The sequence below is a fragment of the Candidatus Chlamydia sanziniae genome, from assembly GCF_001653975.1.
Classification (GTDB): domain Bacteria; phylum Chlamydiota; class Chlamydiia; order Chlamydiales; family Chlamydiaceae; genus Chlamydia; species Chlamydia sanziniae.
Genome location: NZ_CP014639.1, coordinates 115,343 through 230,685 on the forward strand (window position 1 = coordinate 115,343; position 115,343 = coordinate 230,685).

Sequence of the window (115,343 nt, forward strand, 5' to 3'; positions counted from 1 at the left end):
AAGCTGACCACCCTCAATAAAGTTCTTTAATTCTTCATAAATAACAGTTCCTTTAAACAAGGGAAGCACCTCTTTCCAAACGCTTTCTTCCATGTGGATCAGACGAATCAATGCTTTAACAGCTTCAAAAGAAAGTCCTTGCTGTGTCAAATGGAATAGTCTTTGCCTCCATAAAGAAACCGAGGAATTGTCATGTGGAATGTAGGGCATTTTCCCCTGTCTTATACGAGAGGAAAACCAACACAGCAAGGTATCGACAGCTTGAAAGCAAAGATAATAGTCCTCTTGTAAATCTTCAGGGATTTCTTCACTTCGGGTTAAATCAAGAACGTCTAACAAAACAACAAAATCATTCGTATGAAAGCGGAAAGACATGCTCTGAACAAACCGTTCCTTGGTTTTTAAAATCTTATTATAGTGGGAAATAAATTTCGCAAGAGCTTCCTTGGTTGTTTTCTTCATGAGGTTGTTACGTGATAAGCGTCCCAAAGCTTCTATAGCAGTAGAAAATTGAATAAAGAGCTGTACCCATTTCTGATTCATTGTGGTATAGCATTCGGCACCCTCGGGAATGTGGTGCCCCCAATGCAATACCATGTCATAGACGAGTTGTATTCGGGGTTCACAGTATTTTAAAAACTTTTCAACTTTATCTACTTGAAAGTCAATGTCTGAGGGAAAACAGCAGCTTAGATTCCGCTGTATTGAGTGTTTAATATAATGTCTAATATGCTGATAAAAAAAATGCTTTATAAAATAAAAGTCATAGACATAACTCAAGAAAGAATCCTTTTGGAAAAGAATATCAGGATTTTCCAGAGAGAAAAGACGCTCCAGTGCTGCCCATGTCTCTGCAACAGGAGCCTGAGTTTCCATAAATTCATAGCAAAAAGTGTTATCTTCGCGGATCGAAAATTTCCCTTGCTTTGCATATTTTAGAAGAGATGAAGCTTTGATATCGAAAACGCGTGCATTATGAATAAGTACCAAGAGTTCTGGAGCGGGGTAGGAAAGCTCCATAAGACGATAAAATAGTTGTTTCCCTAACTCCTTATCTTTTTTGACAGGGCCATAGTACATTTGACGTATTAACTGCCGGGCTATGTGCAACAGTATGTTGGTATATATATACTTCTGTTTGAGGAGATCAAAGCAAGGTTGTAAGGAATTCAAACGCACTATATTTGCTAAGGAAGCCTGCGCGTCTAAGGTGCCCTCCCTATGGTATACGGCAAGATCCTTGGAGAGGTAGCCACGCAAAAACACCTCGGCAAGTTCTCTTTTCCACACACTGTCCCCTAATATATCCTTTTCTTCCGTCCATTGCGGCTTCTTAAATTTTATTTCTAATTTCTTTAAAGAAAACGCGTACACACCAGTAAGTATAGCTAAATATAAAAGGAACATGCCGCCACAAATTTCCAAAATACTTGCCCACAAGACAACGTGAGCAAAAAACACTATCATGCTGGTAAATACTATTAAGCTAAAAATAAAAAGAAGTAGCGCAAGACTAGTCGTAATTACACGCTTATGAGCGAATTTTCTGTTCACGGTGTTCTGTTTTACTAAAACAGGATTCAATTGGGGGGGGGGGGGGGGACCCTTTACAAAAAAGGGATTTAATGGGGGGGGGGGGGGACCCTTGTATCATCATCGAAGATATGAGTCATAAAACATTCTAATAGAGAACATCATATAAAAACTCAAGAAAGCTGACCACCCTCAATAAAGTCCTTTAATTCTTCATAAATAACAGTTCCTTCAAACAAGGGAAGTGCCTCTTTCCAAATCGCCTCCCTAATATTAAGTAATCGAATGAGTGTCTTAGTCGCGGTAAAAGAAAATCGAACTTCTACTAATTCCCGTACCCATTGAATCCATTGACTAGCATTCCAAAATACAGAGTGTTTCGTGACAGCCTCTTTCTCCTGCTGTACTCTTGCAGCAAACCAGCACAATGCGCGATCTAAACCGTCTAAAGCAATAGTATAATTCATATCCTCTGTTTCTCCCTCAATTTGTAAGATATGGAGCATACTCACCCACCTCTCAAATACCTGTGCAATAGAAGTATAACTGCGGGGATTCATAAACTCCGTTATGGAAGCAAAAGTACGGCGATGATCTTCAAGAAGCTTTGTATAATTTTCTAGTACCCAGGGACAAGAATCTGCCAAGTCTGCAAACATAGAGCCATGAACAATTAACTGCTCCAAGGCTTGATTAGAAGAACTAAAATTCCCATAGCTTTCTGAGTATAGCTGTTCAACAGTAGCAGCACACTTCTCTCCATCAAGAAAGATATACCCCCAATCTAAGACTGAAGAAGAAATTTTCTCTATCTGGGCTTTATAGCAAGCTAAAAACATGTCAATACGTTGTACGTAGGCCTTAACATCCAAATCTTTTTCACTGCGCTGTTCTAAACTTTTAAAATGTTCATGTAAAAAAGCTGCAAAAAACTCAAAAGTGTGAATATAATTGAGAAATGCACCCCGACAAAAACGAATATCGGGATTCTTTAGAGCAAGAAGACGATCTAGCTGTTTTAATGCTTTTTTAGCAGATAAAGGTTCCTCAAGAAATTCATAGGAAAATGTTCCGTCTGTTTCGACGCAAAATTTCCCTTGTTTTGCATATTCCAAAATAGGTGAGCGTTTGGGATCAAAAGCACCTGCATAATATAGTAAAGAAATCATTTCTGGAGAAAAGTGTGCAAGCTCCACAAGACGATGGAATAGCTGGCTAATATGTTCTGGGCTTGTACGTTGCTGAAGTTTATCTTCAAGCTTATTCCATTGCCGAATCAAATGTAGAAGTATATTTGTAGAAATACGCTCTTTATTCAAGAGGGTAAAGCACGTTGCTATAGGGTCCAATTCCAAGATATTTTTGAGAGTCTGTATGCAATCTAAAGAATTGTCGGCATGATAGACTGCGAGCTTCTGAGCAAAATGTCCTTGTAAAAAGAGCTCCGTAAGTTCTTTTTTCCACACATTATCTCCTAGCACGTCTCTTTTTTCTGTCCATTGTGGATATTTAAGCTCGGGAACTTTTTTAAAAGAAAGCGCGTAGGCAGCGACGACACATGTTAAATATAAAAGAAGAAAACCTAAGAAAACTCCCACAATTCCTGCCCATAAAGCAATTTGGGGGAAAAACACTAGTACGCTAACAAATATTATAGCACTTAAAATAGCGAAAATAATTGTAAGGCAGTCCAGGATTAAGCTCTTCTGCTCTATCCTAGTCCATAGAGCACTAGGGACAGTTACAACAGGGTTTAATTTAGAGGGAGTGGGCTGTATCAGCATAAGGCACCTGTTATATAATATCTTGATATAAAACATATTACAAAGATTTAAGCAAATTAGCTACCCTCAATAATAATCTTACATATAGCGGGAGCCTCTCTTCCGCTAAATACCCCACCCTAAAAATCCACTGGAATAGAATTGAGTTATCTTTGTGTTCTGGAAGAGATACTTTTCTTTGTGCAATGCAGAAGAAAGGCACACTACCTACCGCGCAAGGCAGGTTTGAGCTTACCTAGGATTGTATGTTGTTATTGTAAATTTCTTCGAGGATAAATAATTAACTAATATCATTAACGTGTCAACACGGGCATAGGAAAATTCCACAGCTTGGTCACACAAGTGTGTGTATCAACGAGAATGTTTGCATTCGGGAAAATAACAACTATGAATAGGGTTGTGTCTTTTTTGTACAAAATTTTCCCCGGGCAATAAAATTACAAAATACCGATAAATCTATGACCATATTGGTGGGATAAATGCGTCGCAATAACTCAGGAGAAAAAAAAGAGAAGTTCCTTTAGACATTTTAGAAATTCGTTAGCCAAGCAAGGTTTTGTTGGTATGGATAAAGTCTTTGTTCTAAAGCCGAAAAGGCGCGGGGGTCACTCTAAGATCTCACTGTCTAATATTCGTAGGGTTGCCTTTGTATCCCAAGCTCCGTCTTACCACATACGACGGATGGAGTTCTTCAGGAAAAGATCTTCGCGTACAAACAATTCCATGAGTTTTCTACGCACTATCTTATCTCTCAGGACATTTTTCTTCTCTGTGCATAGAGAAACTCTTGCTGCCAAATTTAAGCGTATTGCTCAGAAAGCCACTCAAGTTGATTGTACACATTATATCTTTGGGTATAAAAATCGATATCCCGTGGGGTTTTTAAATAGAACATTATAGAAAAGACTGGGAAATTAGTTGCCCTGAATAAAATCTTTTAATTGTTCATAAATATTAAGCGAGTGGAACAAGGGCAAAGCGTCTTCCCACAAACTTTGCTCAATACCTAGCAGACGAATCAATGCCTTTAATGCTGTAAAGGAGAACCCTTGTTTTGCTAAATCTAGGACTCTCATAATCCAATCGGATGATGTATCCCGCTGCTCTTGTCTAGGCTTTATCGAAGAAGGAAATTTTTGTACGATTATACCTCCAGAAGCATAAGAAAGAAGCTGATCTAGGGCTTGTAAACAGCAGTTATAGTCTGCCTCAATATCTAAGTGAAGTCCTTTGTGCTTTATTGTTTCGAGTATTATGACCCAATCGGTGAAAATACTCATATCCATTTTTCCAAAGATGACACGCATTACGTTCATATATTTGGAATTAAGGGACTTAGAATTAGCCAGTAGCTTGTAATGACGATAAATAGAGTGATGAATTTCTAAGTTAGGAAGGAGATGGGGAGCCTGGGAAGAAAGCATGCGTCGCATAGCAGGGAAAGACACAGCAAATGCCAAAACAATTTTTTCGTACATTTTGTTAGCACTTTTCCACCAGAGTGTATTTGAATTAAAGCGAATTCTCCATTCTAAGAAAGGCATCAACATCTCTTGCATTCTCAGTGTGTATCGAGCCATAAAAAACTTCATTTGCTCTATGCGAATATGAGGATCTATAACCAAGCTACGGTATGGATCACGTTTTATCAGGCTTTCCAAATGGCGGCAGAGGAATGTTTCGAAAAATTTTGAAGACATAACGTAGGTAAAAAACGCATCTTTTCCGAAGAAAATGTCAGGAGTTCGCAAAGATAATAGACGTTCGAACTCTCCTAAAGCTTCCTCAACAGGAACGGGTTGATCTGTGAACTCGAAACAAAAAGTCCCGTTGTTTTTCACACAAAACTTACCTCGGGTTGCAAAATCTAGGAGAAAAGAAGAGTCTGAAAATACACCGGCTCTATTCAATAGTAGCAACAGATCCGGGGAAGGACACGAGAGTTCCATAAGACGCTTTAACAATAACTGTGCCAATTCCTGAGGACAGCTTTCTTTAAGATAGACGTCTGCTTTATTCCACTGCTGGACTAAATATAGGAGTATGTTGGTGTAGATAAGCTTTTGGTTTAAAAGGTGGAGACAAGTCGTTATGGGTTCTAATTTCTTTAAAACATTTTTTAAACTTGCTGGAAAATCTAAGCCCCCTTTTTTACAGTAGACTGCGAGCTCTTTAGGAAACACTCCCCGCGCAAAAAGCTGAGTAAGTTCTTCACTCCGGACCTTATTTCCTAACACATCTCTTTCTATTGTCCACTTGGGAGATTTACCTTCTAAGACTTTTAGGCAAGTCGTAGCGTATAGAGTCACCAGAATCGCCAAGCCAAACAAAATCAGACCGACAGCAATTCCCAAAATCCCTGCCCACAGAGCAACATAAGGAAAGAGGACGATCATAGCAATGAAGATTGCACAACTCAAAATGCTCAGGATAGCTGCGATGACATGCAGTATTTGGCTTTTGCGATTCACTTTTACAGATAGAGAGCGGCGTTCTAGTACAATGGGATTATGTATCGGGGAAGGAGAAGATACAGCTTGCATCACCATGGATAAACCTTACACAAAAACCACAGGCACGGGATACCCAAGAACAAACACAACCATCTTTAATACAACTGTAAGGAACTCATAGTGTTGCTCAACTCATGGGGGATAATTGCCATTTTGCAGCCAGAGCTTGAAGAACGCCTTCTGTTTTTAGCTCTAAAAGAGCTTCTTGAATTACCTTAGCCTCCTCAGGGCAGTCTTTAGCAATTCCTATGCCATAACCTAAAGCCCAGTGTTCCTCAGGTAAATCCAGGGCTGTGAAATATAAATCAGGAAATTCCGTAAGAACCACAGCGCCGATTGAAGGTTCTAACACTGCAATAGGAGATTTCCCATAGCGTACTTCCATCAGAACTTCTACAGTACTATCAAAAGAGCGGACACAAATTTCGGGTTGGGAAAGAAGATACCCTTCTTGGAATGTCCCTGTTTGTACTGCAATTGAAGAATATTGAGATAAAGGGAGAATCTCCGCCTGCGATCCCGAAATCAATAGGAGTTGACGTACTTGATCTCCATAGTAAGGGATCATAAGAATTTCTTTTTTACGCGGAGGAGTTATAGACATTCCTGCTAAAATTGCGTCCACACGGTGTTTTTTCAAGTTAAGGATGAGGGCATCAAAAGCAAACTCTCTTACTTTGAGTTGCTTACCTAGCTTTTGACTTAGGGCTTTAGCCAAATCCACATCAAACCCAATGATCTCACCTCGATTATCAACATATTCGAAAGGAGGGTAGGTGGCATTGGTCCCTACAATCCAGGTAGAGTCACGATCCAATGTGGACTGGCAGCCCGCCAATCCCAGGAGGACTATGACAACAAAAACTCCTAAAAAAAAAACGGACGATTTTAACATTGTCGGGAGGATTCTGTACTCAAAGTTTGAGATATGGTAAAGTTTATATAAAATAAATAAATTATCAAACTCGAAAATTTATTTCTATCACGATTTTTATACAGAAAAAAAAAGAGTTTTGATTAATTAGAAATATTTCTTTGCTAAAACCTATGATTGATTCTACGTTATCACCTTCATGTCCTCTTCCCGGAAGAAGTAACAAGTATCACTTCACTACGGATTCCAACGATTCCATTGTAATGAAAATCCTACGTATTTTAGGATACATTCTTCTCCACATTCTCACTCTAGGCATTCTTCTCCTCTGCCACTATTATAAATACCATAATGTTCGAGAGCAAGGCCTTCCGGTTCCTCCGGTTCCAGACGTTCCTGAACAAACAACGTTACAAGTAGCGGTACAGCCCCCTAAAGATCCACAAATAAAAGCCCCCCCTTCTCCTTCACTTCCTCCTTATCCTCGATTGCCTTCTACGCCTCCACTTTCTCAGGAAGACGTCTTTTTAGATTCCTTAGAATCCTTAGTGGCTATACAAGAACAGGGCTTCGCTCCTGAATATGCCTATTTTATTCTTCCTGGGAGGCAAGATCTCAACCCTAACTTCATTGTTTCTTATCCCCAATATATTGCTCAAAACTCTCTGATCAATATGGATCACCAACGCATCAAAGCAAACAATCCCGCTCTCAATGCTCGCGAACGCGCCTTTGCTACTCAATGCTTAAACCAATTGGAGTATTTGGATCACAACTACCTTATTGTAAATGTCTCCGGAGATGGGGACTGTTTATACCGTTCTTATGGCGTAGGTTATCTTTGTGCACTTCAACAAGCCAGAAAAACTTGTCCAAACATATTTTATGAAGAAACGGCACGCCTGAATAAGCTTCCATTTGCAACACTTTTCCCTGAGCTTACGCAACAAGTAATTAATCTTTTAACACGCTGTCATGCCCTTCCCTCATTCCAGCAAATTTTTGACAAGATTATTCTCTCACCGCATTATTCTATGATTCTGACTTCTTTCTTAAAAGAGTTAGCAGCGTACACAGCACGGTCTAACATTATCCAAAACATGGACATGCTCTCTGCTAAAGTAATGCTTATAAGTGATCTAGAAGAAGACTTACTTCCCGCAACAACACAGTACCTATTACAACAAAAACCTTCCTTATCTCAGCACCTTATTTTTCACCCACCGATGCCTTTAACTTCACCCCAAGAACAATTCTATCTTCTTTTAGAACAACTTCCTATGCTTTTTCTTACTGAGCAAGAAATGCTTGAGCTTCCTCCTGAAGAAAAGCAAAAGCAAAAAGATCTAGAAGCTGCGTTATCCAGATATTTCGCCAAACTAGATAGTCTACTCGCTGCCTTAGGATGGGAACAAGAGGAATTCGATACGAAAGTAAAAAGTAAGCTCCCCCCAATTGTGAGACATCAACACAACCGTTTTCTAAACAACCTTAGCAAGCGTCACCCCATGGGAATACCCTGTTCCTCGGTGCTTTCCTTTTTTGCTTGCCTGCTAAACTCTCCCACTCTTAAAACAGACTCTACATGTCAAACTTTTTATAACTCTATAGACAAAATCCTTTATAAAAATATTTCTTCTCAGAAAAGTTTAGAGAATACTTTGGGTTTGAGCCCTAGTTCGACGGAACAAATGTTTAAGTTTCTTGATTCCCACTGGCAATGTAGAATTACTTGTGAACATGTGCTGGTTTTTTTAACTATGTACAATAGTTTGAAGTGTGCTACACACCACTCCCAATTAAAAAGATTACAAATACGGATAGCAAAATTATTAAAAAAAGATATGCATATGACCTTTGAGGATGAAGGTATCCTTCAACATACCTCTATACTTAAAACAATCGTAGAAAAATTTCTTCAAGCCATTCATGGCAATCCAAGCTGGCAACAGCTGTATAAACAAGTTGTTGATTCTTCAGTTATGCAAATGCTTTCCTCTTCTGATAAGACTAAGTCTGATACTCTCTACAATCAAGCTTTATTGTTAATTTTCCTTATTTTTCAGCATCCCCAATTCTTGACCAATACAAAGACAAGAGAAGTTGCGAAAGAGCTCAAACTCCTTGTCCTTCCTTTTCTCCAGTATGCTCTTAAAAAAGTAGAAAACCAAAAAATACTTGGAGGCTTAACCCAATCTATTCTTGGGTCCATTATGTTAAATCCTCCCGAGCCTTCCGTTTTACCATGGACATCTCCGGATATAGTTGTATTTTGTGAATATTTTGCTACTTATCCTGAAATTGTGATTCTTCACGATTCATTACTTAATCAACTTTTACCACTGATTTACAAAGCATTCCCTCTATCTGGGGACCAAAGCGAACAAGCCCTTCAACTGATAGCATCTCTAGAAACTACTTATAAGGACCCATGGACAAAGTTCTTAGCGCGACTAAACATTGTTGGATATTGTGGACATCATTACCCCCAACCCTCGCCTCCTTTCTCGGAAAGTTTAATTAACCAGCTCTCCCCAGGATTTTTACTTTATAGCTTCCTCCTCAACCATCCTGAACTTCGAGAAAGACCAACAGAGTTGTCTACAATGCTAAAAGCATTTTATACGGCAGCTACCATAGCGTATAAAAAAGCTCTGACTGCCTCTGCTCCATCCTTGAGATTGTATTTTAATACAATACAATTAGATTTTAAAAACCATAAGAGCTTGAGGGAAATCGCTTTGCGGGCTCTCGTTAGTCAAACAAAACTACAAAGTGAAAGTCCTACCAAAGCATTTAAAGAGACTTTGCTCAGCTACCTCTATTCTTTAAATATAAATCAGCTCTACACAATACTGGATGATGTAAAACAACAGGCAGAAAGCAGTCATGTTTCGGGATTAGCTCAAGCTCTACGTAAACCGGCGTTATGTCAAATTTTGTCTGACCTTACACCTACGCATATCCAAGAACTTAGCGAACGTCACGGCTTCTGTCGGGCAGGGTTTGCTGATGAAGCAGAAGCAGATGTTGTCTTAATACGCTTTCCCAATCACTATGGTTGTCTTCTCCGGAGAACTGCTGCAGTATCCTCGCTTTCTGGGAGTTCTGCTAATGAGGCTACTACACCAGAGACCGGACGATCCTCAAAACGCTCTTTAGAAGGGGGTCCTCATTCTTAAATTTACTCATCCCCTTCCTCACACTTTGAAACAGTATTCCGAGGACATAAGGAGTATCGCTCTATCTCCAGAGGTATCGATAGGTAGAAGAGTTCCTCTCCTCATTGCAGGCCCTTGTACTCTAGAAAGCTATGAGCATACAGTTACGTTGGGTCTTGCGGTAAAGCAAGCGGGAGCCTCAGTGTTTCGCGGATCAATTAAAAAGCCTCGTACCAGTCCCTACTCTTTTCAAGGATGGGAAAAAGAAAAAGTACTCTGGCATAAAGAGGCCCAACGGATTCATGGTCTACTCACAGAAACGGAAGTCTTAGATATCCGCGATGTGGAAATCATTGCCGAACATGTGGATATTCTTCGCATTGGAGCAAGAAACATGCAAAACTTCCCTCTGCTCAAAGAAGTGAGTTGTATGCACCGTCCCGTGATTCTTAAACGCAATCCCTCAGCAACCCTTGAAGAATGGCTCTGTGCCGCAGAATATATCTTATTTTCATCTTCTTGTCCCGGGGTGATACTGTGTGAGCGTGGCATTCGTACTTTTGAACATTCCACACGTTACACTTTAGATATCAATACTCTAGTTATCATCAAAGAAATCTCCTCTCTTCCCATTATTGTAGATCCTTCCCACGCTGCTGGAAAACGTTCTTTAGTCTTGCCTCTAGCATCTGCGGCTCTCGCTGCAGGTGCTGATGGACTTATTATTGAGGTTCACGCCAATCCTAACACTGCGCTTTGCGATGGGGAACAACACATCACTCCTGAGGAGCTAGAGCACTTTGCTAACACCCACTTCTTAAAACAAGCCGCTAGGACTGTGTCATAGAAGAGTTATTTTTCTTGCATAAGAAATCACATTTAATTATTTGATTGCCAAGTAGAAAGACGAAACCATGCGTCTTCCCTATGGAGGTTTATGGTAAAACAAGCATGTAAATTTTATATTTTACAATGTCTGCTTTGTGCTCTGTACTGGTTAATTAAATATAGCAGAAAGCTTCTTAAAGGATTTATCGAACATTCTGATGAAACTTTTTATCAGGCTTTGCTCTCCTCACTTATTGATCTTCTCTCCCAACTCAAACAACTTCCTGCTCCGATTTCTGAATAGTCTTAAATTTCTTGCTCTTCTTTAAAGAAGAGCAAGAAATATGTAAGAACTTAATCTCTTTCTTCTTGAAACAAATTTTTCAAACGCTTTTTCGAGTATACGTGAAAACATTCTACGCAACAAAAAGAGACTAAAGAACTCAACCATGCACAAAGTTCTCCGCAACCACCCATAGGGAGAACGCGCATCAGAAGATAGCTTATTCCTCCTACAAGCACCGCGGCCCATGCGGCTATTTTGCTCGCACGATAGGAGGTTAAAAGGACAATGCCAATAGGAACAGAAAGACAACATACGGATAGGCTATAGCTCAGAATGAGTACATCGACAATGTTCGTAAAACCCACAGCTACAATAGGGGCTGCAGCAGCCAAGCCCAAAACCAAGTAACGGTAATAAGCAGTCTGTAAAGAGGGAAGCTCTTCGACTATGAGTTGCGCTACTGCGCTAATCAATGAATCTGCAGTAGAAAGGATGGCTATGCCGATAGCGGCTGCCATCAGAGCTGCCAAGGAAGGGCCGCAGAAATAAGCAACCGTATCGATAAGGGGACAATCTCCAGCAATGCCCATACGCCCTCCTAAGGATCCTAAAAACAAAGGAATGAAGTTGAAAAGAAGGAGGACAAGGCCTGCGGTTATCGCTGATCTCTGCAAATGCTTAGGAGAGGAAGCCGCAACACATCTCTGTACCATATCTTGTTCTACAATCATGAAAAGCATGGGCATGAAAATCCAACTCAATAATTTTGCAGAGGAAAGCAAGGCAGGTTTCTGGATAATTTCCAAAGTTTGTGGAGCATGATACCAGACAGCAATACCGCAACACACCACGGCAATGAGGAGAAATGCTGCCTGAACAATATCCGTTCTTACTACACCGTGAAATCCTCCTATGGAAGTGTAACATGCGAGAGCTGCCCAAAAGACTAAAGTCAAAAGTTTACCATAAGAAAACATACTGAACAGTGTATCAAGAGCAATAGTCTGGGCGGTAAGAATAAAAAACAAGGAGAAAGCCGAAAGTATAAAGGCAGTTTTCCTTAGTGTTTTTGAACCATAAATTACCTCAAAAATTGCCACTACAGTAGTTAAAGAGCCACTAGCAAGTTTCTTTCCTGGTCCCATACCCAATAAGATCAATCCTAAGGCGACACCTAAGGGGTAGAAGATCACGCGAACACCGTAGTGGGAGGCTTCCTCTGCAGTTCCTAACAATACCCCTCCCCCTATTTGCGTGGCAATAAACGTCATGGTTAAAGAAAAGGTCCTTAAGCTTCTCCCGGCAAGAAAATAGCTTTCACGATCTTTCATATGCGAGCCTTTTCCTCGGCCGATATAAAGGCAAACTGCCTGAATTCCTAATAAGAAAAATAAAAATAATGAAAAGTTCATCCTATACTCTACAACCTAAATAAAAATACACAATCCTCTCTCCTAAACACTGAAGAAGTGAACGAGAAGGGTTTTTATACGTAGAAGAAAAAATTAGGGATGGAGGTAACGTCCTGAATGACGAAAACTTAAAGAAAATAAAAAGTCACGGAGTAGATCTAACCTTACAGATGAGGCTTGCATAATATAGAATCCTGAAACTTTGATTCTAATTTAGGATAAGTGAGTGGCAAATAAAAAATCCAGAAAAAAATTTTACAAAAAAATCTTTTTGATTATAAAAAAATAAAAACATAATTAAAAAAATATGTTAAACACAACTATAAAAAAACTTTCTAAGCACTACTTAAAAAAATTTATATCTAGTGGAGCACACTTTATTGATGAATTGTTACACATTCTCGAAGAACATTATGAAAATAAAATTTCAAAAGAAAAACAGGAACAGAATTTACAATCTCTGATTGTAGCACTCCAGGAATACAAATCTCTCACCATCTCTGTGACTCCTGAGAAAAAACCTTTGGAAATTGAAATTGGCTCTGAAGGAGAACAAGGAAATCTTCACTATCTCTGCGACTTAAACGATGTAGAAAATATATCTAGAAAGTCCATCACTTAAAAAGAGCAAATAGCGCGCCTGCCGCGGCACTACGTAGGGAGGGGGTCTCCTGACGACAGCAATCTAAAAGAAAGGAGACCGCGTCAATATTTTCTGAAAAAGCAATTCCCTCAAGAATAGCAAGTTTGTCTTGCCAACGGCTATCAGAATATAAAGCAACTACTCTCTGCAAAGAATTCCGATCTTTTTTTTGACACAGAGTCGCTAAAGCTCCCTCTAGCTTCGCAGCAAACGAAACATCTGTGGTGAGAGACTCCGAGGTCTGAACGTCTCCCTCCTCCCAAAATATCCCAGAAAAGAAACTCCATCCTTGTTCCTGTTGACCGGCAAGAAATGCTGCAGTTACAGCTTTAACTTGGCTATAACGTGTTATTGCTAGTAAACGAATCAGTTTTCGACCAATTTCATGCTTCACCATATCGGAATAAAGAAGAAGAGTGTTACCTTGTAGGTTCCATCGTGTGTCCCAGAGAAAATGCTCTATGGCCCAACACATTTCAGGGTTAGTAAGGTAGTTCGCAATCGTATTGCCTGCTTTTTCTATATCTTGGCGACTCACAAGAAGTAAAATCGCCAAGTTTGCGGCTGCTTTTCGAGATACTACAGAGCTAAGGTATTCCTTTGCCAAAGGGGCACCATGAATCCCTAAAGAACACAGAGCTGCAGAGGCTACCTCACTTATCATTAAGGAGGGGGACAGTAAACCTTCAACAAGCAAATCATGGCCTAAAGGGACTCCTTGCAAATGCAGAAAAGCTGCGGCTTGCAACCGCACCTTCGGGAAAGGAGAAGCCAATGCTAAATGGTATACGGCACTCAGCAACTCTTTATTATCTAAAGAAATCTCTCGACTGCATGTAAGAGCTGTTTGTAAGATCGTTTCCTGAACTTCAGGATGCTGAATAGAGAGCAATTCTAGGAAGAGCTTATTCCCTTTTGGGGAACTACTTGTACGTAACATTTCACAAGTAAATAATGCTTGATCGATATCATTTTTGGTTATTGTTGCATCAAAGAATTGGGGCGCAAGTTCTAGAGAGGCTTTCCATGCTTCCCGCCTTTCCTGACCATCAATCAGTGGATTTATTGCTTGCTGGTTTAAAAATGGAAGAAGTTCATGGATTTGCAATAACACCGCCACCTGATATGCTGTCATACGCACATGAATAGAGTCATCATGACGAGCGATTTTACTGATCGCTTGTTTCAAACTCTCCGTACCATATTGTGCGGCTACTTGAAGAGCGAAAGCTCTAACAACAGCACTGTCATCATTAAGGCTGCGCAATACCAAAGGTACCAAACGAAAATCTCTTGCAAGACCTAAGGAAAGGACACTAATAGCCCGCACAGTCACAGAAGAATGTTCTATACCTTCATAAAGCACTCCCATACCAAGTTCTTCCAACACATCGCGATCATGAATTAACTCGGGGTAACGTTGCTGGCATTTTTCAAAGCTTATAAACCAACGATCAAACGCTCGTTGGTGTACAAAAGCTTTTAGGATGAGCTTTGCCTGTAAATAGGAGTACGACTTAGTATGTAATATACGAAGACCTTCTTGAGAAGCCTCTGAGAAGTCCTGGATCATGAGACGATAGCGCAGAGTATCTGAACCGCACAATGATCCACAAAAACATATCAAGACTAAGCTATAGGCCCCAAAGAACGTCCACCTAAAAGATGTATGTGTAAGTGGAATATGGACTGCCCTCCTTCAACACCGTTATTAATCACAACGCGATAGCCTTCAACAATCTCGAATTCTTCTACCAACTGCTGAATAATTTTTCCTGCTTCTGCAAGCAAGAAAAGGTCTTCATTTCGCATATCTTGCAATCTTTTTATATGTTTTTTTGGAACGATAAGAAGATGGACGGGAGCTTGCGGAAAACGATCTTTTATCACTATGAAATTTTCGTTTTCAAAGATCTTTTCACATTGTAAAGATCCTTCTATGATTTTTTCAAAAACTGTCATAACAATCCCTGATTCTCTAATGTTAACTGCAGAGCGCGTTGGCAACTTTCTCGACTTCTCCATACAGAAAGGAAGCGACCTTTATGACAGAATACTGCATCTGGAATTCCTGATATAGAAGAAAGTTCTTTGCCAAGAAGCCCTGCCCAATCTTCAGGAAAAGGAATGCGCACTTCCATACGACGTTCTAGACTAGGAGGAATTCCACGCAAAATCCACTGATCACAAGAAGGAAAACAAACAAAAGCCGCGGGATGTTGTTCTCCCCCCAAGAAAAAGAAATTCTCCTGCCATGCTAAAGGACGATTAAAGTACAAACAAAGATCTTCACTATCCATAACCTTTTTAACAATATCTCTACAAATACGGTCATAGTAAAATTTCTTCCGCAGACGACGTAAAAAATCAATAGTAAAATGAAGAGCAAAAGAAAAATCGGCATCGGTACTCTTTTCCTCTTCCTCTCGAGGATTATAGATTTTAATAATATCAGAAAATGAGCAAAATCCCTCTTTAGAGAAAAATCTTCCATTGTCCTGTTCATCAACGCCGTGGACTAAGGTATTATTTAAAAAGTGATATTCCTCGTCATCGATATATCCTTTCTTTTTAAGATAATGCAATACCATACCCGCACTGCTCCAAGGTCCTATATAAGAAGCTTGGTGGTGATCGAAGCGCTTTTCTTCCAAAGAATATATGCCACCGACATCACATACATATTCGCATTTCGCCAGTTTTTTAGGGTCGCGAGAACGAACGATCTTTTCCTCATCAACAAGATCGAATAAAATAAGAAGAGCACATGCCGTGACCTCATCCGCATGAAAAGAACCGTCGTGTGTCCCAATGCTTCTTGAAATCTGCATAGTTTCCAATCCTCCTTCACCATCCTCCATTGTAACCAGAGAAAAATAATTCTCAATCCCAAAGACGATTCTTTCTATTTTCCTGACTCTCCTACAACTAGAATCCGAGAGGGGACATGACAAAACTCTCTTAACAGGTCTGATTTTATCCTACCTGCTGAACCCATGCCCAACAAACAACAAAAATACGTCTTATATAGAATTCTTCAAACATACGGCACAGGATGTCTGACTGCTTGGAGTCGACTACACTATTTTTTGAAAAGAGTCGCTTGTGTCTTCTTCTATCTATCGTCTATAATTTTCGCAAATCATCGATTATTTTCATCGTTGGCACTCGTTTTTTTCCACTCACTCTCAAAGCGACTTAAGATTGATGTCTTTATGCTTATTTACGTTTCCAAAGAGGAGATGTATATTTCTTGTCCTATCCACGGAACTTGATATTGGCTTTTTAAGACTCAAGCCGTAGCATCTCCTGCATATTGTTTTAAAACCCTTTTTCCTCTAAAACAAAACACGAATCTCACCACCTGACAACCATGTATAATTCACTCCATACCCATCATGATGTTATTTCTCCTGATGGTTATCTTTATACCCCTCTAAAAAGGCTCTCTTCCCATCTTTATGAAGGAGAAATACACATTCAAGCCATCCCTGAGTATTTCTTAGGGTTTCAGCTACCTCAAGAGTGTCTGCACCTCAACTTAAAAAGTTCTCTTGCCCAACTCGGAGTTGAAGCTATCTTAAATCAATGTGAGTTGAATAAAACCAAAAAAGAAGCGCACCTCGGAATCCATTTCAATAGTCAAGATCCAATAGCTACTGAAATGTTGAGTCTTTTAAAGCCCAACAATTTTATCTGCAAGCTTTTTGCCATTGATAAACGTCGATTAGTACGCTCTCCCTGTTACCTTGAACGCATGCTCAAACATACGGATAGAGAGGGAAAGCCTCTCCTCCGCTTTGGGGAAAAACTCGAACAACAAATCACCTTTGATATTATAGATGACCGGCTTATAGTCTCTTTACCCGTCTTGCCAGGAATCATCACTTATGAGGAAACTATCTACGGTTTTCTTCCTCTTATGAGCAAAGCATTAAGCCATCCTGAGCTAAAAATACGCAAATTCCTTTCTTTATATCAGCGTCAAGAAAATCAAATCGCCTTACCTAAAAACCAAAGAATCCTTTTAATCAAAACCGAATCCCTGCACATACGCACAGTATTTGCCCGAGTCGTTCAAGATCTTCTTCCCCATGGTCTGCGTCATACGACTGCCGATATTCTAGAACCTACAACAGAGGAATCGGGGGACATTTATGAATTTTATGGGGAAACCTCAGAACCTGTGGAAAAAATCCCTTTAGAATTTTTCACTCTAGAACCTTACAAAGAACGCTCTTTCTTCTTCTACCGAGACATGCTGCAGGAAACTTTAGAATCCTCAGATGCTGTTTTTAAAATTTTTGAATCCACACCCCAGGAAGTAGGAAAAGCTGCTATATTTATCTCCAAAGGCAGTGAAATCTCAGAACTTTCTCCCTCATCATGGATCGTCATGCCTCCCGCTTCATTTCCAAGGAAAGAGAATCCCAAAGCTATCCAAAACTACCTAGAACATCAACCTTGTTTTCCTTTTTTAAAAGCTATGGAAACAGAAGCTATTACCAGCCAAGGCGTACTCTTCACTCGATACTTCCCTACATCATGGCTTAAGGGAATGTTTCTTTCAGACCCCGTCTGTCATTATCTTCAACGCCTTTATTTCCAAATTCCTTCGTATAGTGAAGGCATATTTTTTTCTCCGAGAGATCGCCTTTTCCTTTTAGATCTTTACTTCGCAGGAATTTCTGTATTTTGGGTAGATCAAGAAACACGGCGTGTTTTGCAATACGTCAAACGACGTAATAAGGATGTCGGTATGTTTGTTCCCACATCACAAACAAACCAATTTTATAATGCCTATTTTATTGGCATTCACGGCTCCACTCTCATTCCTGGAGACTACGATGATATGCTTCAAGAACTCCTTCTTGGGATGCACATCCTTTCTGAAGAATTCACTTTCCCTGGATTTCCTCCTCAGGCTCCACTGGCCATTCTTACAGGCGGAGGATCGGGAATCATGGCTATGGGAAATCACATTGCCCGAGATCTTTCTCTTCTCTCCTGTGCTAACTTGATTGATATAGAGCATACGAATGTACCGGCCTCCAACACGAACCCCTATGTCGAAGCAAAGATGACCTACCGCCTTCCCGCTCTCATAGAACGCCAAGCAGATTTTCATGTAGACTTGGCCATCTTTGTTATTGGAGGCATGGGAACAGATTTCGAATTGCTCTTGGAACTGATTAGCTTAAAGACGGGGAAAAAAGCTCCTGTTCCTGTTTTCCTCATCGGTTCTGAGGACTACTGGAAAGCAAAATTAACTTCTCTTTATACCACAAATCGCACTACAGGGACAATCGCAGGTTCGGAGTGGGTACACAACTGCTTGTTTTGTCTATCATCAGCTGAGGCAGGCATTGAAGTCTTTCGTAGATATCTTACCCAGACTCTACCCTTAGGACCACAATATCCTGCTCCTAGAGAAGGCTTTGTTGTCATTTAGAAACCATAAGTCAAGCGAAATCCGTAATAATTGCACGGCTCATGCAGAAATTGGCCTTCTTTAGAAAAACCCTGATGATACTCTAAAAAAGCACGAATTTTCCTACCGACATCTTGAAATTTTGCCCATTCCATCCCTAAAATGTAGGTTTGGTCTAGGCCAAAATGATGCTCCTCCCAACAACGAAAATGCATAGCAAAAATGGGTTGCGCATGTAAGTTTCCTTCGCGCAATCCAAAAGGGCGAATTTCTCCTCCCCACTCACAATAAAAAGGACGCTCAGGAAAAGATAAGTCTCTATTAACAATATAACCACAGCCTCCATACAAACGAATGTGGGACCTGTAGCGAAAAGATACAAATAAATCAATGCCCTCATCACTTAGGTTAAATCTAGGAAAATTCGGATGTGCGAGTATAAATTCGTCTCCCAAATGGGACGAAAGATGCCATAAACGCAATCTAAAACTCCATGTATCTACAACGAAGCCAAAAATCCACGACACGAAAAAGTCAGAATTTACCATACAAGATTCGGGATGATCTAAGTCAAAAACAGAAAATACTCCCCCTTGAATTCCGATATCAAGATCGCCATGCCATTGCGAAATGTCAAAAAGACGTAAAAGAATAAAATCCCCACCAAAAATTGCTGACCCTACGCGATTCCCTATTACTTTTTCATTAAACCGTATGCCTATGCTGTTGGTAACCTGACGAGGATCAGCAATTAAAGGGGCGAATAGAATTGTATTTTGAGGTAACCATATTCCCTCTTTACCATAAATCATGGGAGTCCCTAAAGTTTTCTTCTTAGGAAGCGTGGGAGGTTTTAGGAAAGAGCGCGTCATACACTCACAATAAGAACCCTCGCAAATTTCCACAGAAGCAATGAAAGGGAGATCTTTGACAAATTCCACCATAGCTTCCGATAATACAGAATCTACAGGTAAAGAAAAAAGATAAGCCGTCCTTTCTTCGACAATAACTTGAGTACAGCTATCTAAAAAATGCATATCCAGGAGCGCTTGAACATATCCTGTGAGATAACAGCCATTCTCATAATTCCATAGATTTTCAGGCAGTTGTTCTGAACGTAAAATCGCCTTATCTTGACACTCACATTCGACACAAACCGGTCTCTCTGCAGAAACACTCCCTATAGAAATCGCACACAAACATATACAGAGAAATCCTAAAATATAATGCCGAGATTGAAAAACTGTTCCCATCGTAATGGCAGTCTATGGAAAAGAATTGATTTACTTCGCAATAACATAGCAGTTATAAATAATCATGCAATTCCTCTCCTACCCAAGAAGTTCATGCATTCCCAGAACTTCCTCTACTTCCTACAGATTTCTATCTTTTAGAATTTTCACCTCAATTCTCTTCCTATCAAATACGATGCTTATGATCTCAATCAAGGTTAAAGTCATAGGATCCCAAAATACTTTTTTGAGATGTATTTTTTCACAAAGTTTCTTTGATTTTCAAGCTCAAGACTCGATGATGATCAAAGCTATAGAAATAAAATTACAGATTCAAAGCTAAAAAATAGCTTATCCTCAGACATCTGAAAAGAATACTCTTCTTTTTTCACCAGATAACTGAAAAACAGCAACAAGTGAGTCAACCAATGTTTACTTTTATAGCTACCGACATCTTAGAGTCTGAATTAAAAAGGCTATCTGCTTTCGACAGGTATGTTTTCTATGCATGGCATCGCGGCAGATAGACTTCTGTATAACAAAATAACAAATCTTTCCTCTGTTTTTTTGCGAAGTTTTGCTCAACCTTTTGATGGAGGGAACTTTGAGAGATAGTTGTGTTGTATTCATAATTACGAAAATACTTTAAGTATAAAATACTATTCTAAAAAATATTTTTGATTATAAAAAATACGTCCTTTTCCAAATGAAAAGCATTTGTCTCTTATTTTCTTACAAAGAGAGGAATTAAAAGATCGCGAAATCACTATCCAAAAAGGCAAGCCTTTTTTAAGATGTCTAACAAACTGATTAGGATTTTTTTGGAATTCGTATGGAACGAAACCCTTATTTTTCAGCGCTTGAACCCCACTATCTTTTTTCATCTATCAGTAATAAACTAACCAAATTCCGTGTAGACCATCCCGACACCCTTCTGATTGACCTCTCTATAGGCAATACTACCTATCCCATAGACATGTCTATAACTCAAGCGATAGGTAAGGCCAGTAACCGTCAGAAAAATCAGAATGAATATCAAGGTTATGCTCCTGAAGAAGGATTAAAAACATTGCGAAAGAAAATTGCCAAAGAAATCTATGACTATCGGATTTCTTCTGAGGAAATCTTCATTTCTGATGGAGCAAAGTCTGATATTTTCCGTATTTTTTCACTCTTTGGCCCTGGAAAAACCCTAGCTCTCCAAGATCCTGTCTATCCCGCCTATGTTGATATGGCCTATCTTACTGGCACCCAGAAGATTCTCGCTCTTCCCTGTAAGAAAGAGTATGGATTTATTCCCAAACTCCCTCAAAATGAGACTTTTGACTTACTTTGTCTTTGCTACCCTAACAATCCCACGGGAAGTGTTTTAAATTTTACGCAGATGCAAGCTCTTGTAAACTATGCGAACGATCGAGGGATCATTTTGCTTTTCGATGCTGTCTATAATGCATTTATTTCAGATCCTAACCTGCCGAAAAGTATTTTTGAAATCCCAGAAGCGAAATTCTGTGCTATAGAAATCAACTCCTTCTCTAAGACTCTAGGCTTCTCAGGAATGCGCTTAGGATGGACCGTGGTTCCTAAAGATCTGACCTATAACAACGGAAATCCCATCATCGAAGACTGGAAACGTCTTTTATCCACAATATTCAACGGTGCTTCGTTACCTATACAAGAGGGTGCCTACACTGGACTTGATCTTTTTCCCTTACCACCAGCTATCAGCTCTTATCTTGATAGTAGTCGAAAACTGCGGACAGCTTTACAAACATCAGGGTTCTCCGTATATGGAGGCAACCATGCCCCCTACCTCTGGGTGGAGCTACCTTCAGCTATTTCTGATGAAGAAGCTTTAGACTTTTTTTTAAATTATTATCACATCGCTATAACACCCGGATACGGCTTTGGCAATTATGGAAAAGGGTTTGTTCGATTTTCAGCTTTTGCCACCCCCGATCACATCACACTTGCCTGTGAACGCTTAACCCAAACCCTCCCAGCTGATACTCTGGTTTCTCTATGATTATTCTTCGCAAAATCACCCAATGTTTCTTTTTCCTTAGCCTGTTTTTTTCTTTTTTCTTCGTGATCCTACAGGGTTCATACCATGAGCGCAATCTTTCTCCTAAAATCGCGATTTTCCTTTCTTTTTCCCATCCTCTTTTAGAAGATTGTAGCCAAAGTTGCATAGAGACACTAAAAAGTTTAGATAATTTTCCAGAAGTTATCATTGTAAATGCTCAAGATAACATAATTAAAGCACGTAGACTTGCACGTTTCTTACATAAGGATAACAACATAGTAGCTATCGTAACTTTGGGAACTATTGCCACAAAGATTATGAGTCACATCGAAACACAAAAACCTATTGTCTACGCCGCAGTTCCCGATGGGGAAACTTTGTCTTTCCCTAAAAATCAACTCAATGCCTACGGAGTGCATGACAATCTAGACGTTAATCAATACTGCTTTGCCATTCAAACAGTAACCACAAATACCCAGTTGGTCGTCTATTTAAAACCACCAGAACCTTTCCCTTCTAATCTACAAAAGGAAATTGTCAAAAAACTTCACACCTCAGGAATTGAAGTTATTGAAATTCCCATTACTAGCAGTACCTTCAAAGCACGTATACAGCAAGCGATTGAAAAACATCCTTCAGCAATCTTTATTCCCCTTTCTTCCTTATCTCACAAAGAAGGAACTTCCTTTCTTCAAGATATTCTTAAAGCAAAAATCCCTATTGTTACTGATGATCTTTCGCTAGTAGCCGAAGGTGCTTGTGTTGCCTGTAGTGTGGACTATAAAAAATCTGGAGAACAAATTGCGCAGCTTGTTCACCACCTGCTTTATAACTGTGATAACATCGAGACTCTACGTAAAATCCTTATTGATCCCCTGCCTCAAACAACAACATTTAATGAAGATGTAATTAAAAGTTTAGGAGTAAAACTTAATAAAGCAGAACGTAAACAATTCTTTTCAATAACCTTTAAAAACAAAAAATCTATAGAAAAGTCTGCCGAAGATAAAAATACAGCAGCTGCTTAAATATCTTCCTTCCAAGAAAGCACAAGGGCATGTACTTTCTCAGGAAGAAGAATTTTTTTTTCCGTGAGGTTTCTCCAGATACCAAAGTAACCTCACGCTTAGGAAGAGATAAAGCCTTTGCTAATAAGGCAACCACGGCGTCATTTGCTTTGCCTTTTTCTGGAGGCTCTGTAACGCGAATTTTTAAAGTCTTTCCGTCAAAACTAAGAATTTTATTTTCCTTAGCCTTAGGAAAAACTTTTACCTCCAAACACCAGTACCCAACGTGCATAGGTTATTCTTGACAAATATTAAGATTGAGACAACCTCGGGTTTCTTGTAACCATACGGCTAATGTATGAAGACAAACTCTTGAAGCCCAATGGTACTTCAATACACCTTGAGCAAAGCCAGGTCCCGCAATATCATAGTTTTCTCTTTGGAAAAACTTTTCTAGACGACAAGCATCTAAACAGATGAAGGGCTGACTACTTACAAACATTATGCGCGCAGGGAATGTTTCCTGATAATATGAGCGAAAGATTCTTAACGTATCTTGGCGATTAGCCACAGGTCTCTCATCTCCAGGCTCTGCAAGTAAAAAAACAACCTTAACACCTGACGAAGTATCGCGCCACGCTCTAGGCAAAAGCATCTGTGCCCAGACAAACTTCGCAATTCCTTCTTCAGAATCTGGCATTGTCTGTTCTGAAGCTCGCCAATTTTCTTCTGTTGGAAAAGGATTATAGCGAGAATCAAAAAAATGCTCTTGCTCTTCGATTGTTTTATAGCGCCCTCGCACGCCACAAAGAAAAATAATTTGCTTAAAACGCACACCACGCTGCCACTCACGAGCTAAAAAATCTAAGCGTTGACGTACAGCAGGTAGAGGTCCTCCAAAAATTACAGCGCAATCATAGGTTGCTGCATACGCAGGGACAGCTTGCGTCATACGCAAAAGCGAAAGATCATTATAAAAGGCATGTTCATCCTTAATTGAACAAAGAGAAAGCAACTCCCCAGAAAAACGTTCCGTAGGAGCTAATGTCCAAGAAGACGTTGCTTCAATCAATTCCTCAGAATTTTCTACTTCTGGTAACCCACACATTTCTAGGAAACGATTAATGATAGGGAGATATTTTTGCGACGGACATCGAGTTTTTCCTCCAGACCACAAACAACATGCGGTAGAAACAAGTGCTCCTAAAGCTAAAAATACTAACACCCATTTCCTTCCCTTTCTAATCATAAAGGACGTCCTCCTACTCCGTGATCTCAGACGTCACCATACAAAAAAAAACTAAAAAAAACAATAAACAAAGAATTTCAATACTAGTTAAGATTCAAGGTAAAAATATCCTTCGCATAAACTTAAGACTTTTTTCTCTATTTTTTGAATAACCTTTGATAACCCTCCTCACTTGTTTTCTTCCTGACCCTCATCTCCTCCTGATTGTTCTTGGGAATTCTTTTTCTTCTGAGAAGGCCCTCGGTGAACAGTTTCAAACATGGAACGTTTGATTATCTCATGATCTGATAAATCAGATCTTCCTAATAATGCAGTTCTTATTGAAGATGTCCCCTCATCCGATGTCCTTCCCATATAGCTTTGATAAGGGTTCTGAACGACAACAGTAGAAGACCCACCACCAACGACTCCAAGACGTTTTAATAACCATGCAAAACTAAAAACAAGCTGGTCAAAACATAACTCTACAAATTCTACTAAAGCGGCCAGAAATAAACGTAGCTGCTCCGCTATTCTCTCGCAAGCATTCAAAGATTCCTCTTCTACAGTCGTAGCAGAATCTTGATCCATCACAGCATCTATAGCTTCAGGTGTTGTAGGTAATACTACCTGTTCGAGTTTTTCCTTGGTTTCCCTAAGGGTTACAACTAGGGAAGGTATACGTCCTTCAGGATTGATCCCCTGATCCTTAGAACCTACATTCACGCCCAACTGACTCAATATTTCCACAGTTTCCCTCAGATCCTGACTAGTGTTTATCACATCTGATAGCTCGAGGTTCATCGTATCCTTATGAAAATCAGCTAAAACACTTACCAAACTCTGAATCTTCTCTTCAAGATTTAAAATATTCTCAAGAATTTCTTTTTGCTTCTGCTGCAAAGAATACATGCTTAACCGAAGAGCTTCTCTTTTATTCTCTTTAATTCCGGATGTTTTTGTGCGATCCCGTAGATCTTGTTTCGTAGATTTGAGCAATTGCCCTACGCTATTTGTAAATGAGTCGACCGTCTGACTAGCAAACACTAAATTACTAAGCAACTTTTGTACACGTGAATTGACCTCCTCAACTGGATTTATCGGCTCCTTTTTTTCTACAACTTCAGGAGATGCCTCCTGTATTGGCATAGATGGCTGGCCTTCTTCTCCTATAAAAATGACTCCTGGTAGGTTGATTTGTTGATTAAGAATAATAGGAAGAGCTACATTTTGTGTAATAGTCTCGATAGATTCTTCTTCTTCTTCCTCTACATCTAGATCTTCTTCATAGACTTCTTCAGGATTGTGGGAGGGAGGAGTTCCTCCAGAACTAGAGGGTATGGACGACATATATTACCGAAATAACTAAAAATAATTTATTTATTAATAACAATTAATTTCTATTTTAATTAAAAAGATATAAGCTTGAAACAAATTTCAATACGATAATACTTGAAATAATTTCAATTTAAAGTAAAGTTTCTGTGCAAATCATTGATTTAGAAAAACTCCTATGTTAAGATGGCAGCCATTTAATTTGCGGCGAGGGTTCCTTTACGCCAAACTCTAAGACCAACCGAGCCCATGACAAAACACTCCTAACACCCACAATGCTTATCCCATGAGAACCTCCCAACTCTTTTACAAAACCTCAAAAAATGCCAACAAAGATGCTCATGTAATCTCAAGCGAACTCTTAGAAAAAGCCGGCTATTTATTCAGAACAGGAAAAGGGATTTATACCTACACTCCTTTATTCTGGCGTGTAGTTTTAAAGATGGCAGCAATCATCCGCGAAGAACTCAATCGTATTGGAGGCCAAGAACTTCTCTTGCCTTTGCTGCACCCTTCAGAACTGTGGGAGCAGACCGGGCGATGGCAAACTTTTCTTTCAGAGGGCCTACTCTACACCCTGGTGGATCGAGAAGATAAACAATTCTGTTTGGCACCCACACACGAAGAAGTCATTTGTGCTTTTGTTGCACAATGGCTTTCTGGAAAAAAACAACTCCCTATCCATCTTTACCAAATCGCCACTAAGTTTCGAGATGAAATCCGTCCTAGATTTGGATTGATGCGTTCTCGAGAGCTTCTCATGCAAGATAGCTATACCTTTTCCAACTCTCCAGAACAAATGAACCAGCAATATGAGAAACTCCGTTCTGCTTACAAGAACATTTTTGATCGCCTAGGATTAACTTACGTGATTGTTGAAGCTGATGGAGGGAAAATCGGAAAAGGAAAATCTGAAGAATTCCAAATTTTATCCTCCTTAGGAGAAGACGCTATTTGCGTAAGCGGTTCTTATAGTGCGAACATTGAAACTGCAGTTGCCTTGCCCCCGCAATATTCCTACGATAGAGACTTCGTCTCGATTGAAGAAGTTGCTACCCCCAACATCTCCACAATAGAACACTTAGGAACCTTCTTCTCTGTTCCTCTACATAAAATCCTCAAAACCTTAATAGTAAAGTTAACCTATAGCAATCACGAAAAATTTACTGCCATCGGCATTCGAGGAGATCGGCAAATCAATTTAACCAAGGTAGCCGCTAGACTTAACGCTGACCATATTGCCCTTGCCTCTGATGAAGAAATTCAAGACTTTCTCGGCACTCAAAAAGGCTTTGTTGGACCACTCAATTGTCCCATAGACTTTTTTGCTGACGAAACCACCCTACCTATGACCAACTTCATCTGTGCAGGCAATGTAAAAGACAAGCACTATATCAATGTAAACTGGGACCGTGACCTCCCACGCCCTGAATATGTAGACTTCCTTCTTGCTGAAGAGGGGGACGCCTGCCCAAGCAATCCTGGCACTCCTTATAAAATTTACCGAGGAATTGAAGTTGCCCATATCTTCAATCTAGGAACTCGCTATACAGAGGCTTTTCAAGTTTGCTTTCAAGACGAAGAAAGCAAACAACAACTTTGCTGGATGGGAACTTATGGCATCGGCATCGGCAGAACCCTAGCGGCCTGCATAGAACAACTCGCTGATGAACGCGGTATCATATGGCCCCCAACCCTAGCTCCCTTTTCCATAGCTATCCTATTTAACGGAGGAGATATCCCCTCTCAAAAGCTTGCCGAAACTTTTTATAGAGATTTACAAGCCCAAGGATATGCGCCATTACTTGACGATCGCAATGAAAGATTAGGATTTAAACTTAAAGATAGTGACCTGATTGGGATCCCTTACAAACTTATTTTAGGTAAGAGATTCCATTTTTCTGGAATCTTAGAAATCGAATCCCGATTAGGAGAAAAAAAGGCCATTTCCCCAGAGCTTTTCCCGACTTGGTGTGAGGAACATCTTCTCCGAGAATCTTCTCCTCTTGTATAGAAGGCGAGTTAGATTAGCATTCAGGGTGTTCGAGTGCTAAATCTACTTGACCTTCAGAAACTCTTTTCCTATAATGCCCGTTGTTGCGATTATTTTATTGGAAATCGGAATGGTTAAATCAAAGGTATCAAAGCGGGATTCGAAAATTCTTTATATCCTTTTTGTCACAATAGAACTCTATCTAAAAGCAGGCCAACCTGTAGGATCTAAGACGCTAAAAGAGAGTTACTGTTCAGACCTGAGTACAGCAACCATAAGAAATTATTTTATGGAGCTTGAAACTCTAGGGCTTCTAAAAAAAAATCACGTCTCGGGGGGAAGAATCCCTACGGATCTTGCTTTTCGTTATTACGTCGATCATCAAGAAGATGTTTTTGATACAAACATTTCTGACCTTGTCCTTGAAAAACTTAATGAATTGCCTAAAGAAAGTCGCAATATTATCAAAGATTTACAGAAAACGATAGAACTCCTTGGAGACGTTTTGGATCTTCCTACGTTTTTTTCCTCACCACGTTTTGAAAATGACGCCGTGACCAATATCCAACTGACCTTAGTTGACGAACAACGTGTTGTTGTCATCCTCTCTACAGAGTTTGGTCAAATATTCACCGATACTCTCTGGCTTCCTAAAACCTTTGAAACAACCTCAGTGAGGCGAATAGAGAATTTTCTCCAAAATTACATCCGCAAATTTCCTCCTAGTGACTCACTCTCGGAAAACGAAGAAAATGTCAGTATGAGACTCTATAATGAGATCGTTGTTCGTTACCTCAATCGCTATTGTAACTTTAGCGAAGAAGATCTTTATCAAACAGGACTATCCAAACTCTTACGCTATGAAGTCTTCAAAGATCCTGATGTATTGGCTAGGGGACTATCTCTTTTTGAAAATCAACGTCATATGTGTAAGCTACTTGATATTGGAATGCGCAAAGACAGACTAACAGCATTTATAGGAAATGAAATTTCTGACATTCTAAACACGCCCTATCTTGGCTGCACAGTAATCACGATTCCCTATCATATGAACCAAGCACCTCTAGGAGCCTTAGGTATACTAGGCCCTGTAAATCTTCCTTATAAAGAGGTCTTTCCTACACTGAAACTCTTTACTAATAAAATTGAAGAAACTCTTACTCAGAGTTTCTACAAATTTAAATTGTCTTTCAGGAGGCCTTGCCGCTCACATTGCAAACTTTCTGATGAGCAGACCCTATTAGCAAGGTACTCTTCAATAAAATTATTACCTTCTAAGGAGACATCATGACAGACACCCCACCTGAATATAAGGAACAAAACGATACAAAACCTCGTGATGCAAATAGTGAAATTGAGGATCTACAGCAAGAAATTGTTACTTTAAAAGCTGAACTTCATGAAAAAAATGACAAATACCTCATGGCACTTGCGGAGTCTGAAAATGCCCGTAAACGTATGCAAAAAGAACGTCAAGAACTTATGCAGTATGCTATAGAAAATGTTCTACTAGACTTCCTCAATCCTATAGAAAGTATGGAAAAAGCCCTTGGCTTTGCTACGCAAATGTCTGATGACGTTAAAAATTGGGTTACAGGATTTATTATGATCCTTAACCAATTTAAACAAATTTTCGAGGAAAAAGGCATAATTGAATATTCTTCGGTAGGTCAGAAATTCAATCCCTTCCTCCATGAAGCCGTAGAAACAGAAGAAACTTTAGAAGTTCCTGAAGGAACTGTTCTAGAAGAATTTACTAAAGGATATAAAATAGGAGAGCGCCCTCTAAGGGTAGCAAGAGTCAAAGTTGCTAAAACTCCTACGTACTCCGAAGAAAATAAAGAATAAAATATAACCCCCTATAGATTAGGTATCAACCATGAGTGAACACAAAAAATCAAGCAAAATTATAGGTATAGACTTAGGAACAACTAACTCCTGCGTATCTGTCATGGAGGGAGGACAAGCTAAAGTCATTACATCATCAGAAGGGGCAAGAACTACCCCATCCATCGTTGCTTTCAAAGGATCTGAAAAATTGGTAGGGATTCCTGCAAAGCGTCAAGCAGTAACCAATCCAGAAAAAACTCTTGGCTCTACAAAACGTTTTATTGGGCGTAAGTATTCCGAAGTAGCTTCAGAAATCCAAACCGTACCTTATAAAGTCGTTGCAGGATCTAAAGGAGACGCTGTATTTGAAGTAGACGGGAAACAATACACTCCTGAAGAAATCGGCGCACAAGTCCTCATAAAAATGAAAGAAACAGCAGAAGCTTATCTAGGAGAAACTGTTACGGAAGCTGTAATCACCGTTCCTGCCTACTTCAATGACTCGCAAAGAGCATCAACAAAAGATGCTGGCCGCATCGCAGGATTAGATGTGAAACGTATCATCCCCGAGCCTACAGCTGCTGCTCTTGCCTACGGTATAGACAAAGCAGGCGATAAAAAAATTGCCGTCTTTGATCTTGGAGGAGGAACTTTTGATATCTCCATCTTAGAAATTGGTGATGGTGTTTTTGAAGTCCTATCAACAAATGGAGACACCCACCTCGGTGGTGACGATTTCGATGAAGTCATCATCAAATGGATGATTGAAGAATTTCGAAAACAAGAAGGCATCGACCTTAGCAAAGATAATATGGCATTACAAAGGCTCAAAGATGCTGCGGAAAAAGCAAAAATCGAACTTTCAGGAGTCTCTTCTACAGAGATCAACCAACCCTTCATCACTATGGATGCACAAGGACCTAAGCACCTTGCCTTGACTCTAACACGCGCACAATTCGAAAAGCTTGCAGCTTCTCTGATTGAACGCACTAAGTCCCCTTGTATTAAAGCTTTAAGCGATGCTAAGCTCTCAGCAAAAGATATCGATGACGTACTCCTTGTGGGTGGAATGTCTCGAATGCCTGCAGTCCAAGAAACAGTGAAAGAACTTTTCGGAAAAGAACCCAACAAAGGGGTCAATCCTGATGAGGTAGTTGCTGTCGGAGCCGCGATTCAAGGCGGGGTTCTTGGAGGCGAAGTTAAAGACGTTCTTCTCCTTGATGTCATCCCTCTCTCTCTAGGAATTGAAACCCTAGGAGGTGTAATGACCCCTCTTGTTGAGAGAAACACAACAATTCCTACACAGAAAAAACAAATCTTCTCCACAGCTACAGATAACCAACCTGCAGTCACCATCGTTGTTCTGCAGGGTGAACGTCCCATGGCTAAAGACAACAAGGAAATCGGAAGATTTGACCTTACCGATATTCCTCCTGCACCACGTGGACACCCTCAAATCGAAGTCTCCTTCGACATCGATGCTAACGGTATTCTTCACGTTTCAGCCAAAGATGTTGCTAGTGGAAAAGAACAGAAAATTCGTATTGAAGCAAGTTCAGGACTCCAAGAAGACGAAATTCAAAGGATGATTCGCGATGCTGAGCTCAATCAAGAAGAGGATAAAAAACGTCGTGAAGTTTCGGATGTGAAAAACGAAGCTGATAGTATGATATTTCGAGCCGAGAAAGCTCTTAAAGATTATAAAGAGCAAATTCCTGAAACTCTAACACAAGAAATTCAAGAGCGGGTCGAAAATGTGCGTACAGCACTTAAAGACGATGCCCCTATTGAAAAAATCAAAGAGGTAACCGAAGAACTGAGTAAGCATATGCAAAAAATTGGAGAAGCTATGCAAACACAATCTGCTGCTGCTGCTGCTGCATCCGCAGCTAATCCTCAAGGTGGTCCCAATATCAATACAGAGGACTTAAAGAAACACAGTTTCAGTACAAAGCCTCCTTCAAGTAGCAGCTCTTCAGATAATGAACATATTGAAGATGCTGATGTAGAAATTTTGGATAACAACGATAAATAAAAATATTTTTATCTTTCCGGTTCTCTATCTTGTGTAAAAACAAGATAGAGAACTTTTCTCCCTAAACACTGTTCATAAAAGTATTTTTCCATTAAAAACGTCTAAACAAACCCTAGAAAAATCTTCAAAAATTCTCAAAACTACAGTGGAGTGAGACTATTGAAAAAACCAAAGAAAAGAACAGGAAGGAATTTTAAAAAAAACTCTTCAAAAATTGCGATCTCAGGAACGCTATTCGTTCATCCTAAAAAAGGTTTCGGTTTTGTCTCACCCGATGATCCTGAAGAATATTCTTTTGATATTTTTGTACCTGCTAGAAATTTAAAAGGCGCCTTAGATGGTGACCATGTGATTGTAGAAGTCTCTCTCCATTCAAAAAAAGGTGAAAAAAAACAAGGCATAATTAAACAAGTTCTTTCTCGAGGAAAAACTACACTCGTAGGCACGATAACCTCACTCCTTACTCCAACAACAGCCCTTGTCTACAGTAGCATGCTAGGAACAGAATCTCTGCTCCCTGCGCAGCTCCTCCCCCAACACACTTATAAAATTGGTGACAGGATCCTTTTCAGTACACCTCCCTGGGTCGATAAGAAAGAAACTACAGCCACACCTCCTCTCATAATGCTTGAATTCATTGGCAATATCACACATGCCGAAGCTGATTTTGCCGCAATTAAAGCCGAATACAACCTCGATGAGAATTTTCCTGAAGAAATCCTAAATGAAGCCCACCTATTTTCTCAAAAACAAATCACTCAAGCTTTACATTCTCGTAAAGACCTTCGCGACTTACTCTGTTTCACTATAGACTCCGCAACAGCTAAAGATTTTGACGATGCTATATCGCTCACTCACGATCACAACAACTACATCTTAGGCGTCCATATCGCTGATGTTTCACACTACGTAACACCGCACTCCTTCCTCGATAAAGAAGCAGCAAAGCGATGCAACTCTACCTACTTTGCCGGCAAGGTCATTCCCATGCTACCCCCGGCTTTATCTGATAATCTTTGTAGCCTCAAACCTAACATAGACCGGCTTGCCGTTTCTGTATTCATGACTTTTACAAAATCAGGACACCTCTCTGATTATCAAATCTTTCGTAGTATAATTCGAAGTAAATACCGCATGACCTACGACGAAGTAGATCAAATTATCGAAAAAGAGCAAATCCATCCCATTTCGAAAACCCTACAGAATATGGCAACCCTTAGCAAGAAGTTCACCTGTATTCGAGAAGAACGCGGATGCATCCAATTTATCCTTCCTTCGTTCACTATGGAACTAGATAACCTACAAGAACCTGTCTCTTTAATAGAAAATCGCCAAACATTTTCACATAAACTCATCGAAGAATTTATGCTCAAAGCCAATGAGGTCATTGCTTACCACATCTCCCACCAGGGGATTCCTCTTCCTTTTCGCAGCCACGAACCTCCTAAAGACGAGAATCTCCTTGCTTTTCAAGAATTGGCGAAAAATATGGGTTTTGATATTATCTTTACCCCTGCTCAAGAACCCGATTACCAATATCTCCTACACACAGCATCTGCAGGACATCCTTTGGAACAGTTCCTTCACTCACAATTTGTCCGTAGTATGAAAACAGCCTCATACTCCACAGAAAACAAAGGTCATTACGGCTTAAAACTTGATTACTATACCCACTTCACCAGTCCCATCCGAAGGTATATCGACCTTATCGTCCATAGGCTCCTATTCCACCCCATGAGCATAGATGAACATCGCCTTGAGCTCATCGTCCGTGCATGTTCAATAAAAGAAAGAATTTCAGCAAAAGCAGAATCTGCTTTTGAAAATCTGAAAAAAATCCGCTTTATAAACAAATTCTTACAAGAACAACCCAATACTGTGTACTCTGCCTATGTGCTCACAGTAACTTCTGAAGGTCTTTCTTTCATTGTCACCGAGTTCTACCACGAAGGCTTCATTCCAGCTGCTGACCTCCCTAAAGAATACGCTCTAAAGAAAAAACCCTCTTCCGATCATCTCCCAGATAGGATGAAGCCTGGAGCTCCTCTGCATGTAAAAATTGCTCACGCGAATCTTCTTACGCAAACCATCACTTGGACAATCATCCCAACTACTGAAGAACCTAAATCTAAGAAAGTAAAGAAAAAAAAGAAAACCTTATAACTATGCTCGATGAAAGCTTTTTTATAACCGAAGACGTGCTCGCATTAGCCCAATCCCTACTCGGCTATAAACTAGTTACAAAACATCAAGGAAATAGAACTTCCGGATATATCATAGAAACCGAGGCTTATCGCGGCCCAGATGATAAAGCCTGCCACGCATACAACTATAAAAAAACCAAAAGAAACGCTGCTATGTACCGAAAAGGCGGCACCGCCTATGTGTACTGCTGCTATGGCCTTCATACTCTTTTTAATGTTGTTACTGGACCTGAAGACACACCTCACGCTATTCTTATTCGTGCCATCCTCCCTACAGAAGGGAAAGAACTTATGATCAAACGACGCCAATGGCAAAACAAACCCTTCCATCTGCTAACAAACGGTCCTGGGAAAGTATGCCAAGCTCTCGACATCTCCTTAACACAAAATCATCAACGCCTGAACACTCCGAATCTCTATATTAGTAAGGAAAAAATCCTTGGGACAATCACTACAACAAAACGTATTGGTATTGATTACGCTGAAGAATACCGCGACATGTTTTGGAGATTCCTTCTCTCCCCTCACAATCAACAGACAAAAGTCTTATCTTAAATAATCCAGCCCTTTGTATAGTGAAGAAGTACGAAGATACCAATTCTTTGGGGGGATCATGAAAAAACATTTCATCACAGGACTGATTATTCTCCTTCCTCTAGCAATCACCGTTGCTATTGTCGGAATGATTATTAACTTTCTTACCCAACCCTTTGTAGGCCTAGCTTCGGGATTTTTTGAAAAAATCAGCTTCTATTCCAAACATCGCACTTTTCTCAAGTTTGTCTTACAAATCATCCTACTCTTTGGCCTTTTCTTCGCTACTGTACTCCTTGGCTTTCTCACCCGTCTCATGATTTTCAAATCGCTACTTTCAATCTACGACAAAATCCTCCACCGTATCCCCATCATCAAAACTGTCTACAAAGCTGCTCAACAAGTAATGACTACAATTTTCGGTTCTAAATCGGGATCCTTTAAACAAGTGGTCATGGTTCCCTTTCCTAACTATCATACCCAATGTATAGGCTTAGTTGCTGGAGATGCCCCTACCGCATGCTGCAACCAACCGAGTGAAGATGACACTCTAATCACAGTTTTTATTCCAACAACTCCCAACCCCACCTCAGGATTCCTGACACTATTTAAAAAATCTGATATTACTTTTGTAGACATGAAAATCGAAGATGCCTTTAAATATATCATCTCCTGTGGAGTTCTTTCTACACCCTCGACTCCTAATCCCCACCCTGAGGCTCCTTGTCAAGATCTTAAGCCTTAAATATGTCTTTATTGAAAAAAAATGCCATCTTTACTATCCTTTTTCTTGTAAAGTGCTCCACCTCTTTATTTCTACTTTCTGGAGAAGTTAAACAATTCAAAGAGTTATTTTATGACACGAATGAGTAAACAGGCTCGGCGCCGGGCGAAAAATCCTAAAAAACGCAAGCCTAAATATGGTATCGTCTATCCTCCGTTAGCTCCAAAGATTGCTTATAAAGAGCATCACAATGTTATAAATAGCACCAGTATTTTTATTCCAAAAATAGGTTAGTTAAGAGTTATGTCCCGACACCGTAGTTATGGTAAATCTGTGAAAGGGGTTTCTAAAAGAAATGTCCTTAAGCGTTTTGAACGTGTGGAAGTCTTACGTAAACTAGGCCGCTGGGATCATGCTACTGCAAAAAGAGTGACGGGCTTACCAAAAACTCCTATTTTAAAATAATCCTAAGCTTTTTAATAGTTGCTTTGATATTGACTTCTATCAACATTTATGTTTCTAATAGACAAAAACTTGTCCCTATAAGGGTTAGGTCTGTAAGAAAGCTTCTTACTTTTCTACTCGATACTTTACATATCGTTACACATCAGGTATTTGTATATTTCTTAGAAGATAAAGCCCTCGCCCATCTTCATAAAAAAGTATTTTCCGATCCATCACTTACAGATACCATCACCCTACCTATAGATATTCCGGGCTCCTCAACGTACCCTCATGTCCTTGGAGAGGCTTTCATCAGTCCAGAAGCTGCAATTCGCTTCCTAAAACACCGCCCCCATACTAAAGAAGATCTCTACGAAGAGATCTCCCGCTATCTCATCCACTCCACTCTCCACATGCTGGGTTACAACGATACAACACCTAAAGAGAAAACAAAAATGAGAGTTAAAGAAAATCAACTCCTATGTATGCTGCGGGAAAATGACGCCTTACTTACAGCTTAACATGCTCTATACCATCCTAGCTCTACTTCTTATCTTTGCGCTCTTTACCTTAGGACTTACCCAATCCTCGTCCCACGGATCCTTAAACTTTTACACATCCCTACACAACCGTTTCTTCAAAGAACAAGGAGCTCAAGGATACCCAAATCACACTACATTCCCTGTCATGTTTCTCCTCATTCTCTATGGTGCTCTGGGGATAAAAATTTACACAACAACATTCCATATACAACTTTCCTACCAAGCCATTGCATTTTGGATTAGCTATAGTCTTGCTAGCTTCATCGCCTATGTCTTTCTCCCTGCCTATATAGCAAAAAAACTATCTAAAGAAGCTACAGTCCCTCTACGCCTCCTTCCCTCAATATTACAGCTCTTCTTTCTTCCTTTACAGAAGCTGTACCAAAACCAAACCACCTCATGTCCTCTTCTCAAACCTTCTTTCACATTTCAAACTCCGCTTTCTGAAACTTTAATTGCCTTTGACAAACTCATCGTTCGCGAAGTTATGATTCCTAAAGTAGATATCTTTGCTCTTCCTGAAGAAACAACGCTGAAAGAAGCTCTAGACCTCATCATAGAAGAAGGCTACAGTCGTGTTCCCATATACAAAAAAAATCTAGATAATATTACTGGTATCCTTCTTGTTAAAGACCTTCTACAACTTTATAAAAACACCCATGACCCAAATCAACCCGTATCTTTAGTCGCCAAACCTCCTTTTTACGCTCCAGAAATTAAAAAGGCAGCTTCCTTACTCCAAGAATTCCGACAAAAACATCGTCACCTCGCCATTATCGTAAATGAATATGGCTTTACTGAAGGCATTGCCACCATGGAAGACATCATTGAAGAAATCATTGGTGAAATCGCTGATGAACATGACGTACAAGAAGACATTCCCTATAAAAAAATCGGAAACTCTTGGATCGTTGATGGAAGAATGAATATCTCTGATGCCGAAGATTATTTTAAACTAAAAATCGATCACCAAAATAGCTATGATACCTTAGGAGGCCATGTCTTCCATAAAGTTGGTGCTGTTCCTCAAAAAGGAATGAAAATTCACCATGAAAATTTCGATATCGAAATTATTACCTGTACAGAACGTAGTGTAGGAAAACTTAAAATCACCCCTAGGAAACGAAAGTTTCCTATCCCTTAAATCTAAACAGATAAAAAAAATCTTTGCAAAAAACCGAAAGATTTATCAGAGTGAAATCTTAATCCCCTAGGATGAGGAGAACTATTTAAATGAACGACATCCAAAAAGAAGAACACGGCTCCACAGCCATCTTTCATCTGAAAGGAAAACTTGATGGTATTTCTTCTCCTATAGTGCAAGAAAGCATTTCCCAATCTCTATCCTCGGGATCTAAAGATATTGTCCTCGATTGTACTCACCTCGATTACATGTCTAGCGCAGGAATCCGCGTACTACTACAAAGTTATCACCAAGTCGGCAAGCAGTCAGGGAAAATCGTCCTCACTTCAGTTCCAAAAACTATAGAACAAACCCTTTATGTTACTGGGTTCCTTTCCTATTTCAAAATATTCAATACTGTAGACGAAGCTCTACACATGTTAAATAAAGACGATGATTGAGAAAAACGCCATTATTATTATATGATAATGTCTTTAAGTCATCCAAAGCTTTTGCCTTACTTATGCGTAGATCCGTTTGTTATGTTAATCCCTCCATAGCTAGAGCAGGGCAGGTTTCTATATGGAAATTCCTTTACTCCCTTGCCACTCCACTACCTGCAAAAGCGAAACTCAAATTCGATCTAGGAGGTACTGGCAAACTGACAGATTGGGAAGCTCCCTCCGTAGATCTTTCCAAGCCTAAGAACGTAATTTACGCAGAGATGCCCGAAGGAGAAATCTTGACTGCAACAGTCATTCCTGTAATTCGGAATCCCGTACCACAATTTGAATTCACCCTACCTTACGAACTCGAAGTAGGTGAAAACTTCACTATCATCCTAGGTCCCTCTCCCCACCATCCTCAAAACGACGAAGCAGGAAATGGAGCGCAACTATTCACGCAACGTCGTAAACCTTTTTATCTTTACGTTGACCCCACAGGCCAAGGGAACTACGATGAACCCGACATATTTTCAATAGACATTCGCGGGAATATGTTAAAAAAAATCGAACTCTTCACACCCTCCTACGTGGTCAAAAACAAACGTTTCGATATCACTGTACGCTTCGAAGACGAATTCAACAATCTGACAAACTTTTCCCCAGAAGATACCAGAATAGAGCTTTCCTATGAACATCTCAGAGAAAACCTTAACTGGCAGCTCTTCATTCCTGAAACTGGATTTGTTATTCTTCCAAATCTCTACTTTAATGAACCAGGAATTTACCGCATCCAATTGAAAAACCTTTCCACACAAGAAGTCTTTATCTCTGCTCCTATAAAATGTTTCCAAGACTCTGTTCCTAATCTTATGTGGGGTCTTTTCCACGGAGAATCCGAACGAGTAGATTCTGAAGAAAATATTGAAACGTGTATGCGCTACTTCCGTGATGACTGCGCGCTAAATTTCTATGCCACATCCTCATTCGAAAATCAGGAGAATCTCTCTCCCGAAATCTCAAAACTCATCAGCCAAACATGTAATGATTTTAATGAAGAAGACCGTTTCGTTACTCTCTCAGGATTTCAATATATAGGAGAACCTGGGAACGAAGGTGTCCGCCACATTCTCAATGTTAAGGAAAATAAACACTGTTTTAAGCATAAAGATTACAAACACATTCCTCTTGCGAAGCTTTACAAAAGCACTTCAAATCACGATATCATCTCAATTCCGACTTTTACAGCCTCTAAACAGTATGGTTTTAACTTCAACAATTTTTATCCTGAATTTGAAAGAGTTGTAGAAATTTACAATGCGTGGGGCTCTTCAGAAACTACAGCAAATTTAGGAAATCCTTTTCCTATTTCTGGCGAGGATTACGAAGACATAAAAGGAACTGTAATTGAAGGGTTGAAACGCAACTTACGTTTCGGTTTTGTTTCTGGCGGACTTGATGATCGTGGAATTTACAACAATTTCTTCGATTCTAATCAAAAACAATATTCTCCTGGCCTCACGGCAGTCATCTGCAACAAGTATACTAGGGAATTTCTCGTTGAAGCTTTGTTTAATCGCCATTGCTATGCTACAACAGGTCCGAGGATTATCGTAAATTTTACTATTACTTCTGCTCCCATGGGGTCGGAATTGTCTACAGTTACAAAGCCAGGACTTGTTGTCAATCGTCATATTGCCGGCTATATTGCAGGAACAACCCTTCTCAAAACCGTAGAAATTATCCGCAATGGTGAAGTTTTACACACATTCTCTCCAAACAATATCAATCTAGATTATGAATTTGATGACATGGAACCCCTAGCATCCATTGTTCTTGAAGATTTCAAGGGTAAGTCTCCTTTTGTATTCTACTATCTTAGAATCACTCAAATAGACGGAGCTATGGCTTGGAGTTCTCCAATTTGGGTAGACCTCTATTAAAACACACAGAGTACAGAGGAGGGGATCTTACATCTATGATGACGCTTTTTCTGCTTGTTTGTTGTGCCACAGTTTTATTAGGAATAGGTGCTGGCATTCTTTTTTTGGGATCGTATTTACTTGGAAAACCTCTCTCTAAAGGATGTGGAAAAGAAGATTGTTGTCACAAAAAGTCATGCGATAAAACTAATAATAAAGATTCGAAATCCAAATCCAATAAATCTTCTTAATGACACCATCTCCTCTCTCTACGCCTCCTCAATCTCCCTGGCTGAAGGACCTCTTTAATAGGCTCTCTCTAAAAACACGACTTAGTCCAGAAGAAGCTCTTCAACTCCTCCTTCTCGATAATGAAGAAGATCAGCATGCCCTGTGGACCTTTGCTGATAAAGTTCGCAAGGAACGTGTCGGTGACATCGTGTATTACTCTTCTACCCTTTACCTGTATCCCACAAATATCTGTACCTTCAATTGTACCTTCTGTGCTTTCTATGCTAAGCCTGGCGATCCTAAAGGATGGTTTTACACTCCAGAACAACTTATAGAAAAACTACACAATATTAAAGTTCCTATAACTGAAGTCCATATTGTAGCGGGGTGCTATCCTTCCTGTGACTTAAACTATTACACTCAGCTCTTTACAAAAATAAAGGAGAGTTTTTCTCATGTACATGTCAAAGCCCTCACCGCTATAGAATATGCTTACCTTGCTGACCTCCACCATATGACGGTAGAGGAGATCCTTCGCATCTTAAAACATGCAGGCTTGGACTCCTTGCCTGGAGGAGGTGCAGAAATTCTTGTTGATACTGTTCGCAATAATTTAGCTCCTAGGCGCATCTCTTCAGCAGAGTTTCTTACCATTCATAAAACTGCCCACCGGCTGAATATCCCTAGCAATGTGACAATGCTCTGCTATCATAAAGAACGCCCTGAAGATCTCGTCACTCATATGATTCAGTTACGCAACTTACAAGATGAAACACAAGGATTTAAAAATTTTATACTTCTAAAATTTGCTCATAACAACAATACTTTAGGAAAAAGGCTTGCCAAGTTGAAACACTCTCATACTATTCCTATCAGGTCTTTGATGGCAGTAGCGCGATTATTCTTAGATAACTTCAACCATATGAAAGCCCTTTGGAATTACTTAGGTATCGAAGAAGCCTTACACCTGCTCTCTAGTGGAGCTAATGACCTTTCTTCAACACATATGGAAGAAAAGGTCTTCCAAATGGCATCCTCAGCACACCCTATAAAAATGGACATTGAGGGCATGGCAACTCTCATAAAAACCCAGGGAAAAATTCCATGTCTGACAAACTCTCAAAACGTATAAGCCTAGGATGCATACCGTACATTAACGCCCTACCTTTTTCTTTACAACTCGCCAAACATAAAGAAATAGATCTCTATACCGCGTCTCCCGCAGAACTCCTCACCTTGCTTATCCATAGGAAACTCAATAATGCCCTCACCTCATCATTCGGAGCAATCTCTCATAAACTGAACTATCTTCCCGATTTCGGAATTGCTGCACACAAACGCATTCTCAGTGTGAATCTTTACACTGTGCCGACATTCTTTAACGGAAAGCACACACGCCTTGTTTCTACTCAAGAAAGTCGTTCTTCTATAGAGCTTCTAAAAATCCTCTGCCATTATTTATGGCGAGTGCCTATTCCTGAAATTTTGAGACTGCCCACCCACGAGGTAATCCAGCAATCCTCTGACAATTGCACGGGTCTTCTTCTTATTGGCGATGCGGCTCTTCATCACCCAAAAATCCCAGGATTTACAACGTATGACCTGGCTGCGGGATGGTATGACCTGACCCAGCTCCCCTTCGTTTTTGCTATAATTCTCCATAATACCTCTGGAAAAGAAGAGAGTCTCCTTTCCCAAGTTTTTACAAAAGCCCTCAACTATTTCGAAACACACCCTCAAGAAGTTGTACAAGAAGCTTACCAACGCACACGACTTCCAAAGCCGCTCCTCCAAGAATACTTCACCCTCTGTCAATATAAACTTGAAGATGAACATTATGAAAGCTTAGCGAGATTTCAAACCTATCATGAAGCATTGTGCCAATCAGCCTAATTTACAGAAAATGTTCAATACCCTTGCTCCTCGATATGATAAGATCAATGCCATTCTTTCCTTGGGGATGCATCACTTTTGGAATCGCACTCTAATCCAGCTCATAGGAAAAGCTGATCACCTCATCGATCTCTGTGCAGGAACAGGAAAGGTGGCGAGTCGTTATATTTCTTACTATCCCAAGGCAACGGCAACCCTAGTAGACTTTTCCCCAGAAATGCTCTTTAAGGCAAAACAACTCTTCCCTCACTTGCCGTTCACAATTGTTCATAGCGACATCACCCACCTCCCTATAGCCAATGCCTCACAGACACTAGCAACCATGGCTTATGGTCTTAGAAACCTTCCAGACCCTCACCATGCCCTTAAAGAAATCTACCGCATCCTTCAGTTTTCAGGAAAACTCGGCATCTTAGAACTTACCTGTCCAATACAAGCACATCCAGCTTATCTCATGCACAAGCTCTATCTAAAAGCCGCTGTTCCCTTAATAGGAAGGTTGTATTCTCGCGATCCTCTTGCATATCGGTATCTCAGCACGAGCGTACAAAATCTCCCCAAAGATCAAGATCTTGAGGAACTATTTATCCGCGTAGGATTTAGATTAAAGAAAAAAAGAAAACTATGTTTGGGAGCAGCTACTATTTGGCTGCTAGAAAAATAAAATCAAAAATTAAGAAGATTTTTTTCGTCCACGCTTACTACTCTTAGGCTTCGCAACAACCTCATCTTCCTCTTCCTCATCAAAAAAAATCCCCGTAGACATAGAATCATAACCCAATTTCGCAGATAGCTCCTTTAAAGAGGCAAATCGTTCTGAGAAATTCGTAAGATTCAGCTGATCCTCAACACGCGAGGAACCTCGCAAATTCGCAAGAAATTCTTCTTCAGTATCAAATTTTTCGGAAAAAGTAATCGATGAAGCTGAAATAATTTCTGGCAAGAAAAGAAAACGTCGCACCACCTGAGGCACTTTGGTATAGATATCACTAGAAATTGTAGCCTCCGTCTCTATCTTTACAGATTGCTTGGGAGGACGTCCTCTTTTAGGGCGAGGATTCAACGCCTCATTAGAATAATAAACTTTGGCTTTATTCACTAACAATTGACGAGCTTGTATAATCTCCTTATTCACTTTGGCATCAAAAAGATGAATTTTTAACTGTTCTAAAACATGTTTACTAAAATCCAAGTCTTCTTCAAAAACAAAATGAAATTTACTATTGCGAAGCCATTCTATAATTCGAATCCTAGAGCGTTCGGCATAAAATTGCTGCCATTTCTCTAACTCCGATTCATGATCATAAATAAATTCTAAAAATTGCTCACGAGCATTTTTAGATTGTAAAATTTCAAGAAATTTTTCTTTTGTATCGATATCATAAATCTTCTCATTGATAAACGTTTCCATGATCTTTTTAACTTCATAAAACGTCAATTTCGGAATCAAACAATATCTCTCTGCGTTCTCTTCAAGCTCTTGATAAATCTTATCAAGATCTTCCTGATCCTTATCCAAATCTATATAAAGGATAAACCCCTCCACACGATCTAAATAAAAATCCCTTTCATCGTCAGACTTAGAAAAAGCATCCATAAGACGAAGGACGCGAAGCAGAAGAGGATTTTGTGGTTGGGGATACGCTATCATACATAAGAATTATAGAAAAATCCTAGTTAGAGAGCAAGCTCTATCCCCTTAGTAAAAATCTACTAAACTAACAAACTAAATCTATTTGAGACCTCAGTTTCAAAAAAACTGTAGAGATAACCTTCTCGACACAATGCAGCAAGTAAATCTCGTATTTCACTAGCTTGTGACTCCTCAGTATACCATGCCTCCACTCCAGGCTCTAGTACTCGGAATCCTCGAAAGACAACCCTATCCCTATCCATATACGTATGGGCAAGATAATCTTTGTTTTCGAAGAACAGGTCAGGTCGTAGACTCTTATAGCACCAACGAGCAAAAGATTTCACTGTTGACACCCTCAATTGGGTCGCTGGATTTTTCTCACGCGCTTGAGTAACAATTTTAGAATGCAGCGAAGACATCGTGGATAGAAGGCGAAAGCGTGTTGCTTTCGAATTAAAGAAAGTTTTCACAGCCTTAAATTCATCTGAGTTGGAGCTCCTTCTAAACTCCTCAAAAGATTCCTGATAACTAATGAACAAATCTAACTGAGATTTGCGAACTTGCAGAGCCTGACGAAGCATTTGCTTTTCTTTCTCTGTAAGTTTAACCCGAGGTTCTGGGGAGATCTCAGGTTCATTATAAACCTGTAATTCTGTAGATGAAGAAGGAACAGTAGAAGTTCCAACAGCAAAATTCAGACTGTCTTCTAAGATTTCCGCTTCTGGGCTCCCTAAACTTTTCGGCAATTCTAAAGTGTCCAGTTTTTCTTCCAACCACGATAATTGTTGTTCAGTACCCAATGCCGAAATCCATTGGGTTAAAGCTGTAGCAACCTCGCCATAGTTTCCAAGTTGTTTCCGGATTTTTGGAGACATGGAACGAATTTTTATACATTCAATTTCATTGTCGTTTATCTTACGAGTATCTACACAAACAGTATCCCACTGCAAAGCAAAAAACCGTTTCTGTAGAATACATAATTGTAAAAGTCCTTCTAACCCTTGAATAAAAGCGGCTTCCTTCCGGTCAGCATGAGGGGCATATTTAGACACGAAAAATGGACCCATGGGCAGACGGTAGTTAGGTATGAGGAGAGTGAATTGACTGAGTTTGCGCGCCCCTAAATAAATGCGAACCAAGCCTTGCCGCCCTCCTTCATTAGGGCGTGTAGGATAATCTACTTGCTGCATAATGCTAGAAATTACAGAAATCCCCTGCAATCCATGCTTTCGAATGAGCCGATTTGCGTGTATGATTTGATAACAATCTATCATGCCTTGATGTGCTGCAGCATCATTAATAAATGCCTCGCAAATAACCGCATCCTTGTTCAGTGAGTAAGAGAACCGTCTTCTCTCTTTAGATGTAATCGAGAAAAAGAGAGAAGAGGAATTGAATCGAAAATCTCGGAAAATCCGAAAATTCCTTACTAAAGGTTCGTCGGGAAGAGTTGATCCAAAATGCTCCAGACATAACGCAATAAGCGAACTTTCAATCGCATATTTAGAAAATGGCTCAGCCAAGTTCTTATCTATTGTCTTCGTTTCTGGAATCACAGCCCCGCGCGACAAATTCCAAGACCGAATCCCTCTATAATACACATCGCTAATAACGTTTCTTGCAACTAAAGAATCTCTACGTATCCAATACATGAAAGCAAGCCAGCCTACCAGGAGCGAAATCCCAACTATAGTGCCGACCAGCTGGAAAATGTAGACTCCATAGATGACTCCGGCTCCAAAAGCTAGGCCATTTACAACAAGCAAAGCTAATAAAATAATAATAAGAGTGATGACAACTAAAGAAATGACAATAAACGAAGTTCGATTCGCACGATGTTCCCACTGTTCGAAAGACATCTTATTAAGATAACTATTTATATCACATTCAAAAAAGGAACTATTAATATAAGGCATGCAAAAATATTAAATTTTTAAAAACTTATAAGTAATTGATATATTATATGAATAACCGTTATTAACTCCAAAAAAGAAGAATTTATAATTGTTAATTTGTGATTGTCAACTATGTAGATCTTAACATAACTCATAACAGAGTGAAGAAGAGGGAGAGTCAAACCGAGTCACGGGCCCTTCAAGATACACACGACCTTGCTGTAAGTTCACTGCCATAGAAATATTATGCCAAGTAAAGAGCTCTACCCTCTCCTCTTGCCATTCATAACATTTTAACACTGCTAGGGTAGCAGCTACGGCCCCGGTTCCACAAGCAGGGGACTCCTTTTCTAAACCACGTTCATATGTACGTAAACGTAATTTACCAATTCCAAGTACCTCGACAAAATTTACATTGACTCCCTGCGGAGCAAATTGGGGATGGTGGCGCAAAAAACGTCCCAAGGAAAGAATATCTAAAGTTGTTAATTCGGGGAAAAAAAGTACAGCATGAGGAACTCCTGTGTGGACAAAAAATACCTCATATAAGTGGGAAAAATTCGCCAGTTTCAACTGATAAGTAGAAACATGCCATTCTGGTAAGCTCATATCTACAAGTACGCGCTCCCAAGAGTAAAAATATCCCGAGTATACCCCACAATCTGTATCCACGGAAATGTCATTTCTTCCAAACCGTTGAGCAAGATGCGCTATCACACAACGGAGACCATTCCCACACATTGCAGGGCGGGAGCCATCGGAATTAAAAATAGTTAACCGAGCATCTGCACAAAGGGAAGGGCTTAAAAATAAAAAACCATCAGTCTTTGTCTTTTCACATAAAGAACAAATTGTTTGTATAGAGGGCAATTCCTCACTAAGAAGGAAACGATTTCCTGCTCCAGAGTATAGGGAATACTTACAAATCGTTAAAAGAGAAGAGAAGCCCATCTAATAAGCCAAAATTTTTAGCTTCATTCGCTGTCATCCACATATCTCTGTCAATAGCTTTCTCTATAACCTCGCGGGGTTGCTGTGTAGCCTCTACATAAACATCTAGAATACGAGCCTTCGTTTTCAAGATTTCCCTCGCATGGATATCTAAATCCGTAGCTTGTCCTGTAATCGGCCCTCCAATCGAAGGCTGGTGAATCATAATTCTCGCATGAGGAGTTGCAAACCTCTGCCCCGGGGCTGCACATAAGCTAAGTACAGAACCCATAGAAGCTGCTAAACCCGTAACCACAGTAGTGATCGGAGAGGTGAGCATCTTCATTTGATCCCAAATAGCAAAACCGGCGTCTACAGATCCACCCGGACTATTGATCACAAAAACTATAGGTTTGCCAGGATCCTTTAACTCTAAATACCACAACTTTTTAATCGCATCTGCAGCGCTCTTCTCAGTCACGGGTTCTGAAAAAAACACCCTACGTACTGCTAAAAGCTCTTTCTCTATAATATCGCGTAATTTATGAACTTCTCCGTCCGCCATAGAATAACTTGTCTCCTAACTAAACCAAAGCTTCTAAATCGATTTCAGGATAGAGCGGAAAACGCAATAATACGTCTTTTGTCCGTTCTTTAGCCTCTTGAGCTATATTTTCAGGTAGCTCTCCCATATTTTTATTAGAACTACCATCAGCATTACGTCTCACACGAATATTTCGCAATACTTTCACGATAATATTTGCCACTTCCTGCATTTCATTTAACCCCATTCCTAAAGTCGTTAATGCAGGAGTTCCCAAACGTATTCCTGAGGTGTCCCATTTACCCACAGGATCTGAAGGTAAAGCATTGCGATTCACAGCAATTCCTATACTATGCAAAATGTCCTCAGCAATGCGCCCAGAAATGCCCAGAGAATTCAGATCAAGCACGATCATATGATTATCCGTACCTGCCGTTAACAAACGGAATCCACCGCGTAAAAAACTCTCTGCTAAACAACGAGCATTGTTCACAACTTGATGCGCATACCGCTTAAAATCTACAGAGAGGGCTTCCTTCAAGCACACCGTTTTAGCAGCAATCACATGAGGCAACGGCCCCCCCATCATTAGAGGACAGGCTTTATTTAGGATCTCCTCATATTCCCGACTTGCTAAAACTAACCCACCTCGCGGTCCTCGTAAAGTCTTATGTGTTGTTGTCGTAACAATATCCGCATAGGGGAAGGGGCTTTCTTCCCCAACAAACACACCTCCAGCAACTAACCCAGCAAAATGCGCCATATCTACCCAAAGTACTGCCCCACAATCCTCAGCAATTTGCTTAAGTTCTGCAAAATTCAAACGCCGCGAATAAGAAGAATACCCAGCAATCAATACTGTTGGCTTGTACTTAGCTGCCAAACGCGCTATCTCAGAAGAATCAAAACATTCCTTAACAGGGTCAACATCATAGGAAAAACAATGCATTAACTTAGACATCACATTCAATCGGACATTTCCATGAGTTAAATGTCCTCCAGCATTTAATGAAGGAGCTAGACAAACACAAGATGCCATTTCCCTTTTTACTTGTGTATATTCCTCTTCTGTTAAATCATTAATGTTTTTATACCCTAATTTTTTTACCGCAGGACTTTGAATCTTATGTGCTAATATCGCCATAACAGCGAGTAGATTGGCATCAGCTCCAGAATGGGGTTGAACAAAAGCATATTCAGCAGCAAATAATTCCTTGGCAGTTTCTGCACATTCCCACTCAATAGCATCGACATTCTCACAACTAGAGTAAAAACGTCTAAAAGGAATGCCCTCGCAATACTTATCAGTAAGGAGGTTTCCCATCGCCAACTGCACCGAAAGAGAAGAGTAATTCTCAGAAGCAATCATTTTCAAATGAGAACGTTGATTCTTCAACTCATCGATTACTTTTTGTCCCACCGAAGGAAAAGTGTGCAAAAGGTGATCTAAAGCAGCTAAGTACGCTGTAGAAGCTAGGCTTTGCCCTTTCTTTTCTGAGGCATTTTGTAAAAATTTATGCAACAATGAAACCATAGTCCTCACCTCATCTAACCATTTTACCATCTTGAGGCTTTCTTGATTTCTTCAAGCCTATGAACATTATAGCAGCTGCATAGACTACAAAAAAACCGTACCTCTTCAGAGGAATTTCTAGGTTCGAAAAAGATTAGCCTAGCGCCCAAAATGAAAAATGTCAATCTGCTCCTTTACTCTACAGATAAAGCTTGCTATCCTAAGTTTTTATTTAGAGAATTCTAGATATACAAGAACTCATACTAGTTTAACATGCCTTTCTTCACCTTCAAGGATCCATGACACTCTATTTAGGACTCAATCGCCATACTGCGCAGAAGTACCGGGCCCACTTTCTCCCTATTCTGACTCTAGTGCCTTATGCCCAAGGGACTCCTTTCCAAAAAAATGCCGTGCGCTACTTCCCCCAAACAACGCATGTTATTCTTACAAGTCCCTCATCCACAACGCTCTTTCTTTCAAGAATGCTACGCATCGTTTCCAAGCACTTTCTAAACAAAAAACACTACCTCTGTTTAGGGAAAGCCACCAGACAACGGCTCTTTTCCTTTTTACCCAAAGCTCAGCAGTCCACCGCCGAACAAGAAGTTGGTGAGGGACTCTTTCCCCTCATCCAAGCACTCTCTACCAGCTCACGAATTCTTTACCCCCATTCAAGATTGGCACGGCCTGTAATTAAAGATTTCCTTTACCAAGAAAGTAAAGATTTCTTTGCCTACCCTCACTATACTGTACAGCCCCGCCATTTGAAACGCTCTCTTTTCTTCCCCTACGAAAAGATTATATTTACAAGTCCATCAACGGTAAGGGCTTATGCTAAAATTTTTCCCGATCTCCCCCATCAAACCTATTGGTTTCAAGGTCCTCATACTTTTCAAGAATTCCAAACAACGTACTACTCACTCACACGCCCTATTTTAAATAACACGATCTCAGTGACAAAAAACGCATTGTCTTTTAAAATTCTACACTTCCATCAATCTTCTTTTGAAGCCCAATGGTAAATCCAAATTCTATATCTTCTAATAGCTCTTCCCCTCCTGCATTGTTTCCCCCAGGAAGTCAAGCTCGCCGAGAATTCATTCGTATAATTTTACTTTTCACTGCAAGCATTTTTCTCTGGATCTTATGCTTGGGAGCAAGCATTGTTTTGGGTACTTTTCTACATCCTTTAGGATTTCTTTCTCTGCTCATTCTTCTCCCTATGTATTTCTTTGTTCGCTATCTTTTTTCTTATCAATTACGTAGAATTTTAATTGCCCTTGAAGTTGTTCCTAAGTAATTTTTATTATATAATAAAAATTACTTAGGAAATAAAATTCGGTATAATAAATAAGATTAAATACGATAAAATTATTGTTAATAAAAAAAAGAGTTTTTTTATATGGCAGGACCTATTCCTTCACCCCCACCTGAAAGTAGGCGGCTATCATTTACACAGACTCCCAAGAAAGATCTCAAGGTCAATCAAGAGCTTACTACTTCGAAAATTATCACTTTATCTACGTTAGGTGGGTTAGCTTTAGGAACTTTAGTAGGAGGTATTGTCCTGGCCGCCATCCTTGGCAATCCGATTTTCTTAGCCCTTCTTGTTGCCACAGTTCTTTTTTCTGTAGTGACTTTTTTAGCTTATCGTCATATGACTACAAAGACTGATGCAAATTGGTTTCGATCTTTAGAGCAAAACTTTACTCTTCTTCCTGACAGCTTTGTTGACAAAGAATATTATACTCTCACTTCAAGGATAATCTTCTTCCAAGACAAATTCAATGGGCGATTTAAACTGGGAATCCAACTACATTCTGCCCTACCTTTCCAACGCGTCCTGATCGCGGGGAATAAAAGCATAATAGCAGCAAGAAATCAGGTAAGCGGGATATTTAATCCTATCCGTCCTTCTATTGATGCAATGGGATCGCAGATCTCAAATAATGCAACAAATTTATCTACTGTACTGTTCCCTCTTACACGGAATGCAGACATTTGGAACGCATGTAACTCTAGAGAAGAAGGAAAACCCCCCATTCCTTTTGAACCTACTGAAGTACGCTCAATATCCTTTACTGCCGACCCAACATGGCTTAAAGAAGGATTGCCTCGAATACAGAGTAATGAAGAGCTGAGAGCACTTACCCCAAATTTCTTAGGCCACATCAGAGGTCCCACTCTCAAGGAATTTACAGACCCCAATACTGGGGTTGTCAATATGCAGGGCTATTATCAACAGGCTGTATTCGCCTATAAAAACGCTTTGGAAGAAGCGTTATCACGAGGAGCCTCCTTCGTAGCACTTGCCCTATTCTCTTCGGTATACGAAGTCCCTAAGGACCAACTTGCCCCAATTCCAGAAGAACCCATTCACTTTGCTCACAATTGCCATGCCTATTGCAAAAAGGCCTTGATTGAAGCTACTCATGATACTGCGTTAAAGTATAGTAGCCCCAACCACACGAGCAAAAGACTTGTGGTTCTTTTACAAGACCCCTTTGCCACAAAAACAAACACGTAAATACTTTTTTCTATAAATTTTCTTAAAAAGCAGGGTGTGACTTCGAGTGTGAGAATATTTCGCAATCTTTTAAGTTTTTTTGTTTAGAAAAAAAAGCTGCTTTACTTCTTGCCACAAAATCGGTAAGCTGGTTTTTTTCTCCAGATGCCATTCCTAAGTCTTATGATCTTTACTTGCATTTAGGAACTACAAGCAAGGAATAGTTTTTATGCACGATGCCCTCCAAAGTATTTTGGTTATACAAGAGCTTGATATTAAAATGATTCGACTTATGCGTGTAAAAAAAGAGCATCAGAAAGAACTCACAAAAGTTCAATCACTTAAAACAGACATTCGAAGAAAAGTTCAAGAAAAAGAACTTGAAATGGAAAATTTAAAAAGCCAAATTAAAGAGGGCGAAAATCGTATTCAAGAAATTTCTGAACAGATTAACAAGCTAGAGAATCAACAAGCTGCTGTAAAAAAAATGGATGAGTTTAATGCCCTAACTCAAGAAATGACGACAGCGAATAAGGAACGTAGAGCTCTAGAACACCAGTTAAGTGACCTTATGGATAAGCAAGCAGGAGGAGAAGATTTAATTGTATCTCTTAAAGAAAGTCTTGCTTCTACGGAAAACAGTAGTGGGATTATTGAAAAGGAAATTTTTGACAGCATTAAAAAGATCAATGAGGAAGGCAAAGCCTTATTAGAACAACGTACGGTATTAAAAAGCGCAACAAACCTTGAGTTATTTGGCATCTACGAACGCTTATTAAATAATAAAAAGGATCGTGTTGTTGTTCCTATTGAGAATCGTGTCTGCAGTGGTTGTCATATTGTGCTCACTCCCCAACATGAGAACCTTGTTAGGAAAAAGGACCGATTAATTTTTTGTGAGCATTGTTCAAGAATTCTCTATTGGCAAGAGCCTCAAGTAAGCTCCCCTGATAGTGCTACAACGAAACGCCGTCGTCGCCGTGTAGCTGTATAAAATTATAATAAAGTTCATCGGAAGAGAAAGGCAACCGCTGTTTGTTTTTTATAAGAAATATAAATAGAGGAAAGTCCGGACTTCATAAGAAAAGATACTGGAGAAACTCCAGGGGTCGTAAGGCTACGGAAAGTGCAACAGAAAACACTCCGCTATAAACATTATGTTTATAGACAGGCTGAAAATTCCTACTTCAGGAGTAGGAGCTATTAAGGTGACTTAATACGCATGCAAACCCTATCTGAAGCAAGAGAAAAAAGCTCTTTTGTGTCTGCAAATATGAGAAGGCATCTTCTCATAGGCTTTTTCATAATCGCTTGAGGGATCTAGTAATAGATCTCCTAGATGAATGGTTGCCCTAGGGATAGCCTAGCTATCTCATAGACAGAATCCGGCTTATCTTCTCTTCCGATATTTTTTATTTTGTAAACTTATAATAGCCCAGCCTTCGCTAAAGTATGCATATGCAATAAACCAACAACACACATATTCTCCTCATCATTTACAACAGGCAGAACCGTTATGGGTCGACTGGTTTCCATAATACGTAAAGCAATGGCAACATCTGTAGTGTCAGTAACCACACGGGGGCTTGACGTCATCACTTCCACTAAACACAAGGAAAGTACTTCTCCTCCATAACACGCTAGTGAACGACGTAAATCTCCATCAGTAAAAATGCCCTGCAATCTAAACTCTGAATCAACAATGCAGACACATCCACAGCCATAAGCAGAAAATATCTCTAAAGCAAATTGGACATTATCCCCGGGACGGCAAAAAGGAACTTCTGTTTTTGGAAACATGTAATCCTTAACCCTGCCATTTGCCCTCATCCCTATTTGACCTTTAGGATGATTCTTTCCATAAGTAGAAAGAGATACCCCCCGGCCATACAATACAGTCATTGCTAAAAGATCCCCAAACAACATTTGACAAGTCGTTGAGGTTGTAGGAATAAGATTAAAAGGATCTAGCTCAGCTATCGCAGGCAAAATTACCACATGATCGGACATAGCAGCTAAATTAGAATACGAAACTGAGGTAATTGCAACAACAGTTGCTCCACGTTCTTTTAAATAAGGAATGCAATCTAAAAGTTCACGGGCTTCCCCACTCTTAGAAAGTAAACAGACAATATCTCCAGGACTTACAAGACCTAAATCCCCATGCAACAAATCCCCGGGAGCAAAAAATAATGCATGTTCACTCAAAGATTGTAATGTCGCTACAATTTTCCTAGCAATGCAACCACTCTTTCCCATTCCAGAAAAAAATATCCAGCCAGAATGGTGCAATATTTTTTCTGCCAACTCCAAGGTTTCTTTATAATGAAAGGTTTGGAAAAAAAAATTCAATGCTTCCTTCTGCTTTGTAAGAATATCTTCGCATATATCAATGGAAATCACGGAGGAGCTCATTCTTAGGCCTTCTCTGAGTTCAGTTTACATTTCAACTCATAGTAACAGACTCTAATCGATTTTTCAATGAGGTTAAAAATTCACTCCCATAAATGCCATCCAACACTCTGTGATCAAATGTCAATGTAACATAAACCATCTTGCGAATTGCCAAAGAGTCATCATCACGAACAATCACACGTTTTTGTATCGTCCCTATTCCTAAAATTGCAATTTCAGGATAACGTATAAGGGGCATCCCAATTAAAGCTCCTGTCATCCCAAAATTAGTCACTGTGACGCTACCTTCCTGTACTTCACTAAGATCTAGCTTGTTCATACGCGCCCGAGAAGATAAATCCGCTAAAGCCTTGGCTATACTCACTAATCCTCGATCCTGGCAATTGCGAATTACTGGAACGACAACTCCTTCTTTATTTAGATTTACAGCAATACCTACATTGATAGATTTCTTCATCACAATCGTGGTCCCATCTAAAGAACCATTAAGTAAAGGAAATTGCCTCAAAGCCGTTGCTAAGCACTGAACAATAAAACTCGTAATTGTTAACTTTACGCCATGAGTAGCAACAAAGCGCTCCCGTTCTCCTGCGATTAAGTTCATAAGATCTGTAACATCAACGTCAACAATCAAAGAAGCGTGAGGCACCTCATCCGAGGACTTGGCTAATGAAGCGGCGATAGCACACCGCAAAGGAGACATCGGGATACGATTTTCCTCACCCTGAAAAGACATCGTACTTGTAGCTTCTCGAGTTTCTGAAATATAGGCCTCAAGATCCCGGCGCGTCACACGTCCCCCTTTACCTGAGCCTCTAATTTTTTGAAGTGCTTCAAAGTTGACTCCTTCACGCTGGGCTAGACCAAGAACTGCGGGGGAAAACCATCCTAAAGAACTCTGTGAACATGAACTTTCTGTACACGAAATCTGCATAGAAGATGAACTGTTGGACTCTTCGGCAGAAACTCCTTCAACTTCCAACATTGCCAGAACCTGTCCAGCAATAACCTCTTCACCTTCCACAACACAACAACGCACGAGTTTTCCTGCTGCTGGAGATGTAAGTTCTGTAGCAATCTTATCTGTAGATACTTCAACTAAAGGTTCGTCTTTAGCTACGCTGTCCCCCAGATTTTTCAACCAACGAACTATAAATCCCCCAGAACCAGTCTCCCCTATTTTGGGGAATCGAAACTCAAACATGCATAGTTTCCTTTATATAATTTCCCTATTCTCTTGCTGCAAAAGCTCAGAACAGGAAAGTTCTTCCTCTCCAGAAGCTACATACGTAGCCACTACAGCATCTCCTAAGATATTCATTGGAGTTCCCACAATGTCTCTTAACCTATCAATCCCTGCCAATACAGCAATCCCTTGTATTGGTAATCCTACAGAAGCCAATACAGAACCCAAGGTGATCATCCCTCCACCAGGAACTCCTGCGCTTCCTACCGCAGAGAATGTGGCAGTAATGACTAATAATATTAGGCTGCTCAGAGATAAAGGACAGTTATATGCTTGAGCAATAAAAACTGCTGCCATTCCTTGGAAAATTGCTGTGCCATTCATATTGACAGTAGCCCCCAGAGGTAATATAAAACCCGAAATTTCAGAAGAAACTCCTAAATTTTTCGACACACAACGCATAGTCACAGGAAGCGTCGCCGAACTACTCGCTGTAGATACCGCACAAGAAATTGCATCCATCATCGAAGAAAGAAATTTTATAAACGAAAGCTTGCACCCAAACCTCACCATACCGCCAAAAACAAGAGTCGCGTGAAAGAAGCAAGCCATATAATAGACAAGAACAAATTTCCCTAATTGCCAAAGGACGACTAAACCATGGTTTCCAGAAATCCACGCCATGCTAGCCCCCACTCCATAGGGAGCAAAACTCATAATCATGTTCACCATGCGTAGCATGATTTCGGAAAAGCTCTCAATACACTTTGCTATAGGACGACCACGCTCTCCAACAAGCCTCATGGCAACCCCTAAAAAAATTGCAAAAATAATAATTTGCAAAATGTTGCCTTCAACAAAGGCTCGGATAGGATTTGAAGGAAACACCTGAGAAATTAAAGAAAGAAAATGGGCCATTGTTCTTTCTGGATTTGCCACAACGGGCTCTACAAGAGCCCCAGAAAAATCACACCCCCGACCGGGATGAAAAATTCCTGCAAAGCACAGCCCAATGACAATAGCTACTGCCGTGGTTGCCAGATAAAGACCTACACTCTTCATCCCAATCCGTCCTAGCTTCTTCATATCACTAATTGAAGCGATGCCTAAAACCATGGAGCAAAAAATTAATGGGTAGACAATCATGCTTAACAAATTTAAAAAGATGTCGCCTATAGGTTTAAAAAAGATCGCTTTATCTTCTAAAAATAAACCTAAGATAACCCCGACAAACAATCCTACAAAGATCTTCATCCACAGTTTCATTAGTTACCTCTGCTTTTATGCGTTTGATCAATAATATTCAGAAGAGAGAGTGCGTGATCTTCGCAAATAGCAAACCGCATTTCTACCTTACCGATGGGTAGCCATCCCGATTCACCAGACATATCTCCAAGTTTTACACTATCCTTTTCTGTACATAGCACCCCTTGTGCTTGGCGCGAAGCCATTTTTTGACAAAAGTAATACAACTCTTTTTTTGTTATTCCTGAGTGATCCGGCAACAAATACGTTCCCAAAATCCTTACCCCAGCCTGTTTCAACATAGTAAAAAACCCCTGGGGAAATCCCAAACCACAAAAGACTCCCACACCCCGATTGTGAAGCTCCTCTACAGAAATTTGCTCCCCATTATGCATCCAAACAACAGAAGCAAGATAAGGTCTTACAAAAAATTGTGGTGCCTGAGAAAAGTTTTTTAAAAGTCGCTGAGACTCTACACTGCTTTCCCCATTAATAACAATTGCGTCCACAGTTTTCAAGCGACTGGGAAAATCTCTAAGTCTGCCTGTGGGGAAAAACGCTCCCGAACCTAAAGGATCAGAACCATTCACTACGGCAATTTCTATATCTTTTTGCAATTTGCCATACTGGAGGCCGTCATCTAAAAGCAAAAAATCAAAATGCTCAGCAGCACGTAGCGCGGACATTCTACGATCTTTATTTACCCATACAGATCCCTGAGGCAATTTTTTAGCCATCAGCAAAGGCTCATCCCCTACATAAGCAGCGCTATGAACACGAGGATCGACAACAACACATGTTGCTTTCCGACTACAGCGCCCTTTATACCCACGAGAAAGCACTGCGCACGAATATCCGCGAGTTCGTAAAGCTTCCACCAACCAAAGTACAAAAGGAGTTTTCCCTGTCCCTCCTAAAACAATGTTCCCTACACTCACTATAGAGGAACGCACTCGAACAGGAGAAGAGAAGGGAAACTTCGACCGGAATTTTACAACACAGGCAAAGATTCCAGACAAAATTCTGCTTAGCCACCCCAAGCCAAAAATATGCCCAAAACTCATAGACACAGTCAAACGGCGATATAACATAAAGAGTGCTGAGGGAAATTGCCTTCTCATTGCTCTTCTCAAATTCATGAATTTCTTCTTATCGAAAATCATGCTTTTTAGAAGGTCATAATCTTCGCCGTAATACAAAAAAGACAAGCATTGCAAGAAAAAGATTAAAAATCAAGTTTACAGTACGTAATTAAAAAATTACTTTTAATAAACAGCAATAAATTATTGTTGAATTAATTGTTCACTGAGAAGAAAACTTTCTAAAAAAATACAAAATTATTTCATAAAACTGTAGCGTTCTTAACAGACCAACGCTGACGGACAACTTCATAAGCCACAGCAGCTACGGCTGTAGATAAATTTAAAGAATCTACCTCACCTAACATAGGCAACCTAATTTTTAAAAAATTTCCTGTAAACCAGGAAGCACTTAACCCATCCTTCTCCGAACCAAAGACCAAAGCAATCGGCCCTTGAAAGTTCTCTTCAAAATATACCCTGTCCGTGCTCGGGGAAGTAACAAAAACTCGCCAGCCTTCCTGCTCTAACAACTTCACTACATCGTGGAGGGAAAGACACAAAACCGGCAGTGTAAATACAGCTCCCAGAGATGCACGAAGAATATTTGGATTGTATAGGTTGACCTTGGGATCACATAAAATGACGCCATCCGCTCCAGCACTATCCGCGATTCGCAACACAGCACCAACATTCCCAGGTTTTTCTACTTGCTCAATAATAAGATAAAAAGGCTCAGGATTGCTTTGCTTTTTTAGAAAGGCTCCTTGACTCCACCACTTTTTTTTCATGACGGCAATAAAATTGCCGCAATGTTCTTTGTAAGAAAGTTGGCTGAGCGTCTCCTCCAAACAAAAGAGCAGTTCTATAGAGCTGTTTTGCAGATTCTGAAAAAAAAAATCTTCTCTTTGAGGAATTTTCGATCCACAGAAAATGTGTAGACACTCGTAATTAGCCAATAAGGCTTTCTCAATTTCTCGAATACCCTCAACAAGGAATAGGGCACCTTTGCGCGACCGTGATCTTTTCAAAGCCAAAGCTTCTTTAATCTTAGGATTGTGTTTTCCTACAAACTCCATGCAACAAAACTCCCTGAAGGTAATGCTTTTTCCCCCTCCCCACAAAAATTTTCTCCACATGACCATTTTTCAGGAGAGACTCTGCGTATACTTCGTCTTGCTAGACTCCGCAAGAACTCTGGAGTATGTCCTGGGGTATGCGAAGTAATCAAAACATACGTTGAAGAGTCTGCAAGAAGTTGAGAACATAAAAAAAGCAAGAAAAAGAAATCTCTATCTATTTTAAAAATTTCGCCTTCAGATCCACGACCATAAGTCGGAGGATCCAATAAGATGATATCATAACTTTTTTTACGTCGAATTTCTTTTTTCAAAAAAGTGATGACATCTTCAATCACCCAAAAAATACGCTTTTCAGAAAGACCACTTATTTCTACATTCTTTTCTGCCCATCTTACTGCAGCTTTGGAAGCATCTACATGTGTGACACGAGCTCCACATTGAGCTGCAAAAATCGAACTTACTCCTGTATAGGCAAAAAGATTTAATACTCGACACTGAGCACACTGTTCTATTGCCCGCTGTAATGTCGGCCAGAATTTTGTGTGTTCAGGGAAAATTCCTAAATGACCAAAAGATGTCATTTTTAAAAGGCAATGCACATTAGAAATAGAAATGATCCACTCAGGAGGTATCTCAGTAAATAGTTGCCAGAACCCTGAGTTTCCTTCGCGCACATATTGGGCTGCTGTTTGAGACCAAAGTTTCGGCACTGTTTTCGGCCAAACGGCAATACTCGATGGACGAATTAAAGTTACACGACCAAAACTCTCTAATTTCTGTCCATCTCCACTATCAAGTAGAGTATAATCCATGAGTTCTCCCATCTAGAGTTTCATCAAACGCCTTAAGGTATCTACCTGAATCTTTGTAGACGTTTCAATTTCTATATTCACTCTTGCCTTCTCCCGTTTATATCCCAGTGTCGTACGCTGAAGAGTTTCTGGAATCAATCCTACAGAAAAAACCGCGCCATCAACAGATACTATCGTCAAACTAGCACCGTCGACAGCTATAAATCCTTTTTCAAAAAGGTAGGGGGCGAGGTTCTCTACAACATGAAAATAATAACGATTCTCCTCAATTGCGACAATTTCTGCTGTCCCCAACACATGACCAGACACTAAATGCCCCCCCATAGAATCTCCCATTCTTAAAGATCCTTCTAAATTTACTTTGTCACCCACACTCCTTTCCCCTATGGTTGTGCAAGCCAAAGTTTCTGGAATTACATCAAAAAATATCCGATTTCCATCTCGACGAACTACTGTGAGACAAACGCCATCCACAGCCACACTATCCCCACTCACCAACTCATGAGCAAATTCTGAAGAACTTTGCACACCAAGAGACAACCCGTTGCCACGAGTCGCCAACAAACACACTTCACCTAATTCCTGAACAATACCTGTAAACATCCTAACCCCTACAAAAAACATAAACTTTACAATAAAGCGTTCCTAAAGTAACATATGATCTTTTTTTCGTTCCAATAAGTAAAAAATGATTAACGAAATCTACTTTGCTATGGATTCTGTTCTGTCTACCTTAGAAAAAAGCTTTGTAACTATAGTTGTTTATACTTATTCTAATTTTAAAGTTCTGTTTTCTTAGACTACCTTAACCTAGGAGGTAGCTCCCGTGCAGTGTCCTTTTTGCAATCATGGGGAGTTGAAAGTTATAGATTCAAGAAACGCTCTGGAAGCTAATGCTATTAAAAGGCGTCGTGAATGTTTGAAATGTTGTCAACGTTTTACTACATTTGAAACCGTTGAACTCACACTTCAAGTATTAAAGCGAGACGGACGTTATGAAAACTTCCAAGAATCGAAATTAATTCATGGATTAAATGCGGCTTCTAGCCATACGCGTATAGGCCAAGATCAAGTTCATGCTATAGCTTCTAATGTTAAATCTGAACTTCTTGGTAAACAAAATAGGGAAATTTCTACCAAAGAAATTGGCGAACTAGTAATGAAATATCTTAAAAAGGCAGACATGATTGCTTATATTCGATTTGCTTGCGTCTATCGTAGATTCAAGGACGTAGGTGAGTTAATGGAAGTACTTTTATCTGCCACTCCAGATATGGAAAAATAATATTAGATTCGAAGGAAAGATTATGCCCCTATCAGATGAAGAAATAGAACAGTTTAAGCAAAGACTTTTAGAAATGAAAGCTAAATTATCCCATACGCTTGAAGGAAATGCTCAAGAAGTAAAAAAACCTAATGAAGCTACAGGATATTCTCAACATCAAGCAGACCAAGGCACCGATACTTTTGATCGTACCATTAGCTTAGAAGTGACCACAAAAGAGTATGAACTCTTAAGACAAATTAACCGAGCATTAGAAAAAATTACTGATGATTCCTATGGCATATGTGATGTCAGTGGAGAAGAAATTCCTTTAGCTCGGCTTATAGCAATTCCTTATGCTACAATGACAGTCAAAGCCCAAGAACAATTTGAAAAGGGACTTTTTTCCGGAAATTAATCTTAATGGCTACCCGTTTTCGCACTACATTGTTCTCGATCGCTTTTCTTGTTTTAATTGATTGGATTACGAAGTTAGCCATCTTACTGCAATATAAAGGACTCTATCCAAGCCCCTACCCCCTACTCTATGTCCGTAGCTGGGGGCACTTCTCTTTCTCACTCCTGCCTACCTTCAATGAAGGTGCTGCTTTTGGGTTATTTGCACGTTATAAATATTTTTTATTCATTTTCCGTATTTGTATCATCTTAGGGATCTTGATCTATCTCTTTTTTAAAAAGAATTCCTTTAAACCCCCTACACGAGTTGCCCTTATTCTGCTTTGCTCAGGAGCTATAGGGAATGTCGGGGATGTTCTTTTTTACGGACACGTCATTGATTTCATTGCTCTCAACTACAAACGTTGGGCTTTCCCTACATTTAATCTTGCTGATGTGTTTATTTCTCTAGGGACTCTTTTACTCGTTTATAAATTTTATTTTCCTACAAAACAAAAAGAAAAATAGTAATAATAGTACCCTTATACAAGTAAAACTTTTTTACTATGAATGGATTCGTGCGTTTTCTAATTACCTTTGATGACTTTTTTTGGTCTTATATCGCCTTTCTGATCATCATTATCCTAGGATGTGGTTTATCTTGGAAATCTCGATTCTCCCAATTCACAAAGTTTCCACAATTTTGCAAACTCTTTCATCATTATTCTAAAAATGCATGTAAAAACTCCTCTGCACATGGTGTTCATCCCCTCAAGGTCTTCTTTGCTTCTGCAGGCGGCAATATCGGCATCGGAAACGTCGTTGGAATTGTCACTGCTCTATGCCTTGGAGGACCCGGAGCTCTATTTTGGGTATGGATCGCAGGAATTTTTGGTTCAATAGTCAAGTATTCTGAGGTTTACCTTGGAATTAAGTTTCGCAAATTAGATAGTGATGGGACCTATCAAGGTGGGCCTATGTATTTTCTTACTAAAGCCTTCAAAACTCCTGTGATTTCTGTAATTGTTGCTCTCTTACTTTGCGTCTATGGAGTAGAAATTTATCAATTCTCAGTCATTGCTGATAGCTTAGCACATTGCTGGGATCTTCCTAAAATCTATCCCACACTTGGGCTCTTATTTCTCGTGATCTACGCAGTTCAAGGTGGCTTACAAAGAATAGGAAAAATCTGTACTCTTGTTCTACCTTTCTTTATGACTCTCTATTGCAGTCTAGCTCTTTATATCTTTATTAAAGAATTTCATCATCTCCCTCGCCTCCTTTCAACAGTTTTCTCCTCAGCATTTACTGGTCATAGTGCCCTAGGAGGCTTTACAGGATGTACAGTAGCGACAACTATTCATCAGGGCATCTCTCGTGCTGCCTATTCTGGAGATATTGGCATAGGGTTTGATTCTATAATACAAAGCGAAAGCGCAGCAAAAGACCCCAGTACGCAAGCTCAGTTAAGTATTGTTGGAATCGCTGTTGATAATCTTATCTGTACTCTAAGCCTCCTTATGGTTCTTGTTTCAGGATCTTGGTCTTTAGGCTTTGAAAATGCTTCCCAAACTGTAGAGCATACCCTAACAACCTACTTCCCGTTGGTGAAATTCTTCCTACCGACTTTCCTTTTTGTTACGGGATACACCACGATCATTTCTTATTTCCTCGTGGGGAAAAAGTGTGCAAAGTTTCTTTACGGAAACGTGGGAGCAAAAATCTACACCCTTTATGGAATTTGTGTTCTTCCCCTTTTTAGCTTTCTTAACCAAAATACCGCCCTCTTGATTATGTCGGTTTCCGGCACTCTCCTTCTATGCTTCAATCTATTTGGAGTTTTCCTATTACAGAAAGAAATCCAATTCCCCAAGAAGCTTTCTTTTTTGGGGGAAGAGTCCTTGCCTCCCTTATAAATAGGTGATTGGAGTCCTCTACCATAACTAAAAAACCCTTATCTTCCTATGTATCAGGAAGATAAGGGTTGTCTCATTTTTTAAACATCTAAATTCAGTATGCTTTTTTTAAAACCGAAGATTAGTTTTAGAAATAAACAGATAATAAAAAGTAAAATAAAGAATAAAAAATAAAAAATTAAATTCTTTTATTTTATGGATAACTATCTAACAGGAGCCTTGATTATTTGCTGTGTTCTCCTCTCTGGAGGAATGCTTACAATTTTCATTATGATGATTTGCTTCTTACACCATCTAAACAAAATATTAAAAAATATCAGACGCATAACAGCAATTTTAAATTTTGAAGCCAAGATCTTTGCTCCCTTAATGTTAGGGAAGAAACTTCTTTGTGGGTGGTTGAAAAAAAAAAAGAAAAACAACGATCTGCCTGAAGAAATGGAAGAGATCCTCAATGAAGAAAGTCAGAGTAAGCACTGGGCAAAAGCTCTATGCCGGGGAATAAAGTGGACGACAGCAGCACTCCTTATCTGGGGTATGTTTCGTAATAAAGATTAAGCTATTGCGAGGGAGGAAATCATGTTTAGGTGTAATCGTAAATGTAAAAAAATCAAAAACAAACGTTGTCGTTGGTTACGTGGGGTACTATTCGGTGGACTTATCGCCACCCTTCTGACTTGTCTATTTACCCCCAAAAGTGGGATACAATTACGTAAAAAAATCTCTAAAGTTAAAAATACAGGAGCCAAAAAAGGCAAAACCTTACTGAAAAATTCGAAGCAACATACAAAAGCCTTTTTGCAACACACCAAATTACTAGCAAAAAATATCTCTAAAGAAGTGAAAAATTTTAGTAAAGCAATCATTGACGAAAATAAAGATTAATTCTGTTTCTTATCCGGATTCCTGCAGAGAAATATCCCAGAATTTATTTTTCGAGTCATGTATGTTGCATTGTGCCCTACTCCTTAGGGTACATAGAAATTTTTTCTCCTTTAGACAACTTTTTATTTCCGTGTATTTATTTTCTTTTTCTATGTAAGTTTACAGCCTTATAAGATTATAACTCACTAGGATTCCGCTATATGCATTACATCCAATTTTGGAGACTCATATTTTTTTCTCTAAGTATTCAAGTATCGTATGTAATAGCGAACGAGGTATTCCTTCCTTTATCGGGAATACACTCAGGAGAAGATCCTCAACTATTCACCTTGATTAGTTCTTCTCCAAATCAAACTACATATTCCATTCGCAAAGACCTCATACTCTGTGATTTTCCAGGAAAATTCTTTCATAAACATGGGGGTGCTTTTCGTAATTTACAAGGAGAACTTGTCTTTACTAACGCGACTCCTTTTGCCACTCTTACTTTTCGTAATCTTTGTTTAGGAGCTCAAGGAGTGGGAGTCTTTTCTCACAACAATGTTACCTTTAAAGGTCTTCGTTCTCTAACTGCGGATAACAACGAGAGCCTTGGTGGTGTGCTGAGTTCAGAAGGCGATCTGTCATTTTTAAAGAATCACCGTATGTTGTTCCAAAATAATATAAGCTCCGGTTCAGGAGGAGCTATCCTTCTTTCTGGGACTAAAACACATATGCTTCTATTCCAAGGTCAGCAAAACACCATAGCCTTTTTGAATAACAAAGCTCTGACAACAAATAGCTTAATGGATATTTGTTCGGGAGGGGCTGTTAGCAATACTACCCCTGGGGGGGAGATCACTTTTACTCATAATGCAAATATTTTATTTCAAAATAATGAAGCAGTATTCGGTGGAGGATTGTCCAGTCATCAAGGCACTGTAATGTTCTCTAACAATCTTCTCCCGATAATTTTTTTAGATAACCAAGCACAGTCAGGAGGGGCTATCTATGCTTCCCTTTGCCACTTCTCCTCGCAGCAAGGACCTATATTCTTCACTAACAACAAAGCGCAAAACTCTGGAGGGGCGATTCACGCCACCACAGTTTTATTCGAAGATAATGACGCTCCTATTGTCTTTGAAGGAAACTCAGCAACAAGAGGGGGGGCGATAACGACAACCTCATGTCACCTGACTGCAAAACAGTCTATGCGTTTTATAAACAACACCGCATTTAACACTAACGGAGGCGGGGCAATTTATTTAGAAGGACCTGGCACGCGGTTATTTTTGCATGCACATTGCGGCGATATAGAATTTTACGGCAATACAGTAGTAGAAGAGCATAAACAAACTAAAGAAAAAAACAATGCCATTTTTATTAAAGGTCATCCTCATTCTATTTCACTAAAAGCAAGTCAAGACCATCGTTTAGTTTTTTATGATCCCGTGGTTATGACAACATCAAGCTCCTATCCTTTACACATCAATGACTTTAAAGACAATGGGCCTGCGGGGAATGTCATTTTCTCTGGGGCGCGTCTCTCTCCCCAACAACTAAAAAATCAGGAGAATAAAACCTCGATCTTCAACCAGCCTGTACACTTACATTCCGGAGTTCTTTCTATAGAGGGTGGAGCCATTCTTGCTGTGCAAGAATTTTCTCAATACGGAGGAGTAGTAACGCTTGGGCCTGGTTCTTTGCTAACCACTTACAATAATGATTCTAAAAAAAGTATTGCAATTTCTCATTTTGGATTTAATTTAGAGAACCTTAATTCTAATCTTCCTGCAGAGATCCGAGCACCCGGACCGATCATTATCCGGTTTTTAGAGAAGCCTGAGATTTATGATCCTTATAGAATTTTTTATGAAAACCATGAACAAGCTTCTAAAACTTATGAACTTGCTGTTGTTATAAAATCTAAAAAAGTAGTGACAGCCCCTTCCCATCACTCGGCAGGCAGTGATTTGCCCATGCCTTATGTAATCCCTAATTCTCCGTATACAGGATATGGTTATCAAGGTTCATGGAGCTTCTCATGGTCTTTCCAAAACGATACGAAGAAGAAAAAAACCTTAAAAGCTTCCTGGCATCCTACAGGCGAGTTTATCCTCAATCCTGAGAGGATAGGTAAACTTGTTCCTACAACCCTGTGGTCTACTTTTTCTGGATTACATGCTACTTATAATGCAGTTATAAATAATTATCTTAATAACAATGTAGTAATTCCGGTTAAACACCTAAGTATCTTTGGAGGTCCTATCTCGAGTCTTGTAGAACAGTCGGACTCTAGCAATAGTTTTTCTTTAAAACATCAGGGTCATACTGTCGGTTTACGCTTGCCCTTCTTTTCTGACACTATACTTTGTGCTGCTTTCTCCCAACTCCATGGTTCTTCATCACAAAAAAATATCCCAGCGAAAATCCATTCTCATACGCTATTAGGAACCTTAGCGTTAACAAAAAATTGGCGTTCGTTATCTCTGAGATCTTCGCTTAGTTATACTGAAGATTCCCAAGTGATGAAACATCCTTTTCAGCATAAAGGGACCTCACGAGGTTCATGGAGAAATTATGGTTGGGGAGGAACTGTAGGCATTTCCTACGCCTATCCTAAAGGGATTCGCTGGCTTAAAATTACTCCTTTTATAGATCTTGATTATACAGCCTTAACACAAAATGCTTTTGTTGAAACAGGTTATGATCCTCGTTACTTCGCTTCTTCAACACTATGCAATGTCTCTCTACCTACAGGGATCGCTTTGGAACTTCGCCTTTTTGGAATGCATTCCTCAGCTCTTATTCACATGAGTATGGCCTATATCAAAGACTTACATAGAACTTCTCCTAGAACATCAGCTTCTCTAGTATTAAATCAGCATGCGTGGGAAGTTCCTAGTATTTCCGTAGGTCAAGAAGCGATCAATGTGAAAGTTCATAGCACAGTCAAATACAAAGCCCTCACGATGTATTTAGGAATTTCGAGCACACAACGTGAAGGGAACAATCTTGCTACCGATGCACATGCGGGTCTTTCCTTAAGCTTCTAAGGTACTATAGGATACATGTGTCGAGAGAAATTGACGGTCAACATGGGAGCAACTTTTAGTTTTGCTTTGACTTAAAGTCTTTGTGACTCCTAAAGTTCTCTACATCTGCTTCTCTCCTTCTATCTTTATCCCTTGCCTAATTTACTCATCTGATTTATCTAACGTTTATCAAGTCTGTGAATCTATCCTATAGGTTTTGTTCTATGAAGTGGCTATCAGCTACAGCTGCTTTTGCTGCTATAATCCCTGCACTCACTGCACTCACTGCTTTCGCTGATCCCAAAGCTGTAGAGCTAAATACAAATCATGTGGGGTCAGAGAATAGTTCTTCGGATGAAGCATTAACAACCTTCACTCAGAAAACGCAAGACTCAACAGGAACTACTTACACAGTCGTTGGCGATGTAAATTTTTCAACATTCACCAATATTCCACCTCCTGTTACAAATACGACTCCTCCAGACAGTTCTAGTAAAACTAGTGACAGTAAAGAGAATAAAGCTAGTGGTAGTGAGACGAGTAGCAGTGGTGGAACTGGCGGTGATGGAGCGAGTTCAAGTAGTACTCCCACCAGCAGGATAATGTACTTTGTGCCCAGATTTCCTACCTTCTTAATGACACAAAATAATCTAGTCGGCACGCTTTTTGCAAATACAGACCCCTTCTATTTTGTTTCTGCTATACGCACTCTAGGACTTGTGGACTCTACTCCTACTCCCGCTCCTTCTACTTCTTCTACTCCTTCTCCTACACTCCCTACCCCACCTAAACCACCTAAAGGAGGAGGAGCTTTTTATAATGATCAAACAAATGCTCCTATTACATTCGTAACTAACTCAGGAAATCCAGGATCTCTGACATGCAACACTATCTCAATGACGGGACAAGGAGCGGCGATTTATTCTAAAGGTCCTGTAACATGCGTGGGATTAAAGAATCTGACATTCACGAACAACCTCTCTCAACAAGCGGGGGGTGCCATATACACAGAATCTACATTAACCCTTTTGAATATTCTTGAAATGATTAACTTTACTTCAAACCGCGTGGTTGTTCCTGCACCTCCTGCTGCACCTCCTGCTTCGTCTTCTCCGTCATCATCGTCGCCTTCTGCTGTTGTTTCTGTATTTACGCTTAAGAGTGAGGTGGAAAAAGAAAAATCTGCTAGCGTTACTGAGTCTACGTCTCCTGTGTTAACTCAAGAAACTGCAGGAAATGGGGGAGCAATTTACGCTCAAGGTTCTTTTCTCATTTCGAAATACAAAGACATGACTTTCAAGTCTAACTCAACGAGTATTGACGCAGGAGTTACCGTACCTACCAATGTGATTGGGGGTTCGGGAGGGGCTATTTTTTCTGTAGACACTTTAATCATTGAAAAGAGCACAGGAAATACTCTTTTCACTTTAAATTCTGCATCAGGTTCTGGCGGAGCTATCTATGCAATAAAAGCAATCACTTTAGATGCACTCAACGATGTAAGATTTCAAACCAACACAGCGCAAAATCAAGGTGGAGCCATCTATGCAACGGATGCTCTAACAATTAGTAATAATGAGCTTCTTATACATTTTTCTGCAAACAAAGCTAAAGGAGAGGGCGGAGCTATCTATGCTAAGACTTCCGCCACCTTCTCTGATTTAATAGAAGTTCGCTTCCGCACAAACAAATCAGGGAATTATGACACTGTTATTGCTCCTATTCTACCTAAGACTGAGAAGTCAAGCAGTTCTAGTGATAGCAGTGCGGTTAGTGGTGATAGTGGTGACACAGGAACAAAGACGCCTCAAGGCGGCGCTATGTACGTCACTAAAGACTTGAAAATTTCCGGCATTACATCAATTTTTGAAGTAAGTAGCAATGAAGCTCAAGATATGGGCGGTGGAGTCTATATTGGCGGGACATTTTCCTGTTCAGATTCTTACAGAATACAATTTACCAAAAACACGGCAAAAAAACAGGGAGGAGGATGCTATTGCGGTGGAGATGTAACTCTTAAAAATCTCAAAGGAAAAACACTATTCCAAAGCAATACGAGTGAAGAAAACGGTGGAGGCTTATGTCTCGCCAACAATAAATCTGTAACTATGGAAACTTTGGAAAATTTCTGTTTAGATGCCAATACTTCTAAAAAAAGTGGCGGAGGCGCGTATATTCCACAGAACTGCTCACTCACGCATCCCAACCCAGACTCGAAGGCTCTGATTCAACCTGTCTATGGTGCAGCTACGATCACAGGGAATACCGCCACAGAAAATGGAGGAGGAATTTATACCAAAAATGCATCGTTTTCTAACTTAGCTACTGTAATTCTAGATAAGAACGCGGCTACAAAATCTGGAGGAGGTTTATACACCCAGACAGACACCGACAAGACGGATTGTTCATTCACTTACATTATTACCGTTGCGATTACAAATAACACTGCAGGCGATAATGGAGGAGGAATTTATAGTCAAAAGGTAGGGTTCGAACGTATTGATAATCTAATCATTGAAAGCAATTCTGCCAAGGAAGGCGCGGGGTTATACGCAGGAAATACTCTAACGATAAATAAGATTGAGACTGGACGATTCTCTCAAAACAAAGCAACAATGAATGGAGGAGCCATTCATGCAAATGCGATCACTTTAAGCGAACTTCCTGGGGACTTCACAATTGCTAATAATGTAACTGAGTCAGATGTCGTTACTGCGCCTGTAGAGACTGCCACCGCTATGTATGGAGGTGGGTTATACTCAGCCTCTACGGTTATGCTCAAAAACATCTCTGGCACCTTCTTTTGTACTGGGAACAGAGTTTCCAATACGGGAACAACACAGGATGTTGATCTACAAGGTGGGGGTATCTATGCAAAAACTTCATTTACCTTAGAAAATTGTACCGGGAATCTTGCTTTTAGCAATAATTCTGCCGTTACGAAAAAAACCTCAACGAAGAAACAGATTGCTGGTGGAGCGATTTATGCTCCCACAATCAAGATCTCAGCTTGTTCTCAACCTTTAAACTTTTTGAATAACTCTGCACACTGTACAACCACGACACCTTCGACAGAGGCAGCAAATAAAGACAGTTTTGGAGGAGCACTTGCAGCCACAACGTCCGTAATGATTTCCAATAACGCTGCATTGATCTTTCAAAATAACTATGCAGAAATCGGTGGCGCGATTGGTTGTCTTGGACCCAATGGGAGTGATGGAATTGTTACGCTGAAAAATAATGGTTCCATTCTCTTTAATGGGAATTCAGCTTTAAAGCGTGGCGGAGCAATTTATGCCTCTACCTTGACCATTCCCAGTGGAAATGTTGCCTTTGTTAATAATACTTCAAAATATGATGGCAGTGCAATTTATTGTACTAAAGCTTTAGACCTTACTGCAGGTTCTATGATTATTTTTGAAAACAATAAGGTCACAGCAGCTCAATCTCAAACTAATGGAAGCACTAAGACGAATAACTTAGGAGCAGCAATTTATGGAGAGAATGCTACCAATGATGTTCCCGTCAAGTTAACAGCAAAGAGTGGTAGCATTATCTTCCGAAACAATCAATGCACTGCCAATGGCGGAACAAAATATTGCGGTATTGCAGGAAATGTTCAACTATCTCTTAATGTAATGAAAGCAAATACTATAGCTTTTTATGATGCTGTAAATATCTCAACAAAAAATGCCAATGCCCAAACTCTCGATATTAATAAAACAATTGACAGCACGGAATACGAGGGTACGGTGATCTTTTCTGGAGAATACCATGAAAATAAATCGTATATTCCACAAAAACTTACCTTCCACAACGGCACATTTATTTTTGGGAAAAATGCAGAACTTAATGTTGTCTCCTTCACACAACAACCGAAGACTTCCATTATTATGGGGCCGGGTACTGTGCTTTCCAATCATGAGAAAGAGGCTGGAGGCATTGTATTAAATAATGTCACCTTGGATTTCAGTGATCTTGTCCCTTCGGCAAAGAATCTTTCAGAAACGGTTGCTCCTCCTACATTAAGACTTGTCAATCGAACAACACCCGCAACCACTCCTCCCGGGGATAGCATTACGATCACAGGAACAATTCATCTTCTAGATCCCACGGGTGTGCTCTATAACAATCCCTATTTTGGAAAGAACCGCGAAGTCACTTTGTTTAATATAGAGAACAAAGGTGCGGGGACTGTGACTGCTACAAACGTGCAAATCGAAGGGAATCTTGGGGCTAAAAAGGGCTACCTAGGAACTTGGAATTTGGATTCTTCTTCCATAACATCTAAGATAATTTTGAAATGGACCTTTGATAAATACCTGCGTTGGGAATATATCCCTAGAGATAACTATTTCTATACCAATTCGATTTGGGGCGCACAAAACTCTTTGGTTGCTGTAAAGCAAGGTCTCTTAGGCAATATGTTAAACAATGCAAGGTTTGATGACGAGGCCTTTAATAACCTTTGGTTCTCAGGAATTGGATCATTTTTAAGAAAAGAAAAAACAGAAAAGAGTCCCACTTTCTCTTATCACAGCCGTGGATATACTATAGCGATGGATGCCAAGCCTCGTCCAGAATTTATTCTCGGAGTTTCTTTTAGCCAAGTTTTTGGTCATTCTTACTCTGCGACAAGTCTAAACAACTACCACCATAAGGGTTCGGGGCATTCCTACCAAGTTTCCTTATACTCTGGAAAGACATTCGCTATGCCCTTTCTTCCTCGGCCGCTACTATTTCAAGGGCTTGTCACTTACGGATACATGAAACACGATACAACAACTTTCTATCCCTCTATAGATGAAAAAAACGTAGCGAATTGGGACAATTTAGGATGGCTTGTCGATTTACGTTTAAATATAGACCTCAAGGAACCTTCACCAAAATCTACAGCAAGGTGTACCTTTTATACAGAAGCGGAATACACAGGAGTCCGCCAAAAAATGTTCACGGAGTTGGATTATGATCCTAGAAAATTTGAAGCCTGTGCGTATAAAAACCTTGCCCTCCCTACGGGAGTCGCTGTGGATGGTGCCATATCAAGCTATAGTATTGTCATGTACAACAAGTTAGCTGTTGCCTACCTTCCTATTTTGTATAGGAACAAACCTATATCCGGGTATCAAATACTTTCTACAGGAGAGACAGGACAAGTCAACGGAGTCATCCCTACGAAGGATGCTGCTCGTGTAGAGCTAAGTAATCAAACGTATTTGGGTTCTTACTGGACTCTCTACGGGACATATACTCTAGATGTTTCCTTTAATACCTTAATTCAAATGGCCAATGGGGGGATAAGGTTTGTCTTTTAGATTAAGATACGGAGAGAGTGGGATTCGAACCCACGGTACGGGTTAACGCACACACGCTTTCCAAGCGTGCTCTTTAAGCCACTCAGACATCTCTCCATAAGTTAAGATTTTTTCAACAAAAGAAGCCTCCTGAGAAGATATCGTAAGATCTCTATTTTTATCAACAATGGTGTCATTACCAAAAAATTTCTACAAAGTTTCATACTTCTTAGCTATTCGTTCTTTATTAAAATTGTCCTCCAATAGAATAATGGATTCCTTCATAGAACCTTTTTGTCATGCGTAAGATTTTATTTTTTATTTTTTTTATCCTTTGTTCACTACAAGCTCATAGTCATAACGGTACAGAAAAACCTCAGTTACTTGTAAGTTTAGTTCCCTATAAATTCCTTGTTGAACAAATATCTGCTGAGACATGCTCTGTTTATTCTATAGTTACCAACCATTATGATCCGCATACCTACGAACTCCCTCCGCGCCAGATGGAGGAGCTCCGACGCGGAGAACTCTGGTTTCGTATAGGAGAAGCATTTGAAAAAGCATGTGAAAAAAACTTAACCTGTGAGCAGATAGACCTCACACAAAATGTCTCCCTTATTCTGGGGAAAAGTTGCTGTTCTGAGCACGTGATGAATTATGATACTCACATCTGGCTAAGTCCTAAAAACTTAAAAATCCAAGTTCAGACTATTGTGAGTGCGTTAAGTAAAAAATATCCTCAATACGCTGCTCTATATGAACACAACGGGGCCGAGCTTCTTATCTCTCTAGATCTGTTAGATCGGGAAATACTCTCGATTATTTCCAAAGCGAAACAACGCCACGTTTTAGTATCCCACCCAGCATTTGGTTATTTTTGTCGGGACTACAACTTTTTCCAACATTACATTGAGAAAAATAACCATAGCGATCCCTCGCCTAAAGACATTGTCCAAATATTTAAAGAAATTCGTCAATATGAGTTCTCTTCGATAATTCTTCTTGAATATGCAGGACGACGTAGTAGCGCTATGCTTGCGGAGCGTTTTCACATGAATTCTATTACTTTAGATCCCTATGCTGAAAATGTGATTGTTAATTTACGAACCATAGCGACAACTTTTGCTAGTTTATGACAATACAAATTCTTGCTAAAGAACTTGCCTTTCTCTACCAACCCCGGGGACCCCACATTATTCATGGCGTGTCTTTCTCCGTTTATGCAGGTGATTTTATTGGCATTATTGGTCCTAACGGAGGGGGAAAAAGTACTTTAATTATGCTAATTTTAGGTCTACTCCACCCTACTTCAGGGACACTGCAGATCTTCTCTTCTAAACATCCCCGTGTGCAGGTAGGGTGGGTGCCCCAATACTTTTCTTATGATATGAATTTTCCTATTTCTGTTAGAGATGTTGTTCTTTCTGGCCGTCTATCTAAGTTACGTTGGCATGGAAAGTACTGCAAAGAAGACTTTGCAGCTGTCAATGAGGCTTTGGCAATCGTAGGCTTATCTAATCACCACAATTGCTGCTTTTCTCATTTATCTGGGGGGCAGATACAACGCGTCTTGTTAGCAAGAGCTTTAACCTCGCATCCTGAAATTTTAATCCTTGATGAACCAACAACAAATATTGATCCTGACAATCAACAAAGGATATTAAATATTTTGAAAAAGTTGAACACCTCATGCACCATTCTTATGGTTACCCATGATCTGCATCATACTACAGATTATTTCAATCAAGTGTTTTACATGAACAAAACCTTAACAGCCTTAACAGATACTTCAGCACTTATGGATAAATTTTGTTGTCATCCCTCTAAATACAAGGCCAATTTATGATTTCTTTTGAAATTCGGGAGTGTTTTTTTTTTCTGTTATTTCCCACTTTCTTAGCAGCTTTGGGAGCGTCTATTGCAGGAGGTGTCGTAGGTACCTACATTGTTGTGAAACGTATAGTATCGATTAGTGGTAGCATTTCCCACGCCATCCTAGGAGGTATAGGCCTGACATTATGGATACAATACCGCCTACATCTTTCCTTCTCACCCATCTATGGAGCTATTGTTGGAGCAATTTTTCTTGCCTTATGTATTGGCAAAATCCATTTAAAATACCGGGAACGTGAGGATGCTCTTATCGCCATGGTGTGGTCTGTAGGCATGGCTATTGGCATTATCTTTATTGCCAAGCTCCCCACTTTTAATGGAGAGCTTGTAAATTTTCTATTTGGGAATATCTTATGGGTGACTCCTCATGATCTCTACAGTCTCGGTATCCTAGATCTTGTTGTGCTCATTACGGTAGCTTTTTGTCATTCACGTTTTCTTGCTTTATGCTTTGATGAAAAGTACATGGCATTGAGTCACTATTCTGTGAAGACATGGTATTTCCTATTACTCATTCTCACTGCCATTACCATTGTAATGTTAATGTATGTGATGGGGACGATTCTCATGTTGAGTATGCTTGTTCTTCCCATTGCGATAGCGTGTAGGTTTTCCTATAAAATGACTCGAATTATGATGATTGCTGTATTTTTGAATATCTTTTGTTCTTTTTCTGGGATTTGCATTGCCTACTGGTTAGATTATCCTGTAGGGCCTACAATAGCTATACTTATGGGGATTGGTTATATTGTCAGTCTTTGTTTGAAAAAACGGTGCAATTCCGTGGTCCCCTCTCCTGTAAGTCCTGAAATTAATACAAACGAATAAGCTGGAAAGTGTTCTTGAAAGCTTTTCAAGAGCTCTTTTTGTTCATCAGGAAATAACTCGTCAATTTTATTTAAGGCCACAACCATATTTTTCTTTATAAAATCTGGTTCATACGAAGACAACTCATCAATTAAGATTTGGAAATCTTTCTCTGGAGTCCTTCTTTCTTTTCCTGAAATATCTATGACGAAAAGTAAAAGCCTCGTCCTTTCAATATGTCGAAGAAAGTTCAATCCAAGGCCTTTATTTTGGTGAGCTTTTGCAATAATTCCAGGAATATCAGCAAGAATCCAAGGCTTCTGACACAGCGTATCCTGACAAGTAACGAGTCCAAGTACGGGTCGGAGCGTAGTGAATGGATAGGCGCCGACTTTAACTTCTGTATGAGCGAGGTAGTTGAACAGTGTAGACTTTCCTGCGTTAGGGAATCCCACAAGTCCGATATCTGCAATCAATTTAAGTTCGAATGTGACTAGCCGTACTTCTCCAGGTTTTCCTGGGGTCGCTTTGGTAGGAGCTCGGTTTGTAGCAGTTTTAAAGAAGGTATTTCCCTTACCCCCCTTACCACCTCGGCTAATCATAAGACGTTCGCCTTGGGTGGTGAAGTCGTAGAGGATCTTTTGGGTTTGGGCGTCTCTTAGGAGGGTTCCTTCTGGAACAGTGATGACAAGATCTTTGCCATTACGTCCTGTTTTGTTGTTACTCGCTCCTGCTTGGCCATCACCAGCTTTAAAGAAGCGTACGTTTCTATAAGCTTCAAAAGATTGGACATGAGTTACTGATTCAATAATTATTGAACCACCTGTTCCTCCATTACCTCCATAGGGGCCTCCTTTAGGAAGATACTTTTCCTTCCTCCAGGCCACAACGCCGTTGCCACCTTTACCTGCACGCAATTCCAAAGTAATTTGATCTACAAACATCTGTTCTACTGTATTCTGTCCAAAAAGAAAAAAGCTCCATTTTATGCCCGAGCAAAAATAGAGCTTTTCTATGTTATTTGAAAGTCGTAAGGAGAAGGATTTATGCCCGTTCAGGAAGAATAGATATATAAGTACGGTTTGTTTTCTTCATGACTACAATACCATCCACTAAGGCAAACAAGGTATCGTCACGTCCTCTGCCCACATTGTGTGCAGGAGTCCATTTTGTACCTCTCTGGCGAACTAAAATACTTCCTGTGGAGACTTTTTGGCCTGCACCCACTTTAATTCCTAAACGTTTTGATTTTGAATCTCTACCGTTACGGCTTGCTCCTTGACCTTTTTTATGTGCCATAATTCAACACTCTTTCATTTCTTCTTATATCATTAACTTATTGATCTTGACTCTAAGATACTTTTGACGATGACCGAGTTTACGATGATAATTTTTACGTTTTTTATACTTATAAGCAATGACCTTTTCCCCTTTCGCGTGGGAAAGATATTCTGCTACCACTTTAGCATGTGCAACTGTAGGTTTTCCTATAGCAACTTGTCTACCGTCAAAGGCAAACAGGACCTCTTCAAAAATGATTTCCTTGCTCTCAGCAATACTATCTAATAATTCTACATCAATCACATCGCCTGCACGCACCTGATATTGCTTGCTTCCCGTCTGGATTATGGCGTAGGGTTCCATGAATTCTTTTCCTTATGATTTTTCTTACTTAGAACTAAGCACTACTTGCTTAAATACTTTAACAAACTGAGAGATTATACAAAACATAAAGTCCTAAGTTTTAAGTAAAAACAAGCGGACAGATTGGAGTTAACCAATTATGGCCAGAGCCGGGGTCGAACCGACGACACAAGGATCTTCAGTCCTCTGCTCTACCAACTGAGCTATCTAGCCATTTGTACAGGGCCATCATAAGGTAACATTTGGTTTAATATCAATGGGATTCCTATTTAGAAAGTTCTGTTTTGAAAATTATTTTTATATCACTTACTTAAAATGGAGGACGTGTTGTATTTGTACGAAGGTGAAAATTTCTCTATAAGCTTTTTCTTTTATGATTCTGATAGATGCGTGAATTCTCCGAATTTTGTAGTATGTTTTATGCAAAGAAACTTTCTTATCTGTAAATAAAAAATTAAGATAGCACAGAGATATTATGGCGTCAGATCCTACCCCTACCTTACCTAAACCCCAATGGATTTATCGTATTGGCATTGGCCAAGACAGCCATCGGTTTCTTTCGGAGAGCTCTGCTAAGCCCTGCATTTTAGGAGGTGTCATTTTTGAAAACTGTCCAGGGTTTCAGGCAAATTCTGATGGAGATGTCATTTTTCACGCCATTTGCAATGCCATTTCTTCAGTAACCAATAAGATTATTTTAGGGCAAGTTGCTGATGAGCTGCTTCAAACTCGAGGCATTACCGATAGTGGTATCTATTTAGATGAAGCTTTAAAATCGCTTATGCCCCATCAAAAAATTTCACATCTTGCCATTACTATTGAGGGAAGCCGGCCTAAATTTCTTCCAAAGCTTGCTGCTTTACGACAAAGCATTGCCAATGCGTTAGAAATACCTTGGAATGCTGTTGGTATTACTGCGACTTCTGGTGAAGGCTTGAGTGATTTCGGTTGTGGTGATGGAATTCAATGTTTTTGCATTCTTACTGTAATGGAGTATTGTGGTCAGTAGACATCAACGACATAACGCCGGTCTTTCGCTAAAGAAGCAAGAACTTCTTTACCCAAAATACTTTCAAGAGTGCGTTTGATTTCTATGCCGAGAATTTTACGTCCGCAAACAAAGAAGTATCCTTCTTGTCTGTAGGCCTCTCGAATCCAGTCTTTTTGTTTTTTAACAATATCTTGGACGTAAATCTTATGGTCTCTATCTCGAGAAAATGCCAAAAAAAGTTTTAATGCGTCTTGTTTTATGGCAGAGTTCCAGAATTCTCTATAATAGAAGTTTATTTTTTCTTCACGCTCACCGAAGAAAAGTACGTTGGTTCCAGGGTCTTTTTGGGAAAGTCGCTGTTCCAAAAAAGCTTTATATGGAGCAATTCCTGTTCCAGCTCCAATCATTACGAGAGGTTTCCCCTGTGTTTCTTTAGCCAGGGTGAAATGCCGTGTCGGTTGAATAAAGATGCGGGCAAAATCTTTTCCTGGTCTTAGTTGATTACAAAGATAAGAAGAACAGACACCTGAACGTTGTTCATTTTTTCCTGAATAAGACACGTGTCTAACAAGTAGTTCTATTGTGGTAGGAGAAAGTATTGGAGACGAAGCTATGGAATAGAAACGTGGGAGAAGAGGTGCGAGACTTTCTGAAAACAACTGTGCAGGAATTTGAGGAGAGTATTCTTGGATAGCATCGTAGAGTGTGGTCTTAGGATCTAAATGAGGAAAGAACGCGGAGAGTTTAGCGGGTATCTTGTTAAGATCTACATAATCTTTAAGAAATTGTATTATAGGGAGTTGTTTATTATCTTTTTCTGAATAAACAAGAGTGTTGGGAGAATAGCGGAGAGCAGTTAAAACTTTCTCTAGGGTGTTAGGAGTATTTTCACAAAGGACTCCAAGTGTGTCGCCTACTTTATAAGACAAGGTAGTGTTCGTGGTATCAAAGACTAGACGATAGACAGGGTCAACTTTAGGAGAAGAGTCGGGCTCTGGACAAGAGATCTGTTCACGTAAGATTAGAGGGGCGGGTTGCGTTTTGAATTTTTCCTGTAAATACATCTCCCTAATCGAGTATACTTTTAAGCAGCTTTGATTTTAATATCGACGCCTGCGGGGAGTGCTAGCATTTTTAAAGCATCAATAGTTTTTCCTGTAGGATCCAAAATATCTACAAGACGCTTATGCGTGCGGATTTCAAATTGTTCTCTAGATTTTTTATCTACGTGAGGCGAACGCAACACAGTATAGACTTCTCGTTTTGTTGGTAAGGGAATGGGGCCCACAACACGTGCTCCTGTTCTTTTAGCAGTCTCAACAATATCTGCTGTAGAACGATCCAGTTGTGCCTGGTCAAATCCCTTCAGACGAATACGAATTTTTTGTTTCTGCTGTTTCATATATTCCTTACTTCTTAACAATCTCTTCTTGAATTTTTTGAGGGACCCTAGCAAAAAAGGCGGGTTCCATTGATGATGTTGCACGTCCTGACGTTAAAGACCTTAAAGATGTGGTATACCCGAACATTTCATTTAGAGGGACTTCTGCATTCACTTGAGCCATTTTACGGGAAGATTCTTGTCCCAAAATCTTTCCTCGACGTCGGTTAAGATCCCCAATAACGTCACCTAAATGATCTTCTGGGGTGATTACAGCGACTTTCATAATAGGTTCTAAAATTACGGGTTTTGCTTTTCTACAAGCATCTTTTACAGCCATAGACCCACAAATTTTAAATGCCATTTCACTAGAGTCTACTTCATGATAGGATCCAAATACAATACTTACTTTGACATCGACAAGGCCATAACCTGCAAGTACTCCAGTATTTAAGCCATCTTCGATTCCTTTGATTACTGCAGGAATATATTCTTTAGGGATAACACCGCCAACAATTTTACTGACAATTTCATTTCCTTTACCGGGTTCATTAGGTGTGATTTCAAGACAAACATGAGCGTATTGTCCTCGTCCTCCGGATTGTTTTACATATTTGGTTTCGCTATTTCCATTCAGAGTAATAGTTTCTTTGTAAGAGACCTGCGGTTTTCCTACATTCGCTTCGACTTTGAATTCCCGGATCATGCGGTCACGAAGAATATCCAAATGTAGTTCTCCCATACCAGAAATAATTGTTTGTCCCGTCTCTTCATTTGTTGAAACACGGAACGTAGGATCTTCCTCAGACAGAGCGCTTAATGCTTGTGCTAATTTTTCTCGATCCCCCTTGGACTTAGGTTCAATTGCCATATCAATTACGGGATCGGGAAACTCAATACGTTCAAGAACAATTTCCTGATTTTCGTAACATAAGGTATCTCCTGTAACAGAAAATTTAAGTCCTACACAAGCTCCGATATCTCCAACAGTAAATTCGTCTCTATCTGTACGCTCATTTGCGTGCATTTCAAGAAGTCGAGAAATACGTTCTTTTTTATCTTTTGTTGAGTTAAGGATGGTGGTGCCTTTTTTCAAAGTTCCTGAGTAGATGCGGATAAAGGTGATACGTCCTACATAAGGGTCGGTCATAATTTTAAATGCTAAAGCAGCTAGAGGACCATCTTTTCGCGGTTCAAGAGTAACTTCTTGATCAGTTTTTAAATTAATTCCGCGAACACTCCCTCTATCCAATGGAGAGGGCAACCATTTCACAATTACATTTAGCAATTGTTGCACACCTTTATTTTTAAAAGCTGTTCCGCATAATACAGGGTTAATTTTATTTTCAACGACGCCTTTCCGCATAACGGCATGAATTTCTTCTTCAGTAATAGAATCCGGATCTTCAAGAACTTTCATCATAAAAGTATCATTACTTTCATCTATGGTTGCGAGTTCTTCTAAAAGTATCCCACGAAGTTCTGCACAGCGCTCTTGAAGTTCTTCAGGAATTTCTTTTTCCTCCCATTGAGCTCCTAAGGTATCATCTAGAAAATACAAAGCTTTTTGAGAAATTAAGTCGACCATTCCGACAAATTGGTTTTCAGAACCAATAGGACAATGGACAGCGAGAGCATGAGCACCTAATTTTTCTTTCATAGATTCGACAGCAGCAAAATAATCGGCTCCCATACGATCCATCTTATTCACAAAAGCAATACGAGGAACGTCATATTTATCTGCCTGTCGCCAGACAGTTTCTGATTGAGGCTCGACTCCAGAGACTGCATCAAAGACAGCCACGGCACCATCAAGAACGCGAAGAGAACGTTCGACTTCAATGGTAAAGTCTACATGACCTGGCGTATCGATAATATTAATTTTTGTTTCAAGCCAAAATACAGTGGTGGCTGCTGAGGTGATTGTAATCCCCCTCTCCTGTTCTTGCTCCATCCAATCCATTGTAGCGTCACCTTCATGAACTTCACCAATCTTGTGAGTTCTTCCAGCGTAGAAAAGAATTCTCTCTGTAGTTGTTGTCTTTCCTGCATCAATATGAGCCATAATACCGATGTTTCTAATTGCGCTTAAATCGAATTCCTCGCTGCTCATGAATTTTTCATTCTCTCTTTAGTATGACTCTTAATATTACCACTTGTAATGAGCAAACGCTTTATTTGCTTCGGCCATGCGATGAGTATCTTCGCGTTTTTTAATTGTTGCGCCCTGCTTATTAAAGCAATCGATAAGTTCCGCAGCAAGCCCGAGTTCCATAGATTTTCCAGGCTTAGCTCGGGCATGTTTGATGATCCATTGCATAGCCAAACAATTTCTACGCTCAGAAGCAACTTCAACAGGCACTTGATAGGTCGCGCCTCCAACACGCCGAGAACGTACTTCTAAAATAGGCTTTGCGTTCTCTAAAGCCTCTTCAAAAGCTTCAAGGGTATTTTCAACACTAAGTTTTTTTGCGAAACGCTCTAGAGCAGAATAGACAATTTTCCGTGCTATACTTTTTTTCCCATGCATCATTACCTTATTAATGAATCTTTCTAAGATCACACTTCCATAGATAGGATCTGCTATAATATCGCGTTTTTCAGCACTGTGTCGCCTTGACATACACCTTAACCTCTAACTTCCATGTACCATCTCTTACTTAGGTCGCTTTGCACCATACCGAGATCGGCTTTGTTTTCTATTCTTGACTGCTGCACAATCTAAGGTGCCTCGAACAATGTGATAACGCACGCCAGGTAAATCTTTTACTCTACCGCCTTGAATCAGCACGATACTATGCTCTTGCAGGTTGTGTCCTTCTCCACCAATATAAGCAATTACCTCTTGACCATTAGATAGACGAACCCAAGCTACTTTTCGTAAAGCAGAGTTTGGTTTTTTAGGAGTTTTCGTTTTTACTTGAAGACAAACGCCGCGTTTTTGTGGACATTTTTGTAAAGCGGGGGATTTCTTTCTAACTACGTTAGTTTTACGCTTCTTACGTATCAATTGATTAATGGTGGGCATGTATTCTTCTCGCTTCAACCTCACTACTACAAGTGAGGAAATATAGAGTATGCTTCTCTTTGTTGGCAAGGGCTTATTTTCAATAGAGAGGAACATTCTTTTACTCTAATTTCAAAAAAAATTTAGTCTTTTAATGAAATCTCTCCGGACAAAGAATCAGCACAATGGAGACAGTAGTCTAAAGAACCATGGTTTATGTAGCCAAAAAGGAATCCGGTAATGCGTTCTGTCAAATCTTGATTACATGTAGAGAAGATTTCTTTCCCTTCTTGCAGTATGCGTATAGCATGTTCACTATAGATAAACAGTATGGGTACAGTATGGGAAAGAAGCCGGCTAGCTTTGGCTAAGTCAGGAATAGCAGTGAGAGCTTTTGCAGACTCTTCGGAGAGGAAAAGAACATAAATATCATTTAGGAGAGGCCAGAGGCGATTAAGAAACGTGGAAACGATATGCGGATCATTAAGGTCTAGCATTATATGGTTCTTTTTCTTTTTAGCTTCATGCAAAAAATTTTCTATACTATCGCTAAAGAGGAGGAGTTCTCCATCAATGAGTGCATATCCTTGTGGGACAAGAGACGGGATAAGAAGACGAGTGCTATGAGGTCCAGTCTCCTGTACTGAGTAAAGAAGCGATTCGGGAGAATCAGGGCAATGGAGAATTAATCTTAGGAAATCCATTTTTTTTAGCGCAGGACCGCTTTCAATAAGTATTCCGTCGATATTGTGTATCTCCTCATTACGAATGCATAAAATCCCAAGGCTATTCAGAAGATCTTGAGAAAGATTCAAGGGTTCCTTTCGTTGGATTAGGATGGGTGCGTTGGGGAATGTCTTTTTATAGAGTAGAAATACTTTTTGAACCTCTACTTTATCTCTATGACATACAGTACCAACTTCTATTTGACACTGTTGCATAAAGTCAGGATTGACGTGGAGAATAACATCAATGAAGGGGTTGCCTAAAAGAGTCAAGCGTTTTGGAGATTGCCAAACAAAGTTGTCCATAGCTTTTAAGGAGACAAAACTGGTCAGGAAAGCAGAGCAAAGAGAGAATTTGAAAATAAGACGCAGCATAAAAAAATCGTAATTGCCAAATGCCTATCAGTAAACTAAAATGAAGCTTTTATTTTAAGTATTTTCTTATTTTTTTCTTTGTATAATACTTCTTCCATTTAAGAGGGTTAATAACGTTGAGCACTATAAATCTTTCTATTCCACAACCAGTATCTCACCCACAGCGATTTGTTTCTTCTCGGAGTTTTGCTATGTTAGCTACTGCAATGGTGATATTTTTGTTCGCTTTTATTCTTGTGGGAATAAGTTTGCTTCCTCAGGTACTTCTCCCTTTTTCTGGGGTGTATTTTGTTATAGGTTCGTTTTTAATTTTTGCTAGCTTAGGAATACTGATTATTAATCTCACTTGTGATTCAAGATATTATTGTTTGGGTCTTTTTAATTAAAAGTTTTTTATTTCAACGTGTTTGTAATGAGTAAGTTTTTATTATTCTAATAATCTTCTCCCTCAAGGTTGAAGCTTTTGTGCCGATGTTACGGATATCTATCATCAACAATAGAGATATCCGCAATGAAAAAATTCATTCACTATTGCGCGTTTTTCTTATCGTTTCTTTCCCTACCCTCTTTTTCTACAGAACTTGTACGGGAAGAAGGTATTAAAAAAATTGTTGATAAGTTGATTGAGTATCATGTGAATGCTCAAGAGATGTCCACAGACATTTTATTACGTTCTTTGGTAAGTTATATTCAGGCTTTTGATCCTTATAAAGCATATCTTTCTGAGCAAGAAGTTGGCATGTTTTTGCAATCGCAAGATGTAAAAAAACGCTTACTTAAAAACTATAAAGCAAGTAATTTTTTGATCTATCGCAATATGAACCGTCTGATTCAAGAGAGTGTTCTACGTGCGCGTAAATGGAGGGAAGAGTGGGTAGCTAATCCTCTACGCCTAGTAATAGAAGCAGATTCTTATACAGCGCCGGGATCAGCAACGGAATGGTGTAAATCCCTAGATACTTTAAAGGAACGTCAGCATTCGCTTTTACTTTCTTACATCTCTACCTATCTTTGTAGTGTTCCTAAATTTCGTTATGAAAATAAAGAGGCTCAGCTTACAGCTCTTTGTGCACGACAACTTGAGAATAATGAAAATCCGTATTTAGGAATTAACGACTACGGTGTTAGGCTAAGTCCTGAGGAAGCTGCGTATGATTTTCATGTACGTGTAGTTAAAGCTTTAGCTCATAGTCTGGATGCTCATACGGCATATTTTAGTAAGGACGAAGCTCTAGCTATGCGTATTCAATTAGAAAAAGGAATGTGTGGTATTGGCGTTGTATTGAAAGAAGATATTGACGGCATTGTGGTGAAAGAAATTCTTTCGGGAGGTCCTGCGGATAAGGCGGGTCAACTACGTTTAGGAGACATTATTTATCGTGTAGATGGCAAGAGTATTGAACACTTATCGTTTCGCGCGGTTTTAAATTGTTTACGTGGGGATGAGGGCACTACGGTAATTTTGAATGTTCATCGTGAAGATGGAGACCATACCATTCCTTTGTATAGGGAAAAGATTCTTTTAGAAGACCGTCGTGTGGATGTGACTTACGAATCTTATGGTGATGGTGTGATTGGGAAGATCATCCTGCATTCTTTTTATGAGGGGGAAAATCAAGTTTCTAGCGAACAGGATTTACGCCGTGCTATCCACAGTTTAAAAGATAAGAATTTGTTAGGGTTAGTTTTGGATATTCGAGAAAATACCGGAGGATTTTTATCTCAGGCCATTAAAGTGTCTGGTTTATTTATGACTAATGGCGTTGTTGTTGTCTCTCGGTATGCTGATGGGAGCATGAAGCGTTATCGTACTATCTCTTCGAAGAAATTTTATGATGGTCCTTTGGCAATTTTAGTTTCTAAGAGCTCGGCTTCAGCAGCAGAGATTGTTGCCCAAACTTTACAAGACTATGGTGTAGCTTTAATTATTGGGGACGAACAGACCTATGGCAAGGGGACAATCCAACATCAGACGATTACTGGGGAATCTTCTCAAGAGGATTTCTTTAAAGTCACTGTGGGGAAGTACTATTCCCCTTCGGGTAAATCCACACAGATTGCAGGCGTACGCTCTGATATCCTTGTGCCTTCGCATTATACTGAGGAACCTTTAGGAGAGAGATTTTTAGATCATCCTTTGCCAGCAGATTGTTGTGATAATGTTCTTAATGACTCTTTGGAAGATTTGGATAATCACATGCGTCCTTGGTTTCAGAAATACTATTTGCCAAACTTACAAAAGCCAGAGACTCTGTGGAAAGAAATGCTTCCCCAACTCATGGAAAATAGCCAACAACGTCTTACAATGAACAAAAACTATCAAAAATTTTTATCTCAGTTAAAAACATCCCAAAAACATGATTCTTCTTACGGTGTCAATGATTTGCAATTAGAAGAATCTGTAAATATTTTAAAAGATATGATCCTATTGCAATCTAGAAAGCTCGCCGCTTGCCTATAGAGACTGGCATGTGTGAGTTATAAACCACTTACATTCCTAGTTACACTATTTTACGTACGAACATTAGAACCTAAAATACTTTCTTTATTAATAATAGTAGATTCTTCTCCTGTCTTACTCTCTTGGTTGCCTGTCTTACTCTCTTGGTTGTCCACCTTGTGCTCTTGGTTACTAGAAGATGAGGAAAACAGCCTAGTGGAACTATTGAGTATTCCATCATCGAATTGATCTTCAAGGATTGCCATCCAGTTTTGAAAAAGTAGAAGTTTTTGTGGAGAACATGCCTCATCAAAAAGTAATGAAGTGACTAGTAATTTGATTAATCCAACAATGGCGGGAACCACTAACCAGAGAGCATGGACACCGAGTTGACTATGAAAGAGAAATAATAGGCCTAAGCCTATAAGGATTAACAGAACTCCCAAAACGAGCATCGTAATTTGACATACACGAGATTGTGCGTATTTTGATGTACGGATAGGTTGAACAATTTTCACTCTAATCCATCCAAGTGCAATATTCGCTATACGGGCTTGAGCCTGTAATTTGGCACTTGAAGAAGAGGCTGGTATGATAGGTTCTACTCTGCTACTCCCAAGTTCAGTGTTTCCCCTAGACAGTATATCTGTTGCCATAGTGTACCCTCTCCGGATATTTTTAGAGGATAGGGTACATCATAAAACATATTAATTAAAAATTTAATTATATAATAAGCTCTACAATACAGTGATGTAGAGTGTGAGGAAATGTAAAAAAAACGTCCTAAAGGAAGTTCCTTTAGGACGTCAATCCATTCATACCCGTGGAGAAAGTTCACCCAAGCATTTCAGAATTAATAAATATGCGTGTTTTCTGTATCTGATACAGGTGATGTTAGTGTATCAGAAGAAAGAATAGCTTCGCCGCGAGCATCCCCGGGAGCAATACCTTTCAAGGTTACAGAAAATTCTACAGACTCTTTAGAACCAAGTTTTGGCAAAGCGTCAAAAACGACGGTATTACCAGAAATTGTTCCTTTGGTTGGTCCTGAAGATGCTAGAGGTTGCAATTCCTTTGAAAATTTGAGAATTAAGGAAACATTAGTATCTTCGGCAGAGCCACGATTAGTTACACAGATACGATATACTGTATTTTCTCCTACGCAGATCGGATCGTTCGTATCCAGCACGCACATATGAATAGCGGCAAGACCTTTCCAATGAGTTGTCGCTTCTGCACATGAGGTACAAGTTCCACAATCGGAGTTTGTTTTTACCATAACTTGGTTAGTAAACCGTCCTGGAGCTTGGGCTTTTAGAACAACCTTAAACTGAAGAGTCTCTCCTGGGCACATCTCTTTAATACGCCATACCACTTTATTGCAACAGATTTCAGCGCCTGGAGCTTCAAGCACTGAGGCTCCTATTGGAGTGACATCTTCGATCATTACATCAGTAAGAACAAGATCTCCGGGATTAGATACAGAAATGCTGTATTCTACAGGTTTACACACATAGGACCAATCGGAACCCGTGATATTTACCTGTACGCAAGATTCATTGATGACTGTAGTGACGCTGGCCGCACACTTGTGTCCTCCACAGTAGGTGACGGTAGCTATATTAGTCACTTGTCCTCGTTTTTGAGGACAGAATTCCAATGTGAAGACTTTCTTCTCTCCTGGTTTCATATCTCCGAGGTTGAAGGAAAGTACTCTCTGGCCAGTAGCATGAGAATAACCGTCGGGGACAGGGTTCTCTACTGAAACATTACGAGCAACAGCAGAACCTGTATTGACGACTTCGATTTTGTAGCACACAGGGCATTTTAAGCAGGCACATTCTGGGCCATCCTGTTTAATACAAATAGCTGGCTGACCACACTTGGTGTAAGAACGAAGCTCTGGACAGGCACATACAGTAGCTGCTGTGAAACAGCAGCCCTCTTTAAGAGGTTTTACCCAAACAGTAATTTTGCATTTTTCACCATATCCTAGACGATCGATTTTCCAGATTAATCTACCATCACTTGTAGGTGTCGTTATAGGATCGCTACTTACAAACTCAGCTTCACAAGGTAACTGTTGTGTAATCATAACATCCACACAATCTCTTTTACCAATGGCAAGGATTTCAATAGGATAAGGAGATCCTACAGTGGCATATTCTGGTACGGATTGGCAGATTTCTACATTATTATCGTCATTTACTTTTACGGAATATAATTTTCCATAACACGATTCTTGTTGTGCTTCTACTGATTGATTTCTTCCCTCTTCGCAGGGATAGAACTCCCTATCACAGAAAGAGTTCTGCTCTAATTTATTTTTACGGACAACTTTAACTTTCTTCGCTGTTACAGGAGTTGTTGATGTTCCTGCGTTTGCAATGATTTTAGTAATCAGAGACTCTGCTACAGCGGCCTCTATACCCCCGCTGGCAAAGCAACTCGCCATACTAGTTAGTGCGAGGGCCGTAACTACTCGTCTGATGAGTTTGGACATAGGGATCTCCTATCGCATATTTTGTTTTTCTTCTGCCAACGGGTAGAATGTTTACGCAACTCTTACCCTCAACATTTGGGTTTGTTATTATAATAAGGTAGTTCAGGAGTTACTTTATCTCCTAACTACCTGATCAATTTAAGTAAATAGTTAAGGCAAATCTCTTTATTGTCGACATCTACCATCGGAAGGTGTACAACCTTTAGCTTGAGGACCTTGAACTGGATTTTGATTGTTCTCTCCACTACAAGGATTGGAGCAAGAAGGAAGATAAGAACCACAAGCACTACTACTGCCCGAGGATTTATCTTTCTTTTTTAATGCTTCACAAGGATTATATGAAGAGGGTGCACAAGGATCCTCAAAACAACAATCTACAATACGGCAGCAGCTACTCAAGCTAAAAACACTGCCAACAATTGCAGCGAGTAAAACAGCTTTTTTCATAAGTTTATGACTCCTTTCTAATTAGAAAACTCTCGTGATTTTATTGAAAATGTGACAAAACTTTTAATAATTAATTAATCACGTTCCCTTGAACAATATTACAAATAAAAATAAAAATTTTATCAATTCTTTTTTTCTAATCTATTCTTTTACAAATTAACAGTTTTTTTAACATAAAAAATGCCAACTACAATTAACTCTGTGGTTATCAGTAAAAAACGCAATCCAAACATGAAAATTTTTTATCAAATAAAAAACAAAAGCAAGCCTTTGATGATAAAAGACTTATTTTTTGCATGGTTGTGTGTTTTCGTGGAAAATTATGCAATAAAATATTGTAAAACAAGAAGTTATAAAAAAGTATTCTTATAATTTAAAAATATATTATTGAATAATATCAAAATGATCTCTTAATATTAAAAAAACTAAGTGGAAAGGAGAATGAAACTATTTTCTTATTGTCAGGTTATTTTCCTACTCTCCCTACTCTCTGTTGGTTGTAATTACGTTCCCCCACATCGTAATTACATTCTCGCTGAGAGACGATCTTCTCTGACAGTGCGGGCGAGTTCTTGGGAATTTTCGCTTGCTAAGGCTGTTTTTAATGCTTCGTCCTATGGTATTGAGCTTTAATTCCTCAGGTGTACAAGAAGTTTTGACCTTTTTTCCCTCATATACAAATCCCTTCTCTTATTTTTGAAAAGTTTTTTATTTTTAAGAATTACAAATCTAGATCCATTTCTTTTCACACATATTTAGAACTCAAAGATTTTCCCTTCAAAATCTTTGTCCTCCATCCATTGATCAATAGCGGTGCTTATTTTCTTAGGAATTCCACCAAGAACATTTTGTGCATAACTAAGGCGCGCACGTGCGCGTGGCTTACCTAGGATTTCTAAAGAATCGAAGAGAGGTAGGCCGTATTTTTTTCCTGTAATAGCTACATAGAGCAAAGGAACGACAATTTTCTTATGCTGAACTTGAAATGCTTCAGCAAGCCATTTTGATCCTAAATAAAATTGTTCTTTTACCCAGAGATCAGTCTTTTCCAGATACTTTATATAACTATAGATTAAGATCCCTGCTTTATCAGAGGAGAGTCCTGAAGGAAGAAGTTCTTCTAAAGAGTACGAAGGAATTCCGGAAAAGAAAAATGCTGTGAGATTTACAAACTCAGCGAGTGTTGTGATGCGCGATTGACAAAGAGGAAGAATTTTTAGGAAAAACTCGTCATTAAATAACCAATTCTTGAGTTCGGCTAACAACTGCTCAGGAGAGCTTTTATGGTTCAAGTAATGTTTGTTCATCCAGTCGAGTTTTTGGATATCAAAGACAGCTCCTGATTTGCCAACACGTCGAGGATCAAAGTGTTTAGTAATGTGCTCCAAAGAATAAATTTCTTCGTCTCCTTCCATACTGTAACCCATAAGGGTTAGGAAATTTATGAAAGCTTCTTTTATATATCCTGAATCCCGGTAATAGAAAATTGAGGTAGGATTTTTTCTCTTAGAGAGTTTGGTTCCGTCGGGGTTGAGCAGTAGGGGCATATGTAGAAAAACTGGGGGTCGCCAATTAAAAGCTTCGTAGAGCAATAGATGTTTAGGAGTTGAGCTTAACCATTCTTCCCCCCTGAGGACGTGGGTAATCCCCATAAGATGGTCATCGATTACGTTAGCCAAGTGGTAGGTAGGGAAGCCATCAGATTTTACCAGAACTTGATCATCAACATCTGCCCATGGGTAGACAACGCGTCCTTTGCCATAATCTTCGAAGATACATTCTCCTGTTAAAGGAACTTTAAGACGGATAGTGTAAGGTTGGTTGGCTTTTTCGCGAGCGGCGACTTCCTCTGCAGAGAGATAGCGGTACCTACGATCATATCCACCTCGATACCCTAGAGTATTTGCCACTGCGCGCATTTCTGCGAGTTCTTGGGGGGTGGCGAAGCATTTATAAACATAATCTGTCTTTAGTAGAGCATGAATATACTCTTTATAGATTTTTGTACGTTCTGACTGCCTGTAAGGACCGTAAGTGCCACCAATATCCGGGCCTTCATCCCAGTGAATTCCACACCATATGAGAGCAGTAAAGATATTTTGTTCATAATCTTTACGACTTCGAGTCCTATCCGTATCTTCAATTCGCAGGATCATCTTCCCTTTGAATCGCTGTGCAAAGATTTTGTTAAACAAAGCCATATAAGCAGTTCCTACATGAGGATCCCCTGTAGGAGAGGGCGCGACCCTCACACGAACATTTTCCCAAGTCATTCTTTTATCCTTTGAAGAGAAAGACTTCATACCTTGAAGGAAATTATTTCTTCAAGAGAAATTCTCTCTGCCATTACGTGAATGATACTTAAAGAAAGGCCGGCGCTCAATGACCCAGCATACAATAGTACTATTTTGAAACATAATAAGGAATGGTCTATTCCTGTTTTTGTAGCAGGCCAAAAAACTTAAAAATAAATGGAGTAAGGGCACACAAAAGGACACTAATAAGGGTGCGGTAAACCTAGAAAATCGAAGAGAAGAAAAAGCAATTAGTTAGATTCAAATGAAGCGTCGTTTGGAGTAAATACTGTGGCTAGGACCTCGTGTTCAGATTTTGAAACCATAATTTTAGATTTTTTAGCTGTTTGTCTACTTAAGTACTCATTTTTATATCTTTCAATTTCTGCAACATGAATCACCCAAGCGGCGCCTTTACGCTCTCCTCGCATTGTCCCTGTACGTGTTGCATAGTATACTTTCTGTACAGGAATTCCTAAAATTTCCGCAACTTGGTTCACAGAATAACAGCCTTTCTCGTTATCAAAAACCAACTCCCCTTGATATAAGGATTTTTTTCTCGAATAACGATTACGCTTATATTCTTCTAAATCTTTAAGATCAATTTCCCAACGTGTAGTTTTAGAAGCTTTAAGTTTTCTTTGCTTAATCGCCACATAAATTGCTTGGCGTGTTACATTGTGCAACTTTGCAGCTTGCGTTATCGATATCCATTTTGAACTTTGAATATCTAGTTGTTCTGACTCCCCTTTCTCTTCTAGTTCAAAGTAGCTTTCATGTTGTTGGCACTCCATAAGCTAACATCCTCCCCCCTTAACATATTTACAACCACCGTAACAGTTAGTTCTTTCTTATTTTTAGAAGTTTTTAAAGAAACATTTTCCTAAGAAAAGCTTTATTAATCAAGCTTTTTTGTTAATACAAAGTTTATGTTTCAGATTAAAATCTTAATAAATGAGATCTGCACTATGATTATTAATATTTCTTTACATTACAAATTTCATTTGTGTTCTATAATAACGCCCTGGAGTTTCTATAGAGAGGCGGATTGTAGTAACTCTTATAAGATGAGCAATCTAAAATATCAGAACTAGAAAAATATCTAGGTCTCTTTTTTCTATTTAAATTATTTTTTACATAACCCTATTTTCCATGAACTTTGTAAATAAAGGATTTTTCAAAGAGAAAGTTATCAAAATTTTTAACTTTAAAACACCAGAGTTGTAATCTAAAACTCTACGCCTAGGGTGAACTGAAAAATCATCATAGATCTTCTTCATCTACAGACTACTACAGAGCCATCCAAAGAGACGAAGTAGAAAGATACGTCAGCTAAAAATATGCGCCTGTTATCTACTTCACCAGTCTATAGTGAAATTTAATTCACAGGTATTTCCATAAACTTTATTTATAGATGTCAGGGCAGAAACCATGTTCTCAGTATTTCCAACAATCTCAGAAAACTTCTTTCTACACTACTAGGCAACTTGATAGAGAAAACTGAAGGAATCCAGTAAAGAAATACTCTTATTTACGTTTCAAAGTTGTTTGAAGTTTCGAAATAATTAAGGATTATTGTAACTACATGCGCTATGGTTAAATCAGAAAGCATCATATGATGTGCAATATTTTCTTCAGCTATAGGAATTTTTTTCCCTGGAAGCATTTCTCTTTCAGGATCTAAAAAAGGAGCTGCAAAACATGTCTCTTTAGAAAATAGGCCATCTCCAATAAGAGCCCCCTCTGCATCCCTACCGTAGATAAAAAGTTCAGGACAATGAAGATCTCGGCTATGTTTCGTAACATCAATCTCCCACCCCACACATTTTGTTATTCTAAAGCCAAAATTCCCTAACCATTGTCTTGCAGTTTTAGCGAGAGATTGAGGAGCTCGATCTTTGACTATCAACCAGCGGACGCCATCACTGCCATTAGTAACTTCATAGCTTAAGGCCTTAGCTTGGACGCAAGCTCCTAAAGAATAGCCATATGCAATGAGTTCCCGAGCGTGGGGTCCAGAAGGTTCATCGCGTAGATATCGGACACAACTACGATAAGCTTTTACGAGATTTTCTCTAGTCACTTTCCCCTGACTGAACATCACACCGGGATAATTAAACAGCAGGATATTGGCCTGAGCTTGAGCTGCAATACATTCTATCGAACCTTGATGCCTCTTTAAAATAATACGGTGCTCTGTACAATCAGAATTTCCAGAAGAGAAAAGCATCCATCTATCGGGTCGAGCGTTGGGAAATCTTATTTCTAAGGCGTCTATCTTTAAATCATCGCATTGCAAAATGACTCGTTGAGGAGGAATGAGGTAGTGTGCACTAAGGAGGGTATTCAAGTAACGCTCTTGCATAGAGGTAGAGGCTTTGCAGAAACTTTCAAACAATACGCCTCCGGCAGCAGGAAGAACAATATTTTGGCAGATTTTCTGTAAAACCCAGAAGATTCCCAAAGGAATAAAGAAAATAACAGCCAAGACTAGTTTAATAATCACCCAGATGATGTCTAAAAGATGATAGAGCCTAGGATTTGCTTGTTTTTTCTCCCAGTTTGTTTGCATTTTTTTTGAAGAGAACATCTTTAACGAAGGTTTAGGACATGCATCAAAAAAAACTGCTCGAGCTTCTGTTGCGACAACTTGTGTCATGCGGAATTATAAATTACAATGTATTTTTTTCCATCACTTTACAAAACATTCTGAAATAACATGAAGGAAATAGTCAAGATCTAATTCCCCTTTTTTGGAATCAAGAAAAGAGGGAATTTCTGAGCTCGGGTCCTTATAACAGAGTAGGACATAGGGATCAAAATGTAGCCGGGAGTTAGGTAAAAGTATGTATTAGCTAGACTTTGCCTAAAAGGCATATACGTATAACTTGTAGATCGTGAAATATTGTCTCAAATCGCTACCCAACACACATCTATCTCTATGGGGAGGCATATTCTCGTATTCTAAAGTCTTACCTACCTAAGGAATAACCACAAGTTCTAGTCTGTAGTTTCAGATTTTTGTTCTGTCTTTTTAAGATATTTGGCTCAATTGGCATGAATTGTCATTACAATCCGACTCACTTCCCTTATTAGGCTAAAAACATCACAATAAGATACTTATAGACCAGACTCTGTGCTTTTATTTTCTCTGCGAAATATATCTTAAGGAAAAATCGCATTCCATAGCCAAGAGATATCTAAAAGCAGATTTCTAATTAAAATTTTCAAATGATTGTTGTTAATTTAAAGATACGGGCTTTTTTATAAACTCTAGTCCCCTATTCCTTGTGTCTTATAACACCTATAGGCAATCATGCCTTCTCTCTAGAAGAGAACGGATCTTCGCTCCACAAACACTTCCCGTCAATCGTAGGAATTTCTATTCAAGACCTTCAAGATTCCTATGTTGTGGACAACACATTTATTTATACTCGTTAGCAGTACCTAAAATCTCGAATAAGAAGATGAATGACTCCTGTATAGGAGGATACCGATAAACGGGGTGTATAGGCAATCTCCAAAGGAAAATTCCATTGCGCTTTCAAAACCGCTGCTTGATCTCCCATACCAAAAGCAACGCCTTCAAGATTTCTCTCTTTTTGGCCTAGATAGAGTTTTAGGTGATTTCCTGGGAGGACTTTGGGATAACGGATTTGCCGTACCTGTGTATAGAAAACCGGCATTAAATTACCTTTGCCAAAAGGTTCGAATAAGTCCATTGAAGCTAGCAAATCGTGATCAATAGCACTAAAGTCTGCATAAGCATCGAGGGCAAGGGTAGGAACTGCATCACTTTTTTTCATTGATGATTGAACAAGATGAATAAACTTCTTTTTAAAATCTTCTACCTTATCTTCCTTCATGATTACGCCTGCGGCAAAGTCATGTCCTCCATAAGAGATGAATAACGGTGAGCACTTTTTCAATACACCAAGAAGGGGGAAAGAACTTATAGTTCTTGCAGAACCCTTACCCATTCCTCCCTGAAGAGCAATAATCACTACAGGTTTGTTATAGGTCTTTGCCAGACGTGCAGAGATGATGGGAATCACACGAGCGTGCCAATCTGGCGATGCAAGGACAATAGCTGCTTGCTTTAAGATACCAGAGTTGTTATTTAAGATATCTTGAACGTTCTGGAATACTTTAGCCTCTATTCTTTGCCGTTCTTTATTTATCTCATTAAGTTCTTCGATTAAAATATCTGCTCTCTTACTCTCTTGGGTAAGTAAAAGTTCAACGCCCCGTGCAGGATCCGCCAATCTTCCTAAGCTATTTAATTTCGGAGCAATTTTTAATACTATATCTGTTGAAGTGATATCACTAATTGGTACTCCTGATAGTATACAAAGCTTCTTTAATCCCAAACGTAAACCTTTAGAGATATCTTTAAGTCCATGACGCACCATGATACGATTTTCTCCTCGCAATGTTCCCACATCCGTGATGGTCCCTAAGGCAACCAAATCAAGCGATTTATTGAGATCTATTTGATTTTTAGTGATGATATTTCTAGAAATCAGAGCATTCAATAATCCTCTGGCGAGTTGAAAAGCAACACCTACTCCTGTTAACTCCCCATTAGGGTAAGTTTGATCACGTAATTTAGGGTTTAACGTCGCTACACAATGGGGAATTTTTCCCGTGGGCATATGATGATCTGTGATGATCACATCGATACCTTGCTTTGTGATATCGCTAATTTCTCTCCCAGCAGTAATGCCACAATCTACTGTAATTAAAAGTGATACAGCCTTTTCCTTAAGTTTGATAATGAGTGGTAAGGTTTCCCCATGTTGCTTTAAGATGGCTCCAAGAGAAAAATAACCCACTTGCATTCCTATATTGCGTAAAAACTCGACAAGTAAAGCCACACCTGTCATGCCGTCAACATCACTGTCTCCGTAAATCATGACATGTTCTTCTTGTTCTATAGCAAGGAGTAAACGCTCTACAGCTTTAGACATGTCTAAAAATAAGTTCGGATCATAAAGATTCGAAAGGTGGCTATAAAGAAATTCATGAATTTCTTGAATAGTTTGAAATCCTCGGGAAATAAAAATCTGTGCTGCTATCGGAGGGAGATGGAATTCTTTAATGATTTTTTTGAGAAAAACAGGGTTTTCCTTAGGGTAAAGCCAGGATAAGCTTGCCGCGGAAGAATTATTGACATTTGACATAGATTTTGTACCCTAACCTCTTTAAGAGAGTTTTCTTAAAGAGTACTTTCACATTTCATTACAAACCTAAGATGCATCAATAATTTCTGTTTGTCTGTTTTTCTTTACGAACCATAAATAATAAAAAAGGAGGGGCAATATAAAGCGATGACAATGTTCCCAATAGGATTCCTATTGTCATAATGAAAGCAAAATTAAAAACAGCCCCTCCTCCTACAAATAATAATATTAATAAAACTGATAGGGTTGTAGCTGTTGTCATTACAGTACGACTGAAGGTTTTTTGCAAGGCATCATTAATCAAAGTCGACATAGACGTGAATACTTTCGCTTGACGATCTTCACGAATACGATCAAAGATAATTAATGTGTTATTTAGGGAATACCCTAATACTGTCATGAGAGCCCCTATAGCTTGCAAATCGATTTGAATTTTTTGCAAGAAAAAGTGCGTGGCTATTAACACAGCACAGGTAACAATAAGATCATGGAGTAAACCGCAAACTGCGCTGACAGCATACCGCCATTCAAAGCGTAAGCTAACATAAAGGAGAATAGCTGCTAAAGCACCTAAAAGCCCAATACATGCCTGTTGACGCATTTTATTAGAAAACTGGCCACTTACCTTAGTCCAGCAATTCCGAACACTTTGGGAACTATCCGAGGAGAAATCCAAACCTGTTTCTGACAATAGTCCCAGAGCAAAGGCTAATTCCTGGTCAACGACTTCCCTATTGACATTTTGATTCAGTCTAGCATGAACTAAAGCTCTATGGCTAAAATAAATCTTTACCTTGTCTGAGGATTGGAAAGTTTGAATACGAAAATCTCGTGATGACAAGCCTGCCTGCTTCAACTTATTCGTAACCTGGGTGCTTACTTGAGAAACATCAACGGCTCCCTGTTCTCCTGCATCGACAATAAAAGCATATCCTCCTTTAAAATCCATTCCCAATACCGAGTGCCATGCGCCAAATCCTAGAGCCACACACCCTAATACAATCAGACTTCCTGACACTATCCACAACTTCTTACACTCTTTCAAAAAGTCGTGTTTTATACCAATAAACTTATTCATCATGTGGAGTTGTGTTTCCTGTGTCTTGCTCATCCACATGGCGAAAAAGAATTTTGTCATGAAAAGAGCGGTAAACATGGAAGAAAAAATCCCCAAGATCAAAGTCAGGGCAAAACCTTTAATTGGTCCAGTATCTAGAAAAAGAAGAAAAGTCGAAGCTAATATCGTTGTCAGGTTAGAATCAAAAATAGCTCCGAAAGCCTTAGCATAACCTGTTTCTACAGAGCGTGAAAGACTTCGAGACAAGCAATATTCTTCTCGGATTCTTTCAAAAACAAGAATGTTTGCATCAACAGCCATTCCCATGGCTAGGATAATTCCTGCGAGCCCTGAAAGAGTGAGTGACGCATCAAGGTATTGAAGTGCAGCCCAAATCAATAAGAGATTGAGTACGACAGCACTCGAAGCAATGACTCCTCCAAATTTATAATAAACGCTCATCAAAATAATAAGTGCAGCCAATCCTAAGCATGCGGAAACAATACCTTGAGTACGTTGTCTTACTCCGAGATCTGGAGAAATCATTTCTTCACTCAGCACCTCAGGAACAAAAGACATTGCTCCTGATTTTAGATCTGCAGCAAGTTTACTGACTTCTCGATGAGTGAATTTCCCTGAGACACTTGCGTGATTTCTTAAAGGAGCATTTAATACAGGACTACTGACGACATAACCATCGATGATTACTGCCATGCGCCACCCATGATTCCCAGAATATTGGCTATTGATCGTTCCATTCACTCCGTCTTGACAGTATGCCGATGTCCAAGCATGAAAACTGTCTGTAGAAGAAGATCTTTCAACAACCTTTGAAGACCCTGTTTCCTTCACTGAAAAGTTTAGGATATATCCCTCTCCTGCTGCGAATTCAGGTCGAATATTTTTAAGAGAAGCCCCATCTAAAGCATAGTTTCTGAAAACAATCATGAGAGGATTGGCTTTTTTTTCTGGTTCTTTTTCAATAGCAATCATCGAATATGTAGTGTCAACTTCTGAAGAAGGAGCACAACAGTTTGGTATAGAGAAAGCAAGCCCCTCCTGCTTAAGCTTGGCAATGGCGTTATGGACAGGGGGGGGAACGTGGGTAGGTTCATTATTAAAAAGGGCACTTGCCAAAGCATTTACTGCTTCAGGTGTTGTCGCTCCTTGAGTTTGAGACAAAAACCAAAGGTAATCCAAAAATTTCTGCACTTCATAACGATAGCCTGTATAGGGAGAAAATTTCTCATTAACAACATGAAAGCTCATTTGTGAAGTACCTAAGATCTCTGAAGAAGAGACTTTGGTCGATCCTGGAACACTGAGATGAATACAGTCCCCTTCCCGGCGAATCTCGATTTCAGAAACTCCTAATTTATTTAAGCGTGCGTAAAGTTCTTCTGAAACTTTTAGGATATCTTCTTTGTTCGTAATTTTTTGTCCCCGATGGTCTTTAAAAGAGAGAAGAAGTTGTCGGCCACCAACAAAATCGATGCCAAGGCGCAGTACATTATCCCCACGGGCATATTTTCTCATATTCAACTTCATGTTTTCGAGGAAAGCATTCCGATGGGGTATGGGAGTCTGCAAACGCTTGTGGGTATCCATAGAACACTTTGCGTGACGATATTCTTCGTGCCACTGTACCCACTCACTTTGACGATTTTTTTCAATACGATTCAAAGTATTTAGACGATCTTTGATATCTTTGACTTCTAGAAATGCGGAATTCCCTTCTCCAGAAACAATAAAATTTTCTCCCCAAACATCAAAAAATTGTTGTAAAGGCTGTCGGTATTCTAAAACCTGATCTTCTCCTATGATCCATGAAGTCGAATCAATATGGGTAAAGCAATTATAAAGATTTTGTAGGTCTTTTTCAAAACTCTGGTATTCGTCCCCCCCACTTTTTTGATATTTGGTAATCATAGGACGCAATCCTTTCAGAACAACATAGACAGAGCCTTCAGAAAAATGACTACAATTAGCTTCTGGAGTGAAAATAAAGCAACCGAAGGAATCACTTTCTACAGGTTGACGAGAGTAGATAGGGAAATTTTCAGGAATAAGATCACAGGATTCTGCATGAGGCTTGTGTAAGGTTAGAGCAACAAGATGATCCACAATATTTTTGTAAAGCCGCTCTCCGTGGAGAACAATTTTTCCACTAGCCTCTTTATCTATACAAGTAAATACAAATCCTTTGGGATGCTCTTCAAGTCGGGCATTGAATTTTTTGGATAATCTTTGTTTTTCCCTGGCAAGGCGGCTTTCTAAATCTAAGCGCTGCTCCAGAGGTAATGTCGTACGTTTTGCCAACAAGTCGGGGTGTAAGGTGAGAAGAACTTCGCGTTGGTTTGGGAAAAATTCTGCCGAGTTAAAGAATGGGGATACCACACTACAATCAATTTTCTGGTCTGTTATGCTAGGACGTATCTGGTTCTCTTGTCGTGACTGCTGTGCTAAGCTTGTATACACCGTACGGCATACATACTGATCTTCGGTAGAAATTTCTGGGCTATCGGCAATAGAGGCGAGTCTGCTAAGGAAGGCAGTGCGATCTTTATTCGAAGGAAACAAAGTGTTGAGGAAAGAGGACATCTGAGAGGTAAAAACCTCTAACCCTAAAGTGAGATTGTGTGTGTACTGAACGATTTCTTCTACAGGGGCAGTTTCCCAGACCGAAGGATAATTGCAATGACATTGATCTTGCGAAGGAGCAAGAAGTGCAGCAAAGACTTGCGTCAGTACTTGATGAGAGATATTTTTTTCATTTTCATTGTCTGTAACATAGGCATACGGTACGAAAGAAAAATCACTTTCCTTAACCAAGGTAACTAGCGATCCAGAAACTTGGACCGAATAATCATTCTGCTGACTATAACCAAGAACATGAAGTCGCGCAGACTTTACGGGAACTTTAGGTTCGGCATAGGTTAAGTGTTCGATAAAAGCTTGAGCATCACGAGCCTGTCTAAAATGAACATTGACTACACCCGGAAGATCAGAATGTCGCTTTATATGTCCAGAAAGATGCAAAGCAGAGAGAATCGTAGATACGCGAGGAATAATTTCTTTGTCTACAGCGGTTGTTTGCTTTGTTAAACTTTTCACAATATGTTGAGCTTCAACTGGATCAATGAGTTTGTGTAAAGGTTGAGCATAATAAAGACATGTAGGTAACACGTAATACATAGCTAGAGCGAATACAAAAACAATAATACTTAAATTACGCTTAACCTTATGTTGCATTACCTAACTCTATTTTTATCAGTAAATATTAGAACCAAAATACCAGTTGAAAAAAAAATCGTCAAACGAAGAGGAGATTCTTCTACTAAAGAAAGTCATTCTAATTTGTGAGCTCTACGCTTTTTTTAGCAAAGAAAAAATTTTTTATGCCCTTATTTCCCTTTATTAAGAAGAAAGGTCATCAAAATTGATAGGTTTTATTACAAAATCCCCATAAGAACATAAAGAAGTCAACGGATGTTCATTCAGAGGATCTACAAGAATGAGAGTTACCGAGAAAGGCCAATTCTGCTTTGTCACTTGTTTTGTTAAGAATTCTGCAGCTTGTAAAAAGGCTGTTTTTGAAAGGGCTCTGGCAGGGTAGCTTCCTTTAACAGGAACATTGTCAGGAACTCCAAGAAGCGGAACGAGAATATAGATCCCATGTTTTTTAACACTGGGAAAAGCTACTTGCGACATAACAGTAGTGAAGGCTTGTATGTAAGCGCGGGTATACGCAGCTTCACATGTTTCTTCGTCTCCAAGCTCGATGTCTGTTTGTGCATAAGGGGTGTCTACGTAAACAACGCATTGGGGAGTCGGCTTACTTGCTTGTTTCTGAAGTCCTACGTCCCAAGCAATAACTATGGGGTCTGAAATTTTCGCAACTCCGTTTTGAAAATGAAGATTCTGAATAAGGCTTGCCTTCAATTCTGGTATTAACTGAAATGTTCTTTCAGCTAGCAGCCCATGAGAAGAGGGTGTTTGTTTTAGGGTACTTTGATCTATTTCTTGAACTAGGAAACATAGCTTATGTTGCCAGGCACTACGGAGAAAAACTTTTTTTAAAATCTCCGTAGTCCCTTCATAAATTTGCACTTGAGGACAATGTGGATGACAATAGCCTAAAGGTGTCTTTTCCCAGAATAATAAAAGAGTTCGGTACTTTTCCCTAAACTTAGAAAATTGTATTATAGTCCAGCCTTGCATATATTGCAGATAAGCCACGGTGAGAAGGACGAAAGCGATTACAATAAGTGCGAGGCAAGGAAAAATAGTTAGGCACGCGACTGCCGCATAAATTGAGCAACCTAAGAGGCTCAATCCTAGACATATTAACATGCTTGCAGCAATTTTTTGTGTGTCATATTGCTGATTGGGGAAGCAATAAATATTCTTATGCTTTTCAACCCTACACCAGGGTTGAAAAGCATTGCTCCATATACTTATACTTTTCATAAAATGATGCTTTCTAATTATTTTTTATGGTAAATAAAAGGGATAACTGATCAGGCCCAAGTTAATGTAACAAAAAGCAAAATAAAATTCGAAAAATAAAAATATTCATGAAAAACTTTATTAAGAAAACTCAGAATGTCAACTTGTCAAGATATTCCAATTTCTTCTACTATACTACTTAGTATTTTCTCCTTTACTCGTCTTCAGCAAGCGGCAGGCTAGATGAAGAGGACATAGGGATTGTTCTCCATGTCTTAGTTAAAAGATGAGTTCAAACAGTTGCTCCTGAGAACGAATTGTGGCTTATTCTGTGAATGATGATATAGATTTGTCTCCGGCTTCTTTAGCTAAGTTGGATTTTCTTTCAAACAAGGATCTGCCCAGACACGTTGCCATTATTATGGATGGAAATCGCCGGTGGTATAAACAACATCGCGATACGTGTGCGGAAACGCATATATCAGGCCATTACTATGGAGTTAAAGTAATTCCCGATATTTTAGCTTTTGCCATGAGGTTAGGAATTAAAGTATTAACTTTATATGCTTTTTCCACAGAAAACTTCCGGCGGTCTGAAGAAGAGATTCACGAGCTTTTTACACTTTTCTATACTCAACTTGATCAGCAGCTTCCTTATCTTATCAAACATGAAATTTGCTTACGTTGTATTGGGGACCTCTCTAAGCTTCCCAGGGTAGTGGAAGAAAAGATTACTCACACTGTTAAGATGACGGCAAGTTTTTCTCGTTTAGAATTAGTCCTAGCAATCAATTATGGAGCAAAAGATGAGTTAATTCGTGCATTTAAAAAGCTTCACCGTGATATTCTTGATCAAAAAATATCTTCTGAGGATCTCTCAGAATCACTAATCAGTTCCTACTTAGATACATCGGGGCTTACTGATCCTGATTTACTCATTCGTACGGGAGGTGAAATGCGTGTCAGTAATTTCCTATTGTGGCAAATAGCGTATACAGAATTGTACGTCACTGAGGTCTTGTGGCCAGATTTTAAACCTCAAGATTTATTTGATGCTATTCAGGCCTATCAATCAAGATCGCGACGCGGAGGAAAATAAACATGATAAATTTCAAAAAATTTAAGTTTCCCACCTATGGGGATCTGTTCCAACGTGTTGTCGTTCACTCGTTAGCATTAGCGTTTTTGGTTCTTTTACTTTACAGTTCACTCTTCCCCATTACTTCATTTGCGTTAGGATTTATCACTGCTGTCTGTGGTGCAGTAGGAACCTATGAGTATGCCACCATGGCCAAAGTGAGGCTACATTATCCTTTTCGTTTATTTAGTTCTCTAGGCAGTTTTTTATTTCTTATTACTAGCTTCCTTGTTATTCGCTGGGATATTCTTCTACTCCCCTATGTCTATACCGTGCCTTGGACATTACTTTTTATTTGGATAATCGTGGGTATTTTTAAATCTCAGCGGGCACAAGTAGGGCCTTTGCAAATCGTAGGAACCACTCTCTTTTCGATTTTGTATGTAGGGATTCCTATTCGTTTATTTCTTCATATTCTTTATGGTTTTGTGCATACGCAAGAGCCTTATTTAGGAATATGGTGGGCATCCTTTCTCATCGCGATAACAAAAGGTGCTGATATTTTTGGTTACTTCTTTGGTAAAGCCTTTGGAACAAAAAAAATCACACCACAAATTAGTCCTAATAAAACTATTACTGGTTTTGTTGCGGGGTGTCTAGGAGCTACGTTAATTAGCTTTGTTTTCTTTTTACATATTCCTGAACACTTTATCAGTTATTTTCCTCTGCCTGCGATTTTAATTCCTTTAGGGTTAATCTTGGGGATTACTGGTTTTTTTGGAGATATTGTCGAATCAATATTTAAGCGGGACGCACATGTAAAAAATAGCAATAAGCTCAATGCTATTGGTGGTATGTTGGATACTTTAGATTCTTTGATACTTTCTACGCCTATCGTCTACCTCTTTTTATTAATTACACAAGCTGGTAAATTTTCAGGATGATTATTACAATTGATGGTCCTTCAGGAACGGGAAAAAGTACGATAGCGCAGTCTTTGGCAAAGCACTTGCATTTGAATTACTGCAATACAGGACTCATGTATCGTACGTTAGCTTATGCGTGGCTACAGCAACCTTGGGTCACTCTTTCTTTTGAAGAATTTCTATCTCAACCTCCTTTTTCTTTCACTTTCACTGCAGAGCATTCTTTAAAATCTTTTTTTGAAGGTCGTCTTCTTTCTACTGAATTGACCACACAAGAGGTCGCAAACGCTGCTTCTAAGTTATCTCAAATTCCTGAGGTACGCAAATTTATGCAAGCTCTGCAACAACGCTATGCACAGTTAGGGAACTGTATATTTGAAGGGAGAGATATGGGTTCTAAGGTTTTTCCCAATGCTGATTTGAAAATTTTCTTAACAGCAAGTCCTGAAATACGCCTTGCACGACGTTGGAAAGAGCTTCCTGAAGATACTCTGAGTTACAAGGCTTTAAAAGAAGAGCTTATCCAGCGGGATACTGCCGATGCTCAGCGAATTTGTGATCCTTTGGTCATTCCTGAAAATGCTGTAATTATAGACTCTTCAAATTTGACAATAAGCCAAGTTTTAGAGAAAATTTTAACTTTGTTGTAGCCCATATTTCCTATGATCTTTCATATCTGCAAGTTTGTTTGTTGGGTGGTTTTTTCTTTGCTTTATCGGCTTAAATCTTACGGTGTGAAGAAAAATTTTATTCACGGTCCTGCGATTATTGCTGTAAATCACAATTCTTTTCTTGATCCTGTGGTTGTGCATCTCTGTGTACAAGAGTGTCTTTACCATTTGGCGCGCACCTCTTTATTCAATCATCCCATTACCGATTGGATATGGAGAAAGTGGGCCTGTTATCCTATCTGCAAGAATGAAGGCAATGCTGTTGCTTTTAAGATCACTGCGCAGTTATTAAAAGAAGGGAAAAAAGTGGTTATCTACCCCGAGGGAACACGTAGTCCTGATGGCGAATTACAACCTGGTAAAAGTGGCATGGGTATGATGACAATAAAAAACTACGTACCTGTGATTCCTGTATATATTGGAGGGACATATGAAGCTTTCAATCGTTATCAAAAACTCCCGAAAATCTGGAGAACTATAACGTGTATTTTTGGAACACCTCTATACTTTGATGATTTGATCCAAGATAAAACTCTTAAAAATAAAGAAGCCTATCAGATTGCTACAAATCGTATTATGGCGAAACTTGCAGAGCTTAAAATATGGTACGAAGCTGGCTGTCAAGGAAATGTGCCTTAGTTCTATGTCAACATTAATTGCTTATCTATCTTCTTTATGTTCTCAAGCCATTTCCATAGCCTTTCCTCAATTAGAGAATTGGCAATCTGAAGTTACACCATCAACCAAAGAACGTTTTGGGCATTACCAATGCAATGATGCAATGAAGCTGACTAATCTTTTAAAAAAACCTTCGAGGATGATTGCTAAAACTATAGTTTCCTACATTCCTAAGGAATCTTTTTCATTTATTGAGATTGCCGGTCCAGGATTTATTAATTTTACCTTTGCAACTCCGTGGCTAGATCGTCAGTTATTACAACTTGCTGATCATGTGATTTCGGGATTTCGTGTTACTTTTCCACAAAAAATTATTATTGATTTTTCCTCCCCAAACATTGCCAAAGATATGCATGTAGGTCACCTACGTTCTACTATCATCGGTGATTGCTTAGCACGAATTTTTACTTACATTGGACATGATGTTTTATGTTTAAACCACATTGGAGATTGGGGAACAGCATTTGGGATGCTCATTACTTATCTGCAAGATACTGAAAACAGTGATCCCGATAATCTTGAAGATCTAACGAATCTTTATAAAAAAGCTTACAAGCATTTTTCTGATAAAGAACAATTTAAAAAGAGTTCCCAACGTAATGTTGTTGCCTTACAGGCTGAAGAACCTCAAGTGATTGCCTTATGGGAAAAGATTTGTGCAATTTCAGAAAAAGCATTTCAACAAATCTATGAAATCTTAGACATCACCATTGAGAAGCGTGGAGAATCTTTTTATAACCGTTTTCTTCCTGGAATTATTCAAGACTTAGAAACAAAGGGGCTAATTACTGTCTCTGATCATGCTAAATGTATCTTCCATAAGGCCTTTGCTATCCCCTTGATCGTACAGAAAAGTGATGGGGGTTATAATTATGCAACCACAGATCTCGCAGCTATGCGTTATCGGATGGAGGAGGACCATGCGGATAGGATTATTATTGTCACTGATATAGGCCAATCCTTACATTTCCAATTAGTAGAGGCAACAGCACTAGCCGCAGGTTATTTACGTCCTGGTATCTTTTCTCATGTGGGTTTTGGCCTTGTCTTAGATACTAAGGGGAAAAAACTCAAAACACGATCTGGAGAAAACGTTAAACTTCGTGATCTTCTTGAGACAGCTATTGAAAAGGCGAAAGAAATTTTGAAGGAACATCGTCCAGAACTCACTAACGAAGAGATTCAGGAACAGGCCCCTATTCTGGGGATTAACGCGATAAAGTATGCGGATCTTTCTTGCCACCGAACCAGTGATTATATTTTTTCCTTTGAAAAGATGTTGCGTTTTGACGGTAATACCGCAATGTTTCTTCTTTATACCTATGTTCGGATTCAGGGGATTAAGCGACATTTGGGTCTTAAAGAACTCCCCTTGATTGGGCCTCTTCCGTTAATTCAAGAGCCAGCTGAAGAAGTTCTTGCTCTTGTTCTTCTACGTTTTCCTGAAGCTCTTGAACTCACTATAAAAGAACTCTGTCCTCATATTCTTGCGGATTATCTTTACACTCTCACTCATAAATTCAACGCGTTTTTTCGTGATTGTCGTATTGAAGGTTCTGACTCTGAAAAACAACGCCTGTATTTCTGCGCGCTAACAGAAAGCATTCTAGCTACAGGAATGCAATTGTTGGGGTTAAAAACATTAGAACGTTTATAGAGTTGCTTTCTCGGCATCAAAAAGGTGTATTTTAGCTCCTAGGCTTGTCAACTTCTCAGCCCAGTTTGCATATCCACGATTGAGTAAATGTGTATTTTCTATAAGGGAAGGTTTTCCTCCTTCAGCAATAAGAGCTGCCATGACATAGGCAAAGCCTGCGCGCAGATCTGGAATGACTAAACGGGAAGCCTTTAAAGGTGTGGCACCATGGATCACTGCGCTATGGGGGAAGTTTCCGACTGTATAACGGCATGTCTTAGCACTCAAGCACTGATAAAACAACTGACAGTTTGCTCCCATATATTGGAGACCTTGGAGATACCCCAAACGATTTTCGTGGACAGTTTCATGGATGACTGAAGACCCCTGAGCTTGTGAGAGCAAAACGATAAAGGGTTGCTGCCAGTCTGTAAGAAACCCGGGATGAACATCGGTTTCTAAAACAACACCCCCCGTTAAGGGACGTTCTTGGAAAAATTCTATTCCCTGTGGGGATATGGCAAACCCTCCCCCAATAGATTGCAAAACCTTAAGAAAAGGAACGAGATAATCTTGCCTAGCATCTTTAACAAACACACGTCCTCCTGTAACTACAGCAGCCATGCCTAAGGAAGCAGCTTCAATTTTATCAGGGATAATCGTGTGATCTACAGGGGAAAAATCATTGCTACCAAAGATATCAATGGTTCTATCATTATCTGTAGTAATCTCAACACCAGCCTTTTGCAAGAAAAGAATAAGATCAAGAATTTCCACTTCGAGAGCAGCATTTTTTATTATAGTCCTTCCTTTAGCACACACTGCAGCGAGAATCAGATTTTCCGTAGCACCCACAGAAGGATAGGGGAGTTGTATATAAGCACCTGTCAGGCCTTGGGGGGCCCAAGCACGATATCCCGAGGCATTATAGGAGATCTCAGCGCCTAACTTTTGTAGACCTTCCAAATGAAAATTTAATGTTCGTGCTCCTATAGCATCTCCTCCCAACACCGGCACATGAATACCTTGGGGACAGCGGCCAAGCAAAGCTCCCAATAATAAAATAGGGATCCTATTCACATAGGAAAAAAATTTAGGTATGTGCGTGAGTTGTATCTCTAGTGTTTGAATTTCTAACACTTCTGAATGTTTATCCCAAATAACGTGAGCTCCCAAAGCCTCGCAAAGCTGTACAGTAAGGGCGACGTCCCCAATATTGGGGACGTTGCGTAGTGTGCACTTCTCGGCAGAGAGTAGCGAAGCTACAAGTAGTTTAGTCGCAGCATTCTTTGCTCCTGAAACCTGAACCTCGCCCCTGAGTCTATCTCCACCAAAAACCTCAGCAACTTGCATCCCTTACTTTCCTCTATCCAACAATCCTTAAAGAAACGTTAACGTTCTTCATGGTTAATTGCACGCAAACTTTTTCTAATGCTAAAGTTTATTAACTCATTAAAAATTAAAACAATAATAATTTTGAACAATGTTTTATTAAAATAAAAACGAAGAGAAATATAAATATTTTATTTTAAAATGATAATCAACTAATTAAATTATTTTATTTCTCAAAGAAATCATGACAACCCCCATTAACCCATCTTCATCTACTACCCCGACTACTCAAACAACGACGACAACATCAACGGTAGGTTCGCTTGGGGAGCATATTGTGACAACGACAACAACCGAACCCATTGGAGCCACAGCGCATACAATAGAAGACATCTCATCTCAAATCACACAGACCGTAAACCAAGACTCAGACGCAGTAATTTTTCATTCTAATAATAACTTCTCTCTCTCAGCACCTGCATCGGGAGGGGCTGGAGCTACAGCAACAACAGCCCATCTTTTAAGCCAACGAGTTTTATTCGGAACAGGTACTGAAAACTCGGGAAGCCTCGCTGGCGAAAGCATCGACAACTCTTCCATTTTTGGAGATAGCGGCTCAGACTCAGGAATTGCAGACAACACAAATCTTGGAACACTATCAGGGCTAACAGGAGAAGCGAGGGCTGAAGGCGCTGAAGGCCCTGAAGGCCCTGGAGGATTCCCTGAAAACGCCATTCCTCCCTATGATCCCTCAGATAAAGCCTCCATTCTTAAATTTTTACAACATCCGGGCGTGCAGCAAAAAATGCAAACCAAGGGGGGTCATTATATCTACGTTGATCATAATCGAAGCAGTTTTATCTTTATCCGCAATGGAGATTGGAGCCAAGCAGAGTCTATCAAAGTCAGCAATGCTCAAACTAAAGAACCACTCACAAGCCCCGAACAGTTAGAAATGTGTATCGCCAAATTTAGCGTTGGCTTTGAAACAATAGAAAACGATTGGACAAACAGAATTCAACCTCTCATGGAAACACGTGCAGACGGTGCGAGCGGAACATATGATCACCTGATGCTGAGCCTGAAGTTTAAAACTGGTATTCTTTACGGTCCTTGGAATGCCAAGGAATCCAGTTCAGGCTATACACCCTCTGCTTGGCGTCGAGGAGCACGAGTAGAAACAGGCCCGATTTGGGGTCATGTTGGTGGATTACAGGGCATTAATTGGAACTCAGTATCTAAGCCCGATTTTGGTTTTATAAAAGAAACTGCTCAACCTGGCCCAAGTACGAGTCCTGGTCCTTCACCAGGGCCAGGCAGTGGCCCTACCCCACCTTTTGCTATGCCTACCGTTAATGTCAACTTAGGGGGCATTAAAGTTGATCTTGGAGGCATTGCAACAACAACACATGTTAATATACCTGGAGCTACACAAACAACGACAACAGCTATGCCCGAACGAACACAAACGACATCGACAGGAACGACTACAGAAGGCTCAGATTCTCTTTCTGATGACGACGCACAATCTGTAGGATCCTCATCAGGCAGCACGATAGAGGAAAGTTCTCGGACGTACGGAGAATGGGGATCAGGGGAAAACAGTTTAGACCCTAATGAAGGTGGTAAGATACCACCGCAGCCTCCAGGGCCTCCACCATCACGTCCACAAGGCGCGGTCTTTAATACCATAAGTAACCAAACTCTGCAGCAAATCTTAAGAGACGCTCGTATGCATACAAGTACTGTATGGGATAATCAAGGGCATCATGAAGGGAACCTTGGGCTCATAGACGTTATAAGAAACGCCGAAAATGGAACGTGGGAACCCACTATACGTCTTCCTGAAAACAATGCGAGTACTGATACCTCTTCTGTAACGAGTAACAACAATGATGATAGCGCTGGAGCAACCAAGGGAACTCGAGGAACTGAAGAAAGTGCAGTAGACAATCGCGATCTTTTAAGCAAAGTACGCGCACACCTAGACTCTGTTTATCCAAAAGATAAGCAAGGAAATTATCTACCTAATGGCACAACTTTAGGTAATATTATTTCAGGAATACAAAAACCTCTAACTCCCACCCAACCTGAAACCTACCTAGCACGAAGAGTCATGCTCGATGATGATGGCAATATTGTAGATGCCCCAGAAACAGAAGGCACAAACACAACTGAAACATTACAAGAACCTCTAGCTCCCACGCACACTGGAACCTACCTAGCACGAAAAGTCATGCTCGATGACGACGGCAATATTGTAGATGCCCCAGAAACAGAAGGCACAAACACAACTGAAGCATTACAAGAACCTCTAGCTCCCACGCACACTGGAACCTACTTAGCACGAAAAGTCACGCTCGATGACGACGGCAATATTGTAGACAATTCAAAAATTGGAGAGGCGTCGAATAGTCCTGGCTCACGTGTAAATCTTCGAGCAACTACCTCAGGAATTACAGGAGCAGAAGGCGAGAATAACGAATTACAAACCCTTCTTCAAAAAATTCGTTCTCATATAGATACCGAGGGGTATTCATCAGGTGGAACACCTCTGCATCCTTTCGGTGGGAATCATATTGGCAATATTATTCGCGGGGTTGAGAACTCATCAAATAATGAGAATTTAGTTCCTTTTACGACAACTCCTGGTCCAGGAGTCCGCCTTGCTGCTAGAGTGATGACTACACCTACACTACAGCCAGAAATAGCTACCAGCACTTCCATAGGAATTAGTCCTAGCCAGACGGCTCCACTCCCAATTGCCGCTAGAGTTGTTCATGCTCAGCCAATATCTCAAACGGCAACAAGTACTCCCGTAAAAGGTACAGCTGCTCAAGCAACCCTAATGGGTCCTTCACAAACCACAAGCTCATCACAAACTACAAGCACGTCAACTACAGAAAGTGGCGTAGGAACAGAGTCCGTCACTACACAAAGTGCAGGAGTTGGAACAGAACCCGTCACTACACAAAGTGCAGGAGTTGGAACAGAACCCGTCACTACACAAAGTGCAGGAGTTGGAACAGAACCCGTCACTACACAAAGTGCAGGAGTTGGAACAGAACCCGTCACTATGCAGAGCACGGGAATCTCAGCAACTCCTCAAATGACATCTATGGAAACTCAAACCTCCCCTGACCTTATACCTGTTGGGGGAATAAGGGTAGCGACAATCTCTATGGTTCGCAATGCTGCAGGAAGGGCTCTGATAGTTCAACAAGGCTCACGATCAGAAACTATCGTAATTCCCCCAAGACATGGAAGTGGGGACGTAGGTCCTCAACTGTGGGCTGCAGCACGTCAAGTTGCAGTAAACCTAGGGCAAGTACTTGATGCAAGTGCCACAAGCAGAACAAAATCACAATCCCCCACGAGAGCATCAAGTCGATCGTCTTCTAGTTCAAGAAAAGGAACTACAAGAAAATAAGTTTTTCTCCTGAACTCGTATAAACCACACGGCTAAACCATGTTGTGATAGACATCATCAACATCCTCGATTTGTTCTAACCAATCGATTAGGGCGAGGTTTGCACAACCATCTTCTTCATTGCAATCGATGAAGCAAAGAGGAAAATATATAAGCTTCTCTTGTGATATAGGCACACCTTGAATTATGAGTTTCTCCTTCATAGGATAGAGATCAGTAGGATCGCAGATAACAAGAAACTGCTCTTCATCTTCACTGTCTACGTCTTCAGCACCAGCTTCTATAGCACGTTCTAGCAATTCTTCTTCATTTATAGCGCTTTTAGAGACCTGGCATACTCCCTTACGAACAAAATTATAGAGCACACTGCCTAGTTCAACAAGGGTACCTCCACGTTTGTTTACAGCTACGCGCATCTCAGAAGCTGTACGATTCTTATTCTCTGTCATGGCTTCTACAATAATCCCTACGCCTCCATAACCATAGAGCTCATATGTAACCTCTTCAAAATTGTTCTGTTCCATAGAAGAGGCTTTTTTTAAATTTCTTTCGATATTTTCATTAGGGATATTTTGATCTTTAGCCTTCTGTATTACCATACGCAAACGCGCATTTGTTTTGGGATCAGGTCCCCCTAGTTTAACTGCAGAGATTAACTCTTTGATGATACGTGAAAAAATTTTCCCTTTTTTATGGTCGGCCCGCTCTTTACGATGTTTTGTATTGGCCCATTTACTGTGTCCTGCCATTCTCCGTACCCATGTTTAATCTCGCACCCCGCAATATATAAGCATTAGCTTTCTCCCAAGCAATAGCACGGTCGTATAAGGGAAAGCGTTTTTCATATTCTTTAAATTTTTTCCCATGAAAAATTATTCGTCCTGAAGGAGAAAATTCCCTAGGGACAATACTGTGCACCATTTCATGATATACAAGATATTCCATAAAGAATTGGGGGATGTCCCGACGATCTAAAGAACGGTGTATCCGAATCAACTGCTCATCTTCATGAAAAGAACCGAGGACAGCACTGCGGGCATAACGAAAGGTTTGACGTCCAAACCATCCAATACGTAAATGTAACTTCCCTCCAAATAAACGCTGGTTCAAATTTTGATAGATCTCTTGTAAGTCGTATACCTTTCCTTGAGAAAAATCGATAGGCAGGGAAGAACGCGGAGAGGAAACCTTGGGGTGTAACAAAGTAGTCATTATAAAATAACGAGAAGAAAAGCGATGTCGCAATAGTTTTTTCACAGCATGGAAATTCCTAAACCTAAGATTTATGTATCTTGTTTTAAAAAAGCCTTGTGTTTTCAGCTTCTTATAAATCTTTTTCCATAGTAATTTTAGCAAGGTACCCTATTTCATCTTTGTAAAAACGCCTCTGCCTACCGACGTCGCAAAACCCAAAACGCCTATATAAACTTATAGCAGGATTTTCTTCGTAAACCTCTAAGTAGAGAATTTCAAGTTTGAATCGACTTTTCGCTAAATGACACAAATTGTTTAACAAAGCCGTGCCTATCCCTTTATTCCTATAAGGTTCTCCCACAATGATAGAAATTAACGCATGATGAGCAACTTTAACATAGGGGTTCAGAACTAAAGTAGCGACTCCTGCAACTTCACCACAATATACCGCTGTTAAGCTACTATGATAACGATAAAAACCCACCCAAAAATTCACACTTTCACGAATTTCCGCTTCTGTTTGCAGAGGAAATCCTCGAAGGATTTTTGGATCGTTAAGCCAACGTATCATATAGGCCGCATCACCGGGAAGAGTAAAGCGAATCTCTAATCCAGGAATTCCTGAGTCATTGTTATCTGCGGTCATGAGGATCCCCCAGAATCTTCCAAATACGCCTTAATAAAATCGTCTAGAAGTTCTCCATCTAGCATAGCCTGAACATTTCCTGTTTCATATCCTGTACGTACATCTTTAACAAGAGTATAAGGCTGAAATACATAATTGCGAATCTGTGACCCCCAAGCAATATCTTTTTTATCTTTTCTTTCCAGAGCACGCTTTTCCAAACGCTCTTGAAACTCATGTTGATACAATCTTGCTTGTAACATCTTCATACAACTTTCACGATTTTGGATTTGGCTACGTTCATTCTGACAAGAAACCACAATACCTGTGGGGATATGGGTAATTCTTACCGCAGATTCCGTAACGTTGACATGCTGTCCCCCTGCTCCTGACGAACGAAATGTATCTATGCGTAAATCATTCGGAAGGATCTCAATTTTTATTTGATCATGAACTTCTGGGAAAACATCGATGGAGGCAAAGCTCGTATGTCGCTTAGCATTACTATCAAAAGGAGAGATCCTGACGAGCCTATGTACGCCACGTTCGGCTTTCGCATATCCATAAGCAAACTCTCCCGAAAATTTCACAGTAATGTGTTTGATTCCTGTGACCTCACCCTCTAGACGATCGATAACTTCTACTTTCCATTGATGTTTCGCTGCCCAACGAGAGTACATACGAAAGAGCATCTCCACCCAATCACACGATTCGGTCCCCCCGGCTCCAGCGTTGATAGCTAAGAAACAGGAATTTTTATCTGCTTCACCGGATAGCAACCTTTGTGTTTCCCAAATAGCCAATTTGTTTTCACAAAAGATAAATTCTTTTTCCAACTCATTACAAATTCCTGTATCTTCACATACAGCACTATCGTTAAGAAAAAATGTAATTGCATCTATTTTATTTTTTAATTCGTAATAATCAGAAAGTTGCCGCTTCAACGTAGCGATTTTTTCTGTAACTTTCCTTGCATTAGGAACATTATGCCAAAAATCTTCTTGAAGGCTTTGCTCCTCTAAAGTACTAAGCTCTTCTTTCCTTTTTTCAAGGTCAAAGAGACCTCCCCGTTAAAGATAACCTGGCCACAAGTATTTCTAAACGCCTATCTAAATTCTCCTGCATATCCCAATCCAAAACTACACAAACACTTTCTTCCAGAATTTTAGAGAAGGACAGCCAATAAAGTCAATCTGTTGGCACATGAAGTAGGGCTTCTTTTCCACGCCGTTTATGTCTGTAGAATGAATTCTACTTTTTTGTTTTGACGAGAAACCTCTCCGACAGATAAAAAAGTTGGGATGAAGAGCTTGGGTCTCTTCTTACCACCTTTACTAGGAGTAACCAATGAGTCAAAAAAATAAAAACTCTGCTTTCATGCACCCTGTGAATATTTCCCCAGATTTAGCAGTTATAGTTGGCAAGGGACCTATGCCCAGAACCGAAATCGTAAAAAAAGTTTGGGAGTACATCAAAAAACACAACTGTCAGGATCCTAATAACAAAAGAAATATCCTCCCCGACACGAATCTTGCAAAAGTTTTCGGTTCCAGTAATCCTATCGATATGTTTCAAATGACAAAAGCTCTTTCCAAGCATATTATTAAATAAGAGCTTCTTCACCTCTCCTGTATTAGGTAGGGGAAGAAAGTTCTTATTCCTATTCAGTTCCTCATCTTTAAAGATGAGGAACTTATTAATCAGTAGTTTTGTTATGGTATTTGTTTCTTTTTCTCTAGCAATTGCAGTTCCTTTTCTTGCTTCCTCTTGGGCCACTTTTATTGAGCCTAATCGATTAACAACAACTTCGATCACTTGGAAATTACCGAAAAAGCATGCCCATCTTCACGACTTAAGGATTGCACAAATTTCTGACTTGCACTTTCAGCAAAAGACTCCAAAGAAATTTCTTAAGCGCATTTCAGAATCTTTAAAACATTGTGCTCCTGACATCATCGTATTTTCTGGAGACTTCCTGTGTCGTGCTCGTATTGAAGATCGCTCTCGTTTGGAAGCTTTTTTAAATACTTTAAGTGCTCCTTTAGGAATTTTTGCTATTTTAGGAAATCATGACTACGTAACCTATGTATCTCGCAATAATAAAGGCATCATTGACCGCATCTCTTCCCAACACAGTCAACCGATAAAGCGTGCTATGGTTTCCGTTATGCAAGGACTCTTCTCTAAGTGTCCCTATCGCTACGCCGATGACCTTACACCTCAAGAGCCTCATCCTGATCTCGTGGATTTACTAAAAAATACTCCTGTTACTCTCTTACACAACACTACGCATGTTCTTTCAGAAAAACTCAACATTGTTGGATGCGGAGATCTATTTGCGCGGCAATTTCTCCCTGAAGTCGCATTTGCGAACTACAATCCAACCCTTCCTGGTATTCTCCTTTCCCATAATCCCGACACATCACAAATCTTAAATGAGTATCCTGGTGATTTTATCTTTTCTGGACACTCCCATGGGCCACAAATAGCGCTCCCCTGGCCTAAGTTTGGAAAGAAATTCTTTGAAAGATTGTCGGGATTAGAAAATCCCCATCTTGCGCGGGGACTCTTTACCTTGGAAGGAGGGAAATACCTCTACGTAAATAGAGGATTAGGGGGACTAAAAAGAACGCGCTTCTGTTCTTGTCCTGAAATCTGTTATGTTCGGTGTTCCCATGAGTGATAAACATTCCCTTATCCTCTTAAGCGGAGGGCAGGGACGTCGCTTCGGTTCTAGCACTCCTAAACAATACCTCCCATTTTATAACAAACCCTTAATTCTTCATTCCTTAGCCACATTTTCCACCCTATCTGAGATCGCTGAAATTATCGTTGTTTGTGCTCCTATGTACCGGGAGATTTTTGGAAACTATACCGTAACCTTTGCTGAACCTGGGGAGCGTCGTCAAGATTCTGTATTTTCTGGCCTTCACCAAGTCTCTCATCCTTGGGTACTTGTCCATGACGGCGTTCGTCCTTTTGTCTACCCTGATGAAATTACCGAGCTTATTCTTGCCGCAAAGCACAGTGGAGCGGCGACCTTAGCTTCCCCTCTACCCTATACAATTAAACAACGCTCTCCTGTACGGACTTTAGACCGGGATGCTCTAGCAATCATTCATACTCCTCAATGCATAAAAACAGAGATTCTCAGCGAAGGACTTTTATTAGCAATGAAGAAAAATCTCACCCTTCCAGATGATACTGGAGCAGCGGAGCTCCTTGGCTATACACCCCAACTTGTTTTTAATAAGCATCCTCAATTGAAAATCTCCTATCCCGAGGACTTAACCATAGCTCACGCCCTCTTATGACGAAAGCTGCTTTACTTCTTGCTTATCAAGGAACTGAATATGTAGGTTGGCAGTTGCAACCACATCACCTCTCTCTACAAGAAGTTCTAGAACGCTCTCTTAAAAAAATTATTGGGAGACACACTCCCGTAATTGCTTCGGGAAGAACCGATTCGGGAGTGCATGCTTATGGACAGGTTGCTCATTTCTGGGTTCCTGATCAACCTCTTTTTAATCATCCTGAGCGAATAAAAAAAGCTTTTAATGCTATTCTCCCCCAAGATATTATCGTTCGCGATGTCGCAATCATTGATGACTCCTTTCATGCACGCTATCTCGCCATTGCTAAAGAATATCGCTATCTACTTTCACGTTTTCCGAAACCCTTACCTTGGCAACGTCATTTCTGTTATAGTCCTCACCATCCTCTGATCATAGAATCTATGCGCGAAGGTTGC

The 115,343-nt window shown here is 39.7% G+C and carries 101 protein-coding genes, 2 tRNA genes and 1 other RNA gene (2 of these 104 running past the window's edge); 55 read left to right on the top strand and 49 right to left on the bottom strand.

Translation table 11 applies throughout. The features are described 5' to 3' along the window. A protein-coding gene (locus Cs308_RS00410; protein WP_066481306.1) for a hypothetical protein crosses the window boundary here: on the bottom strand, window positions 1-1,467 show its 5' portion. The gene continues 6 nt to the left of window position 1, outside the view; the window shows 1,467 of its 1,473 coding nt (coding positions 1-1,467); it begins with the start codon at window positions 1,465-1,467; its stop codon lies off the left edge, out of view. A gap of 239 nt (window positions 1,468-1,706) precedes the next feature. After that, entirely contained in the window at window positions 1,707-3,317 is a 1,611-nt protein-coding gene (locus tag Cs308_RS00415; protein WP_066481308.1) for a hypothetical protein, read from the bottom strand. 564 nt (window positions 3,318-3,881) lie between these two features. On the opposite strand from Cs308_RS00415, the gene Cs308_RS04995 reads away from it, so the two are divergent. Continuing rightward, entirely contained in the window at window positions 3,882-4,217 is a 336-nt protein-coding gene (locus Cs308_RS04995) for a hypothetical protein (RefSeq protein ID WP_156506720.1), read from the top strand. Between the two features lie 14 nt (window positions 4,218-4,231). Here Cs308_RS04995 and Cs308_RS00420 read toward each other — a convergent pair whose 3' ends face one another. Further along, window positions 4,232-5,866: a hypothetical protein gene (locus Cs308_RS00420; protein ID WP_066481311.1), complete on the bottom strand. Its 1,635-nt coding sequence runs from the start codon at window positions 5,864-5,866 to the stop codon at window positions 4,232-4,234. A 91-nt stretch (window positions 5,867-5,957) separates the two neighbouring features. Continuing rightward, window positions 5,958-6,725 (bottom strand): transporter substrate-binding domain-containing protein, encoded by a 768-nt coding sequence (locus Cs308_RS00425; protein ID WP_066481314.1) that lies wholly within the window; start codon window positions 6,723-6,725, stop codon window positions 5,958-5,960. A 152-nt stretch (window positions 6,726-6,877) separates the two neighbouring features. Between Cs308_RS00425 and Cs308_RS00430 the strand changes: the two genes are divergently transcribed. From Cs308_RS00430 to Cs308_RS00440, 3 genes are all read left to right on the top strand, one after another. Beyond that, a complete protein-coding gene (locus Cs308_RS00430) occupies window positions 6,878-9,886 on the top strand; it encodes an OTU domain-containing protein (protein WP_066481316.1) in 3,009 nt (1,002 codons plus the stop codon). Then, window positions 9,879-10,712 (top strand): 3-deoxy-7-phosphoheptulonate synthase, encoded by an 834-nt coding sequence (gene aroF, locus Cs308_RS00435; RefSeq protein WP_082904988.1) that lies wholly within the window; start codon window positions 9,879-9,881, stop codon window positions 10,710-10,712. The genes Cs308_RS00430 and aroF overlap by 8 nt, the downstream gene beginning before the upstream one ends. A 90-nt stretch (window positions 10,713-10,802) precedes the next feature. Next, window positions 10,803-10,997 (top strand): hypothetical protein, encoded by a 195-nt coding sequence (locus Cs308_RS00440; protein WP_066481320.1) that lies wholly within the window; start codon window positions 10,803-10,805, stop codon window positions 10,995-10,997. 50 nt (window positions 10,998-11,047) lie between these two features. On the opposite strand, the gene Cs308_RS00445 is transcribed toward Cs308_RS00440, so the two are convergent. Further along, a complete protein-coding gene (locus Cs308_RS00445) occupies window positions 11,048-12,391 on the bottom strand; it encodes a sodium:solute symporter family protein (RefSeq protein WP_066481326.1) in 1,344 nt (447 codons plus the stop codon). 307 nt (window positions 12,392-12,698) lie between these two features. On the opposite strand from Cs308_RS00445, the gene Cs308_RS00450 reads away from it, so the two are divergent. Further along, window positions 12,699-13,013 (top strand): hypothetical protein, encoded by a 315-nt coding sequence (locus Cs308_RS00450; protein WP_066481328.1) that lies wholly within the window; start codon window positions 12,699-12,701, stop codon window positions 13,011-13,013. Here Cs308_RS00450 and Cs308_RS00455 read toward each other — a convergent pair. From Cs308_RS00455 to Cs308_RS00465, 3 genes are read right to left on the bottom strand one after another with little or no spacing between them, the layout of a single operon-like run. Next, complete coding sequence (locus Cs308_RS00455; RefSeq protein ID WP_156506742.1) at window positions 13,006-14,607, bottom strand: HEAT repeat domain-containing protein; 1,602 nt, start codon at window positions 14,605-14,607, stop codon at window positions 13,006-13,008. The genes Cs308_RS00450 and Cs308_RS00455 overlap by 8 nt on opposite strands. A 56-nt stretch (window positions 14,608-14,663) precedes the next feature. Further along, window positions 14,664-14,996: an HIT domain-containing protein gene (locus Cs308_RS00460; RefSeq protein ID WP_066481330.1), complete on the bottom strand. Its 333-nt coding sequence runs from the start codon at window positions 14,994-14,996 to the stop codon at window positions 14,664-14,666. Continuing rightward, window positions 14,993-15,865, bottom strand: coding sequence for an MYG1 family protein (locus Cs308_RS00465; protein ID WP_066483297.1), 873 nt, complete (start codon window positions 15,863-15,865; stop codon window positions 14,993-14,995). Before Cs308_RS00465 ends, Cs308_RS00460 begins: the two co-directional genes overlap by 4 nt. A gap of 542 nt (window positions 15,866-16,407) precedes the next feature. Here Cs308_RS00465 and Cs308_RS00470 point away from each other — a divergent pair. Further along, window positions 16,408-18,486, top strand: a complete 2,079-nt coding sequence (locus Cs308_RS00470; protein ID WP_066481333.1) for an LOG family protein — start codon at window positions 16,408-16,410, stop codon at window positions 18,484-18,486. On the opposite strand, the gene Cs308_RS00475 is transcribed toward Cs308_RS00470, so the two are convergent. Further along, entirely contained in the window at window positions 18,483-19,718 is a 1,236-nt protein-coding gene (locus Cs308_RS00475) for a DUF1207 domain-containing protein (RefSeq protein ID WP_066481335.1), read from the bottom strand. The two genes, Cs308_RS00470 and Cs308_RS00475, sit on opposite strands and share 4 nt — an antisense overlap. An 811-nt stretch (window positions 19,719-20,529) precedes the next feature. Here Cs308_RS00475 and Cs308_RS00480 point away from each other — a divergent pair. Further along, entirely contained in the window at window positions 20,530-21,723 is a 1,194-nt protein-coding gene (locus Cs308_RS00480; RefSeq protein WP_066481337.1) for an LL-diaminopimelate aminotransferase, read from the top strand. Continuing rightward, window positions 21,723-22,751 carry an ABC transporter substrate-binding protein gene (locus Cs308_RS00485; protein ID WP_197481300.1) on the top strand — a complete coding sequence of 343 codons (1,029 nt, stop codon included), beginning with the start codon at window positions 21,723-21,725 and terminating at the stop codon, window positions 22,749-22,751. Before Cs308_RS00480 ends, Cs308_RS00485 begins: the two co-directional genes overlap by 1 nt. On the opposite strand, the gene Cs308_RS04940 is transcribed toward Cs308_RS00485, so the two are convergent. The 3 genes from Cs308_RS04940 to Cs308_RS00500 all read right to left on the bottom strand — a co-directional run bounded on the left by Cs308_RS04940 (window position 22,708) and on the right by Cs308_RS00500 (window position 25,308). Beyond that, window positions 22,708-23,022: a DUF167 family protein gene (locus tag Cs308_RS04940; RefSeq protein ID WP_338025221.1), complete on the bottom strand. Its 315-nt coding sequence runs from the start codon at window positions 23,020-23,022 to the stop codon at window positions 22,708-22,710. The genes Cs308_RS00485 and Cs308_RS04940 overlap by 44 nt on opposite strands. Before the next feature lie 3 nt (window positions 23,023-23,025). Further along, entirely contained in the window at window positions 23,026-23,979 is a 954-nt protein-coding gene (locus Cs308_RS00495) for a hypothetical protein (protein ID WP_066481346.1), read from the bottom strand. Window positions 23,980-24,147: 168 nt separating this feature from the next. Next, window positions 24,148-25,308 (bottom strand): CT392 family protein, encoded by a 1,161-nt coding sequence (locus Cs308_RS00500; RefSeq protein ID WP_066481349.1) that lies wholly within the window; start codon window positions 25,306-25,308, stop codon window positions 24,148-24,150. A 271-nt stretch (window positions 25,309-25,579) separates the two neighbouring features. On the opposite strand from Cs308_RS00500, the gene Cs308_RS00505 reads away from it, so the two are divergent. From Cs308_RS00505 to ubiE, 17 genes are all read left to right on the top strand, one after another. Then, on the top strand, window positions 25,580-27,307 hold the full coding sequence (locus Cs308_RS00505) for a proline--tRNA ligase (protein WP_066481351.1): 1,728 nt from the start codon (window positions 25,580-25,582) through the stop codon (window positions 27,305-27,307). Between the two features lie 73 nt (window positions 27,308-27,380). Further along, on the top strand, window positions 27,381-28,577 hold the full coding sequence (gene hrcA / locus Cs308_RS00510) for a heat-inducible transcriptional repressor HrcA (protein WP_197481293.1): 1,197 nt from the start codon (window positions 27,381-27,383) through the stop codon (window positions 28,575-28,577). Beyond that, window positions 28,574-29,134, top strand: a complete 561-nt coding sequence (locus Cs308_RS00515; protein WP_066481353.1) for a nucleotide exchange factor GrpE — start codon at window positions 28,574-28,576, stop codon at window positions 29,132-29,134. Before hrcA ends, Cs308_RS00515 begins: the two co-directional genes overlap by 4 nt. A gap of 31 nt (window positions 29,135-29,165) precedes the next feature. Next, window positions 29,166-31,151 (top strand): molecular chaperone DnaK, encoded by a 1,986-nt coding sequence (gene dnaK, locus Cs308_RS00520; protein WP_066481355.1) that lies wholly within the window; start codon window positions 29,166-29,168, stop codon window positions 31,149-31,151. A 159-nt stretch (window positions 31,152-31,310) separates the two neighbouring features. Then, window positions 31,311-33,314: a ribonuclease R family protein gene (locus Cs308_RS00525; RefSeq protein WP_066483302.1), complete on the top strand. Its 2,004-nt coding sequence runs from the start codon at window positions 31,311-31,313 to the stop codon at window positions 33,312-33,314. A gap of 2 nt (window positions 33,315-33,316) precedes the next feature. After that, window positions 33,317-33,910, top strand: a complete 594-nt coding sequence (locus Cs308_RS00530) for a DNA-3-methyladenine glycosylase (protein ID WP_066481357.1) — start codon at window positions 33,317-33,319, stop codon at window positions 33,908-33,910. A gap of 58 nt (window positions 33,911-33,968) precedes the next feature. Continuing rightward, entirely contained in the window at window positions 33,969-34,634 is a 666-nt protein-coding gene (locus Cs308_RS00535; RefSeq protein WP_066481360.1) for a DUF502 domain-containing protein, read from the top strand. Window positions 34,635-34,745: 111 nt separating this feature from the next. Further along, window positions 34,746-34,907, top strand: coding sequence for a hypothetical protein (locus Cs308_RS05000; RefSeq protein ID WP_156506721.1), 162 nt, complete (start codon window positions 34,746-34,748; stop codon window positions 34,905-34,907). Between the two features lie 9 nt (window positions 34,908-34,916). Continuing rightward, window positions 34,917-35,078 carry a small basic protein gene (locus tag Cs308_RS04945; protein WP_082904989.1) on the top strand — a complete coding sequence of 54 codons (162 nt, stop codon included), beginning with the start codon at window positions 34,917-34,919 and terminating at the stop codon, window positions 35,076-35,078. A gap of 23 nt (window positions 35,079-35,101) precedes the next feature. After that, window positions 35,102-35,578, top strand: a complete 477-nt coding sequence (ybeY, locus tag Cs308_RS00540) for an rRNA maturation RNase YbeY (RefSeq protein WP_156506722.1) — start codon at window positions 35,102-35,104, stop codon at window positions 35,576-35,578. Between the two features lies 1 nt (window position 35,579). Continuing rightward, entirely contained in the window at window positions 35,580-36,743 is a 1,164-nt protein-coding gene (locus tag Cs308_RS00545; RefSeq protein ID WP_066483304.1) for a transporter associated domain-containing protein, read from the top strand. An 89-nt stretch (window positions 36,744-36,832) separates the two neighbouring features. Next, window positions 36,833-37,183, top strand: coding sequence for an anti-sigma factor antagonist (locus Cs308_RS00550; RefSeq protein WP_066481362.1), 351 nt, complete (start codon window positions 36,833-36,835; stop codon window positions 37,181-37,183). Window positions 37,184-37,245: 62 nt separating this feature from the next. Then, window positions 37,246-39,108 (top strand): DUF3604 domain-containing protein, encoded by a 1,863-nt coding sequence (locus tag Cs308_RS00555; protein ID WP_066483306.1) that lies wholly within the window; start codon window positions 37,246-37,248, stop codon window positions 39,106-39,108. 35 nt (window positions 39,109-39,143) lie between these two features. Continuing rightward, the gene (locus tag Cs308_RS05090) at window positions 39,144-39,338 is read left to right on the top strand and encodes a hypothetical protein (protein WP_082904990.1); all 195 of its coding nucleotides are present in this window, start codon (window positions 39,144-39,146) and stop codon (window positions 39,336-39,338) included. Beyond that, window positions 39,338-40,450, top strand: coding sequence for a CofH family radical SAM protein (locus tag Cs308_RS00565; RefSeq protein ID WP_066481365.1), 1,113 nt, complete (start codon window positions 39,338-39,340; stop codon window positions 40,448-40,450). The genes Cs308_RS05090 and Cs308_RS00565 overlap by 1 nt, the downstream gene beginning before the upstream one ends. Next, window positions 40,423-41,211: a menaquinone biosynthesis protein gene (locus Cs308_RS00570; protein WP_066481366.1), complete on the top strand. Its 789-nt coding sequence runs from the start codon at window positions 40,423-40,425 to the stop codon at window positions 41,209-41,211. Before Cs308_RS00565 ends, Cs308_RS00570 begins: the two co-directional genes overlap by 28 nt. Continuing rightward, window positions 41,186-41,875 (top strand): bifunctional demethylmenaquinone methyltransferase/2-methoxy-6-polyprenyl-1,4-benzoquinol methylase UbiE, encoded by a 690-nt coding sequence (gene ubiE / locus Cs308_RS00575; protein ID WP_066481369.1) that lies wholly within the window; start codon window positions 41,186-41,188, stop codon window positions 41,873-41,875. The genes Cs308_RS00570 and ubiE overlap by 26 nt, the downstream gene beginning before the upstream one ends. Before the next feature lie 9 nt (window positions 41,876-41,884). Here the strand turns inward: ubiE and Cs308_RS00580 are convergent, their stop codons facing one another. The 5 genes from Cs308_RS00580 to Cs308_RS00600 form a co-directional block, all read right to left on the bottom strand. Continuing rightward, window positions 41,885-42,862: a UPF0158 family protein gene (locus Cs308_RS00580; protein WP_066481372.1), complete on the bottom strand. Its 978-nt coding sequence runs from the start codon at window positions 42,860-42,862 to the stop codon at window positions 41,885-41,887. A gap of 62 nt (window positions 42,863-42,924) precedes the next feature. Further along, window positions 42,925-44,706, bottom strand: coding sequence for a hypothetical protein (locus tag Cs308_RS00585; RefSeq protein ID WP_197481295.1), 1,782 nt, complete (start codon window positions 44,704-44,706; stop codon window positions 42,925-42,927). Between the two features lie 177 nt (window positions 44,707-44,883). Then, window positions 44,884-45,693 carry a bifunctional diaminopimelate epimerase/glutamate racemase gene (dapF, locus tag Cs308_RS00590; protein ID WP_066481376.1) on the bottom strand — a complete coding sequence of 270 codons (810 nt, stop codon included), beginning with the start codon at window positions 45,691-45,693 and terminating at the stop codon, window positions 44,884-44,886. Further along, window positions 45,662-46,237 carry an ATP-dependent Clp protease proteolytic subunit gene (locus Cs308_RS00595; RefSeq protein WP_066481377.1) on the bottom strand — a complete coding sequence of 192 codons (576 nt, stop codon included), beginning with the start codon at window positions 46,235-46,237 and terminating at the stop codon, window positions 45,662-45,664. Before Cs308_RS00595 ends, dapF begins: the two co-directional genes overlap by 32 nt. A 19-nt stretch (window positions 46,238-46,256) precedes the next feature. Beyond that, window positions 46,257-47,750: a glycine hydroxymethyltransferase gene (locus Cs308_RS00600; protein ID WP_066481378.1), complete on the bottom strand. Its 1,494-nt coding sequence runs from the start codon at window positions 47,748-47,750 to the stop codon at window positions 46,257-46,259. A 278-nt stretch (window positions 47,751-48,028) separates the two neighbouring features. On the opposite strand from Cs308_RS00600, the gene Cs308_RS00605 reads away from it, so the two are divergent. From Cs308_RS00605 to rnpB, 5 genes are all read left to right on the top strand, one after another. Further along, entirely contained in the window at window positions 48,029-48,754 is a 726-nt protein-coding gene (locus Cs308_RS00605) for a uroporphyrinogen-III synthase (RefSeq protein WP_066481379.1), read from the top strand. Further along, a complete protein-coding gene (locus Cs308_RS00610) occupies window positions 48,748-49,032 on the top strand; it encodes a hypothetical protein (protein ID WP_066481380.1) in 285 nt (94 codons plus the stop codon). Before Cs308_RS00605 ends, Cs308_RS00610 begins: the two co-directional genes overlap by 7 nt. A 102-nt stretch (window positions 49,033-49,134) precedes the next feature. After that, window positions 49,135-50,259 carry a hypothetical protein gene (locus Cs308_RS00615; protein WP_066481383.1) on the top strand — a complete coding sequence of 375 codons (1,125 nt, stop codon included), beginning with the start codon at window positions 49,135-49,137 and terminating at the stop codon, window positions 50,257-50,259. 208 nt (window positions 50,260-50,467) lie between these two features. Next, window positions 50,468-51,232 carry a zinc ribbon domain regulatory protein CdsZ gene (gene cdsZ, locus Cs308_RS00620; protein WP_066481385.1) on the top strand — a complete coding sequence of 255 codons (765 nt, stop codon included), beginning with the start codon at window positions 50,468-50,470 and terminating at the stop codon, window positions 51,230-51,232. 18 nt (window positions 51,233-51,250) lie between these two features. Next, window positions 51,251-51,647: RNase P RNA component class A (gene rnpB / locus Cs308_RS00625), an RNA gene on the top strand. 16 nt (window positions 51,648-51,663) lie between these two features. Here the strand turns inward: rnpB and Cs308_RS00630 are convergent. The 7 genes from Cs308_RS00630 to Cs308_RS00660 form a co-directional block, all read right to left on the bottom strand. Beyond that, entirely contained in the window at window positions 51,664-52,653 is a 990-nt protein-coding gene (locus Cs308_RS00630; RefSeq protein WP_066481387.1) for a KpsF/GutQ family sugar-phosphate isomerase, read from the bottom strand. Window positions 52,654-52,684: 31 nt separating this feature from the next. Beyond that, a complete protein-coding gene (locus Cs308_RS00635) occupies window positions 52,685-53,857 on the bottom strand; it encodes a dihydrolipoamide acetyltransferase family protein (RefSeq protein ID WP_066481389.1) in 1,173 nt (390 codons plus the stop codon). Window positions 53,858-53,869: 12 nt separating this feature from the next. Then, window positions 53,870-55,105 carry a dicarboxylate/amino acid:cation symporter gene (locus Cs308_RS00640; RefSeq protein ID WP_066481390.1) on the bottom strand — a complete coding sequence of 412 codons (1,236 nt, stop codon included), beginning with the start codon at window positions 55,103-55,105 and terminating at the stop codon, window positions 53,870-53,872. Continuing rightward, window positions 55,105-56,205, bottom strand: coding sequence for a tetraacyldisaccharide 4'-kinase (gene lpxK / locus Cs308_RS00645; protein ID WP_066481391.1), 1,101 nt, complete (start codon window positions 56,203-56,205; stop codon window positions 55,105-55,107). Before lpxK ends, Cs308_RS00640 begins: the two co-directional genes overlap by 1 nt. Window positions 56,206-56,426: 221 nt before the next feature. Continuing rightward, window positions 56,427-57,242 (bottom strand): TrmH family RNA methyltransferase, encoded by an 816-nt coding sequence (locus Cs308_RS00650; protein WP_066481399.1) that lies wholly within the window; start codon window positions 57,240-57,242, stop codon window positions 56,427-56,429. Next, window positions 57,230-58,057 carry a class I SAM-dependent methyltransferase gene (locus tag Cs308_RS00655; RefSeq protein ID WP_066483308.1) on the bottom strand — a complete coding sequence of 276 codons (828 nt, stop codon included), beginning with the start codon at window positions 58,055-58,057 and terminating at the stop codon, window positions 57,230-57,232. Before Cs308_RS00655 ends, Cs308_RS00650 begins: the two co-directional genes overlap by 13 nt. A gap of 12 nt (window positions 58,058-58,069) precedes the next feature. Continuing rightward, entirely contained in the window at window positions 58,070-58,660 is a 591-nt protein-coding gene (locus Cs308_RS00660) for a riboflavin synthase (RefSeq protein ID WP_066483311.1), read from the bottom strand. A 223-nt stretch (window positions 58,661-58,883) separates the two neighbouring features. Between Cs308_RS00660 and nrdR the strand changes: the two genes are divergently transcribed. The 8 genes from nrdR (at window position 58,884) to Cs308_RS00700 (ending at window position 70,847) form a co-directional block, all read left to right on the top strand. Beyond that, window positions 58,884-59,342 (top strand): transcriptional regulator NrdR, encoded by a 459-nt coding sequence (gene nrdR / locus Cs308_RS00665; protein WP_066481400.1) that lies wholly within the window; start codon window positions 58,884-58,886, stop codon window positions 59,340-59,342. Between the two features lie 22 nt (window positions 59,343-59,364). Then, window positions 59,365-59,739, top strand: a complete 375-nt coding sequence (locus Cs308_RS00670) for a TraR/DksA family transcriptional regulator (RefSeq protein ID WP_066481402.1) — start codon at window positions 59,365-59,367, stop codon at window positions 59,737-59,739. A gap of 5 nt (window positions 59,740-59,744) precedes the next feature. Further along, window positions 59,745-60,245 carry a signal peptidase II gene (gene lspA / locus Cs308_RS00675; protein WP_066481404.1) on the top strand — a complete coding sequence of 167 codons (501 nt, stop codon included), beginning with the start codon at window positions 59,745-59,747 and terminating at the stop codon, window positions 60,243-60,245. Between the two features lie 38 nt (window positions 60,246-60,283). After that, window positions 60,284-61,633: an amino acid carrier protein gene (locus Cs308_RS00680; RefSeq protein WP_066481407.1), complete on the top strand. Its 1,350-nt coding sequence runs from the start codon at window positions 60,284-60,286 to the stop codon at window positions 61,631-61,633. Between the two features lie 195 nt (window positions 61,634-61,828). Then, on the top strand, window positions 61,829-62,191 hold the full coding sequence (locus Cs308_RS00685) for a hypothetical protein (protein WP_066481410.1): 363 nt from the start codon (window positions 61,829-61,831) through the stop codon (window positions 62,189-62,191). A gap of 21 nt (window positions 62,192-62,212) precedes the next feature. After that, window positions 62,213-62,518, top strand: a complete 306-nt coding sequence (locus Cs308_RS00690; protein ID WP_066481416.1) for a YtxH domain-containing protein — start codon at window positions 62,213-62,215, stop codon at window positions 62,516-62,518. 200 nt (window positions 62,519-62,718) lie between these two features. Then, complete coding sequence (locus Cs308_RS00695) at window positions 62,719-65,553, top strand: polymorphic outer membrane protein middle domain-containing protein (RefSeq protein WP_066481419.1); 2,835 nt, start codon at window positions 62,719-62,721, stop codon at window positions 65,551-65,553. A gap of 203 nt (window positions 65,554-65,756) precedes the next feature. Beyond that, window positions 65,757-70,847 (top strand): autotransporter domain-containing protein, encoded by a 5,091-nt coding sequence (locus Cs308_RS00700; protein ID WP_066481422.1) that lies wholly within the window; start codon window positions 65,757-65,759, stop codon window positions 70,845-70,847. Window positions 70,848-70,856: 9 nt separating this feature from the next. Here the strand turns inward: Cs308_RS00700 and Cs308_RS00705 are convergent. Beyond that, window positions 70,857-70,943 (bottom strand) — tRNA-Ser (locus Cs308_RS00705). Between the two features lie 182 nt (window positions 70,944-71,125). Between Cs308_RS00705 and Cs308_RS00710 the strand changes: the two genes are divergently transcribed. The 3 genes from Cs308_RS00710 to Cs308_RS00720 are packed head-to-tail and all read left to right on the top strand — an operon-like array spanning window position 71,126 to window position 73,547. After that, the gene (locus Cs308_RS00710) at window positions 71,126-71,962 is read left to right on the top strand and encodes a metal ABC transporter solute-binding protein, Zn/Mn family (RefSeq protein WP_066481424.1); all 837 of its coding nucleotides are present in this window, start codon (window positions 71,126-71,128) and stop codon (window positions 71,960-71,962) included. Next, a complete protein-coding gene (locus Cs308_RS00715; RefSeq protein WP_066481426.1) occupies window positions 71,959-72,672 on the top strand; it encodes a metal ABC transporter ATP-binding protein in 714 nt (237 codons plus the stop codon). The genes Cs308_RS00710 and Cs308_RS00715 overlap by 4 nt, the downstream gene beginning before the upstream one ends. Continuing rightward, a complete protein-coding gene (locus Cs308_RS00720) occupies window positions 72,669-73,547 on the top strand; it encodes a metal ABC transporter permease (protein WP_066481428.1) in 879 nt (292 codons plus the stop codon). Before Cs308_RS00715 ends, Cs308_RS00720 begins: the two co-directional genes overlap by 4 nt. Here Cs308_RS00720 and cgtA read toward each other — a convergent pair. The 4 genes from cgtA to Cs308_RS00740 form a co-directional block, all read right to left on the bottom strand. Further along, window positions 73,463-74,470: an Obg family GTPase CgtA gene (gene cgtA, locus Cs308_RS00725; RefSeq protein WP_066481430.1), complete on the bottom strand. Its 1,008-nt coding sequence runs from the start codon at window positions 74,468-74,470 to the stop codon at window positions 73,463-73,465. The genes Cs308_RS00720 and cgtA overlap by 85 nt on opposite strands. 100 nt (window positions 74,471-74,570) lie before the next feature. Beyond that, the gene (gene rpmA, locus Cs308_RS00730; protein WP_066481432.1) at window positions 74,571-74,825 is read right to left on the bottom strand and encodes a 50S ribosomal protein L27; all 255 of its coding nucleotides are present in this window, start codon (window positions 74,823-74,825) and stop codon (window positions 74,571-74,573) included. Between the two features lie 24 nt (window positions 74,826-74,849). Further along, the gene (gene rplU, locus Cs308_RS00735) at window positions 74,850-75,170 is read right to left on the bottom strand and encodes a 50S ribosomal protein L21 (protein WP_066481435.1); all 321 of its coding nucleotides are present in this window, start codon (window positions 75,168-75,170) and stop codon (window positions 74,850-74,852) included. A 140-nt stretch (window positions 75,171-75,310) separates the two neighbouring features. Beyond that, a tRNA-Phe gene (locus Cs308_RS00740) sits at window positions 75,311-75,383 on the bottom strand. 262 nt (window positions 75,384-75,645) lie between these two features. On the opposite strand from Cs308_RS00740, the gene ispF reads away from it, so the two are divergent. Next, entirely contained in the window at window positions 75,646-76,179 is a 534-nt protein-coding gene (gene ispF / locus Cs308_RS00745) for a 2-C-methyl-D-erythritol 2,4-cyclodiphosphate synthase (protein WP_066481438.1), read from the top strand. Here ispF and Cs308_RS00750 read toward each other — a convergent pair. From Cs308_RS00750 to Cs308_RS00775, 6 genes are all read right to left on the bottom strand, one after another. Further along, window positions 76,173-77,225 (bottom strand): flavodoxin domain-containing protein, encoded by a 1,053-nt coding sequence (locus Cs308_RS00750; protein WP_066481442.1) that lies wholly within the window; start codon window positions 77,223-77,225, stop codon window positions 76,173-76,175. The two genes, ispF and Cs308_RS00750, sit on opposite strands and share 7 nt — an antisense overlap. Before the next feature lie 20 nt (window positions 77,226-77,245). After that, the gene (rpsJ, locus tag Cs308_RS00755) at window positions 77,246-77,563 is read right to left on the bottom strand and encodes a 30S ribosomal protein S10 (RefSeq protein ID WP_066481447.1); all 318 of its coding nucleotides are present in this window, start codon (window positions 77,561-77,563) and stop codon (window positions 77,246-77,248) included. Between the two features lie 7 nt (window positions 77,564-77,570). Continuing rightward, on the bottom strand, window positions 77,571-79,655 hold the full coding sequence (fusA, locus tag Cs308_RS00760) for an elongation factor G (RefSeq protein ID WP_066481450.1): 2,085 nt from the start codon (window positions 79,653-79,655) through the stop codon (window positions 77,571-77,573). A 36-nt stretch (window positions 79,656-79,691) separates the two neighbouring features. After that, window positions 79,692-80,165: a 30S ribosomal protein S7 gene (gene rpsG, locus Cs308_RS00765; protein ID WP_066481453.1), complete on the bottom strand. Its 474-nt coding sequence runs from the start codon at window positions 80,163-80,165 to the stop codon at window positions 79,692-79,694. 33 nt (window positions 80,166-80,198) lie between these two features. Continuing rightward, the gene (rpsL, locus tag Cs308_RS00770) at window positions 80,199-80,570 is read right to left on the bottom strand and encodes a 30S ribosomal protein S12 (RefSeq protein WP_066483314.1); all 372 of its coding nucleotides are present in this window, start codon (window positions 80,568-80,570) and stop codon (window positions 80,199-80,201) included. Between the two features lie 122 nt (window positions 80,571-80,692). Continuing rightward, complete coding sequence (locus Cs308_RS00775; protein WP_066481455.1) at window positions 80,693-81,649, bottom strand: hypothetical protein; 957 nt, start codon at window positions 81,647-81,649, stop codon at window positions 80,693-80,695. Window positions 81,650-81,765: 116 nt separating this feature from the next. Between Cs308_RS00775 and Cs308_RS00780 the strand changes: the two genes are divergently transcribed. Together Cs308_RS00780 and tsp are read left to right on the top strand one after the other, a co-directional pair. Further along, window positions 81,766-82,035 carry a hypothetical protein gene (locus tag Cs308_RS00780; protein WP_066481456.1) on the top strand — a complete coding sequence of 90 codons (270 nt, stop codon included), beginning with the start codon at window positions 81,766-81,768 and terminating at the stop codon, window positions 82,033-82,035. 125 nt (window positions 82,036-82,160) lie between these two features. Continuing rightward, window positions 82,161-84,110 (top strand): tail-specific protease Tsp, encoded by a 1,950-nt coding sequence (gene tsp, locus Cs308_RS00785; protein ID WP_066481457.1) that lies wholly within the window; start codon window positions 82,161-82,163, stop codon window positions 84,108-84,110. A gap of 50 nt (window positions 84,111-84,160) precedes the next feature. On the opposite strand, the gene Cs308_RS00790 is transcribed toward tsp, so the two are convergent. The 3 genes from Cs308_RS00790 to Cs308_RS00800 form a co-directional block, all read right to left on the bottom strand. Continuing rightward, window positions 84,161-84,745 carry a cysteine-rich outer membrane protein gene (locus Cs308_RS00790; protein ID WP_066481458.1) on the bottom strand — a complete coding sequence of 195 codons (585 nt, stop codon included), beginning with the start codon at window positions 84,743-84,745 and terminating at the stop codon, window positions 84,161-84,163. A gap of 197 nt (window positions 84,746-84,942) precedes the next feature. Then, window positions 84,943-86,592, bottom strand: coding sequence for an outer membrane complex protein OmcB (gene omcB, locus Cs308_RS00795; RefSeq protein WP_066481459.1), 1,650 nt, complete (start codon window positions 86,590-86,592; stop codon window positions 84,943-84,945). A 165-nt stretch (window positions 86,593-86,757) separates the two neighbouring features. Beyond that, the gene (locus tag Cs308_RS00800; protein ID WP_066481460.1) at window positions 86,758-87,039 is read right to left on the bottom strand and encodes a small cysteine-rich outer membrane protein; all 282 of its coding nucleotides are present in this window, start codon (window positions 87,037-87,039) and stop codon (window positions 86,758-86,760) included. A gap of 441 nt (window positions 87,040-87,480) precedes the next feature. Between Cs308_RS00800 and Cs308_RS04950 the strand changes: the two genes are divergently transcribed. Then, window positions 87,481-87,672, top strand: coding sequence for a hypothetical protein (locus Cs308_RS04950; RefSeq protein WP_082904991.1), 192 nt, complete (start codon window positions 87,481-87,483; stop codon window positions 87,670-87,672). 122 nt (window positions 87,673-87,794) lie between these two features. Here the strand turns inward: Cs308_RS04950 and gltX are convergent, their stop codons facing one another. The 6 genes from gltX to Cs308_RS00830 all read right to left on the bottom strand — a co-directional run bounded on the left by gltX (window position 87,795) and on the right by Cs308_RS00830 (window position 100,043). Beyond that, entirely contained in the window at window positions 87,795-89,312 is a 1,518-nt protein-coding gene (gltX, locus tag Cs308_RS00805) for a glutamate--tRNA ligase (RefSeq protein WP_066481461.1), read from the bottom strand. Between the two features lie 272 nt (window positions 89,313-89,584). Then, window positions 89,585-90,127 (bottom strand): helix-turn-helix domain-containing protein, encoded by a 543-nt coding sequence (locus tag Cs308_RS00810; protein ID WP_066481464.1) that lies wholly within the window; start codon window positions 90,125-90,127, stop codon window positions 89,585-89,587. A 737-nt stretch (window positions 90,128-90,864) separates the two neighbouring features. After that, window positions 90,865-91,992, bottom strand: a complete 1,128-nt coding sequence (locus tag Cs308_RS00815) for a CPn0927/CPn0928 family alpha/beta hydrolase fold protein (RefSeq protein ID WP_066481465.1) — start codon at window positions 91,990-91,992, stop codon at window positions 90,865-90,867. A 778-nt stretch (window positions 91,993-92,770) separates the two neighbouring features. Beyond that, entirely contained in the window at window positions 92,771-94,516 is a 1,746-nt protein-coding gene (gene recJ / locus Cs308_RS00820) for a single-stranded-DNA-specific exonuclease RecJ (protein WP_066481466.1), read from the bottom strand. A 76-nt stretch (window positions 94,517-94,592) separates the two neighbouring features. Continuing rightward, the gene (locus tag Cs308_RS00825) at window positions 94,593-98,825 is read right to left on the bottom strand and encodes a protein translocase subunit SecDF (protein WP_066481468.1); all 4,233 of its coding nucleotides are present in this window, start codon (window positions 98,823-98,825) and stop codon (window positions 94,593-94,595) included. A gap of 165 nt (window positions 98,826-98,990) precedes the next feature. Next, a complete protein-coding gene (locus Cs308_RS00830) occupies window positions 98,991-100,043 on the bottom strand; it encodes a hypothetical protein (RefSeq protein ID WP_066481471.1) in 1,053 nt (350 codons plus the stop codon). A 328-nt stretch (window positions 100,044-100,371) separates the two neighbouring features. Between Cs308_RS00830 and Cs308_RS00835 the strand changes: the two genes are divergently transcribed. From Cs308_RS00835 to argS, 5 genes are read left to right on the top strand one after another with little or no spacing between them, the layout of a single operon-like run. Next, entirely contained in the window at window positions 100,372-101,121 is a 750-nt protein-coding gene (locus Cs308_RS00835; RefSeq protein WP_066483319.1) for an isoprenyl transferase, read from the top strand. A gap of 2 nt (window positions 101,122-101,123) precedes the next feature. Further along, window positions 101,124-102,044 (top strand): phosphatidate cytidylyltransferase, encoded by a 921-nt coding sequence (locus tag Cs308_RS00840; protein ID WP_066481477.1) that lies wholly within the window; start codon window positions 101,124-101,126, stop codon window positions 102,042-102,044. Then, the gene (gene cmk, locus Cs308_RS00845; protein WP_066481480.1) at window positions 102,041-102,676 is read left to right on the top strand and encodes a (d)CMP kinase; all 636 of its coding nucleotides are present in this window, start codon (window positions 102,041-102,043) and stop codon (window positions 102,674-102,676) included. The genes Cs308_RS00840 and cmk overlap by 4 nt, the downstream gene beginning before the upstream one ends. 12 nt (window positions 102,677-102,688) lie before the next feature. Further along, entirely contained in the window at window positions 102,689-103,336 is a 648-nt protein-coding gene (locus tag Cs308_RS00850; protein ID WP_066481483.1) for a 1-acyl-sn-glycerol-3-phosphate acyltransferase, read from the top strand. A gap of 4 nt (window positions 103,337-103,340) precedes the next feature. After that, on the top strand, window positions 103,341-105,032 hold the full coding sequence (gene argS, locus Cs308_RS00855) for an arginine--tRNA ligase (protein ID WP_066481485.1): 1,692 nt from the start codon (window positions 103,341-103,343) through the stop codon (window positions 105,030-105,032). Here argS and murA read toward each other — a convergent pair. Next, window positions 105,027-106,364 (bottom strand): UDP-N-acetylglucosamine 1-carboxyvinyltransferase, encoded by a 1,338-nt coding sequence (gene murA, locus Cs308_RS00860; protein ID WP_066481487.1) that lies wholly within the window; start codon window positions 106,362-106,364, stop codon window positions 105,027-105,029. The genes argS and murA overlap by 6 nt on opposite strands. Before the next feature lie 223 nt (window positions 106,365-106,587). On the opposite strand from murA, the gene tarP reads away from it, so the two are divergent. Then, entirely contained in the window at window positions 106,588-109,773 is a 3,186-nt protein-coding gene (gene tarP / locus Cs308_RS00865; RefSeq protein WP_066481489.1) for a type III secretion system actin-recruiting effector Tarp, read from the top strand. Window positions 109,774-109,805: 32 nt separating this feature from the next. On the opposite strand, the gene Cs308_RS00870 is transcribed toward tarP, so the two are convergent. The 4 genes from Cs308_RS00870 to prfB all read right to left on the bottom strand — a co-directional run bounded on the left by Cs308_RS00870 (window position 109,806) and on the right by prfB (window position 112,717). After that, window positions 109,806-110,522, bottom strand: coding sequence for a YebC/PmpR family DNA-binding transcriptional regulator (locus Cs308_RS00870; protein WP_066481490.1), 717 nt, complete (start codon window positions 110,520-110,522; stop codon window positions 109,806-109,808). Then, a complete protein-coding gene (locus Cs308_RS00875; RefSeq protein ID WP_066483322.1) occupies window positions 110,506-110,985 on the bottom strand; it encodes a hypothetical protein in 480 nt (159 codons plus the stop codon). Before Cs308_RS00875 ends, Cs308_RS00870 begins: the two co-directional genes overlap by 17 nt. 112 nt (window positions 110,986-111,097) lie before the next feature. Further along, window positions 111,098-111,613 carry a GNAT family N-acetyltransferase gene (locus tag Cs308_RS00880; RefSeq protein ID WP_066481493.1) on the bottom strand — a complete coding sequence of 172 codons (516 nt, stop codon included), beginning with the start codon at window positions 111,611-111,613 and terminating at the stop codon, window positions 111,098-111,100. After that, a protein-coding gene (prfB, locus tag Cs308_RS00885; RefSeq protein ID WP_156506723.1) for a peptide chain release factor 2 occupies window positions 111,610-112,717 on the bottom strand; the annotation gives its coding sequence in 2 pieces (ribosomal slippage) (window positions 111,610-112,654 and window positions 112,653-112,717; 1,110 coding nt in all). Before prfB ends, Cs308_RS00880 begins: the two co-directional genes overlap by 4 nt. A 222-nt stretch (window positions 112,718-112,939) precedes the next feature. Here prfB and Cs308_RS00890 point away from each other — a divergent pair. The 4 genes from Cs308_RS00890 to truA all read left to right on the top strand — a co-directional run. Beyond that, window positions 112,940-113,203, top strand: coding sequence for an SWIB/MDM2 domain-containing protein (locus tag Cs308_RS00890; RefSeq protein ID WP_066481497.1), 264 nt, complete (start codon window positions 112,940-112,942; stop codon window positions 113,201-113,203). 103 nt (window positions 113,204-113,306) lie between these two features. Continuing rightward, on the top strand, window positions 113,307-114,275 hold the full coding sequence (gene lpxG / locus Cs308_RS00895; protein ID WP_066481500.1) for a UDP-2,3-diacylglucosamine diphosphatase LpxG: 969 nt from the start codon (window positions 113,307-113,309) through the stop codon (window positions 114,273-114,275). After that, window positions 114,253-114,906 carry a 2-C-methyl-D-erythritol 4-phosphate cytidylyltransferase gene (gene ispD / locus Cs308_RS00900; protein ID WP_197481296.1) on the top strand — a complete coding sequence of 218 codons (654 nt, stop codon included), beginning with the start codon at window positions 114,253-114,255 and terminating at the stop codon, window positions 114,904-114,906. The genes lpxG and ispD overlap by 23 nt, the downstream gene beginning before the upstream one ends. Next, window positions 114,903-115,343, top strand: the 5' portion of a protein-coding gene (truA, locus tag Cs308_RS00905) for a tRNA pseudouridine(38-40) synthase TruA (protein WP_066481501.1). 363 nt of this gene lie beyond the right edge of the window; 441 of the gene's 804 nt are visible here — the first part of the coding sequence; the start codon lies at window positions 114,903-114,905; its stop codon lies beyond the right edge, outside the window. The genes ispD and truA overlap by 4 nt, the downstream gene beginning before the upstream one ends.

What these genes read in the sequence shown, in the direction of transcription:
- Cs308_RS00415 (WP_066481308.1), bottom strand. Translation starts at nt 3,317, where the DNA reads ATGCTGATACAGCCCACTCCCTCTAAATTAAACCCTGTTGTAACTGTC.
- Cs308_RS04995 (WP_156506720.1), top strand. Translation starts at nt 3,882, where the DNA reads ATGGATAAAGTCTTTGTTCTAAAGCCGAAAAGGCGCGGGGGTCACTCT.
- Cs308_RS00420 (WP_066481311.1), bottom strand. Translation starts at nt 5,866, where the DNA reads ATGGTGATGCAAGCTGTATCTTCTCCTTCCCCGATACATAATCCCATT.
- Cs308_RS00425 (WP_066481314.1), bottom strand. Translation starts at nt 6,725, where the DNA reads ATGTTAAAATCGTCCGTTTTTTTTTTAGGAGTTTTTGTTGTCATAGTC.
- Cs308_RS00430 (WP_066481316.1), top strand. Translation starts at nt 6,878, where the DNA reads ATGATTGATTCTACGTTATCACCTTCATGTCCTCTTCCCGGAAGAAGT.
- Cs308_RS00440 (WP_066481320.1), top strand. Translation starts at nt 10,803, where the DNA reads ATGGTAAAACAAGCATGTAAATTTTATATTTTACAATGTCTGCTTTGT.
- Cs308_RS00445 (WP_066481326.1), bottom strand. Translation starts at nt 12,391, where the DNA reads ATGAACTTTTCATTATTTTTATTTTTCTTATTAGGAATTCAGGCAGTT.
- Cs308_RS00450 (WP_066481328.1), top strand. Translation starts at nt 12,699, where the DNA reads ATGTTAAACACAACTATAAAAAAACTTTCTAAGCACTACTTAAAAAAA.
- Cs308_RS00455 (WP_156506742.1), bottom strand. Translation starts at nt 14,607, where the DNA reads ATGATCCAGGACTTCTCAGAGGCTTCTCAAGAAGGTCTTCGTATATTA.
- Cs308_RS00460 (WP_066481330.1), bottom strand. Translation starts at nt 14,996, where the DNA reads ATGACAGTTTTTGAAAAAATCATAGAAGGATCTTTACAATGTGAAAAG.
- Cs308_RS00465 (WP_066483297.1), bottom strand. Translation starts at nt 15,865, where the DNA reads ATGCAGATTTCAAGAAGCATTGGGACACACGACGGTTCTTTTCATGCG.
- Cs308_RS00470 (WP_066481333.1), top strand. Translation starts at nt 16,408, where the DNA reads ATGTATAATTCACTCCATACCCATCATGATGTTATTTCTCCTGATGGT.
- Cs308_RS00475 (WP_066481335.1), bottom strand. Translation starts at nt 19,718, where the DNA reads ATGGGAACAGTTTTTCAATCTCGGCATTATATTTTAGGATTTCTCTGT.
- Cs308_RS00480 (WP_066481337.1), top strand. Translation starts at nt 20,530, where the DNA reads ATGGAACGAAACCCTTATTTTTCAGCGCTTGAACCCCACTATCTTTTT.
- Cs308_RS04940 (WP_338025221.1), bottom strand. Translation starts at nt 23,022, where the DNA reads ATGCACGTTGGGTACTGGTGTTTGGAGGTAAAAGTTTTTCCTAAGGCT.
- Cs308_RS00495 (WP_066481346.1), bottom strand. Translation starts at nt 23,979, where the DNA reads ATGATTAGAAAGGGAAGGAAATGGGTGTTAGTATTTTTAGCTTTAGGA.
- Cs308_RS00500 (WP_066481349.1), bottom strand. Translation starts at nt 25,308, where the DNA reads ATGTCGTCCATACCCTCTAGTTCTGGAGGAACTCCTCCCTCCCACAAT.
- Cs308_RS00505 (WP_066481351.1), top strand. Translation starts at nt 25,580, where the DNA reads ATGAGAACCTCCCAACTCTTTTACAAAACCTCAAAAAATGCCAACAAA.
- hrcA (WP_197481293.1), top strand. Translation starts at nt 27,381, where the DNA reads ATGCCCGTTGTTGCGATTATTTTATTGGAAATCGGAATGGTTAAATCA.
- Cs308_RS00515 (WP_066481353.1), top strand. Translation starts at nt 28,574, where the DNA reads ATGACAGACACCCCACCTGAATATAAGGAACAAAACGATACAAAACCT.
- dnaK (WP_066481355.1), top strand. Translation starts at nt 29,166, where the DNA reads ATGAGTGAACACAAAAAATCAAGCAAAATTATAGGTATAGACTTAGGA.
- Cs308_RS00530 (WP_066481357.1), top strand. Translation starts at nt 33,317, where the DNA reads ATGCTCGATGAAAGCTTTTTTATAACCGAAGACGTGCTCGCATTAGCC.
- Cs308_RS00535 (WP_066481360.1), top strand. Translation starts at nt 33,969, where the DNA reads ATGAAAAAACATTTCATCACAGGACTGATTATTCTCCTTCCTCTAGCA.
- Cs308_RS05000 (WP_156506721.1), top strand. Translation starts at nt 34,746, where the DNA reads ATGACACGAATGAGTAAACAGGCTCGGCGCCGGGCGAAAAATCCTAAA.
- Cs308_RS04945 (WP_082904989.1), top strand. Translation starts at nt 34,917, where the DNA reads ATGTCCCGACACCGTAGTTATGGTAAATCTGTGAAAGGGGTTTCTAAA.
- Cs308_RS00545 (WP_066483304.1), top strand. Translation starts at nt 35,580, where the DNA reads ATGCTCTATACCATCCTAGCTCTACTTCTTATCTTTGCGCTCTTTACC.
- Cs308_RS00550 (WP_066481362.1), top strand. Translation starts at nt 36,833, where the DNA reads ATGAACGACATCCAAAAAGAAGAACACGGCTCCACAGCCATCTTTCAT.
- Cs308_RS00555 (WP_066483306.1), top strand. Translation starts at nt 37,246, where the DNA reads ATGCGTAGATCCGTTTGTTATGTTAATCCCTCCATAGCTAGAGCAGGG.
- Cs308_RS05090 (WP_082904990.1), top strand. Translation starts at nt 39,144, where the DNA reads ATGATGACGCTTTTTCTGCTTGTTTGTTGTGCCACAGTTTTATTAGGA.
- Cs308_RS00565 (WP_066481365.1), top strand. Translation starts at nt 39,338, where the DNA reads ATGACACCATCTCCTCTCTCTACGCCTCCTCAATCTCCCTGGCTGAAG.
- Cs308_RS00570 (WP_066481366.1), top strand. Translation starts at nt 40,423, where the DNA reads ATGTCTGACAAACTCTCAAAACGTATAAGCCTAGGATGCATACCGTAC.
- ubiE (WP_066481369.1), top strand. Translation starts at nt 41,186, where the DNA reads ATGAAGCATTGTGCCAATCAGCCTAATTTACAGAAAATGTTCAATACC.
- Cs308_RS00580 (WP_066481372.1), bottom strand. Translation starts at nt 42,862, where the DNA reads ATGATAGCGTATCCCCAACCACAAAATCCTCTTCTGCTTCGCGTCCTT.
- Cs308_RS00585 (WP_197481295.1), bottom strand. Translation starts at nt 44,706, where the DNA reads ATGTCTTTCGAACAGTGGGAACATCGTGCGAATCGAACTTCGTTTATT.
- dapF (WP_066481376.1), bottom strand. Translation starts at nt 45,693, where the DNA reads ATGGGCTTCTCTTCTCTTTTAACGATTTGTAAGTATTCCCTATACTCT.
- Cs308_RS00595 (WP_066481377.1), bottom strand. Translation starts at nt 46,237, where the DNA reads ATGGCGGACGGAGAAGTTCATAAATTACGCGATATTATAGAGAAAGAG.
- Cs308_RS00600 (WP_066481378.1), bottom strand. Translation starts at nt 47,750, where the DNA reads ATGGTTTCATTGTTGCATAAATTTTTACAAAATGCCTCAGAAAAGAAA.
- Cs308_RS00605 (WP_066481379.1), top strand. Translation starts at nt 48,029, where the DNA reads ATGACACTCTATTTAGGACTCAATCGCCATACTGCGCAGAAGTACCGG.
- Cs308_RS00610 (WP_066481380.1), top strand. Translation starts at nt 48,748, where the DNA reads ATGGTAAATCCAAATTCTATATCTTCTAATAGCTCTTCCCCTCCTGCA.
- Cs308_RS00615 (WP_066481383.1), top strand. Translation starts at nt 49,135, where the DNA reads ATGGCAGGACCTATTCCTTCACCCCCACCTGAAAGTAGGCGGCTATCA.
- cdsZ (WP_066481385.1), top strand. Translation starts at nt 50,468, where the DNA reads ATGCACGATGCCCTCCAAAGTATTTTGGTTATACAAGAGCTTGATATT.
- Cs308_RS00630 (WP_066481387.1), bottom strand. Translation starts at nt 52,653, where the DNA reads ATGAGCTCCTCCGTGATTTCCATTGATATATGCGAAGATATTCTTACA.
- Cs308_RS00635 (WP_066481389.1), bottom strand. Translation starts at nt 53,857, where the DNA reads ATGTTTGAGTTTCGATTCCCCAAAATAGGGGAGACTGGTTCTGGGGGA.
- Cs308_RS00640 (WP_066481390.1), bottom strand. Translation starts at nt 55,105, where the DNA reads ATGAAACTGTGGATGAAGATCTTTGTAGGATTGTTTGTCGGGGTTATC.
- lpxK (WP_066481391.1), bottom strand. Translation starts at nt 56,205, where the DNA reads ATGAGAAGGCAATTTCCCTCAGCACTCTTTATGTTATATCGCCGTTTG.
- Cs308_RS00650 (WP_066481399.1), bottom strand. Translation starts at nt 57,242, where the DNA reads ATGGAGTTTGTAGGAAAACACAATCCTAAGATTAAAGAAGCTTTGGCT.
- Cs308_RS00655 (WP_066483308.1), bottom strand. Translation starts at nt 58,057, where the DNA reads ATGGATTATACTCTACTTGATAGTGGAGATGGACAGAAATTAGAGAGT.
- Cs308_RS00660 (WP_066483311.1), bottom strand. Translation starts at nt 58,660, where the DNA reads ATGTTTACAGGTATTGTTCAGGAATTAGGTGAAGTGTGTTTGTTGGCG.
- Cs308_RS00670 (WP_066481402.1), top strand. Translation starts at nt 59,365, where the DNA reads ATGCCCCTATCAGATGAAGAAATAGAACAGTTTAAGCAAAGACTTTTA.
- lspA (WP_066481404.1), top strand. Translation starts at nt 59,745, where the DNA reads ATGGCTACCCGTTTTCGCACTACATTGTTCTCGATCGCTTTTCTTGTT.
- Cs308_RS00680 (WP_066481407.1), top strand. Translation starts at nt 60,284, where the DNA reads ATGAATGGATTCGTGCGTTTTCTAATTACCTTTGATGACTTTTTTTGG.
- Cs308_RS00685 (WP_066481410.1), top strand. Translation starts at nt 61,829, where the DNA reads ATGGATAACTATCTAACAGGAGCCTTGATTATTTGCTGTGTTCTCCTC.
- Cs308_RS00690 (WP_066481416.1), top strand. Translation starts at nt 62,213, where the DNA reads ATGTTTAGGTGTAATCGTAAATGTAAAAAAATCAAAAACAAACGTTGT.
- Cs308_RS00695 (WP_066481419.1), top strand. Translation starts at nt 62,719, where the DNA reads ATGCATTACATCCAATTTTGGAGACTCATATTTTTTTCTCTAAGTATT.
- Cs308_RS00700 (WP_066481422.1), top strand. Translation starts at nt 65,757, where the DNA reads ATGAAGTGGCTATCAGCTACAGCTGCTTTTGCTGCTATAATCCCTGCA.
- Cs308_RS00710 (WP_066481424.1), top strand. Translation starts at nt 71,126, where the DNA reads ATGCGTAAGATTTTATTTTTTATTTTTTTTATCCTTTGTTCACTACAA.
- Cs308_RS00715 (WP_066481426.1), top strand. Translation starts at nt 71,959, where the DNA reads ATGACAATACAAATTCTTGCTAAAGAACTTGCCTTTCTCTACCAACCC.
- Cs308_RS00720 (WP_066481428.1), top strand. Translation starts at nt 72,669, where the DNA reads ATGATTTCTTTTGAAATTCGGGAGTGTTTTTTTTTTCTGTTATTTCCC.
- cgtA (WP_066481430.1), bottom strand. Translation starts at nt 74,470, where the DNA reads ATGTTTGTAGATCAAATTACTTTGGAATTGCGTGCAGGTAAAGGTGGC.
- rpmA (WP_066481432.1), bottom strand. Translation starts at nt 74,825, where the DNA reads ATGGCACATAAAAAAGGTCAAGGAGCAAGCCGTAACGGTAGAGATTCA.
- rplU (WP_066481435.1), bottom strand. Translation starts at nt 75,170, where the DNA reads ATGGAACCCTACGCCATAATCCAGACGGGAAGCAAGCAATATCAGGTG.
- ispF (WP_066481438.1), top strand. Translation starts at nt 75,646, where the DNA reads ATGGCGTCAGATCCTACCCCTACCTTACCTAAACCCCAATGGATTTAT.
- Cs308_RS00750 (WP_066481442.1), bottom strand. Translation starts at nt 77,225, where the DNA reads ATGTATTTACAGGAAAAATTCAAAACGCAACCCGCCCCTCTAATCTTA.
- rpsJ (WP_066481447.1), bottom strand. Translation starts at nt 77,563, where the DNA reads ATGAAACAGCAGAAACAAAAAATTCGTATTCGTCTGAAGGGATTTGAC.
- fusA (WP_066481450.1), bottom strand. Translation starts at nt 79,655, where the DNA reads ATGAGCAGCGAGGAATTCGATTTAAGCGCAATTAGAAACATCGGTATT.
- rpsG (WP_066481453.1), bottom strand. Translation starts at nt 80,165, where the DNA reads ATGTCAAGGCGACACAGTGCTGAAAAACGCGATATTATAGCAGATCCT.
- rpsL (WP_066483314.1), bottom strand. Translation starts at nt 80,570, where the DNA reads ATGCCCACCATTAATCAATTGATACGTAAGAAGCGTAAAACTAACGTA.
- Cs308_RS00775 (WP_066481455.1), bottom strand. Translation starts at nt 81,649, where the DNA reads ATGCTGCGTCTTATTTTCAAATTCTCTCTTTGCTCTGCTTTCCTGACC.
- tsp (WP_066481457.1), top strand. Translation starts at nt 82,161, where the DNA reads ATGAAAAAATTCATTCACTATTGCGCGTTTTTCTTATCGTTTCTTTCC.
- Cs308_RS00790 (WP_066481458.1), bottom strand. Translation starts at nt 84,745, where the DNA reads ATGGCAACAGATATACTGTCTAGGGGAAACACTGAACTTGGGAGTAGC.
- omcB (WP_066481459.1), bottom strand. Translation starts at nt 86,592, where the DNA reads ATGTCCAAACTCATCAGACGAGTAGTTACGGCCCTCGCACTAACTAGT.
- Cs308_RS00800 (WP_066481460.1), bottom strand. Translation starts at nt 87,039, where the DNA reads ATGAAAAAAGCTGTTTTACTCGCTGCAATTGTTGGCAGTGTTTTTAGC.
- Cs308_RS04950 (WP_082904991.1), top strand. Translation starts at nt 87,481, where the DNA reads ATGAAACTATTTTCTTATTGTCAGGTTATTTTCCTACTCTCCCTACTC.
- gltX (WP_066481461.1), bottom strand. Translation starts at nt 89,312, where the DNA reads ATGACTTGGGAAAATGTTCGTGTGAGGGTCGCGCCCTCTCCTACAGGG.
- Cs308_RS00810 (WP_066481464.1), bottom strand. Translation starts at nt 90,127, where the DNA reads ATGGAGTGCCAACAACATGAAAGCTACTTTGAACTAGAAGAGAAAGGG.
- Cs308_RS00815 (WP_066481465.1), bottom strand. Translation starts at nt 91,992, where the DNA reads ATGACACAAGTTGTCGCAACAGAAGCTCGAGCAGTTTTTTTTGATGCA.
- recJ (WP_066481466.1), bottom strand. Translation starts at nt 94,516, where the DNA reads ATGTCAAATGTCAATAATTCTTCCGCGGCAAGCTTATCCTGGCTTTAC.
- Cs308_RS00825 (WP_066481468.1), bottom strand. Translation starts at nt 98,825, where the DNA reads ATGCAACATAAGGTTAAGCGTAATTTAAGTATTATTGTTTTTGTATTC.
- Cs308_RS00830 (WP_066481471.1), bottom strand. Translation starts at nt 100,043, where the DNA reads ATGAAAAGTATAAGTATATGGAGCAATGCTTTTCAACCCTGGTGTAGG.
- Cs308_RS00840 (WP_066481477.1), top strand. Translation starts at nt 101,124, where the DNA reads ATGATAAATTTCAAAAAATTTAAGTTTCCCACCTATGGGGATCTGTTC.
- cmk (WP_066481480.1), top strand. Translation starts at nt 102,041, where the DNA reads ATGATTATTACAATTGATGGTCCTTCAGGAACGGGAAAAAGTACGATA.
- Cs308_RS00850 (WP_066481483.1), top strand. Translation starts at nt 102,689, where the DNA reads ATGATCTTTCATATCTGCAAGTTTGTTTGTTGGGTGGTTTTTTCTTTG.
- argS (WP_066481485.1), top strand. Translation starts at nt 103,341, where the DNA reads ATGTCAACATTAATTGCTTATCTATCTTCTTTATGTTCTCAAGCCATT.
- murA (WP_066481487.1), bottom strand. Translation starts at nt 106,364, where the DNA reads ATGCAAGTTGCTGAGGTTTTTGGTGGAGATAGACTCAGGGGCGAGGTT.
- tarP (WP_066481489.1), top strand. Translation starts at nt 106,588, where the DNA reads ATGACAACCCCCATTAACCCATCTTCATCTACTACCCCGACTACTCAA.
- Cs308_RS00870 (WP_066481490.1), bottom strand. Translation starts at nt 110,522, where the DNA reads ATGGCAGGACACAGTAAATGGGCCAATACAAAACATCGTAAAGAGCGG.
- Cs308_RS00875 (WP_066483322.1), bottom strand. Translation starts at nt 110,985, where the DNA reads ATGACTACTTTGTTACACCCCAAGGTTTCCTCTCCGCGTTCTTCCCTG.
- Cs308_RS00880 (WP_066481493.1), bottom strand. Translation starts at nt 111,613, where the DNA reads ATGACCGCAGATAACAATGACTCAGGAATTCCTGGATTAGAGATTCGC.
- Cs308_RS00890 (WP_066481497.1), top strand. Translation starts at nt 112,940, where the DNA reads ATGAGTCAAAAAAATAAAAACTCTGCTTTCATGCACCCTGTGAATATT.
- lpxG (WP_066481500.1), top strand. Translation starts at nt 113,307, where the DNA reads ATGGTATTTGTTTCTTTTTCTCTAGCAATTGCAGTTCCTTTTCTTGCT.
- ispD (WP_197481296.1), top strand. Translation starts at nt 114,253, where the DNA reads ATGTTCGGTGTTCCCATGAGTGATAAACATTCCCTTATCCTCTTAAGC.